The organism is Pseudooceanicola profundus (genome assembly GCF_054919315.1).
On sequence record NZ_CM142898.1, the window covers coordinates 3,752,445 to 3,865,472 of the forward strand.

Consider the following 113,028-nt stretch of genomic DNA (forward strand, 5'->3'; position numbering starts at 1 on the left):
GTCAGCGGCAGCGGATTTCCATCGCCCGTGCGCTCGTCTCGGGGCCGAAGTTCATCGTGGCGGATGAAAGCGTCGCGGCGCTCGACGTCTCCATTCAGGCGGACGTGCTGAACCTGCTCAAGACGATCCAGCGCGACATGGGGATTTCCTTCCTCTTCATCAGCCACGACCTGTCGGTGGTGGCTCATACCTGCGACCACGTGGCGGTGATGTACCTCGGGAACCTCGTGGAGACGGCGCCCACGCGCTCGCTCTTCACCCGGCCGCGGCATCCCTATACCTCGGCGCTGCTCTCGGCGATCCCATCACTCGATCCGGACGACACCCGGGAGGCCGAGAAGCTGACCGGCGAGATCCCGTCGCCCGCGAACCCGCCCAAGGGGTGCAAGTTCCACACCCGCTGCCGCTTTGCCCGCGACGCCTGCACCGCCGAGCGGCCCCAGTTGCGCGAGATGGCCCCCGGTCATAAGGTGGCCTGCCACTTCGCGGAGGAGTTCGATTTCTCCGCGAACGGGGCGCTGCAATCGGCCTGAGCGCCGGAAGAGACGGCCGCAACAGAGACGGCTGACAGAAAGATGGCGGGGAGTGGGATGACCAAGGGAAACGTGCTGCTGGTCACGCTGGACCAGCTGTCGGCATCGGTGCTGGACGGGGACCTCGCGGTCCATGTGCCCACGCCCAACCTCGACCGGCTGCGCGGCGAGGGGACCTATTTCGCCAACCATTTCACGGTGACTGTGCCCTGTGGCCCGGCGCGGGCCAGCCTGCTGACAGGGCTTTACGCGATGAACCACCGCGCGGTGCGCAACGGCGCGCCGCTGGCGAAACACCACGCCACCGTGGCGACCGAGGCGCGCAAATCGGGCTACGAGCCGCTGCTGTTTGGCTATTCCGACGTGATGCCAGACCCCACGGGCATGGACCCGGAGGACCCGGACCTGTCGGTCTACGAGGGCGTCGCGCCGGGCTTTCGCGAGCTGGTGGAGATGCGGCTGGACTATGGCCGGGAATGGCCCGGCTACCTCGCCTCCAAGGGGTATGACGTCCACGTGGGGCCGGGGGACTGGCCCTCGTTCTTCGTGCCCACGGGGGCAGGCCTGCCTCGCGATCCCGCGCCCTACGCGGCCGAGCATTCCGACACCTGCTACCTGACAGATCGCACCCTGATGGCGCTCGACATACGGCAGCGGCTGGGGGACGCGTGGTTCGCCCATCTGACCTATATCCGGCCCCATCCGCCGCTTCTGGCGCCTGCGCCCTACAACACGCTGGTCGATCCCGCCGCGCTGCCTCTGCCCGAGCTGCGCGCGCCGGATCATCCCTTCGTCAGCGCATGGTTCTCGCAGCCGGTCTTCGGCGGACTCTACCACGGGTTCGATGGGGATTGCGCCGGGATGACAGAGGCGCGGATGGCAGAGTTGCGCGCGGTCTACCTTGGCCTCGTGGCGGAGGTCGATCACCACCTCGGCCGGGTGCTGGACTGGCTTGACGCCACGGGGCAGGCGGACAACACGCTGGTCGTCGTCACCGCCGATCATGGCGAGATGCTGGGCGCGAAACGGATGTGGGGTAAGGAAAGCGTCTTTGACCCGGCCTTCCATGTGCCGCTGATCCTGCGGGTGCCGGGGCAGGCGGGCGGCGCCCGCGTCGAGGCGATCACGGAAAGCGTCGACCTCGCGCCCACCGTGCTGGACTGGATCGGCCGCGATGCACCACCGGCCATGGACGGGCGCTCGCTGCTGCCCTTCATCACCGCTGCGATGCCGGCCGACTGGCGCGATGCCGCGCTGATGGAAGCCGATTTCGGCAGTCCCACCAAGGTCACGCGCTTCATGGAGCACATGGGGCTGAGCCTTGATCGCGCCGGCGTCTCGATCCTGCGCGAGGCGCGCTGGAAATACGTGCATTTCGGCGGCGGCGTCCCGCCCATGCTCTTCGATCTGGAGGCCGACCCGCAGGAAACCCGCGATCTCGCCGCCGATCCCGCCCATGCGGCGGAGGTCTCGCGCATGGCGCGCAAGCTGATCGACCGGATGACGGAACGCCGCGACCGGCGGCTGACGGGCTGGGTGCGGGGCGGCTGAGGCGGCCTGTCCGGGTGGCGCGCACCTGTTGCCGATGATCTCCCGCGGTGTCGCGCCGGCGAGACGGGTCCTGCGCCTCGGGCCATGAGAAAAGCGCCGGGGCCTCGGGCTCCGGCGCTTTCAGATCAGCGGTCGCTGTCCTGCCAGCGGGGATTGATCCACGGCTGGCTTTCGTCGCGCGGCAGCCTGCGGCCAAGGATGTGATCCGCCGCCTTTTCCCCCACCATGATCGAGGGCGCGTTCAGGTTGCCGTTCGGGATGGAGGGGAAGATCGAACTGTCCGCGACCCGCAGGCCGCTGACGCCGATCACGCGGCACTCCTCGTCTACCACGGCGCCCTTGTCGGTGGCGGCCCCCATGCGGCAGGTGCCACAGGGGTGGTAGGCGCTTTCGGCGTGCTCCCGGATGAAGCTGTCGAGCTCATCGTCGCTTTGCACGTGGCTGCCGGGCTGGATCTCTGCGCCGCGGAACGGGTCGAAGGCTTTCTGACCAAAGATCTCGCGCGTGACGCGGATGCAGTGGCGGAAATCGATCCAGTCCTGTTCCTCGGACATGTAGTTGAAGAAGATCCGCGGCGCGCCCTCCGGGTCTGGCGACTTCAGCGTGATTTCCCCGCGTGAGGGTGAGCGCATCGGCCCGACATGGGCCTGGAAGCCGTGGCCCTCTGCCGCCGCCTTGCCGTCGTAGCGCACGGCGAAGGGCAGGAAGTGGAACTGGATGTCGGGGTATTCGACCCCGGGCCGCGAGCGGATGAAGGCCGCGCTCTCGAACTGGTTCGAGGCACCGAGGCCCGACTTGAAGACCATCCACTGCGCCCCGGCGAGCGCCTTGCCGAAGAGGTTCCAGTGCTTGTAGAGCGTGATCGGCTGGGTGCAGGCCTGCTGGATGTAAAGCTCCAGGTGGTCCTGCAGGTTCGCACCCACGCCGGGCCGGTCCGCGATCACCTCGATGCCATGCTCCGCCAGCTGCGCGGCGGGGCCGATGCCCGAATGCATCAGCAGCTTGGGCGAGTTGATGGAGGAGGCGGCGATGATCACCTCGCGCCGGGCCTTCACCACCTCGATCGCGTTGCCACGACGGACCTCGACGCCCGTGGCGCGGCCATTCTCGATCACGACCTTGCGGGCGAGACAGCGGTGCAGGGTCAAGTTGGGCCGTTTCAGCGCCGGTTTCAGATAGGCATTGGCCGCGGACCAGCGGCGCCCGCGCCAGACGGTCTGCTCCATCGGGCCGAAGCCTTCCTGCTTCTCGCCGTTGTAATCATCCGTCGTCTCGAAGCCCGCCTGTTTCCCGGCCTCCACGAAAGCCTGGTAGAGCGGATTGCGCCGCGGGCCGCGGGTGACGTGCAGCGGGCCGTCCGTGCCGCGCCAGTCGTCATCGCCACCGTGGCCGCCGTCGTGCCAATGCTCCATCCGCTTGAAGTAGGGCAGCACATCGGCATAGGACCAGCCCTTGGCGCCCATCTGGGACCATTGCTCGAAGTCCATGGCGTGGCCGCGCACATAGACCATCCCGTTGATGGAAGAGGACCCGCCCACGACCTTGCCGCGTGGCGTCACGAGGGTGCGGTTGTCCAGATGCGGCTCCGGCTCCGTCATGAAGCCCCAGTCGTAGCGCGACATGTTCATCGGGTAGGAGAGCGCGCCGGGCATCTGGATGAAGGGCCCCGCATCGGTGCCGCCGTATTCCAGCACGATCACCGAATGCTGCCCGCTTTCCGAGAGCCGCGCCGCCAAGGCCGACCCGGCAGAGCCGGAGCCGACGATGACGAAATCCGCTTCCATCTGTGCCATCAGAACGCGGCCTCGACGTCGCCCATGCAGACATAGACGGATTTCACCTGGGAGTAGTGGTCAAGCGCGGCGCGGGCGTTCTCACGGCCCACACCGGACATCTTGTTGCCGCCGAAGGGGCTTTCCACGGGCGTCAGGTTGTAGGTGTTGATCCAGCAGGTGCCGGCCTCCAGCTGCGCCACGACGCGGTGCGCCCGCTTGATGTCGCGGGTGAAGAGCCCGGCGGCGAGGCCGAAATCGGTGGCATTGGCGCGCGCGATCACCTCGTCCTCGTCCCGGAAGGTGAGGATCGACATGACGGGGCCAAAGATCTCGTCCGTGGCGAGGGCCATGTCGTCGGTCACGCCGTCGAAGGCGGCGGGCGTCAGGAAATAGCCCGGGCCCTCGGGGACATCGCCGCCGAAGAGCAGGTTGGCGCCCGCTTCCTTGCCGGCCTCGATGCAGGCCAGCACCTTCTGGCGCTGCGTGTCCGAGACCATGGGGCCGACGGTGACCTCCGGGTCCAGCGGATCGCCCAGCTTTGCGGTGGCGGTGCGTTCGGCAAGGCGTTTCACGAAGGCATCGTGGATGTCCTCGTGCACGAAGACGCGCGTCCCGTTGGAGCAGATCTGGCCGGTGGAATAGAAGTTGGCGTTGATCGCGGCCGAGACGGCATTCTCGATCTCCGCGTCCTCGAAGAGGATCAGGGGCGACTTGCCGCCAAGCTCCATGGTCACGTGGCGGATGCCATCGGCGGCCGCGGCATAGACCTTGCGCCCCGTCGGCACGGAGCCGGTGAGCGAGACCTTGGCGCAGCGCGGATCGCTGATCAGCGCGGCACCGACACGGCCCGTCCCCTGAACCACGTTGAAGAGCCCCTCGGGCGCGCCGGCCTCGACGAGGATCTCGGCCAGTTTCAGGGCGGAGAGCGGCGTGACCTCGGAGGGTTTGAAGATCATCGCATTGCCGGCGGCAAGCGCGGGCGCGGCCTTCCAGCAGGCGATCTGGATCGGGTAGTTCCACGCGCCGATGCCGACGCAGGTGCCGAGCGGCTCGCGGATCGTGTAGACGAAATCCTCCCCCAGCGGCACCGTTTCCCCGGTGACGGCGGCGATCAGACCGCCGAAGTATTCCAGCGCCTGCGCCCCGGATTCCGCGTCCGCCACCAGCGTTTCCTGGATCGGCTTGCCGGTATCGATGGTCTCGATCTCCGACAGCTCCTGGTTCCGTTCGCGGAGGATGTCCGCGGCCCGGCGCAGCACGCGGCCACGCTCCACGGGCGGCAGGGCGGCCCATGTCTTCTGCGCGGCGGCGGCGGCGGTGAAGGCGGCGTCGATCTCGGCCTCGGTGGCCTCGTGCAGCCGCGCGGTCACCTCGCCCGTGAACGGATAGAGGGAGACCATCTCGGGTGCGGAGGTGTCATGGGTATACTGGCCGCCGATGAAGTGGCTGGCCCTGGGCTGTACGTCGCGCATCTCATTCGCCTCGCGGATAGCGTTTGTTGTCTTCCAGCACGTTCAGGTCCATGTGGTTGCGCATGTAGCGCTCCGAGGCCTGTTGCAGCGGCTGGAAATCCCACGGGAAGTACGACCCGTTGCGCAGCGCCTCGTAGACCACGTGGCGACGGGCCTGAGACTGGCGCACCTCGGCGTCGAAATCGCCCATGTTCCAATAGGTTGCGAGTTGTTCTTCGAACTTTGCCGCAACCTCTGCATGGGCCGGATCGGTGGCGAGGTTGGTCAGCTCGTGCGGGTCGTTCTCAAGATCGAAGAGCTGCGGCGGGTCGAGTTCGCAGTGGATGTATTTCCACTGGTCCTGACGCAGACCCACGACCGGTGCATAGGAGGCCTCGGCGGCGTATTCCATGCGCACCGGCGTGGTGCGCGCGGTGCCGTTGGCCAGAGGGACAAGGCTTTCGCCATCGGTCCAGGGCAGCACCTCGGTCAGGTCGATGCCCACCAGATCGGCGATCGTGGGCGAGACATCCATGGTGGAGACCGGCGTTTCGATCAGCCCTGCGGGCATGCCCGGCGCGGCCACCATCAGCGGCACGCGGGCAGAGCCTTCGAAGAAGTTCATCTTGAACCAGAGGCCCCGCTCACCCAGCATGTCGCCGTGGTCCGAGACCAGCAGGATGATAGTGTTCTCCACTTGCCGGGTGCCTTCCAGCGCCTCGAAGATCTCGCCGATCTTGTCGTCGAGGTAGGAGATGTTGGCGAAATAGGCGCGACGCGAGCGGCGGATGTCCTCGTCCGTGATGTCGAAGTTGCGCCAGTCGTTGGCGTCGAAGATCCGCTTGGAGTGGTTGTCCTGATCCTCGTAGGGGATCGCGGGCACCGTGGGCTCCAGATGCTCGCAATGCTCGTAGAGGTCCCAGTACTTCTTGCGCGCGACATAGGGGTCGTGCGGGTGGGTGAAGGAGACGGTCATCATCCACGGGCGGTCGTCCAGACGGCGGCCGAGGTCATAGACCTTGGCGCGGGCGTTGTAGGCGACCTCGTCGTCGTATTCCATCTGGTTGGAGATCTCGGCCACGCCGGCCCCGGTGACGGAGCCCATGTTGTGATACCACCAGTCGATCCGCTCGCCGGGCTTGCGGTAGTCCGGGGTCCAGCCGAAATCGGCGGGGTAGATATCCGTGGTCAGCCGCTGCTCGAAGCCGTGCAGCTGGTCGGGGCCCACGAAATGCATCTTGCCGGACAGGATCGTATGGTACCCGGCGCGGCGCAGGTGGTGCGCGTAGGTCGGAATGTCCGAGGAGAATTCGGCCGCGTTGTCATAGACCCGGGTGCGGCGCGGCAGCTGGCCCGCCATGTAGGAGGCCCGCGCCGGCGCGCAGAGCGGCGAGCCGGTGTAGGCGTTCTTGAACCGGGTGGAGCGGGCGGCGAGCTTCTTGAGGTTCGGCGCATGCAGCCAGGGGGCAGGGCCGTCGGGGAAGAGGGTGCCGTTCAGCTGATCCACCATGAGGATCAGGATGTTGGGACGGTCAGCCACGGGATGTCCTTTCGAGCCAGAGGGTGAGGTAGTCTTCGACAAGCGTCTGCGTCTCGCCCCGTTCGGGGGCGCAGTCCTGCAGGGCGTGGCGGATGTAGAAGCCGTCGATCAGGGCGGCGAGGCCCTGTGCCGCGGCATGGGCCTGCGCCGGATCGAGCAGCGCCTTGAGATTGTACATCAGGTTGGATTGCAGGCGTTTCGAGTAGACCCGCAGCAGCCGGGCCACGTCCTCGGAATGCATCGCCTGAACGTAGAAGGTGAGCCAGGCCGATACGATCTCGTGATCGAACTGGTCATCCGCGAAGCTGGCTGCGATAATGGCCCGCAGTCTTGCTTCGGGCCCCTCGGCCCGGGCCAGGCGACCGGACACGGAGGCCCCGAAATTCTTGAGGATATGCCGCATGGCCGCCAGGAAGATCTGGTCCTTGGAGCCGAAGTAGTGATGCGCGAGAGCAGAGGACATGCCCGCGCGCTTGGCAATCTGGCTGACGGTCACGTCCAGCGATCCGGTCGCGCCGATCTCGGCGATGGTCGCACGGATCATTGCCTCCCGCCTCACAGCCTGCATCCCGACCTTGGGCATATGCTCAACTCCCGGTCACTCTCCCGGAAAACCTGTGATTCCGGTTTACTTTTGACGTCTGTTGGTTTTTGATTAACTCATCAATCAATAAAAATGCAACCCTGAGGGTCACCCGCTGTGGCGGCCCCGGACCAAGAAAACACCAAGGAGGAACGATATGACTTTCACCAAACGCAGCCTGACCAGTGCCGTGGCCCTGATGGCGATGACCGGTGCCGCTCTGGCGGAGTGTGACGAGGTCACCTTCTCGGATGTCGGCTGGACCGACATCACCACCACGACCGCGGCCACCAAGCATGTGCTCGAAGCGCTCGGCTACGATGTGGACGTCAAGGTTCTGTCGGTGCCCGTGACCTTCGCCTCGCTGGAAAGCGATGACGTGGATGTCTTCCTCGGCAACTGGATGCCCGCGCAGACCAGCGCCATCACGCCCTACCTCGACAGCGGCGAGATCGAGAGCGTCGCGGTGAACCTCGAAGGCACCAAGTACACGCTGGCCGTGCCGGACTACACCTATGAGAAGGGCCTCAAGTCCTATGCCGACATCGCCAAGTTCCGCGAGGAACTGGACGGCAAGATCTACGGCATCGAGCCCGGCAACGAAGGCAACGCCTACCTGATCTCCCTGACCGAGGAAAACACCCACGGCCTCGAAGGCTTCGACGTGGTCGAAAGCTCGGAGCAGGGCATGCTGGCACAGGTGGAACGCGCCGTGAAAGCCGACAAGGACGTGGTCTTCCTCGGCTGGGAACCCCATCCCATGAACGCGGCCTTCTCGCTGAAATACCTGCCCGGCGGCGAAGAGTTCTTCGGCGGCGAAGGCGTGGTGAACACCGTGACCCGCAAGGGCTTTGCGGCGGAATGCCCGAACGTCGGCAAGCTGCTGGAAAACCTCAAGTTCACCCTGCCGATGGAAAACGAGATCATGGGCATGATCCTGAACGACGGTGAGGACGCCGGCGATGCCACCGAAGAGTGGATGAAGGCGAACCCCGACCTGGTCCTGTCCTGGCTGGACGGCGTGACCACGAAGGACGGCGGTGACGCCACCGAAGCGGTCAAGTCCGAGCTGCTGGACTGACCCCGCGAGGCCCGGCCCCAAGCCGGGCCTTTTTCATGACGGAACTCGGCGGGACGCGGCAGGATGGCCGCGCCCGCTGCAAGAACAGGGACGAAACGGATGCTGGACTGGCTGACGGATCACAAGATCCCGGTAGGCAAGGTCGCAAAGGCCTTCTTCGACTGGCTGAGAGACAACTTTTCGGGCTTCTTCGACGCGCTCGCGCAGGGCGGCGAACACCTCATCGATGGGCTTCTGTGGCTTCTGCAGACCCCGCACCCGCTGATCATCATCGCCATTTTCGTGGCCTTCACGTGGTGGATGCAGCGCAACTGGAAGACCTGCCTCTTCGTGGCGCTCGGCTTCCTCTTCATCCTCAACCAGGATTACTGGGAAGAGATGACCGAAAGCCTGACGCTGGTGGTCTCCTCCTGTCTGGTCTGCATGGCGATCGGGGTGCCCATCGGCATTCTCTGCGCCCACCGGCCCAAGCTTTATGCCTGGGTGCAGCCGGTGCTGGACCTGATGCAGACCCTGCCGACCTTCGTCTATCTCATTCCTGCGATTGTCTTCTTCGGCATCGGCATGGTGCCCGGCCTGATCGCCACGGTGATCTTCGTGGTGCCCGCGCCGATCCGGCTGACCTATCTCGGGGTCTCCTCCACGCCCACCGCGCTGCTGGAAGCGGCAGAGGCCTTCGGCGCCACCGGCAGCCAGAAGCTGTGGAAGGTGGAACTGCCCTACGCCACGCCGCAGATCATGGCCGGTCTGAACCAGACCATCATGCTCTCGCTGTCCATGGTCGTCGTCGCGGCGCTCGTGGGGGCTGACGGGCTCGGGGTGCCGGTGGTGCGTGCGCTGAACTCGGTGAACACGGCGCTCGGCTTCGAGAGCGGGTTCATCATCGTGGTCGTGGCGATCATGCTGGACCGCATCCTGCGGATCGGAGGCCGGAAATGAGCCAACAGAAGAAAATCGCGGTCAACTTCGACAAGGTCTCGATCGTCTTCGGGGACGACCCGGACGATGCTCTGCCGCTGATGGACAAGGGGCTCAGCCGCCCCGAGATCCAGCAGAAGACCGGGCAGGTGCTGGGGGTGCATGATTGCGACCTCAGCGTCGAGGAGGGCGAGATCCTCGTGCTCATGGGCCTCTCGGGCTCGGGCAAGTCGACGCTGCTGCGCGCGGTGAACGGGCTCAACCCCGTGGTGCGCGGCAAGGTCGAGGTCCACGACGGCACCGGCATGACCGACATCACCCATTGCGACAAGGGCACGCTGCGCAAGATGCGGCTGAACCGGATCGCGATGGTCTTCCAGCAGTTCGGCCTGCTGCCGTGGCGCGACGTGCGTGACAATGTGGGTCTCGGCCTCGAACTGGCGGGGATGAGCCGGGCCGAGCGCGACAAGCTCGCCGACGAGAAGCTCGAGATGGTGGGCCTGACCGACTGGGCCGACCGCAAGGTCAGCGAGCTCTCGGGCGGGATGCAGCAGCGTGTGGGCCTGGCCCGCGCCTTTGCCACCGACGCGCCGATCCTGCTGATGGACGAGCCCTTCTCGGCGCTCGATCCGCTGATCCGGGCCCGGTTGCAGGACGAGTTGCTGGAGCTTCAGAACAAGCTGCAACGCACGATCATCTTCGTGAGCCATGACCTCGACGAGGCCTTCAAGCTGGGCAACCGCATCGCCATCATGGAAGGCGGTCGGATCGTCCAGTGCGGTACGCCGCAGCAGATCATCGCCAACCCGGTGAACGACTACGTGGCGGATTTCGTGGCCCATATGAACCCGCTCGGGGTGCTGCGCGCCATGGACATCATGAGCGAGGGCCCCGCCGCCGCCGGTGCGCCGCATGTGCCGGCCGAGGCGCTGGTGACGGAGGTCATGGACGCGCTGAAGGCCGGTGCCTCCGAGGTGCAGGTGGTGGACGCCGAAGGCGCGCCCGTCGGCCGTATCTCCCAGGGGGATGTGATCCGCGGCCTCACCGGCTGAGCCATCCCAAGGGGACAGTGACAGGGCGCGGCGTCTTTGGGGGCCGCGCCCTTGTTCGTGCCGTCCGCGCGAAGGAAGCCGAGGGACGCGCCCGTCGCGGGCTTGCCCGTTTTCTTCGAAGAAAACGGATCGGAAAATGTGCATTTTCCGGGCAGGTCGGAGAGGGACGGTTCTGTCGGAGGGGGACGGTTCGGGCAGAGCGGGCAGGCGCGATCGGGGACGGGGCCCGGCGCACGGGCGCGGGGCCTCAGGGCAGGGCGCGACGCAGCCCGCCGGGGCGGGGCGTGTCGGCGGCGGCGGCCTCGACCCAGGCCTCCAGCGCCTCGCGCGTGGGGGGCCAGAGCGTCTCGGCGGCGGCGATGGCGGCGTCGCAGCCTTCCCGGTCCCCGGCCCGCGCGGCGGCCTCGGCCCGGTGCAGCTGCGACAGCAGCCGTCCGGCCCCGAAGGTGGCGGAGCTTCCGGCGAACCGGTGCAGCCCTTCGGCCAGCGTGTCGAGGTCCGGGAGGCTGGAGGCCTCCACCGGACCGGCGGGGCGCGGGGGCCGGGCCTGCCAGTCGGCCCGCAGGCGCTCACCCTCTGCGATGAAGCTGCGCACGAGGTCGCGGGCCTTGGCCGTGCCCGTGGCGGCCTGCAGCTCCTCCAGCACCCGCCGGTTCAGCGGCGTCGGTTGCGGGCTGGCCCGGAGCACGCGCCGCAGGTCGCGCCAGCGGAGCGGTTTGGAGAGCACCTCGTCGAGGCCGTGGGCGCGCAGTTCCTGCGCCACGCCCTCGCCGATATGGGCGGTCAGCGCGACGATCCGGGTGCTGCGGCAGGGGCCGTCGCCGGTGCGGATGTGGCGCGTGGCGGTGGTGCCGTCCATCACCGGCATCGAGACATCCATCAGGATCACGTCATAGGCCCGCTCGCGCGCGGCCTGCAGGCCTGCGGCGCCGTCATGGGCCTCGGTCACCCGGTGGCCGTCCCGTTCCAGCATCTTGCGGGCGACGAGGCGGTTGGTGGCGTTGTCCTCCACCAGCAGGATGTCGAGGGCGGGCAGGGCGCCGGTCTCGGTTTCCACCGCGGGGGCGGGATCAGACGCCGCCTCGGCCATGGGCAGGGGCAGGCGGACCCAGAACAGGCTCCCCTGACCTTCCTCGCTCTCGACGCCGATGTCGCCCCCCATGGCCCGGGCCAGCTGTCGCGCGATCCCGAGGCCGAGGCCGGTGCCCTGCACCTGTTCGCGCAGGGCGCTGTCGAGGCGCACGAAATCCTCGAAGATGCGGGTGACGTCGGTGGGCGACATGCCGATGCCCGTGTCGCTGACCTGGAACTCCACCTGCTCCCGGCCGACGCGGGCGGCGTCGAGGGTGATCTCGCCCTCCCGGGTGAATTTCACGGCATTGGAGACGAGGTTGAGCAGGATCTGCCGCAGGCGGGCCCGGTCGCCGTTGACCCAGCCGAGGGTCGGGGCGCCCGGCGTGCGCATCAGCTGGTTGTCCCTGGCCTGGGCGCGGGGCACTTCGCTGTCGATGATCTCGGCGAGGAGCTGATCGAGGTCGAAGGGCGCCGCAGTCAGCTGGGTCCCGCCGCCCTCGATCTGGGTCAGGTCGAGGACGTCATTCACGAGACCCAGCAGCACCTGCGCCGAATTGCGCAGCACCGGCAGCAGGGCGCTCCGGCTGGCCTCGTCGCTGTCGTCCATCAGTTCGATCGTGCCGAGGATCCCGTTGAGCGGGGTGCGCATTTCGTGGCTGATCACCCCGAGGAAGCGCGCCTTGGCCCGTTCGCCCGCGCGGGCCTGATCACGGCTTTCCACGAGCGCTGCCTCGGTCTCGGCTTGGTGCGAGATGTCGCGGATCATGCAGACCAGCACCGCCCGGTCGTCCCGCCGGGCCATGTCCATCGACAGTTCGACCGGGAAGGTGCGCCCGTCGGAATGGCGCCCGGTCAGCCGATAGCCGCGCTTGCGCCCCTCGGCGCAGGCGTCGGTCAGCTCCTTGCCAGAGACCGGACGGGCGCCGTCCTGCCCGGAGGAGCGCAGCAGCGCCCCGATCCGCTCGCCGATGGCGCCGTCGCCCTCCAGCCCGAACATCTGCCGACCGGCGTCGTTCAGGCTCTCCACCACGCCGCGCGGCGTCAGCACGGCGATCGCGTCCTGCGAGGTCTCGACAATGGTCGCCAGCCGGGCCGTGGTAGCCGAGACCTCCGAGGCCCGCCGCCCGCTCAGCACCGCGAGTCGGAGCGAGATCACCACCAGAGACGTCAGCGCGAGCAGCAACACGGCGCTGACGAGCGCCAGCCTGTAAAGCACGTTGGCGACGTCGCGCCGGGCTGCGTCGGATTGGGATACGAGGGCCTGGTTGCCGATCGACATGATGCTGCGGATCTCGCGACGCGTGCTCTCGACCCGGCCACCCAGGCTCTCGACCGTGGCGATCAGCGCCGGGTCGGGCAGGTCGATGATCCGGGCCCAGTCATAGATTTCCTGCGCTGCCCGTCGGAAGGCACCGTCCATCCGCGGGGAGTCGAGCGCGGGGGTGTAGAGCGGGCTGTTCATTAGCGTGTCCACGCGGCTGTAGAGGATGTCGTAGCGGCGTTTCATTTCCTTGAGCGCAGTGGCAAGGGCGTAGTCCGCAGGATGTGCCGCGGGATAGCTGGGGGGATGCGGGTCGTCCACGCGTGCAGCGGGTTGGGGGGAGGTCCCGGCGTTTGCCCCGGTTCCGGCATCGGGTCGGGCGCCGGTTTGGGCCTCGGTTTGGAAATTGGGTTGGGCGTCCTCTCGCTGGTTCGGTTGGGACCCGGGTTGATCGGTGTTTTCTGTCCCGGGCAGGACGTTCCCTCGGGGACTGGATTGCGCGTTCGGCCCGGCCAATGCTTGGGGTCCGGCTTGCGGCTGTGACCGCTCTTCTGTCCGAGGGGCCTCCGTGCCGCTCTGCGCAGGTCCGGCACCATCTTGCTGTCCGCGCGGCACCAGCGGGGGCGATGTGCTCTCGTCCATCGGTCCCTCCGGAGGGGAGCCGGTCGGCGCGGCGGCCGGTGCCGCGTGTTCGGCAGTCGGCAGAACCGACGGTGAAAGGGGGCCGACGGCGGAGCCCTGCGCAACGGGCCCTCCGGGCGCACGCGGTGCGGGGGGGCTCTGGGGGGCGGCTTGTCCCGGTTGGGCCTGAGAGTTGTCGGTGCCAGCCGGGCCCTGAGGCGCATCAGGCATTGGTGGGGCAATCCCCGGCGAGGCTTGGGACGGGATGACGCCCTGCAACCCCTGCGGCGGGGCCACAGCTGGCGGGCCCTGCGGTGGCATGGGCCCCGGTGGCGGGCCGTTGGGCGGCCATGGGCCCGGGGGAGGAGGCCGCTGCCCTGGGCCGTTCGCGCGGATTTCGGCAAGGCGATTGGTGACGTGGTCGAGCGCTCCGGAAAACTCCAGGTACTCGACCTCCAGCTGGCTCAGCGTCCACTGGACGTTGTCGGAGGGGGAGGAAGAGAGCTCGGAGAGTTTGCTGCGCACTTCGGTCAGCAGGTAGAAGATCACGACAAGGCAGAGCGCAGAGACCATGGCAAGGCCGACTGCGCGGACGATCCGCCAGTTGATCTGACGCCGAAAGCGCGTCAGGTCACTCGTGTCGGTCCCCATGATCAGGCCTCCGACCTTGTCCCGCATTTTCTTGTCCGGCACGCGCCCCTAAAGAGCGGGTCCAGCGTCCAGACCGGTGTCCGGTGCAGGCGCTCCCTCAAGAGGCCCCGGTCCCGCAGCGCGGCACCGCGCCAGAGGCCAAGGCTAGCGGGAGAACCGGATATGGTCCAGCTGCCAGATCGAGTTGGCATAGACGACCTCTGTCCGGTAGGCGGCGTCTGAATCGTAGGGGTAGACCAGCCAGAGAGGCCCCTTGTCCCGCAGGCTCATCTCCCTTCCGTTGCGCAGATGCGCGAGGACAGCCCCGCCGATCGACGGCTGGTCGAGGGGGATCCGGATCTCGTAGCCATTGGCGGCAGTCAGCACCGCGACGCGCCCCTCGGCGCCAAGCGCGTCGATCAGCCCGGTCAGGGCCACGCCCGAGAACTGCTGCACGCCCTCGGTCCAGATCGTGGAGGTCTCAATCACGGTCTGGGGCAGGCTGTCCAGCATGGCCCGGTCGAGCGTCACGTCACCCCCGTCCGGCAGCGTCACCGTCAGAAGTGTGTGCCCGGTCTGCGCGGGCCAGTCGGCGCGCCGCTCTGCGGTCACGGGCCCATCGGCGCCCTGCGCGGTCAGCTCCGCCGAAGCCTGAGCCATCTTCGACGCGCCGGCCTCTTTACCCGGGGTGCCAGCCCCCGTTGGCACGTCCTGCGCCGTCGCGGGCAACATCAGCCCGCAAAGCGCAAGCAGCGCCGTCATTGCAAGCCTCAGACACAGCGCAGCAGGGCTGGCCCGTCCGGGCAGGCTCGAGGCCGTGGGCCGTCTGTCGTGCATCATCATCTCCTGCGCAGCCTGTACACATCTCTATCCGGGGCCGTAGGGCGCGGCAAGCGCGGCACCGGCCCCCTCCGTGGCGTCCCATCCGCAAGCCCTGCCACACACCTGCCGTGACTCTGGTCTACGGCTCTATTCTTGCCAAGGTGTGAAGGCCCGGGATATTCACTGCGGACAGGCCGGGCCATGGCCTTTATACTCCCGACGGGAGCAGGGAAACAGGATTGGCCAATGCGCAGAATACTGCTGGCAGACGATCACAACCTGGTCCGCGAGACCTTGGCAGCCTACCTGCGCGAGGCTGGCGGCTTCGGCGTGGAGGACGTCGAGACCCTCGAGGAGGCCTGCGCACGGATCGCGGATGAGGGGCCTTACGACCTGATTCTGCTGGATTTCCGGATGCCCGGGCTGAACGGGCTGGAGGCGCTGCGTCAGGCGGTGGCGCTGGACCAGGGACCGGTCGGGCTGATCTCGGGCTCTGCGCCCCTGGGCCTGCCGGAACAGGCGCTGGAGGCCGGGGCGATCGGCTTCCTGCCTAAGACGCTCTCGCCGGACGAAACCATCGCCGCGGTGCGCCAGATGCTCGACGGCATCCCGTTCCTTGAACAGAAGAGCGACACGCCGGGTCCGCTGACGCCCCGGGAACTCGACGTGGTACGGGCGATCGCGGCGGGCGATTCCAACAAGGAGATCGCGCGCAGCCTCGGGTTGCAGGAAGTGACGGTCAAGCTGCACGTCAAGACGCTGAGCCGCAAGCTCAACGCCAGAAACCGGACCCACGCAGCCATGCTGGCGCGGGATCTGCGGCTGATCTGAACCAGCGCGGATTGGCGCCTGAACGAGATGCTTTGCGTGAGGATGGTATTTTAACCATCTGATATAGATATTATTTTTCGGATTTTTCCTGTCAGGGTGCCCGACGGGCATGGCACCTCGCTGCCCTTGATACCCGAACCGCTCGACTGGTTGGTGGCGCTTAAACCTATCTTCATTCCTGCCGGGTCTTATCCCTCCGCGTGGCGGTACCTGCGCCGCGTCCGCAGAAAGAGGGTATGGAATGCGTCTCCATCACGTCCGCCTTGCACTGCTTCTACCGGCAGCCCTGGTGACCGTCAGCGCGCTGCTGCTTGGTGCGATGGGGGTGCTCAGTTCCCAAACAGCGCGCGAGTCCCTTCTGGCGAAGGAACTCGCGGCGATGGAGCTTGAGACACAGGCCCGGGCCGACCGTCTGTCGCTCTGGTTCGAACAGTTCGAAAGCGAGCTTGCATTCTTCGCTGACAGTCCCGGCGTCGCCGATGCAGCCCGAGCGTTTCAAGGTGTGCGGCCCGGTGCTGTTGCGATCGAGGGCGGTGCCCCGGCCTCGCTGACCCGGGTCATGGAACGCTACGATCCCTTCCTGCAAAGGCTGCGCGAGGCGCATGATCTGGACGAATTGCTGCTCGTCGCGCCCACGGGCGATGTCCTCTACAGCACGTCCGGGGACGCGGTTCCGGAGGCGGCCGTCAGTGCGGCCCTGCGCCGCGCTCTCGCAGAGGGGGCCGCACAATCCGGCGCGCGCCTGCAGATGGAAACCCTCTCGGCCGAGGCCGGGCCCGCCATCCTCGGTTTCGCCCCGGTGCAAAACCCCTTTGGTGCCCCGCAGGGCATCCTGGTGTTTCGCGTCGATGGCAGCAGCCTGCGAAAACACCTGCCGCAGTCCGGGCGCAGCGCGGTGCTCCTCATCGGGCCCGATGGGACATCCGTCGGGGCACCGCCTGTGACAGCGGGTGCCCAGATCGGATCGGTGATTGGGGCGGAGACTGGAGCGCCCTCCGGGTCAGGGGTCGTCCTCACACCGGATGGCGAGGCGGTGGCCTGGGCTTCCGTGGCGCAGGCTCGGGGCTGGCGGGTCGCAAGCCGTCGGGAATTGTCGGAGATCCTCTCCACCGCGGGCGAGGTCCGGCAGCGGATGTTCTTCTACGGCGGTGGGACAGTGGCGCTCTTCGCGCTCTTCGGTGCGGTGCTGTCACGCTATCTCCTTCGCCCGCTCGGGCGGCAGCGCGCAGCGATGGAGGCGATCGCCCGTGGCGATGCGGCGCAGTCCGTTCCGGACACGCACCGTGGCGATGAACTCGGCGCCATGGCGCGCGGCCTTGATGCGGTGCGCCAGGCGCAGGCGGCGGCCGCCAAGATTGCTGCGGAGAACCGCTTCAAGGGCGCGGCGCTCGAGACCACGACGGCGGCCCTGATGATGACCGACGCTGATTTCAACGTCATCTATCTCAACGGGGCAATCCGCGAGATGATGGAACAGTTGAGCGGTGATTTCTCACGGGTGGTAAAGGACTTCAGCCCCGAGTCGTTGATCGGGCGGAACATGGATGGTTTCCATGCCGATCCGGGGCGCATTCGCGGGCTGCTCGACGATCCGGCCAAGCTTCCGTTCCGCACTGATATCCCGATCGGGAACGCCCGGTTGCAGATCGACGTGAGCGCAGTGCGCGACGGCGATGGCACGCTCGTGGGCATGGTGATCGAATGGGTCGATGTCACCTCTGAGCGTCGCGACCAGGCCGTGCTTGCTGCGATCGAGAACAACCAAGTGAAGGCGGAGTTCGATCTCTCCGGTCGTCTTGTCGGCACCAATGCGAATTTTCTCCAGTGCTGCGGCGTGGACGAGGAAACCCTGCGGCGCCTGTCCTTTGCCGACTGGATCGTGGACACCGGCAGCACCCCTGAGATTGCCCCGCTGCGCGAGCGGCTCGGAAAGGGCGCGGCGGTTCATGGCCGGTTCTGCCTCACCCCGGGCGCGACGAGTTCTGTGAAGTTCGTCGAGGGAGGGTTCTCCCCGGTCCTCAACCGGAAGGGCGGCGCGGCTGGCTTCGTTCTGATCGGCAGCGACGTGACCGAGGCACAGCAACACCTCGCGGCCGGGGAAGCGGCGCGCCAGAGGATGGAGGCCGATCAGCATGCGGTGGTGGAGTCCCTGCGCGTTGGGCTGCGCAACATGTCCGACGGTGATCTGAGTGTCCGGCTGATGACCCCCTTCTCCGAGGAGTATGAAGGCCTGCGCCGTGATTTCAACGAGGCATTGCAGCGCCTCGGCGATGCCCTGCGGGATATCGCGCTCGAAACGATCTCGATGCAGCAGGAAACGGGCGAAATTTCCAAGGCCGCGGATGAGATGTCGCGCCGGACCGAACGGCAGGCTCTGACGCTGCAGTCCACCGCCGTCCGGCTCGACGAGGTCACCAAGCACGTGGCAGGCGCGGCCGAAGGGGCCACCCGTGCCGACCGTGTCGTTGCCGAGGCGCGCGATAGCGCCGAGCGCAGCGGGACCGTCGTCGACGAGGCAGAGGGCGCCATGGCGGCCATCGCCACCTCCTCGCGCGAGGTCGTGAAGGTTGTCGAGGTGATCGAGGATATTGCTTTCCAGACCAGCCTGTTGGCCCTCAATGCGGGCGTGGAGGCCGCACGGGCGGGCGAAGCCGGTCGGGGCTTCGCCGTGGTCGCCACCGAGGTGCGGGCCCTGGCACAGCGTTGCTCCAATGCTGCGGCAGAGATCGGGACGCTGATATCGTCCTCTGGGCGTCACGTGGACCGCGGGGTTGCGTTGGTGGGCCAGACCGGGGAGGCGCTGAAGCGGATCGTCGGCTCGATCACCGAGATCGCGGACTATATCGGTGAAGTGGCGCGCGCCGGAGAGGAGCAGTCACTTGGGCTTGCGGAGGTAAACAGGGCCGTCACGCAGATCGATCAGGTCACGCAGGAAACGGCAGCCATGTTCGAGGAGACGAACTCCGCCGCACACGCCCTTGCCGATCGGGCCCAAGGGCTGGCCAGGACAGCCGAGCATTTCCGGCTCGACGGGACAGACGCCGGTGATGTGCCAGGCGCCAGGCCGAGCCGCCGCCGGGAGGCCTCCTGAGTGACGGGCGAGGCGCCTCTCGGCTGGAAGGATCGCCCCGTGCGCGTGCTCGTGGTAGATGACTCCGTGGCCATCCAATCGGTCATGCGGCACGTCCTGTCGCGCGATCCGCGCCTCGAGGTCGTAGCCACCGCCCGGGATGCCTTCGAAGCGCGCGCGTTGATCAAGCGCTACAACCCCGATGTCCTGACGCTCGACATCGAGATGCCGGGGATGAACGGCCTCGACTTCCTGGAACGGCTGATGCGGCTGCGTCCGATGCCCGTGGTGATGCTCTCCGGCTATACGCAGGCCGGCAGTGATGCTGCGATCCAGGCGCTCGCGCTTGGCGCAATGGATTGCGTGCCGAAGCCCTCCGCGGGACTGACTGAGCCAGTGCTCCGTGACATGGCGGATCGGATCGTGGCTGCCTCTCAGGGGCGGGTCCTCCCGCAGGAGACCGGGCCGCGCCGTCCTGCACCGCCCCTGCACCGCACATGGAGCGGGCGCATCGTTCTGATCGGCGCCTCCACCGGCGGCGTTGCTGCTGTCGAAACGGTCCTCGCGGGTATGCCGGTAGATTGTCCTCCGATTGTGGTTTCGCAACACATGCCCCCGGCTTTCCTCAAGAGTTTCGTCGACCGGCTCGAAGCGCGGTTTCCCCAATCGGTCGCACTTGCCCAGGACGGTGTCGAACTCCTCCCGGGGCGGGTGCTGTTCTCCCCGGGGGGCGATGCCCATACGGGCGTGGACCGCCGCGGCAGTGGTCTGATCTGCACACGCATAGAGGGTCCGCGGCGCAATGGGCATTACCCCTCCGTCGACGTCCTTTTCGAGGCGGCTCTACCCTTTGCCGACCGAGTCAGTGCGGTCCTTCTCACGGGCCTTGGTCAGGACGGGGCGCATGGGATGAAGCAATTGCGCGACCGCGGGGCATTTTGCATCGGGCAGGACGAAGCCAGTTCGGTCGTCTATGGCATGCCCCGGGCGGCAGCAGATCTGGGCGCCATCGATGTGCAACTTCCCCTGGAGGCGATCGCGGATGAGCTGTGCCGTCGCCGGCCGGTTCCAAGCAAAGGGAGCCTGACGTGAGACGCGCGCGAGAGACCGGCATGAATACGACGATCACTCAGGACGAATTCGCAGCCTCGGACCGGGAGGGCGCGACGATCTCGACAATCCTCGGATCCTGCGTCGCGACCTGTCTCTGGGATCCGGTGGCGAAGGTGGGGGGGATGAACCATATCCTCGTGGCGCATAGGCGGTCATGCCGATCGAGGTGAAGAGCGCATGGGCATTTTCAGACACACGCTCCGAATGGCCTAGGAACAACCAACCGTCTGGCTGAAGCGCCGCGTGGAACCGGGGCCAGAGACCTGCCTGCGTTGCGGTATCGAAATAGATCACCACATTGCGGCAGAAGATGACATCGAATGGTCGGCGCATGGGCCATTGTCCCAGCAGGTTCAGTTGGCGCAGCGATACGAGTTGGCACACCGGACGTGCCACCCTGACCGTGTCGGGCGTGGGGCCGGTCAGAAGGTACCTTTGGCGCAGCGGCTCTGGCAGTCCTGAGATTTGTTGAACGCTGTAGACGGCCTCCTCTGCACGGGCGAGGATTGCTTCGTCGATGTCGCTGGCCAGGATCCGGATATCATAGCGGGCAATGTCAGGCGCGGCTTCAAGCAGGCACATTGCGATGGAGTAGGGCTCCTGCCCGCTGGAACAGCCGGCGGACCATATGCGGATACGCTCACCGCGACGCGCCCGGGCGAGCAGCCCGGGCAGGACCTGATTGCGCAGAATCTCGAAGTGATGACCCTCACGAAAGAAGTGGGAGACATTCGTGGTGAGCGCGGAAATCATGCTCTTGCGCTCGGCCTCGCCCTCCCGCGAGGAGACGAAGGAGATGTAACTGTCGAAATCCTCGATCCCGATGGCGAGCAAACGCTTGCGGAGCCGGGATTGGACCATGGTCATCTTGCCGACCGGCAGGATGAGGCCGGCCTCTGATTTGGCCAGGCCGGCGATGGCCGTGAATGCGGCATCGCTCATCGACGCGCCAACCTGGGCGCGGGAGGACTGGACCGAGGCGGCGAGAGGGGGAGGCGTGCCTGTCATGCGACCTCATCCGTTGTGCGCGGGACGACAGCGCCGAGGTCGAGAACGCGGATCATGCGGTCGTCGATCACCGTCAGCGCACGGACGACAGACATCTGCGGATCGGAGGCAATGTCCGGGGGAGGCTGCAGATCCTCTTCGGACATGGCGACGATATCCGAGACGGCGTCGACCAGAAGGCCGGTCAGCGTTCCGTTCATCTTCACCACGATTATGACATTGCGATCATTGGTTTCCTGCGAGGGCAAGTTGAGGCGCCGGGCAAGGTCCATGACCGGCAGGACGGTGCCCCGGAGGTTGATGACGCCGCGCATGTAATCGGGCGCATGGGGCATCGGCGTGGTGCGGGTCCAGCCTCGGATCTCGCGGACGGACATGATGTCGAGGGAATACTCCTGCTCGGCAACCCGGAAGGTGAGCAGTTCGAGCCCGCGGGGGGAAGCGTCGCTCATGGGTCAAACTCCTTGTGTGAGGGCCAATTCGGCACCGCGAAGCGGGCCTTCGGCCGCGATGATGTCCGCGGGATCGAGGATCAGCGCGATCTGTCCGTCGCCGAGGATCGTGGCTGCGGCGATGCCGGGCGCGCGGTAGAAGGAATCGTCGAGTCCCTTGATCACCACCTGTCGCTGGTCCTGGATGGCATCGATGACGAGTGCAGCGCGGTTGCCGTCATCCAGCGAGATCAGCAGGACGATCGCCCCCTGATGGGTGTCGCGCGCGGGGCGATAGCCCAGCATCACACCGAGATCGTAGAGCGGGACGAAGCCGCCGCGGACCCGGACCACATGGGCTCCGGGGCGCAGCATCTGCACGTCGTCGGGACCGAGCGAAAGCGTTTCCACCACGACGTTGAGGGGAAGGACGAGGGTCTCGCCGGCGACATTTACCACCATCCCGTCCAGAACCGCCAGCGTAAGCGGCAGGCTGATGGAGAAGGTGGTGCCGCGGCCCCTTTCTGACTGGATCGAGATCCGCCCGCCGAGGGACTGGATCGAGGTCTTGACCACATCCATGCCCACGCCGCGGCCGGAGAGGCTCGAGACCTGGCTGGCGGTTGAAAAACCTGGCAGGAAGAGAAGGTTGTCGATCTCGTTGTCGCTGAGCGGCAGGTCCGGGGGGACCAGCCCCTTGCTGATCGCGACCTGGTGCACCTTCTTTCGGTCTATCCCGCCACCGTCGTCGGAGACCTCGATCACCACGCGGCCCGAGCGATGCGCCGCCGTAAGGCGCACGGTGCCCTGCGGTGGCTTTCCCGCTGCGCGACGGCTGTCCGGCGATTCCAGCCCGTGATCGACCGAGTTGCGGATCATGTGGGTCAGAGGATCGGCGAGGCGTTCGATGACGGTCTTGTCGACCTCGGTGGATTCCCCTTCGGTCACGAGGCGGACATCCTTGCGGACCGCGGCGGAGCTTTCGCGCACGATGCGGGACATGCGTTGAAACAGGGACTTCACCGGCTGTGCCCGGATCATCATCACCGAGTCCTGGATGTCCCGTGTCAGGCGCTGGAACTCTTCGAGTCCGTTCATCGCGTCGGAGTGGGGCGAGAGGCCTGCCTCGCCCAGGCTTTGCGAAAGCATCGCCTGGTTGATCACCAACTCGCCCACGAGGTTCACCAGCCGTTCGATCCGTTCGAGATCGACGCGGACGACGGATTTGGCGCCCGTCTCCTTCGACTTGCGTGCCGGGGTGTCCGCGCCGTCCTCGACTGGGGGCGGTGCGGCATCGGTGATGGCCGGCGCAGATTGAGGCGGCGCGGCCTCCGGCGCGGGGACGGCGGCCGGGGTCGCAGGGGGCGGGGCGATCTCGAGTGTCCGTGCTTGCCCGGCCGCCTCCAAAGGAGCGGCACCTGCGCGCCGGATCGACAGTTCGCACAGCCCGTCGACAAATTCGAAGACCTCCCGCAATTCGCCTTCGTCGGAGGTGGTGCTGAGGTTGATCGTCCAGCATAGATAGGGGGTTTCCGGGGCGAGGCGGTCGAGCGATGGCAGGTCGGACAGGTCGCATGTGACCGTGGCCTCGCCAAGGGCGCAGAGGTTCCGGATTAGCATCTGGGGCTCGTTGCCAGTGTCGAAGAGCTCCGCCTCGGGCTTGAAGCGGATGATCCAGCCGTCGCCCGTGGCCTCCGCAGGGGCGTCATGATCCGTCTCGCCGGTGCCGTCGGCCGCCTCCATGTCCGAGAGATCCGGCAGGTCGAGGGAGAGCGTCACGCCGAGGGGTTCGAAATCCTCCGGGCGCGCCATTTCACATTTATCCAACTGAAACACCTCTAAAGCCTTGAATGGTAAGGCCTTTTTGGGGGTTCGAAGTCCGTCTTCCCGCGAGTATGCAACTCGCTCAGAAAACGCCAGTCTGAGGACCATTCTCTTGAGGGGGAAGTCTCCAGAAGTCCATATTTTACAAGGTCTTGAGAGGAATTCGAATGAGAGTTCGAACAACTCCTCAAAGGTATGTCTCGGTTTGGCCAAATCCTCGATGGATTCTTCCAATCTGATCTTCTGGCGCTCCAGCTTCACGATGCGCGCCTCGTAAGCCTTCGTCACGCGATCGTTTTCACTGTCCGTCGTCAGATGATTTGAGACACGAGGGCTTGATCGAGAACGGAGGGCCTGGCTCGTTGTGGTTTCAGTTTATGCCGCGTTTTTGCGATGCAGCAAGCGGCGCTTCTCGATGGTTTTGGCTTTGATCTCCTTTCGCGTTTTCAGGATGGCTTCGGCCCTGCCGAGATAGACGTCGGCGGGCGCGAGGTTGCCCAGGCTCTCGTGGTAGCGGTGATGGTTGTAGTGGTCGATGAAGTCGCCGATCGCCTGTTCCAGAGCGCCGGGCAGGTAATAGTTCTCGAGCAAGATGCGGTTCTTGAGGGTCTGGTGCCAGCGTTCGATCTTGCCCTGTGTCTGAGGGTGCCGAGGAGCACCGCGGACGTGATCCATGCCTTCGTCAGCAAGCCAGCCTGCCAGCTCTCCTGAGATGTAGCTGCTGCCATTATCGCTGAGCAGCCGCGGCCGGTGGGCGACTGTGGCCCGATCACAGCCCGAGGCGATCAGGGCCTCTTCCAGCGTCGCGGTCACATCCGACGCCTTCATCGTGGTGCAGAGCCGCCAGGAGATGACGTAGCGGCTGTAGTCGTCGAGGATGGTCGAGAGGTAGAACCAGCCCCAGCCGATAACCTTCAGATAGGTGAAGTCGGTCTGCCAGAGCTGGTTCGGCCTCGTGGTTTTCTCGTGGAACTCGTTTGCCGCCTTGATGACCACGAAGGCCGGGCTGGGAACCAGATCATGCGCCTTCAGAACCCTGTAAACGCTGGCTTCCGAGACGAAGTAGCGCTTCGTATCGGTGAACAGGACTGCCAGCTCCCGTGGTGACAATTCCGGCTCATCGAGGGCCAGATTCACAACCTGCTTGCGCACCGTGTCGGGGATCCGGTTCCAGACCCGGCGCGGATGCGAGGGCCGGTCCTCAAGTCCCGCTTCACCAAGCGACAGGTAGCGATCATACCAGCGGTAGAAGGTCGTGCGCGGGATACCGGGTATGGCTTTCACTGTATTCGCATCCCGAGCAATGGACCGCCCATGTCCGAGCGCGTGAAATCCAGAACCTACACGTTTGAAGAAATGAAGAAGAAGCACCCCCAGGCCTTCATAGAAATCCATCGTTACGAGGGCTTCCGAAACGTGGACTTGCGACCCAAACCTCCAGACCAATCGTAACGTCGATCGGCAAGCCTCAGTCGGCGCGTCACCCCTTGTTGCGCTGCACCTTGGGGCTGAACCGGCCCTTGGATAGTGCGGCGCATCAAAAGCTTTGTGGTAGTACCAAACGGCTGCGGTAGTACCACCCGGACTGCACTTAGTGCTGTCCGCAAGATGTGTGTGGTAGTACCACACATCTTGGCAAGGGGACCCGCTGCGCGTCCCCGTTGCATCCCCCCGGCCGTTGGCTCCTCCAGGGCATTGAACCCATCCGAAGCCAAGAGACCGTATCGCCGGTCAACCACTTGCAAGGAGACTTCGCTCTCCCTGCACCCATCGACTTGGTGGGCGTTCCTGCCCCCAAGACCCCTGACCATTTCATGGAGACCAATGACGGGAGCTGTCGCGCTGCCCTTCCTTGGAACCTTCCCATCGACCATGTGGCCTTCGTGCCCCTTGGAGCCCTGACCAGGAGGGAGACTTCGCTCTCCCTCCATGGACCTCCCATCGACCAAACCTACGCGGCTTGGATTTGCGCCAGCGTGTCGACGCTGGCCCCGAACGTTTTGGGTTGTCTAGCTGCATGCTGCCACAACGCTACACCCTTCATCTAGACGCAACGCTTCTAACCTTGATGTGTGGACAACAGGTAAATCTCTCTCCCATTGTGCCGCCAACACCTCTATGGTGAAAAGAAAACACTAGGTTAGGCACGGGCAGTATGTCACAGTTTTCGCTGAACAATTTGTTAGAAGAGTATCGCAAGGCGGCGCGTAGCGAGCGAGAGAAAGGTGACTATTTCGAGCGTCTTGTCAGAGTGTTCCTTGAGAACGACGACATCCAAAAGCAATACTACTCGGAAGTTGTTCCCTTCGCCGACTGGGCAAAAGCTCAAGGCTGGAGCAACACAGACATCGGTATTGATCTTGTCGCCACGCTATCGGATGGCTCGGGCTACGCTGCAATTCAGTGCAAGTTTTTCGCTCCGAGCCATGTTATCCAAAAACCGGATATTGATAGCTTTATTTCTGCCGCGTCAAACGATCTGTTCACACGTCTTGTTATTGCCGACACCACGCAAAAAGACTTCGGCCGGAATACCAAAGAAACTCTGGACAAGCTGTCCAAAGATTGGAACCGCATCGGTATCGGAGAGCTGGAAGCCAGTCGGATTGATTGGTCGCAGTTTATTCGAACCGGCAACGTAAGCCTTGCGCCGAAGAAACAGCTCCGAGACCATCAACGTGACGCATTGGCGGCTGTCGTTGATGGTTTTCAAGAGGCAGATCGTGGTAAGCTCATCATGGCTTGCGGCACAGGTAAGACTTTCACCGGACTTCGTATTGCAGAAACCGTTGCTGGCAAAGGGAAGCGCGTTCTTTTCATGGTGCCGTCGCTTGCACTGATGTCGCAGACCGTACGCGAGTGGAAAAACGACTGCCAGGAAGATTTTACCGCTTATTCCGCTTGTTCAGATGCCAAGATTGGCCGTAGTGCCGATGCTGATAGTCTCGACTTGAACGTTCATGACCTCGCCTTTCCCGCGACAACTGATCCGGCGAAGATCGCAAGTCAGGTCAACGATGCAAGTCCTGACAAAATGACGGTCGTTTTTTCGACCTACCATTCTATTGATGTGCTCACGCGTGCACAAAAGCACCATGGTCTTCCAGAATTTGACCTCGTGGTTTGTGACGAAGCGCACCGCACTACGGGTGTTACGCTCAAAGACGAAGACGACAGCAACTTCGTTCGCATTCATAGCAATGACCATGTAGCGGCAGCAAAGCGCCTCTACATGACAGCAACACCGCGCATCTTTGGTGATGCGGCAAAGCGGAAGGCTGACGACCATGACGCTGAATTGGCGTCGATGGATGATGAGGACAAATTCGGCAAAGACCTTTTCCATCGCGGTTTCGGTTGGGCAGTCGAGAATGAATTGCTTACCGATTATAAAGTCGTTGTTCTTGCCGTTGATGAGGGGCTGATTTCGACAACGATCCAGAACCGCCTCAAAGATGGGGCGGAGCTCACGCTTGACGACGCCACCAAGATCATCGGTTGCTACAAGGCACTGACAAAGTCCGACCTTGCTGCCGATCTTGAGTTCGACCCTAAACCAATGCGTCGCGCACTGGCCTTCTGTCAAACCATCAAAAAATCTGAAATTATCGAGGACGAATTCGCGCAGGTTGTAGACGAATACACTGGCAGTGATCTGATCGATGATGCACGCCACCTCTATACGCAAGTACGCCACATTGATGGTAGCTTCAACGCCAGTGCACGCGAAGAGATGCTGAACTGGCTGAAGGAAGACGCAGGTGACGACACTTGCCGTATCCTTACCAATGCCAAGGTTCTCTCCGAGGGGGTGGATGTCCCGGCCCTGGATGCGATCATGTTCATGCATCCACGCAAGAGCCAGATCGACGTGGTGCAGTCGGTGGGGCGAGTCATGCGCCGCGCCGAAGGCAAGAAGCTCGGCTACGTGATCCTGCCTGTCGCCATTCCGCCGAACACGAAGCCTGAGGAGGCGCTAAATGACAACGAGCGTTACAAGGTGGTCTGGCAAATCTTGAACGCACTTCGCGCGCACGATGAACGCCTTGACGCCCGTATCAACCAGGCCAAGATCGGCGAGGACATTAGTGACAAAATTGAGCTGGTGCGCATTTCCTCGGAAACTGAGCTCAAAGAGCTGACAGCCGTTGTCGATGACTTCGCGACCACCAAGACCAAAGCCGCCAAAGCCAGCGCCGGTATCGGCAGTGATGCGCCAGAACGCCGCCCGAACGATGAACTCGTCCAAGGCGAGATGGTCTTCGACGAATTCACTCGCGCCATCATGGCGAAGATCGTCGAAAAATGCGGAACGCGGGAATACTGGGATACTTGGGCAAAAGACATCGCCAAGATCGCCCAGACGCATATCACCCGGATCACCACCATTGTCGCCAAGGTAGGGCCGGAACGTACTGCCTTCCTAGCATTCCTTGAGGAACTGCACGACGACCTGAACCCCGAGATTTCCGAGGCCGAAGCTATCGAGATGCTGGCGCAGCACCTCATCACTAAGCCGGTCTTTGACGCGCTCTTCAAAGGTAGCCGTTTCACCAAGGAAAACCCGGTCTCCCGCGCGATGGAGATCGTTCTGGGCCAACTGCACGAACACAACTTGGAAAAAGAGTCCGACAGTCTCGCCAAGTTTTACGCCAGCGTGGAACGCCGCGCCGCCGATGTGAAAACCGCACAGGGCCGCCAGACCCTGATCACTGAGCTTTACGACAAATTTTTCCGTACGGCCTTCCCCGTTCTCACCGCGCGGCTTGGCATTGTCTATACCCCGGTCGAGGTGGTGGATTTTATAATCCACTCGGTCAATGACGTACTGAAATCGGAGTTCGGCCAAACGCTTGGCTCCAAGGGCGTGCATATCCTTGACCCCTTCACGGGCACCGGCACCTTCATCACCCGCCTGCTGCAATCGGGCCTGATCGCGCAAGACGAGTTGGAGCACAAGTACAAGCACGAGATTCATGCCAATGAGATCGTTCTTCTGGCTTATTACATCGCCGCAGTGAATATCGAGACGGTCTATCACGAACTGGCCTATGGCTCACTGTCCGCAAACGCGCCCTATGATCCGTTTGAGGGCATGCTGCTGACCGACACCTTCCAGATGTATGAGCAGGAACGCGATATGATCGCCAACCTCCTGCCAGACAACTCGGAACGCCGCACCAAGCAAAAGGCATTGGATATCCGAGTGATCATCGGCAACCCGCCCTATTCGGTGGTCAAAAAAATGCGAATGATGACGCAAGAAACATTCCTTACAAAGCGCTTCGCAAGAAGCTGCAAGACACATATATTGGCAAGTCTCAAAGCAACGCGCGAAGTGTGTATGATACGTACATCCTTGCTCTACGCTGGGCGACAGACCGTCTTAACTCAACCGACGCGGGCGTAGTCGGCTTTGTTTCGGGAAGCGGCTTTATTGATAAGCCCGCCATGGATGGCGTTCGTCGCTGTCTTGGCGAAGATTTCAACTCCCTCTATATATTTAATCTTAGAGGCGATATACGAAAAAATATGTTGAGCAAGGGTTCTGCCCGAGAAGGTGGAAACATCTTTGATTCCGGTAGCATGTCTGGCATCGCAATTTCGATTCTAGTTCGCAACCCTAATAACTCGAGAAAGGGGGATATTCGCTATTTTGATATCGGTGACGACCTTTCTTCAATTGAGAAAAGGAAGCTTATTGCGGAGTTTGGGTCAATAAATAAACTTTCCGATCATTGGACATCTATCACACCAAACGATCAATGTGATTGGATCGGTCAGCGCGACGCCAGTTTCTCGAAATACCTTGCGATCGGTGACAAGCAGCGGCGCGAAAGTGTTGCGATTTTTGAAAATTTTTCGTTGGGGGTCACTACCAACAGAGACGCATGGGCGGTTAACTACTCGAAGAAATCTGTGTCAGAAAATATGCAACGTATGATCGAGTTCTACGACGACGAGCTTGATCGTTTTATTTCTTCGGGAGCGGAAGATGCTGACACCTTTGTCACATATGACGACAAGAAGATCAGCTGGTCGCACCACCTCAAGAAACGTTTTCAGTCGGGGCGAAGAAGCAATTTCTCAGAAGATAGGATGAGGCCGATTCACTATCGCCCTTTCTCCATACAGTGGGAATATTACGACAAGCTGTTCAATGAATATGTGTACCAAACTCCAAGGCTTTTTGGCGAAAGTGAAGCTGTTCAAAACAATGCAATTCTTGTCTCAGGCACGGGTGCCAGATCAGGGTTTTCGGCTCTGATGGTGCAGCAGATATATTCTGGTGATCTTATCGAAAAAGGTCAGTGTTTCCCCCTCTATCTGTACGAAGGAACTCAAGCTGATGATGGTCTTTTCGCCAGCTCGGGCGATCAGGCGGGGGGCATCACCCGCCGCGATGCGATTACCGATGAAGGGCTTGCGCATTTCCAAGCTGCCTATACGGGGGAAGAGATCAGAAAGGAAGACCTTTTCTATTACATCTACGGCCTGCTGCATTCGCCAGACTACCGCAAGCGGTTTGCAAACAATCTCGCCAAGCAACTCCCTCGCATTCCGGCCGTCAAAACCTTCGCCGACTTTGCGGCATTCCGCGAAGCGGGCCGCGCGCTTGGCGATTTACATGTAAATTTTGAAAGCGTTGAACCCTACATGGTCAACTTCAAGGAAGGAGACCATCGCTTGATTAACGACGCGGAGGCTAACCCGGATAAATTCTACCGCGTTAAAAAGATGAAATTCGGCGGTAAGGGCAAAGATAAAGACAGAACGACCGTCATCTACAACGAGAACATCACTATGCAGAACGTTCCGTTGGAGGCTTATGACTATGTTGTCAATGGTAAGCCCGCACTGGAATGGGTGATGGAGCGGCAGGTCGTCAAGACAGACAAGGCCAGTGGTATCGTCAATGACGCCAACGACTACGCCAACGAAACAATTGGTAACCCCAAGTATCCGCTCGAATTGTTTCAGAGAGTAATCACGGTAAGCTTAGAAACGATGAAAATCGTTCGCGAGCTTCCTGAACTGGTTATTGATTGAGAAAGGATTCTAGAATGGCATTACCTTCAAATTATCGATGGATCGTGGTCGGCAAGCTGGCTATCCGAAATCGTGCAAACGCGCCGCATTATGCCCCCGAATTTTTTATCGGAGACCTTATAGCAGCCCTTACTGATCGAATTGCCCGAGGGGATGTGTATCGTCCCTACTCGAAAAATTCGCGACTTATGTGGTGTGCCGATTTTGACGAAGACGACCACTATTATCGATTGATCTTGCAGGTTGGTGACAAGAACGTATCGGGCGTTTCCTTCTTGCATTTCGAAACGATGGAGACGCGAGATATCGAAAAGGATGAGGATGAAGGTGGGCACTATGCCGCGCACATTTTGATCAGAAAGGTATCAGATCAACATGGGCGTCACCTGATCCTGATCGAGAAGGTGCCAGGCATATACCTATCTTCGGTCAAGGATCACCTCGCCTGGGTCTGCAAAAGCGCCCTCTATGAGAAAGAAGTGCAAGACGACGATGGTAATCCAAAGCGTTTCCGCCCCGTCTTTGAGATCGATGGGCACCAGTCCCGGACGATCCGGGAAGCGTTGAGAACAGGAACGCTTCAGGACATTGAATTCATAAGCCATGAGGAAAACCACGAAGACGGTTTGGACGAAGATCCGATCATTGAAGAAGTTGTCCACGAAGCCAAATGGCAGGTAAAGAAGCGTGTCACAGAAGACCAAGCCCGCACGATCTTCGGGCGCGTTGGTGACTTTCTTGGGCGCTTCCGAGATGGTGCAGATGACACCCAAATTTTTGTTCGAATCAAGGCCGACAATGGTCAGATAAAACGGACAGAGGTGCATCACAACGGCGATGAAATCCTCGAACAGGCGTTTGTCCAGAATGAAATCGTCAACGATTTCGATCCACCGCTAACACAGCGCTATGAGGCGTTTCGCCACGATATGATTCAAAAGATGCTCGAAGTCGTCAACAACGTAGGCGATTGATATGGCTCTTCAGAAACACACCAAAGTCTTTACGGTATTCTCGTTCCTGCGTCTGCGAAGTCCGGACATATTTTGGTATCAGTGGATTTACCCCACGGCAGTTTTCGCCTTGGTATTTGGTGGGTTCCAGCTCTGGGGAGATCACTTTCTAGCATTTGACAAAGACAAACTGATCAGTGACGTGAATGCGTTAATGGGTATCTTGATCGGATTTTACATTGCGGCATTGGCGGCGGTGTCTAGCTTTTCGAATGAAAACCTTGATCAGGTGATGAAGGGGCGCCCTCCTACTCTGACCACAGTGCGAAGGAGCGAAGAGATCAAAGAAACCCTGACACGACGGCGGTTTTTGGCGATCTTGTTCGGATACTGCGCGACTCTGGCGATCATTCTGTATGCCTTCGGGGTCCTCCAAGCTCACTTGACTGTTTCGCAGCCTGCCGAGCTTTGGGCTCAGACAGCTCTTAGCTTTGCGACCCAGGTAGCCTGGGGTTTCTATGTGTGGATCATTGCCAGTCTGTTGGTTGTTACGCTCTTAGGGCTGCATTACTTGGTCGAACGCATGCACCGCGCATAATTCTAGACTTCTTTTCGCTAAGTACATCGCAACCCTATCGGGTCGGGCTGTCGTGAACCGAGCCTGACAGGCAGTCTGGGCCATTCGGCATCCATCCCTTGCATTTGTTGCGATCAATGCCAGACTTTTGTCCTGCACAAGATCAATTCGACGCTTCGTCTATGATCCGCACGGGGCATGCCTGACAGAAAGACCATAAGCCAATGCTTGCGGAACTGATGAAAAAATCAAGATAACATCTTGATAAGTAGCAAAAATACCTACCAATGGTTGATCGACCTCACTAGTGTAGAGCTATGACTGACACTCTCGACCTACAAACCACCTATAGCGCTATTTTGGCGGCTGCACGTGAGCATCATTTCATCAGCTATGGCGATCTCGCCAAAGCCAACGGCGCCGCATGGCAAAATGTGCGCTACAAAATGAACACCCATCTGGGCGACCTAGTCCAGCTTGCGGCGGAGCGCGGCTGGCCAATGCCAAGTGCGATCGTCGTCAACAAGGGGAACCTCAAGACCGGCACACTCGATGGCTCGGCCCGTGAAGGGTTCATCACCGCTGCGAAAGAATTTGGTTTCGATGTCGATGATCCTGCCGCCTTTGTCGAAAGGCAGCAGCAGGCGATGTTCAATTGGGCGACTGATGCACCGGACGATTTGGGTCTGCCTGACACACATGAGGCCACTGAGGTTACGAGCGGTGGCCCGAAGTTTGTCCAGTTCTTTGGCCCTGTCTTGGACTCGCTGCGCAACTTCGGCAGCTCGGCCGAGCCCCGCCAGGTCATGGACAAGGTGATCGAGCTCGCTGACGTCACAGAAGAGGAGCTCAAGGAGACCAACAAGAACGGTCAGTCGAAATATGAGAATCAAATTGGCTGGGCGCGCTTCTATCTCGTGAAAGCCGGACTTATTGACAGCAAAAGGCGTGGGTTGTGGCAATTGACGCCTGAAGGGCGGGAAACGTTCCTCGATCACGAAAGTGCTGTTGCCCTCTTCAAAGATGTTCACTCACGCTACCGGGATACAGCCGCTGACGATGAAGAAGTGGCTCCGGTGGTCGTCGAGGATGGCAATTCCGAGCTGTTCGATGATCCCGATCGCCGCTTCTGGTTCGTCGGGGCATTGTGGGGCAATTCTGGCGATCAAAGTGAGCGATTCCTAAAAGAAGGAATCTGGCAAAACGGATATGATCTGAAATTCTCCGATCATGTCGGGCGCATGAAGCCCGGTGATCGTATCGCCATCAAGGCCTCTTTCGTAAAGAAGTACGGTCTTCCTTTCGAGAACCAAGAGAAGCCGGTCTCCTGTATGCGCATCAAAGCCATCGGGACAATCACCGAGGCATCCACCGATGGGCAGTCAATCAAAGTAGACTGGACACCACTAGAGAAACCCAAGGAATGGTATTTCTACACGTATCGCGTCACGGTCGTTGAAGCTGACATATCGGATGTCCTTGCCCGCAAGCTGGTTCAATTCGCCTTTGGGGACAGCAAGCAAGACTACGATTTCTGGCTACGCCAACCCTATTGGGCAAAGCGCTATCGCAAACCGTTAGATTCTGTCACCGACTTACAGATCGATGAAGAGGAAGCCGAAGCCGACATCGAAGAGGCAAGTTTCGACCCCTACGATATTGGGAATATTGTCGAAGACGGATGCTTCCTATCTGAAGCCAGCCTAACCGATGCGCTCACGCGCCTGTCCTCCAAGAAAAACATGATCCTGCAAGGGCCTCCCGGTACGGGGAAGACCTGGCTTGCCAAGCGCCTTGCCTATGCGTTGATCGGGACACGCGACCGGAAGGTGACGCGTAAGCGCGTGCGAGCGATCCAGTTTCACCCCTCCTTGTCCTACGAGGATTTTGTTCGCGGATGGCGGCCCGATGGAAACGGTCAGCTAAAGCTGACAGATGGCGTGTTCCTGGAAGCCGTCGAAGCCGCCCGTGCGGAGCGGGATCGACCATTTGTCGTGATCATTGAAGAGATCAACCGAGGCAACCCAGCCCAAATCTTCGGTGAAATGTTGACCCTACTCGAAAAAGATAAGCGCCGCGAAGACGAGGCTATCGAGCTCGCCTATCATGACGAGGCCGGTGAACGAGTCTATATCCCCGACAACCTCTACGTCATCGGGACGATGAACATCGCGGATAGGTCTTTGGCCTTGGTTGACCTCGCCCTCCGGCGACGGTTCGCGTTTGTGACGTTGGAGACGTCCTTGAACGGCGCTTGGAAGACTTGGTGTGCTAAACACGCTGGCTTCGATGAAGGCACTATCTCCAAAGTGCAAACCCTGATGAACGAGCTGAACCAAGAGATCGCCAATGATCGATCCCTTGGGCCGCAATTCCGGATTGGGCACAGCTATGTGACGCCTGCAACGGGTGAGAAGATCAGTGATCCGGCCGAATGGTTCCGCCAGATCGTCGAGACGGAAATCGGTCCACTTCTCGAAGAGTATTGGTTCGACAATCCGGACAAGGCAGCGAGTTCAACCAGGAAACTGCTAGAGGGCTATTGATGGAAGCCCTTTACGCAGAGCAGCTCCCCGAAGCGGACGCTCCTCTTGCGCTCGACAAGATTCCTGTCCGCAATGTCTGGTTTCTGTTCTTGTATGCCTCCGGTCTTGCGCAATTCCGTGACCGGTTTGACGCCGAAGTTGAGGACTCCCCGGATTTCAAGTCGTTGGTTGCCCGGCTTCTATGCTACGCGACCGAAAAGCGTCTCCGGCGCAATCTGAGCTTTGGCTACCGGCGACGGGAAGACGTGCTGCGCCGCGTACGCGGGCGCATCGACATTCTTGAAAGCGTGTCCAGCGATCTCTTTCGCAGAGGTGAAGTGGCCTGCCGCTTCGAGGAGCTGACGTTGGACACGCCGTGTAACAGGCTTGTCCATTCTGCCCTCCTACGCTTGTCCGGCTGGCTCGATGACCCGGCACTTGCCCATCGGTGCCGAACGCTCTCCTATGCTATGGGGCGCGCTGGTGTCAGTGGTGTTATGCCCTCCCGCGCTGAGATCGCAGCAGACCAAATTGCCCGACATGAGGGCGAAGATCGGCTCATGGTCTCACTCGCCAAGGCGGTGTTCGATCTTGTCTTGCCGACCGAGCGAGAAGGAGCGCGTTCACTGCTGAAAGCACAGCGTGAGGAAACGGAATTCCGCAAGCTTTTCGAGAAGGCGATTGGCAACTTCTTCGCCGCCGAGCTTCCTCATGACCATGGCTGGCGGGTTTTGCCGGGAAAACAATTCAACTGGCCGGTCGCTTCCAGTTCACCAGGCATCGGTTCCTATCTGCCCATGATGGTGACCGACATCATTCTTGAGAACGTGCGGGCGGATCGGCGCATCATCATCGACACGAAATTCACAGACATCCTGACGACGTCGCAATACGGACGGCAGCGCTTCAAGACCAGCCACATCTATCAGCTCTATGCCTATTTGCGCAGTCAAGAGTGCCCTGATGATCCCCTGTCCCTGACATCAGATGGCATGTTGCTCTACCCATCCATCGGACTCGATGTCGACGAAACCGCCGTCATCCAAGGGCATCGCGTTCGGTTTATCACGATTGATCTGGCTCGGCCGACCTCAGAGGTTGTCATGAGACTCAAAGACATACCCGTGCACAGCGCTTGGCTGTCATCAACCCCTGCAAGCTCAGCTTGATTTATCCCCTCATTCTGCGGGGTTGTCGCCGTCCGGCACCTTCCGTCTTGGGGAGTTGCTGGGTGCCGTTGCAGGTGGGGTAGTGGACGCAGCCGAGGAAGTTGCCGTACTTCCCTCTTCTCTCGACCAACCAGCCATCGTCGCACTCAGGGCATGCTGGGAATTCCGTGCCGCAGCTGCACATGAGTTTGTTTGGGTTGCTCGGGTCGGCTTTGGGCAGGTCCTGGCCGCAGGCCGTGCATGGGCTGAGCTTTTGGCCGCAGAGTTGGCGATGCTCGCAGCCAAAGGTCACGCGGCCTTTGGTCGAGGTTTGTGCCAGCATGCGGCCACCGCAGGCACCGCAGCGATGTTCGGCAATACCCGGCTCGCCGATCGTGATGGTTTCATAAGCGGGATCATCTGCCAGTTCTTTGACAAGCACGGAGGGTTTCTCGCGATTGGTCAGGATGGTGACAGACTTACGGGCGCGGGTCAGCGCCACATAGAACAGCCTTCGTTCCTCCGCGTGATCGAAGGCTTCGGGCTCGGGCAGAACAAGATCGAGCAGTGGATCATCAACGATTTCAGACGGGAAGCCCTTGGTTCCGGCTTCCGCCCGCAAGACCACGACATGGTCGGCCTCCAGGCCCTTGGAGGCGTGCATCGTCATGAAGGACAAAGAGATGTTCGGATGAGCGGCGGTCAGCTCTCGCAGATTGCGAGGCTTCAAGAAATGATACCGCCCAAGCAGAAGAACGCTTGTCTTGCCGGTTGCCTCTGTCGCGATCTGATCCAGCGTGCTTTTGAGCGCCGCGTCATGCCGTGCGCCCTTGTAATACGCCACCTTGATCGCGGTGTCGGTGCCCTGCGCAGCGGTGATGACGGTCTTATCAATCTGGGACGGGTTTTGAAGGATGAAGCGCCGCGCGGGCAGTGCGATCTTATCAATGCTCCGGAATGTCCGGCCGAGATCGACCACGCGGTGAACGCCTGTCGTATTGGCGAAGTGGCCGCCGAACTCTTGGCCAAAATTGCGCATCAGATGGATATCTGAGCCGGTGAAGCGATAGATAGACTGCCAGTCATCGCCCACGGCAAAGAGGCGCGCATCATCATGCTGGGCCTTCAACGCTTTGAGCAAGCGGGCACGACCAGCAGAGATATCCTGGAATTCATCGACAAGAAGGTGCCGGTACGGGCTCTCGTAGCGTCCGGCCTCAACATAGCTGGAGGCGCGGATGATCATGTCTTCGAAGTCGATGCGATCGCCCAGCCGTTCCTGATACGCGGCATACAGGGGCTCGAAAATTTTCAGGAAAGCCCCACTCCGCTGACAATCTTCGGCAAGCTCGCCACGGTTCTTGCAATGGGTGATCGATGCGCCGGAGCTCTTGAAATGGCGTAAAAACGTTCCGAGCGTCTGGGTGAAGCTATCGACCTGACCCATCTCAGCCAGCTTCTCAAAAAGCTGGTCTTCCGAGATAGGCTGACACGTTACATGCCGTGCAAGCTTTTCAGCCAAGGCGATGGTCAGCCGACCGTCGACCCGCTCGTAGCTGTAGGTTTCGATCAGGGTCGTTCCATGGTCGCGGTGTACTTGCCGCTTCCACTCCATATCTTCGAGGTAGCGGTTGCGATCGATATGGGGCGCTGTCGTGAGGCGGGTTGATCCATCAGCTTGACGGCTTCTACGAACCCCGAAATGTTCGATATAGACACCGCTTTCGCTTAACCGGAAATCCGGTGTGTAGGTGCGTCGTGTATTGCCCTCAATCTTGTGCTCGTAATTCGGTTCGTACTCATAGGCGATACCGTTGCGATAGAGCCAATTGGCAATCTGGAGCTCTTCGAAACTTTTGACCAGCTCCCCATTGAAGGTGCGGAGCTCGTGTGCTTCGACATAGCCGTAATATTCATCCCGCGTCTGGAAATCCCATTCGCTCTTATAGGGCCAGAAGAAATCGGCGAACCATTCGAGCAATAGGCTCTTCATGCCCGCCTTGCTCGCAACCTCATTGACCAGGATGTCACGCAAGAGGGTCCTGAATTGTGCATCGTCGCTGGCATGGGCGGCGATGGCAGGGGCACAGCCCTCCACTTCGCGCAAGATGGCATATCCAAGCGCGTGGAAGGTCATGGCGTAAACACTCGCCCCGGCACGTTCCTTGATGCGGCTGGCCATTTCCGCGGCGGCATCCTTGCCGAACGCCATCAGCAATATCTCTTCCGGCTGTCGCAGGCCGCGCTCGATCAGATAGGCAGCCTTGGCGACGATGACGCTGGTCTTCCCTGACCCGGCACCGGCCAGGACCAGCGTAGAATCTTCATCAGTGACAACCGCCAGCCGTTGTTCAGGGGTGAGCGGGTTCGACTCGATCTTGTCGAAGAATGCCCCCATGGCGTCGAGTTCGGTTTCTATGAAGCGCTCAATCGCCGCCTCGCGTGCAGGCTCGGGGGCTTCGTTGAAATCCTTGGTCGTGTTCAGAAGAGCCAGCTGGGTGCCGGAGAGAGCTCCGTCAGGGATGGTGGCGGGGAACGTCTCGGCAATCCTCGCGGCGCGCGCCAGGAACGGTTCAAGCAGGCAAGCTGAGGGGAAGCGGCGCGGAAGCTGTAGATGGGCGATCGCTTTGCCAAGCGTTTGCAGCTCGTCTTCTTCGGCATTGCCTTGTGCGGAGATATGGCGACGTAGTGCATCGTTGATCGACGAGCGGAACGCCGTGGCGTCCTCTTGATTCACTCCGGCAATGGTGAGGTGATCGCCGCCAGCCAGTGGGACAGTCAGCGCGTGGAAGCCGTATGATTTGCCGACAGTCGAAAGGCCAGCCATCTCCGAAAATGCGACAGGTCGACCAGTCTTACCATGAACAATGAGGCCGGTCTCGGTTTGCTCGACACCCCAATAGCCCAGGCCAAAGGGCCGGAGCAGCACGCTGGCAACCGGACTTCTTTTGATACGCTGTGATCCCGATCCACTCATCACGACAAGACTTACCTACCGCCCATCTGCGCCGACACGGGCAGCACGCTCGTATGCTCTCATGTCAGGGGTAGTCATGATCCGCGCGACTATGCCTGTCTGCATTGATTATCCTTTGTTGTTTGTTAAACCTGATGATAGCGGTGCGGCTAATTTTTTACAACGATAACGGTAAGTTAGTCTTCGCATTCCGATGCTCTCTGGATTGGTGTCGCAACCCTGTCGGGCCGGGCTGTCGTGAACCGAGCCTGACAGGCAGTCTCGGCCATTCGGCGTCCATCCCTTGCGCGTTTCTAGAACGATGCCAGCCCTTTGGGGCTGACAGCTTGGTTGTTCTGTTTGGGGCTTGCAGCCCCTAGGCCATCAAGACCAAGCCCTCCGCTTCGGCTGCGGGCGTGTCCGGCGGTCTCCCCAACCTTCCTTCCCCTTGGTCCGTGCAGGTCGGGTGATCCCCCTCCGCCGGACACGGTCTTGATGGACATCCCCCCGCTCATTGGCGCGGGCCTAGTCCCGGTTGCATGCGCAACGGGTAACTTAGGAAAGGAAAAGCCAATGAAACAAGACGTTTATCAGAAAGTGACCGACAAGATTATTGCCGATCTCGAAAAGGGCGAGCTCTCTTGGCTGAAGCCTTGGAGCTCCGGCAACACAGATGGGCGGATCATCAAGCCGCTACGCCATAACGGCGTGCCCTATAACGGCATCAACATTCTGATGCTGTGGGGCGCGGCGATCGAAGGCGGGTTTTTCTCCCCGTACTGGATGACCTTCAAGCAGGCCAAAGAGCTTGGCGCGCATGTGAAAAAAGGCGAGCGCGGCAATCTCGTTGTCTATGCTAACACCATCACCAAGACCGAAGAGCAGGACGACGGCAGCGAGGAGGAGCGCTCTATCCCCTTCATGAAGGGATACACCGTGTTCAACGTCGAGCAGATCGAAGGCTTGCCGGGTCATTACTACACCAAGCCCGAGTCGGTGATTAATCCAGCCGAACGCATCGCGCATGCAGATGCATTCTTTGCCGCCACCGGTGCCGACATCCGCCATGGCGGGAATTCTGCCCACTATGCCGGTGGCAGCGATCATGTGCAAATGCCCGTCTTTGAAAGCTTCGTAAGCCCAGAGGCTTACTACGCCACCTTGGCGCATGAGCTCACCCACTGGACGAAGCACGACACGCGCCTTGCTCGTGACTTTGGCCGGAAGAAATGGGGTGATGAAGGATACGCCCGCGAGGAACTGGTTGCCGAGCTTGGCGCGGCGTTCCTTTGCGCTGATCTGGGTCTAACCCCTGAGCCGGGCACAGATCACGCGGCCTATATCCAGAGTTGGTTGAAAGTCTTGAAGAACGACAAGCGCGCGATCTTTGCCGCCGCCGCCCATGCCCAGCGTGCCGCCGATTATCTGCATGGGCTTCAGCCCGTCATTGAAGCCGAGAAGGAGGTTGCCGCGTAAGCGGCAACATCCCTCTTCCCAGGAAGGAAAATTTTCGTCCGCCTCCGGCGGACGTGCCTCCCTTCGGGATAGAAAGAAGGACGGTTACGTTGCAGGTACCGTGCAACGCAACCTGCGAAGGTCATGAAATTATAGACTTTTCAGACGGTTAATCGTTGCGCGTCGTCACGGTCTCGTTGCATGGCTCGTGTTGGTGTATTTGCGTTGCAAAATACATGAAACGAAAACTTGAGAATGAACAAAAATCCATGTATCATATATACTTAATCATTTCACAGGCGAATAACTACGTTTCATGGCAGCCATCGATCAGAGCATCCTAGACTACATCGCAGCGCATCCTAGAGCACGCCGTGAAGCAATCCGTCGTGGCGCTGCTGCCGATGCCAGCGACACAACAATCTGGCGCGCGCTCAAGCGTTTGGCCGATGCCGGAAAGCTCGATATTTCAGGGCGGGGACGGGCCACAGAATACACCATCGCCGGATCAGCAACGGTTCGCGCCCATCTCCGAACACCCTACAATCAGCGCCCGCCCGTCCGATATAACCCCGGGTTTCTGGACGCCTATGTGCCAGGGCGCAGCTTCTATCTTTCCGCAGCAGATCGAGAAACGCTCCAGGCAGCCGGACGTCCGGTCGGCGGTTCCATTCCAGCCGGTACATACGCACGGCGCATTCTTGAACAGCTCCTCGTCGATCTGTCTTGGGCGTCATCACGCATGGAAGGCAACACCTACGATATCCTGCAAACCGAGCGCCTCATCAAATTCGGGGAGGCCGTCGAGGGCAAGGACCGCAAGGAAGCCTTGATGATCCTCAACCACAAGGAAGCGATCGAATATGTCGTCGACAACCTTGAAACCATCACCTTGCTGCGGCCCGACATTTTCAACATTCATGCGCTTCTTGCGGAAGGTCTTCTAGCGGACCCGGCTATGGCAGGCCGTTTACGGACAACACCGGTGGGCATCTCCCACTCCAGCTACAAACCCCTCGAAGATGGCATCACCATCGAAGAAGAATTCGACATCATCCTGACAAAAGCACAGGCGATCGAGGACCCATTCGAGCAATCCTTCTTCCTCATGGTTCATATTCCCTATCTTCAGGGCTTCATCGACATCAACAAGCGGACGTCCCGCGTGGCGTCGAACATCCCGCTTCTGAAAGCCGATCTTGCGCCGATGTCCTTCCTGACCATGAACGACGCGGATTATATCGACGGGCTGATCGGCATTTACGAGCTCAACAACGTGGCTCTCTTGCGGGATGTCTATGTTGAAAGCTATCTCGCATCGGCCGAAAAATACCGCGTTCTGCGCGCCGAAGTGGACACCCCAGAAAAAGCCGCTCTGGCTTATCGGGACGTTGTGCGCGCGGCGGTAAGACACAGCGTTCTCACGGAAAAAGCCTTTCGACCCGATGCCATATTGGCCCTCGTGCAAGAGCACGACGTTCCGGAGGCAGATCAGCAAGCGGTCGTGGCCTATGCGCATCAGCAGTTTCAAGGACTGCACGAAGGCAATCTGATCCGCTACAAGCTCAAGCCAGCCGATCTAGCCGATGTGGATTTGAGCTAAGTCCTTGAGGACGGCGGGGCTGGAGAATTGCCGGTTTCTTGGCCGGATGAGAAGCCAAGCCCCGTCAGAGTGACAGGGCAGGGGCAGCGCGGCGGCGGTTACGCACCAGCGTGATGTTTTCGAGGGATGCCAGGATATTGCGGCGGTCGGCAGTACCTACGGCTGTGGCAATCAGCAGCCGGTTAAAGGTGGCGTAAAGCTCATCCAATTGGTCGTCGGTTAGCTGCTCCAGCTCGTACATGGTGAAGAATGTGATCATCGTGATCCTCCTGTTCTTGGGTTACCGAGACCGGACCATCCGGGTCTTCGTTGAACAGGGCCTCACAGCATCATGGACATGATCGGGACACCGTTTTCGGGCGCAACGAATGTGCAGCAGGCTTGCCCTTGTCCCGCTTATTCATGGCTGCATATGCCAGACCTGATTTATCTGAAGACCATTGGATGCGACACGAGCCACTTCAAGATCAGGGGAGAGCATGGTGGCAGGCTTTCTCCGTCCGTTGCTGGAGCCAGAGTCCAAGATCAACCTTGGATGGGTTTTGCCCGTTAATTGCCTGAAATTCCTGACCGAACGCGGTCACCCGTCAATATCCTGCCCGCACCACCCCGCCTTAAACGGCGGGCCGTGTTGGACATGACAGCTGCCCTTCTCCGTCCGGTCTTGCGGAATGGCATGAACCAGCCAACCCCAAACCAAAGGAGAACATTCATGGCTAACACCGGCAACCACCCCTCGAAACCATCCCCGAAGGCGCCTGACTTCCTCGCGTGGCACGTCACGCAAAAGGGCGATTAAATCCTACTGGAACAAGGTCGGCGCGGCTTGGCGCACAGAGACAGCGCAGGCTACACGATCCAGCTCGAAGTCGTCCCGATCAATGGCCGCATCGTCCTGCGCCAACCGATCGAAGACCCGACCGAGCCCACACACGACCAGGAGGGCGCATGAGCGCCCCCTTCACCATCCGGATTGTCTGGCGCGGCATCGGCATCCAGGTGCACTATCATCCCTGCCGCTGGAACGGTCCTTGCGACCATGTCGAACTCAGCAGCGACGGCCGCGTCCCGCTCCCCGTCACCGAAACCGGCTACAAATCGCATTTCCTGCCAACCGGTATCGTGACCGCCGACACGCTCGAAGAGCAGGTTATGGCGTGGCTAGACGAGGAAGCACAGTCCGACAACTGGAAACGCCATGAAGAGGCTTCCAAGCAGTTATCACTCTTTTGAAAGGTAGATTTCTCGAAAGACATTGCAGTGGCTCGACGAAAACGCCGCCGGAAAATCCAGCGGCGGCGTTCATTGTTCGCAATTGGCAGAGCGTTGTTACCGGCCTCGATCGCGATCCTTGTTTGGTGCTGCAATCGGTTTGAAGCTGCCTTTCAGTTTGTTTGGTTCGCCAAGCGCAAAGCGCGGGCGCGCCGGTTGCTGCGACTTGGCAGGCATTGCCAAACCCCTCTTAATCCCGCCGATGCCCGGAGGGGCCAGATTAAGTCGCGGTTGGTTCGACCAGCTTGGCGACGGGGCTTTGGGCTTCGCGTTGTCCTTGTCGCGCAGCATCTCGTCTTTGGGGTTCATGCTGCGCACAAAGCGGATTTTTGCGGGTGTATCACTCATGGGGGATCATCTCCTTGCCCTTAGAATGGCTCTTCGCCATCAGTCTCGGTTTGATCCACACAAGACCGGCTATGCGCTCTTGCCAGCCACCCGGCAATAAGCTCTTGCAACCCAAACACAGCCACATCCCGCCTTATCTCAGGGTCGCAGGTTTGGGTCGTACCATGCGGAATAACACCGCCTTGCATCAGAAGATCGAGCGTTTCTTCACCGACCGCGACCGCCGTTTCAAATTCTCGGCGCGAAAGCACCAAAGTCATGGTGACAGTCGTATTTTTCTCTGATGACATGGCATGAGCGTTCATGGCGCGGGTCCTTGTGAGGCTTAAGATCGTCATCCGGCGCGATGATCGCGCCGGATCAGTACGACAGGCGGTCAATGCAGATTGACGCCCCGCGATTGCAGGTCCTCATCCCAGAACCACGGCACCTTATAGGCGACGATCGGGTTCATGTTTTCGATGAAGATGATTTGCTGATCAGCGGGCAGGCGCATCAGCTCATCAGGATAGGCCAGCTTGCGTTGGGCGGCAGCGGTCGTATCGGTGTTGCCGACACTATTGGAGCTGGAGCCGCCACCGCTGCCCGAGCTCGCTCCAAGCGTCCGTGACAAGGCGCTGCTCAAGTTCCAGACAGTGGTCTCACCACACAGCGCTGAGAAATACTCCGCCGTCAGCCGGTCACGGCTGCCAAAATACTGGATCAGCCCCGAGTTGCCGATGAAAGTCTCCCAGCTATCGCCATAGATTTTCTTGAGCTGGCTCAAGTCCTGGACGACACCGTAAAGCTGCATCCCAAAGCCCGCCATCAAACCATAGGCCTGCTCGATCATGGTCAGCTTTCCAAGCGCAGGCATCTCATCAAGGATGAAAAGGACCGGCTTTGGCGGTTTCTCAGCGATATTGCGGGCATTGACCGTGATCGCCTGCTGGATCATCAGCCGCAGCCACCGGCTAAACCCGCTCAAGCGATCGGCAGGCAGCACCAGATAGATCGTCATCGGCGTCGTCTTCAAATCCTCGAAGCGGAAGTCAGATGCCGACAGGTTCTCACGGATACGAGCGCTGTCTAGAAAGTGGGTTTGCGCTTGTGCCGCTGCCATGACGTTGGAAAGAAGCTTCTCTTCTTTTTGCAAGCAGCGGGCTCCGGTGCTGGCCACCACATGGTGCGGGCTTTCCAGCATGCGATGGAACAAGGCCTGCAAATCTTCGCCATCAAGCAGGAGAAGATCACGCATGCGGCCAAGATGCCGCTGCCCTGCTTCCCGATCATCGGTGGCGAGATAGAGCAGCAGGCCTTGCATCACCCCTTTGCCCTCTTCATCCCAAAAACGGTCATTGGCGGCTTCGATCAGGGTCAAGGCATCCGCGAGCAACATGCCGTTTTCTGTGATGTCTGGATCACCAAGTGTCAGCCAGTCGAGCGGATTGAAGCGCGCCGTCGGGACACCCTCAACCTCAGCAATATGCCAGGGATCAACGATCAGGACCTTTTGGCCCATCTCCTGACGGGCACGAGCCGTGATCAGCGCGTTCTCTCCCTTGGGATCGATGATAAGGGCCGAGCCTTCATAGGTTAGTAGATTGGTGATGATCTGCGTGACACCCTTGCCCGAACGGGTTGGTGCCACCAGGAGGCCATGGCGATCGCCGTTATAGAAGATGGTCTCATAGTCGGTATCGCGATAGGCCTCACCCAACCGGAAGCCGCCCGGCGTAAACACCCCGCGCTCTTCCAGCTCTTGCGGCAGCGCCCAGGACGCCGAACCAAACGTTGTTGGAACGGCCCCCAAAGCTTGCAGCTTCTGGCCAAGCCAGTACCCCAGCCCGACAAAAAAACCTGTAATCCCGAGAAAGGCCGACACGCTCCACCCCAGAGCCCCGTTGTTGAAGAAGACAACGAGCCCGGCGGCCAGCACCGTCACGCCGAACGCTGCCTTGCGCAGCTCCTTGGCTTGGGGTGACATGAACCAGCCAATAGCAAAGCCGATGCCGGTCCAGCCTGCAATCACCGCAAGCCGAATAAGTCCCAACATAGTATCGGACGGCCCGCCATAGCCGTAGTTGGTACTGTTTCCGAACAGCCCTTGGGCCAGGGCGTTATCGGGATACAGTATTGTGCCAAGCGCAGTCGCGCCTAAACCGATCACCCCTATGGTGATCTTCGGGAATGGTCGCAAAGACATGTTTACTCTCCTTGATGTCCTAGAGGTCAAACCGGGAGCCGCGATCACGACCCCCTTTGCGAAGCCGTGACGGCTCATCAGACCGGACGCGCGCACGCTCCCGGTCACTCGCTTCAAATCCGCGCGAAGACCCGCGCAGAAACTGCATCACGTCGCGGGCCAGCAGCCTGCGGTCATGTTTGTGTCTGGTGGAAAGGGCATCGATCTGCCGTTGCAGCGCGCGCCGATCATCCATCTGCGCTGCAACCAGATCATCACGCTGATGTTGATCTCTCTTGGCGCAGGCAGGCTCACGGCTTGCCCTCCGCGATGGTTTCGGGCGTGAAGCCCATGAACCGCGCCTGGTCGAGGACACGGTCGCTCATTTGGATCAGGCGGAAGCCGCGCCCGGCCTCCCGGGCCGAGGTGGCGGCGGCCAGCAGCACCTGCAGGCAGAGGGCGCCGAGGTGCGACACGGGCCCCGCGTCGATCACGAGGTCCTCCGCCGCGGCGAGGCGGCTGCGCAATTCCTCGGCCAGGGGGCCGGCGGCGGCCACGTCCAGCCGCGGGGGCAGGGTCACATTCACTGTCATCTGGGGGACTCCCCCCGGCGCTTCTGGCAGGGCATCGACCGGCCATCCCCTTGCTGCGTTCCGTCCCCGGTGTTCTAGGGGGCGGTCCGTTAAGACGGGGTTCCGCAGGGCAGGAGAATTCGCAGAAGACCGCGCCCCCGGTGGGCGCGGGGGGCTCAGGCAGCCATGAGCCCCGTGAGGCAGAGCGCGGTGCCGAGCAGCGGCAGGTCCGGGCTGTCGAGCAGCGTGACGGCAGTTGCCTCGAAGAGCTCCTCGTAAGGTCCGCGGCGCAGGAATGTCTCGATAAAATAGGGGCTTGCGAGTTCGGCCTGAAGTCCCGTGGCCACGCTGCCGACAAGGAAGATGCCGCCCGTGGGCCTGTGGATCATGGCAAGATCGGCCAGCACCCGGGCGGTGATCCGGGCGGCTAGGCGACGCGCCGCCCGGGCGGGCTCATCCTGAGCGGTGGCGATGTCGGGGGCGCGGCGCGGGCCGGTGCCGCAGAACCGCCCGAGGGATTCGAGGCCGCGGCCCGAGAGCAGGTCCTCCACCACAGGCAGGCGTCCGATCTCGGCGATGAGGTGATCGCGCAGGGGCTCTTCGCCGGGTGCGAAGGCCATGCGGAAGAAACCGGCCTCGGCGGCGGGCACGAGGGCGCCGGCCGGCGCAGGATACCAGGGCGCGATATTGAACCCGGTGCCGAGGTTGACGGCCAGCCGGGGTCCGGCGGGGTCGGGCGCACCGGGGTGCAGCACACGGCCCGCGGGCGGCGCGGCGAGGGCATGTCCAACGGCCTGCAGATCGTTGAGCAGCACCACGCGCGACAGGCCGGGCAGCGCCTGCCTGAGCCCGTCGGCGGTGATCGTCCAGGGATGGTTCGTCAGGGTGACACTGTCGCCCGAGACCGGACCGGCGGCGGCAAAACACAGCGCCTCGGGCTGCCACGGTCCCGTGGCGGCGAGCAGGCTTTCGAGGCTCGGGAAATCGGCGTTGCGGTGGCGGGTGACCGGGCCGAGACGCGGCAGGACCTCGCCGGGGCGCGGCGGGGCCGCGGGGGCCAGGCGGGTATTGGTGCCGCCGATATCGGCAAGCAGGTAGGGGTAGTGCATCGGCCTCTCCTCCGGTCGTGGGCGGAGAGTAGACCGGGCGGGCTGCGGGGAAAAGAGGGCGCGCGCAGGGCCCGGGGTCAGGTGCGCGCAGGGCCCGCGACAGGCAAGGGGCCCCGCAGGGCCCCCTCTGAACTTCTGGACACCGGCCTCAGGCGCGGCGGCGGCGGCGCCCGCCACGTCCTGCCCCAGCGGCAGCCGCGGCCTTGGCGGCCTCGGGGAAGGTCGCGCCTTCGGCCACCGCGTCGAGAATGCGGGAGAAGCCGATCCATTCGGCGCCATGCGCATCGTGGTTCATCAGCAGGTTGGCGGCTTTGATCGCCTCCATCTCCACCTGCCGCACCGGGTTCATGATCGCCGAGGTCATGCCTGCCCCGATCGCCATCGGCAGGAAGGCGGCGTTGATGCCATGGCGGTTGGGCAGGCCGAAGGAGATGTTGGAGGCGCCGCAGGTGGTGTTCACCCCCAGCTCCTCGCGCAGGCGGCGCACGAGGGCAAAAACCTGCTGCCCGGCGGTGGCCATGGCGCCCACGGGCATCACCAGCGGGTCCACGACAATGTCATGGGCGGGAATGCCGAAGTCGGCGGCCCGTTCGACGATCTTCTTGGCCACGGCAAAGCGGACGTCCGGATCCTCCGAGATGCCGGTGTCGTCGTTGGAGATCGCCACCACGGGGACGTTGTATTTCTTTACCAGCGGCAGGACGAGCTCCAGCCGCTCTTCCTCTCCGGTGACGGAGTTCAGCAGCGGGCGGCCCTCGGCGGCGGCAAGGCCGGCCTCCAGCGCGGCGGGCACGGAGCTGTCGATGCAGAGCGGCACATCCACGAGGCCCTGCACCAGCTCGATCACCTTGGTCATCAGCGGCGGCTCGGTCTCGTTGGGGTTGGGGTTGGAGTTGTAGACCACGCCCGCGTTCACATCGAGCACCATGGCCCCGCAGGCCACCTGCTCCAGCGCGTCCTTCTCCACGGTGGAGAAATCGCCGGCCTCCAGCTCGGCGGCCAGCTTCTTGCGCCCCGTGGGGTTGATCCGCTCGCCGATCACGCAGAACGGCTCGTCAAAGCCGATGGTGACGGTCTTGGTCTTCGATTCAAGGACGGTCCGGGTCATGCGTGTGCTCCTCTCCTAAGTCCCGTCAGGGTCTCCAGCACGGGATCGGTGTAGTCGGTGATGACATGGTCGGCGCCCTCTGCCCGCAGGCGGTCGGGCGACAGGCCGGTGGCAAGGCCAATGACGGTGCAACCCGCGGCGCGCGCGGCGGCAAGGCCCGAGGGGCTGTCCTCGAAGGCGAGCGCCCGGGCGGGATCGACGCCGATGCGGCGGGCGGCCTCGCGGTAGACATCGGGGGCAGGCTTGGGCTGCGGCACCTGATCGGCGCAGACGACGACCGCGAACCGGTGGCGCAGGCCGATGGCCGCGAGCATCGCCTCGGCGTTCTCTTTCGCTGCGTTGGTGGCAATGGCCACGGGCAGGCCCGCGGCCTCGGCCCGGTCCAGAAGCGCGGTCAGGCCGGGCAGGGGCGTTGCGCCCTCGCGGGCCAGCAGGCGGCGGAAGCGGGCTTCCTTCTCCACGTCCCACCACGCCGCATCCGCGCCGGGCAACAGCTCGGCGAAGGTGTCGAGGTTGTGGCGACCGTGGATATGGCGGGCATAGAAGGGCTCGTCCACGACCCGGCCCGTGGGGGCGAGGATCTCGGCAAAGACACGGCGGTGCAGCGGGTCGCTCATCAGCAGCGTGCCGTCGAGGTCGAAGAGCAGCCCCGCGATCATGCCACGGGTCCGCGGCACGGCCTGCCACGCGCGCGGACCGCCCGCGCGTCAGGGCCCCCGTCCTCGGTCATGCGCGCGGTCATTTGCCCGCCGCCTCAAGTGCCGAACGTGCGGCGGAGGGCGCCAGCTGGCCGTTGGCAAACGCGGCGCAGGTCCTGATCCCGCCGAGGGGGAAGAGATGCACCTGCGCGATCAGCGCGCCACGGCCGGTGGCCTGACCGGCGGCGAGATCGGCCAGCACCTCGGTCGGCTCGTAGGGCAGCATCAGCTTGGTCACGTCCATCGCCCGTTTCTGCAGCACCTTCAGCGAGGGGCCGACACCGCAGGCAATGGCGAACTTGATCAGCGTCTGGAGCTTGGCCGGACCCGCGATACCGAGGTGGATCGGCAGGGCGATGCCCTCGGCCTTCAGCCGGTCAGCCCAGTCAAGGATCGGCCCGGCCTCGAAGGCGAATTGCGTGGCCATGGCCATCTCCGCGTCGGTCCGTTCGGCAAAGGCCTGCTTCCAGCGCAGCGCCTCCATCACCGCGCGGTCACCGCCGTCGGGGTCGATGTCGCGGTTGCCCTCGGGATGGCCCGCGACATGCAGACGCTTGAACCCGTGGGCATCGAAGAGCCCGGTCTCCATCAGTTGCATGGAGCTGTCGAAGGCGCCGTGCGGCTGCGCGACGCCGCCCGCAAGCAGCAGCGCCTGATCGACACCGGCCTCGCCCTGATAGCGCTTGACCCAGTCCGCCAGCGTCGCCTTGTCCTTGATGATCCGCGCGGGGAAATGCGGCATCACCGGGAAGCCGTCCGCGGCCAGCCGTTTCGCGGTGGCGACCATTTCGTCGATCGGGGTGCCCTCGATATGGGCGATGTAGACGCGCGTGCCCTCGGGCAGGAGCGCGCGGAAGTCCTCCACCTTGGCCGCCGTGCGCGGCATGACCTCGATCGAGTAGCCCGACAGGACGCCGGAGAGGTCGGCAGGTGCGTCCGATCCGCCCTTGCGGCGGGTGAAGTTCAGCAGAGCCATCACGGCCTCCCTTATGCCCCGGGCGCTCAGGCCCATCCGTCCTTCGCAATCAGGGCCTTGAGCCGGTCCTGATCGTATTCTGCCTCGATCCGCGCGGCCTCTGCCGCGGCGATCTCGGAGGGGTCACCCTCCACCGGATAGGGGGATGCCTTGCGCCATTCGGCGAGGTAGGCATCGGTCTCGGCGGCACCGGCCTTCATGGCGGCGCGGTCGATGGCCTGTTCGAACCGTTCGGTCAGCACCTGCTTGGTCCCGCGGCGGCCCTTGCCGACGATCACCTGCGCGGGGATATCCCGCCAGTAGACGATGGTGACCTCGGGCATGGGCGATTCCTCTCTCCGGTGACCTATTGGTAAGCGAGTGCTGCCCCGCGCCCTGGACCAATATCGACATCACAGGTCCCGCGGGCGACGTGCAGGGCGGTGCAGGGGCCTTCTGCAGCCTAGCCGCCGGGGCCGCCTCTGGCCACTGCAAGGGCCCGGTGGCCGAAGTCTCCCGCTTATTGGGCAGTCCGCAGGGTGCTCGGGCGCCGCAGGGCGCATGGCGGCGGGGCTGCCCTTTCAAGTCCCGATGCAGGGGTCTATGCCCATCCCCAAGCGCAAGAAGGAAGCCCCCATGAGCGACAGCATTTCCCAGATCCTCGAGACCCCCGCCGTCAAGGAGGCGCTCGCGCATCTGCGGGCCAACCACGACCGTATGGTCGAGGAGATCATCACCCTGACCGAGATCCCGGCGCCGCCGTTCAAGGAAGAGGTCCGCGCCGCCGCCTATGAAAAGATGATGGCCGAGACCGGGCTGGAGGAGGTTGCAACCGACGGCATCGGCAATGTCACCGGCATCTACCGCGGCACCGGCAACGGCAACCTCGTCGCCGTGGCGGCGCATCTCGACACGGTCTTCCCGGAGGGCACCGACGTGACCGTGCGCCGCGAGGGGACAAAGCTCTTTGCCCCCGGCGTGGGGGACGACACCCGCGGCCTTGCCGTGAACCTCGCGATCATGCGCGCCCTGAAGGCGGCGGGCGTGAAGACCCGGGCCGACATCCTCTTCGTCGGCAACGTGGGCGAGGAGGGCATCGGCGACCTGCGCGGCGTGCGCTACCTCTTCGAGCAGAACGCCTATGGCCCGAAGATCGAGAGTTTCTTCACCGTTGATGGGCTGGAGACCGAGGACCTCACCGGCGAGGCCGTGGGCTCCTACCGCTACCGCGTGACCTTCAAGGGTCCGGGCGGCCACAGCTACGGCCAGTTCGGCACGGTGAACCCCGCCAACGCCCTTGCGGAGTTCGGCGCGGGCATGGCCCGGCTGGAAGTGCCCTCGCAGCCCAAGACCACCTTCAACCTCTCGATCCTGGGCGGCGGCACCTCGATCAACGCGATCCCGGAGGAGGTCTTCGTGGACATCGACCTGCGCTCGGTCAGCCAGGCGGAGCTCGACAGGCTCGACACCACGATGAAACGGCTGATGGCCGAGGCCGTGGCGGCCGAGAATGCGCGCAACAACACCCGGTTCGGCGAGATTTCCGCGACGCTCACGCAGCTCGGCAACCGGCCCGCGGGCAAGACCGCCGAGGATGCGCGCATCGTGGCAGAGACGACCGCCGCCGTGACGGCCTTCGGCTTCGCGCCGTCGTGGTCGCCCTCCTCGACGGATGCGAACATCCCGATCAGCCGGGGTGTCCCGGCGATCAAGATCGGTTCCGGCGGCACCGGCGGGCGGGCGCATTCGCTCGATGAATGGATCGATACCGAGCCGGAGCTGAGCCTGCGCGGCATGTCCGCCGTGCTGGTGTCTGTCCTCGCCGCCGCCGGTCTGGCGGAATAAGCGGCGTCTCGGCGGCCCTGCGGTCGCCGGCGCCTCCCGCCCTCCGGCGCCGTGGGGCGCGGGGATCGGAAAACCGAAACGCCGGCCTCTGGGTGGAGGTCGGCGTTTTATCATGTTATCAATCGGATACAGGGCGGGGCTGATGTCCCGCCTTATGTCTGTTGACGCAGCTTAAGTGCGGCAATCAGGGCCGCGTCGCGTTCGGCTTCCAGCTCGGGGATCGTGCGCCCGGCGGCCTCGGCCTCGACCCCCGCGACCAGCATGGCGCAGACCTCGGGCGTCAACTCGGGCGTGCCGAGCGTGGCCCAGCGGGCCTGCTGGCTGGGGCCGAGATGGGCGAGGTAATGCTGGATGCCGCCGGGGCCGCCGCCCATGTGATAGGCCATGTGCGCCCCGGTGACCGACCACCGCAGGCCGGGACCGTTGACCAGTGCGCGGTCCACCTCTTCCACGTCGGCGATGCCTTCGGCGACGATGTTCACCGCCTCGCGCCAGAGCGCCGAGGCCAGCCGGTTGGCGATATGGCCCACGGCATCCTTGCGCAGGATGACCACGGCGCGGCCAAGCCCCTCGTAGAAGGCCCGCGTGCGCGCGGCCAACTCGGGCGTGGCGGCGTAGAGCTCCACCAGCGGCATCAGGTGCGGCGGGTTGAAGGGATGGGCCGTCATCAGCCGGGCGGGCTCCGCCATCCCCTCGGACAGCGCGGACCACGTCAGCGAGGAGGTCGAGGAGGAGATCACCGTCTGCGCCGGGGCCGCGGCCACCACCTCGGCATAGAGCGACTGTTTCAGCGGCACGTTCTCCGGCGCGTTTTCCTGCACGAGGTCGGCGGCGGACACGGCCTCGGCCAGCGTGTCGCAGAGCGTGAGCGCGCCGCCTGCGGGCAGGTCGGGCGTGATCTCGCGCAGCTGCGCCAGCGGGCCTGCGACTTTGGCGGCAAAGCCCGCGCGGGCCTCGGCGTCCGGGTCCCACGCGGTGACGTCGTGGCCGTGCGCAAGGCAGAGCGCGGCCCAGCTGGCGCCGATCAGGCCGCAGCCGAGGATGGCGACCGCGCGGATCGGGGGAAGGGTGTCTTGGGTCATGAGGGTCTCCTTGCGGCGGGTCTATCGGGGCCGGGCGGGCAGGTCCATCGGCGTCAGATCACGCCCAGCAATTTCCACCACAGGAAGTCGAGGGGGATCAGGATCACGAAGGTCAGCAGCGTCATCAGCAGCGTCAGCCGGATCATCGAACGGACGTGTTCACCCGCCAGCCCCATGGCCACCAGAAGTGGCGGCGCCTGATAGGGAAAGACCACGGTGGAGAAGCCGAGCACCTGGCTCATCAGCACCGCTTCGGTCGAGAAGCCGGTCGCCTGGGCGAGATCCTGGGTCAGCGGCGTCATCACCGCGGGTACCCCGGGCATGGTGGTCAGGATCGAGGTCAGGGTGCCGAGGGCGGCCAGCGAGAAGAAGTTCGTCAGGTCACGCCCCGGCGCCAGCGGCAGCGCGGCGGTGACCACGGCGGCCAGCCGGTCGCCGAGGCCCGCGCTCGTCACCACGACGCCAAGGGCCAGCACGCCCGCCACGAGGAGCAGCGTGCCGAAGTCCACGGCGCCGCGGAACTGTTGCTGGTTCAGGAAACCGATGCCCGGCATCAGCAGCAGCACGGCGGCGGCAAGGCCGACCCATGCGGCCGGCAGCCCGTGCAGCCAGTCCGTCGCCCAGAGGGCCAGCGTCACCAGCAGGATCGTCAGCAGCCAGCCGTGGCGGCCGCTGCCCTCGACCGGGGTGAAGGCCGCGTCCTCGCTCTTCTGCGCCTTTGCTGGGCAGAGGAAGAGGATCGCCGCCACCATCAGCGCCGATTTCAGCAGGCCGAGGACCGGGAAATGCAGCAGCAGGTAGTCGGTATAGCCGATGTGGATATCCAGCAGGTTCTCCGCCGTGCCGCTGAGCACCATGTTGGGCACGTTGGCGGGCAGGATCGTGAAGCCGGGCACGTTGGTCGACATGGCGATGGCAAGCGCCACGCCGGTGCGCCCCTTGGTGCCCTTCCTGAAGCCCAGCACGTCCGCAAGCGCCATGCCCACGGGCACCAGCACCATGGCGCGCCCCATGGAGGAGGGCATCAGGAAGCTGAGCCCCATGCCAAGCCCGACCATGCCCGCGACCAGCATCGGATAGCTGCGCGACAGGTGCGGCGCGACGTGGGCCCCGATCTTCTGGCCGAGCCCCGATTGCCCGATCGCCGCCCCGATGACGAAGCCCGAGACCACCAGCCACATGGCAGTGGAGGTGAAGCCCGAGAAGACGACAGACTTGTCCACCAGCCCGAAGAGCAGCAGCGCGGTGAAGAACATCAGCGAGGTCAGGTAGGCCGGCAGCAGCCCCGTGGCCCAAAGTCCCAGCGTCATCAGCACGATGGCAAGGATCTGCGCCTGGTCCGGCGTCAGCCCGCCCGGTGCCGTCACCGCCACGACAGCGGCCAGAAGCGCGATCAGACCGAACAGGATATGCTTGCCGTAGGCCATCGGCCTCTCCCTTGCCGCAGACCGGGACAGCCCCGGCGCGACAGGGATAACGCGGGGTGCTGGCAGGGGAAAGGCGGATCGGGGTCCGGGTGCCCGCGAATGTGCGCCCGCGATTTTCCCCGCGATTTCAAAGGCGCATTTCAGGGCGTTTCCCGAGGCGTTTCCCGAGGCGTTTCCCCCGGCGGTTCGGTCCTCCGGCACCCGGCCGCACTGGCGCGGACCGGGCCGCCGCCCGCAGGGCCGCCGCGCGCGGCGCAGGGAAAGGGACGCCTGTGCATGCAGCACAGGGGGGCCTGCGCGACGTCCCCATGCTGCCACCGCTTGACGCCGCCCCTGGGCGCGATTAGCTGGCGCTCATGGCGCGCGCACCTCTTCTCCAGCTTTCCGACATCTCGCTGACCTTCGGCGGAGATCCCGTATTCAATGACCTGTCGCTGGTCGTCCAGCAGGGCGACCGTGTCGCCCTCGTGGGGCGCAACGGCTCGGGCAAGTCCACCCTGATGAAGGTGATGGCCGGCCTCGTGGAGGCCGACAGCGGCGACTGCGTGGTGCCGCCGGGCACCTCCGTGGGCTACATGGAGCAGGAGCCGGACATGACCGGTTTCGCCACGCTCGGCGATTTCGCGGCCTCGCGGCTGGACCCGTCGGAAGCCTACCGGGTGGAGATGGTGGCCGAGGGCCTCAAGTTCGACCCCACCCGCAGCCCCGAGGTCGCCAGCGGCGGCGAACGGCGTCGCGCGGCCCTTGCCAAGCTGATGGCCGAGGCGCCGGAACTGATGCTGCTGGACGAGCCCACCAACCACCTCGACATCGAGGCGATTGCCTGGCTGGAGGAAGAGCTGAAGCAGACCCGCGCGGCCTTCATCCTGATCTCGCACGACCGGGCCTTCCTGCGCGCGCTGACCCGCGCCACGCTCTGGGTCGACCGTGGACAGGTGCGCCGTCAGGAGCAGGGCTTCGAAGGCTTCGAGGCCTGGCGCGACAAGGTCTGGGAAGACGAGGACATGGCGCGCCACAAACTGGACCGCAAGATCAAGGCCGAGGCCCGCTGGGCCGTGGAAGGCATCAGCGCCCGGCGCAAGCGCAACCAGGGCCGCGTGCGCGCGCTGCAGGGCCTGCGCGAGGAACGTGCGGGCCAGATCCGCCGTCAGGGTGCTGCGGCCATGGCGCTCGACAGCGGGCCCAAGTCCGGCAAGCGCGTGGTCGAGGCGGAGGGCATCTCCAAGAGCTTCGGCGACAAGGTCATCCTCAGCGATTTCTCGATCAAGGTCATGCGCGGCGACCGCGTCGCCTTCGTGGGGCCGAACGGCGTGGGCAAGACCACGCTGCTCAAGATGCTCATGGGCGAGGTCGCGCCCGACAGCGGCACCGTGACCATGGGTACCAACCTGCTGCCCGCGATCTTTGACCAGTCCCGCGCGGCGCTGGATCCGGACATGACGCTCTGGGACAGTCTGACCGGAGATCCCGACATGCGGGTTTCGGGGCAGGCGGATCAGGTCATGGTGCGCGGCACGCCCAAGCACGTGGTGGGTTACCTCAAGGAATTCCTCTTCGACGAGGCACAGGCCCGCGCGCCCGTGCGCTCGCTTTCGGGTGGCGAGAAGGCGCGGCTGCTGCTGGCCAAGCTGATGGCGCGGGAAAGCAACCTTCTGGTGCTCGACGAACCGACCAACGACCTCGACATCGAGACGCTGGACCTGCTGCAGGAACTGCTGGACGATTACGACGGCACCGTGCTTCTGGTCAGCCACGACCGCGACTTCATCGACCGTGTTGCCGCCACGACCATCGCCATGGAAGGCGACGGCGCGGCCACGGTCTATGCGGGCGGCTGGAGCGATTACCGGGCGCAGCGCGCCGAGGGCCGCAAGGATGCGCCCAAGGTCGAGAAGGCTGCACCGAAGGCAGCCCCCAAGGCTGTCTCCGGGGCCGCGGCGAAACCGGCGGCCCCCGCACCCAAGGCTAAGCTCTCCTTCACCGAAAAGCACCGGCTGGAGGAACTGCCCGAGGTGATGGAGCGTCTCAGCTCCGAGATCGGCAAGCTGGAGCAGCTTCTGGCGACGCCGGACCTCTTCACCAAGGAGCCGGTGAAGTTCAAGAAGGCGACCGAGATGCTGGCCGAACGGCAGCAATCCCTGGCCGACGCCGAGGAGGAATGGCTGGAACTGGCGGAGAAGGCCGAGGGCTGAGCCGTCCAGCGAAAGTCCAGTCTAATCAAACAGAAACGCGCCGCTGATGAAGCGGCGCGTTCTCTTTTTCGGCCGTCACGAGATGGCGTCTGTTTGGGCGCCTGTTCCGGGGGCCGTCAGTCCAGCCCGCGTTTCTCGGCAAAGCGCCAGGCCAGCGGCATCTCGATGATGGTCAGCACGATCCGGTAGATGTGGTGCAGGGTCACGAAGGCCGGGTTCACCTGAAGCGACAGCGCCACCAGCGCCATCTCGGTCACGCCGCCGGGGGCGAAGGAGATCAGCAGCACGTCGAAATGCTCGCCCGTGATCGGGCGCAGCAGCATCGCCATGATCCCGCCCACGACGAGCATCGAGCCGACCGAGGTCAGGGCGAGCCCCATGCCCTTGATCAGCATGGCGGGCCGGATGCCCACGAACCGCGCCCCCAGCGAGGCCCCGATCACCACCTGCGCGCCGGAGATCATGTAGCTGGGCACCTCGATGACCAGCAGTCCGGTCAGGGTGCAGGCCATGCCCACCAACATCGGCCCCACCAGCTGACCGGCGGGCAGATGCGGTACGCGGCTCAGCAGGACGCCGGCGGTCAGGGCGAGGATCACCTCGGGGAAATGGTGCAGGTCCGCGCCCGCGCGGCTGAGGCTGATCCCGCTGGCCGAACCCACGGGATGCCCGTACCAGAGCGACAGGCCCACCGGCAGCAGGGTCACCACGGTGATGATCCGCAGGAACTGCTGCATGGTCAGCAGCCGGATGTCGGCGCCGCGGCCTTCGCCCATGAGGATCGATTCCATCAGCCCGCCGGGCGTGGCGGCAAAGAAGGCGGTGGGGTGATCGTAGCGGCCGATCTTGCGGAAGATCGTGTAGTTGATCCCGTGCACCAGCGGCACGAAGAGCGTCAGCGCGGCGAAGGAGTAGATCGCGGAGGGCAGCGAGGCCACCACCTCGCGCGTGATGCTGGCGCCGATGGACAGGCCGACGAGCCCGATGAAGATCTTCCGGAAGTCGTTCGGGAAGCGATAGCCTTGGGGCAGGGTCTGGGGCCGGGTCGTGGCCACGAGGGCCGTGGCCAGCAGCGCGCCCAGCATATAGGGCAGCGGCAGGCCTGCGACCTTGGCCAGAAGGCCGCCAACGGCGCCGAGGGCAATGACGAAAGCGGTAGGGAGGACGGTCTTGCGGAAGAAGGTCACGTGGGGTCTGGTCTTGCAATGAAAGGGCGGCCCGATGCGGCCCGCCCCTATTAGATGCATTTGTCATGCTTTGTCACGCCCCCGTTGGAGCCTCCCGCCACGGAATGCGCCCTTGCGGCGGAGTTGCGGCGGAACTGCCGCTGCCGCGCGCGAAATCCATGCGTTCAGCGCAAGAGATCGGGCAGGAACATCACCACGGGCGGCAGGGCGACGACGAGGACGATCACCACCAGGTCCATAAGGATGAAGGGCAGCACACCGCCGAAGACCTGCGCGATGGTCACGTATTTCCCCGCCACGTTCTTGATGACGAAGACGTTCATGCCCACCGGCGGGGTGATCATCCCGATTTCCAGCAGCTTGACCACCAGCACTCCGAACCAGACGAGGCTGATGTCCTCGGCGCGCAGGATCGGCAGGAAGATCGGCAGTGTGATCAGCATCGCGCCGAAGGGCTCCATGAAGGTGCCAAGGGCGAGGTAGATCAGCACGATCACCAGCATCAGCTGCACATAGCTCAGGTCCGCGCCCGCCACGAAGGAGGAGAGGAAGTTGGACAGCCCGCTGATCCCGAGGAAGCGGGTGAACATCGCCGCGCCGACACCGATGATGAAGAGCGCCCCGGTGGAGGTCACGGTTTCCATCAGCGAGCGCCCGATGGCCTGTCTCGTCAGCTTGCCGGTCACACCGGCGAGGATCAGCGTGCCGAGGGCCCCGACGGCCCCGGCCTCGGTCGCGGTGAAGAGCCCCGAGAAGAGCCCGCCGAAGATCACCAGCACGAGGGCCGTGATCGGCAGCACCCGCAGGATCGCGGCCCAGCCTTCCTCGCTCACCGGCGCGGCGTCGCGCGCCGGGATCAGGTCGGGCCGCAGCAGCGAGATCAGCACCACGACGATGCAGTAGCCGACGGCGGTGATCACCCCGATGCCGATGCCGCCCACGAAGACCTGCGTGACCGAGGTCTCGGCGAAGACGCCGTAGATGATCATCAGGATCGAGGGCGGGATCAGTGCGCCGATGGTGCCGCCCGCCGCGATGGCGCCTGCGGCGATGGAGGGGCGGTAGCCCGCTGCGACCATCTCGGGGATGGCGATCCGGCCCATGGCGGCGGCGCAGGCCAGCGAGGAGCCGGAGACTGCCGCAAAGCCCGAGCAGGCGAAGATCGAGGAGATCGCGAGCCCCCCGGGCAGCCGTCTCAGCACCACCTTGGCCGCTTCGAAGAGCCCGCCCGTCAGGCCCGTATGGAAGGCGATGAACCCCATCAGCAGGAACATCGGCACCGCCGACATGGTCCAGCTGGCAACGAAGGAATAGGGCGTGTTCTGCAACACGCCGAGCGCCGGGCCCATGCCGATCAGCGCGGTGATCCCCCCGAAGGAGACCGCCACCAGCGCCATGGCCACCGGCACCCGCAGCACCAGCAGCACGATCAGGACGCCGACGCCCCAGAAACCGGCCTCGACGTTCATGCGGTCTCCTCCCTTGGGGGCCACAGGTAATTGAGCGCAAGGATCACGCAGGCGAAGGCCGCGAGGCTGAAGCCGATGGGCGGCAGGAAGTAGCTGTGCCAGACCGGCATCTTGAAGGTGACGAGTTCCACGTAGGTCCCGCTGCGGTAGTTGGAGAACGCGGCCTTCCATGTCGGCCAGGCGAGGCCCGCGTAGACCGCCGCCGAGATCAGGCAGACAAGCGCATCGGAGAGGCGCAGCAGCCGGGGCGGCATGGCGAAGTCGATCAGCTCGACCGAGACCATCTCGCGCCTCAGCTCCAGCCAGGACAGAGGCAGGAAGGCGATCAGCACCATGTAGTAGCGCGAGACCATCTCGGCCGTCACATGGATCGAGATCCGGAACAGGTTGCGCAGCAGGACGTCGAGGCTGATGTGGATCATCATCGCCACGACGCCCGCGGCACCGGTCAGGGCAAGCACACGGGCAATGCCCGTGGCCAGCCGGAGAAGTGCGGTCATCTTGGGCTCCGGCAGAGGCGTCAGGGGGCGCGGCCCCGGAAGGGCCGGGCGGGTGGCGCAATCAGGCGTGACCGGGCAGGGTGCGTGGGGGACCGGGCCATGGAGGCCCGGTCCCGAGGCCCGCGCCGGTATCCGGTCCCGGCGCCGGGTCCCGCGTCAGGTCCCGGATCAGGATCACGGCACCGGGTCACGCCCGCAACTTCAGAGCCCGTAGGTCGCGAAGTCGATCCTGGACCAGAGTTCCTCCTTGATCCGCGCGGCGAGCGCATCGGGATCGTCGCCCACCTCCTCGGCGATGGCGGTCCATTTCGCCACCAGCTCGCCGAAGTAGACCGCCTGTTCGCCCGACATCTCGGTCCGGCTGGCCACGTCTTCTCTGGCGAAGGCCTCGGAGGCCTCGAGGAAGGCCGGATCGGGCTCGATCACCTCGATGGAACTGCCCGCCAGCGCCTCGTCCGCCTTGGCCGGCAGCTGGAAGGCCCAGCGGTCGGTCAGGTCGAAGTTGGCGCGGGCGGCGGCCATGCCGACCTGTTCGCGTTCCTCGGGGCTCATGCCCTGCCATGTGCTCAGGCCCACGGTGAAGTTCGAGGTGACGTGATAGGTGCCGATCGGGATCAGCGTCACGTATTTCGCGATGTCGATCAGCCGGTAGGACAGCAGGTCGACCTTGGAGGCCATGGTGCCGTCGATGGTGCCCTGGCTGATCGCCTCGAACTGGTCGCCCACGCCCATGTTGACGGGTGTGGCGCCGAAGTTCTCGGCCCAGCGGGAATAGGGGGCGCCGCCGGTGCGCAGGCGCAGGCCCTTCAGGTCCTCGGCGGTGCGCACGGGCTTGGTGGTGATCAGGTTGTAGACGTTGGACGAGCCCGCCCCAAGGAACACCATCCCCAGTTTCTTGAACTCTGCCTGGCAGGGTTCACAGGTCATGCCGAACTCGGTCATCGCCATGGCCATGGCATGCGGATTGCGCCCGGCAAGTGCCAGATCGCCCGCGATCCCCGTCACCTCCATGTCGGCGGGGAAGTAGAGCGGCAGCGTGTTGCCGACCTCGGCCAGCCCGGTCTGAAGCGCATCCTTCATCTGCGGCAGCGATACGACCTCGGGGCCCATGATCGTGCCGGTGATCGCCCCGCCTGAGATCTCCTTCAGGTTCTCGGCGAAATGTTCGTACATGTAGTGCGCCGGGTGGGCCGGCGGTGCGGCGGGGGCAAGGCGCAGCTCGCGCGCCTGAGCGGCCCCCGTTGCCATGATCCCGGCGATTGCCAGGGCAACGAAACTGGTGGTCTTCATGAACTCCTCCCTAAGGTTCAATTGACGTCCGTTTTCAGTGGTTCAAAGCGACAGCAGTTGCCTCGCGTTCTCCTTCAGAAGCAGCGGTCGGACCTCCTCCTTGATGTCGATCTGTTCGAAATCCGCCAGCCAGCGGTCCGGCGTGATCGCCGGCCAGTCCGAGCCGAAGAGTAGTTTGTGCTTCAGCAGCGAATTCGCGTATTTCACGAGGATCGGTGGGAAATACTTCGGGCTCCAGCCGCTCAGGTCGATGTAGACGTTGGGCTTGTGCTGCGCGACGGCCAGCGCCTCCTCCTGCCAGGGGAAGGAGGGATGGGCCGCGATGATCTTGAGGTCTGGAAAATCCACGGCCACGTCATCGAGGCACATGGGGTGGCTGTATTTCAGCCGCATCCCCATCCCGCCGCGCATCCCTGATCCGACGCCGGTCTGCCCGGTGTGGAAGAGCGCGATGCCGCCCTCGGCCTCGATCGCCTCGTAGAGGCCATAGGCCATGCGGTCGTTGGGGTAGAAGCCCTGGAATGTCGGGTGGAACTTGAAGCCCCGCACGCCATGGTCGCGCATCAAGGTCCGGGCCTCGCGCACGCCCATCTTGCCCTTGGCCGGGTCGATGGAGGCGAAGGGGATCATGATGTCGCTGTTCTCGGCGGCGATCTCGGCCACTTCGTAGTTGGAATAGCGCCGGAAGCCGGTCTCGCGTTCCGCATCCACCGGGAAGATCACGCAGCCGATCCGGCGCTCGCGGAAGTAGGCTGCCGTCTCCTGCACCGTGGGCAGCATGCCCTGCGCGCCGGCGGGGTTCTTGAAGTACTTGGCCATACCGGCCTGGAACTCGTTGTAGCCATCGTCCCGGTGGGTGCAGCAGGGCTCCTCGGCGTGGACGTGGATGTCGATGGCGATCAGGTCGTCGATATTCATGGGTCTCCCTCAGCCCTCGAACCCGTTGTACTTCCTCAGCAGCCGCGCCAGCGTGGCGGCTTCCTCCTCGCTCAGGTCGTGGGTGTTGTAGGCGTTCTCTCCAAGAAAGTTCGGGCGGTTCCGGGCCACGAAGGCCTCGCCCTTGTCGGTCAGCCGCAGCAGGACCGAGCGCCGGTCGCTGTCGGGGATCTGCCGCTCCACGAGGCCGTTGTCCTCGAAGCGGCGTACGGTCTTTGTCATGTGCGCGGGCTTGATCCGCAGCGCCTGCGCCAGCATGCCCTGCTTGATGCCGGGATTGCGGTGCATGACCCAGAGCATCGAGAATTCGCCCGGGCGCAGGTCCTCGTCGCCGAACCGGTCATAGAACTGGTCGTAGACGCGCACCTGTGCCACCCGCAGCAGGAAGCCCAGCGACTGCCCGAGATCGCCCAGATCGACGTCCTCGATGGCCTGCGGGGTAAGGCGCGGGTCCTGTCCCATCTCAGTTGCCCCCCGGGATCGCGACCTTGGCCGCGCGCTTCTCGAGGAAGGCGGTCAGCCGGGCCTCGGCCTCGGGCGAGGTGGCGGTGAAGGAGGAGATGAAGCTCTCGACGAAGAGACCGTCATCGCGGCTCATCTCCATGATCCGGGGCAGCGCGTTGATGACGGAGTAGTTCGAAAGCTCCGCGTTGGTCGCGGCCTTGGCGGCAAGTTCCAGCGCCTTTTCAACGGCTTTTCCGGCGGGGACAACGTATTGCGCAAGGTTCCATGCCTCGCCCTGACGGGCATCGACGGAGCGGCCGGTCAGCATCATGTCGGTCATCCGGGCCACGCCCATCAGCCGCGCGGTCCGGACCGAACCGCCGCCGCCCACGAAGATGCCGCGCTGTCCCTCCGGCAGGGCGAAGAAGGTCGTCTCGTCCGCAACACGCACCTGCGTGGCCGAGGCCAGTTCCAGCCCGCCGCCCACGACGGCGCCATGGAGCGCGCTGAACCACGGGATCGGGCCGAACTCGATCCGGCCGAAGACCTCGTGCCAGCGGCGCGAGCCGTGCACCCCCTCGAAGGGCGTCTTCTTGACGTGTTCGCCGAGGTCGAGCCCGGCGCAGAAATGCGTGCCGTGGCCGAAGAGCACCGCCGCCTTCGCCTCGCCGCGGGCGCGTTCCACCGCGCGGCCGATCTCCTCGATGAAGCGGTCGCTGACGGCGTTGCGTTTCTCCGGCCGGTTCAGCCCCACGAGGGCCACGTCGCCGCGCATCTCGTAGGTGACGAAATCTGCCGTGTCCGTGCTGCTCACTTGTCTGGTTCCTTCCTTGCTCGAATAGGATCTATGCACAAAAATATTTTCCGTGTAAACAATATTTGGGCGAACGGTTTCGTTCGTGGAGGAGAAAATCGAGGGAGGTTCCATGTCATCCATGGAGAAGATGCGGCCTGTCCGCGTCTGGGAGCCCCGTATCCGCGTGGAGGAGCGCGCGGACGGAAGCAGCCTGATCTGGCAGGAAGACCCGCTGGGGGACTATCCCGACAGGCTGTCGGATCGCATCCATCACTGGGCCGCCACCGCGCCCACACGGGTCTGGATGGCCGAGAGGGGCCCGGGCGGTCACTGGATCACGGTGACCTATGCGGACCTGCTGGAGCAGATGCGGCGTGTGGGGAGTTTCCTGCTGCAACAGGGGCTGTCGCTGGAGCGCCCGCTGCTGATCCTGTCGGAGAATTCGCTGGATCACGCCGTGGCGGCCCTTGCGGCGCAATACGTGGGCGTGCCCTCGGCCGCCGTGGCACCGGCCTATTCGCTCATCGGCGAGGGCCATGGCAAGCTGCGCGACATCGGCGACCAGGTCACGCCCGGCGCGGTCTTTGCAAAGGACGCCGACCGGTTCGCGCCCGCGATCCGCGATGTCTTCGCGCCCGAGGTGCCCCTGATCCTCTCCGGTGGCGCGGTGGCGGGCCGGGAGGCGCATCGCTGGGAGGATGTGCTCGCCACGCCGGTGGACCCGGCGGCAGATGCGGCCAACCGCGCCACCGGGCCCGAGACGGTGGCGAAGTTCCTCTTCACCTCCGGCACCACGGGCAGCCCCAAGGCGGTGATCCTGACCCAGCGGATGCTCTGCGCCAACATGGTGCAGGTGCTCGATTGCTACCGCTTCCTCGAGGACGAGCCGCCGGTGCTGGTGGACTGGGCGCCGTGGAACCACGTCGCGGCGGGCAACAAGGTCTTCAACCTCACGCTCTGGAACGGCGGCACCTATTACATCGACGCGGGCAAGCCGACCCCGGAGGGCATGAAGGAGACGATCCGCAACCTGCGCGAGGTCTCTCCGACGTGGTATTTCAACGTCCCCGTGGGCTACGAGATGCTCTGCGAGGCGATGGAGCAGGACGCGGAGCTGCGCGACAGCTTCTACCGTGACCTCAGGATGATCGTCTACGCGGGGGCGGGCATGGCCAGCCGCACCTGGCACCACCTGCTGGAGCTGTCCGAGCGCAGCACCGGCGCCCGCACGCTGATGGGATCGGGCCTCGGCTCCACCGAAACGGCGCCCTTCGCCATGTTCTGCACCGAACCGCAGGAGGAGCCCGGCAATTGCGGTGTGCCGGTGCGCGGGATGACCATGAAACTGGTGCCCACGGGCGGCAAGCTGGAGGTCCGCTTCAAGGGGCCCAACATCACGCCGGGCTACTGGCGCCGCCCCGACCTGACCGCCAAGGCCTTCGACGAGGAGGGTTTCTACAACATGGGCGATGCCATGCGCCCCGCGGTCCCCGGCGATCCGGCGCGCGGCTTCGTCTTCGACGGGCGCACGGCGGAGAACTTCAAGCTGCAGACCGGCACATGGGTCGCCGTCGGCGCGATGCGGGCCCAGCTGGTCGACGCGATGGAGGGGCTGGTGCGCGATGCGGTGATCACCGGCGAGAACCAGATGGAGATGGGCGCGCTGATGCTGCCCGTCCGGCCAAGGATCGAGCGGCTGGTGGAGGGCGGCGCGGCGCTGTCCGACGCAGAGCTCTATGCCCGGCCCGAGGTCGAGGCACGGTTGGCGGCGTTGCTGTCGCAGCTGGCGGCGGGGTCCACCGGGTCGTCGAACCGCATCGCGCGGGCGCTGCTGCTGGTGGCGCCGCTCGACCTCGCGAAGGGCGAGGTGACGGACAAGGGCTCGGTCAACCAGAGGGCGGTGCTGGCGCATCGCGGCGATCTGGTGGCGCGGCTTTACGAGGGCGGGCCGGGGGTGATCCTGGCGCGCAAGGCAGAGACACAGAGGGCGGGCTGAAAGATGAAGATCGACGGAATGGGGGCGCTCGTGACTGGCGGCGGATCGGGACTGGGCGAGGCGACGGCGCGGGCGCTTGCCGCCCGCGGCGCGCAGGTGACGGTGCTGGATCTGAACGCCGAGGCCGCCGCGCGGGTCGCGGGCGAGATCGGGGGGCTGGCCACCAGCGGCGACGTGACGGACGAGGCGGCGGTGACCACCGCGCTTGACGCGGCGGAGGCGGCCCATGGCCCGCTGCGCATCGTGGTGAACTGCGCGGGCATCGGCACCGCGGGCCGCGTCGTCGGCCGCGAGGGGCCGATGCCGCTGGCGGAGTTCGAGCGGGTGCTGCGGGTGAACCTCTTCGGCACCTTCAATGTCCTGCGGCTGGCGGCCTATCGCATGTCGCTCTCCGATCCGCTGCCCGAGGGCGCGGGCGAGGGACGCGGGGTGGTGATCAACACCGCCTCGGTCGCGGCCTTCGATGGGCAGATCGGGCAGGCGGCCTACGCGGCCTCCAAGGGCGGCATCGTCTCCATGGCGCTGCCGATCGCGCGGGAATTCGGGCGCTTCGGCGTGCGGGTCAACACGGTGGCGCCGGGGGTCTTCCTGACGCCCTTGCTCTACACGCTGCCCGAGGCCGCGCAGCAGGCGCTTGCACAGGGCATCCCCTTTCCGCCGCGCCTCGGCGCCCCGGATGAATTCGCCCGCACGGTGATTTTCTGCGTCGAGATGGATTATCTCAACGGCGAGGTGATCCGTCTCGACGGGGCCAACCGGCTGCCGCCGAAATAGGGGCCACCCATGGGAGAGACGAGCGACCAGCAGCGCCGCAGCCTCGCGGCGCTCGCCGCCACACCCGGCTGGGCCGGCGTCTGCGCGGCCAGCGGCATGGATGACGAGACGGCGGCGGCAGTGCTCTCTGCCGCCGGCCAACTGGCCGAGGGGGTGATGATCCCCCTCGACGCGGCGGCGGACCGGGAGGGCTGCCGGATGGAGGGCGGACGGGTCAGGGTGCCCGGTGCCTACCATGGCGCATGGGCGGCCTATGCGGCGGGCGGCTGGATCGGCCTCGACCTGACGGAGGCGTTCGGCGGCAGCGGCCTGCCGGTCTCGCTTCAGGCGATGGCGGCGCAGATCTTCGACCGGGCCTGCCCGGCCTTCAACATGGCCACCGGCGCCAGCCGCTCCGGCGCGGTGCTGCTGGCGGAGCGGGCGCCGGACCTTGCGGCGGAGTGGGTGCCCGCGCTGATCGCGGGGGAGCGGGCGGCGACGATCTGCATCAGCGAACCGGGCGCGGGATCGGACGTGGGACGCCTGCGGACCCGGGCCGTGCGGGAGGATGGTGTCTGGCGCGTGACGGGGCAGAAGATCTGGATCTCCTTCGGGGATCATGACCTCGTGCCGCGGATCGGGCATTGCCTGCTGGCGCGGACCTCGGACCAGCCGGGCACGCGGGGGATCAGCCTCTTCCTCGTGCCGAACCTGCGCGCGGATGGCGGTGACAACGGCGTGACCCCGGTCCGGATCGAGGAGAAGATGGGCCTGCATGGCTCACCCACCTGCGTGCTGGCCTTCGAGGGCGCCGAGGCGCATCTGATCGGCGAGGTCGATCGTGGCCTGCCGCAGCTTTTCACCATGATCGAGCTGATGCGGCTTCAGACCGGCGGGCAGGGCCTCGGCCTTGCCACCCGGGCCTGCGACGTGGCCGAGGCCTATGCGCAGGAGCGCGCGCAGGGCGGCGACCCGCGCCAGCCGCCGGTGCCGATCGCCCGCCATCCGGACGTGCAGCGGCAATTGGCGCAGATGCGGGCGCGGACCGAGGTGCTGCGCGCGGCCGTGGCGGAGCTGGGCTGCACCATGGACCTTGCGCGGGCCGATACGGCGGGCAGCGATCCGGATGCGGGTGCCTATGCCGCCTTCCTGCTGCCGCTGATCAAGACTTTCGGCGCCGAGACCGGCTTCGACGTTGCCAACCGGGGGATACAGGTGCTGGGCGGTGCGGGCTACACCGCGGAGTGGCCGTTGGAGCGGGCAGCGCGCGATGCCCGCGTGCTCTCGATCTACGAGGGGACGACGGGGATGCAGGCGCTCGACTTCCTCGACCGGCGCACGGTGAAGGACCGTGCGGGGCTCGACGCCTTCCTGACCCGCGCCGGGGCGCTGGAGGGACCGGGGGCCGAGGTGATCACGCGGTTCGCCGCGCTCGCCAAGACGCTGCCCGGGGCCCTGCCGGACGGGCGGCTCTGGATCGCGGATGACTGGCTGCGCTGTGGCTGGCTGGCGCTGACGGCGCTGCTGGCGCCCCGGGTGGCGCAGTGGGACGCGACGGCGGCAGAGGCCGCCACGGCGCAGATCGTCGAGCGGTTCGAGGTTCATGCGAGCGCGGTGCGGGCGGCACTCTGACGGTCAGGTGACGCGAAAAGAGACGGCGCGGGCAGCGCCGTCTCCGGACCGGGGGCGGAGGGCCTCAGTCGTCCTTGGCCAGCACCACCTCACAGCCCGCCATGCCGTTGTCCAGCGCCATGGGCTTGCGCAGGCGCACCTTGGCGGCGGTCACAAGCGGGCTGTCCAGCAGGTGCGAGGCGAGCCGGTGGGCAAAGACCTCCACCAGCCCGATCTGACCGGAGGCAAGATCCTGCGCGATGACGCCCACGGCGCGGTAGTCGAAGGCCTGAGCGATGTCATCGGCCACGGGCGGGATCACGTCCAGCTCGATATCGAGGAACAGCGGCTGGCGCTTGGCCTGCTCGTGTTCGAGGATCCCGATCAGGGCCTCGATCTCGAGATCGGTGACGAAGACCTTGGTGGTGTTCTGCGCCATGGTGTGCCTGACCGCTTACGCGGTCAGCCCCTCGGGTTCGGGCAGGCCCGCGCTGCGGCAGGCGGCGGTGACGGTGTTGGCCAGCAGGCAGGCGATGGTCATCGGCCCCACGCCACCGGGGACGGGGGTGATGGCACCGGCCACCTCGGCGGCGGAGGCATAATCCACGTCGCCCACGAGGCGCGTCTTGCCCTCGCCGCGTTCCGGCGCGGGAATGCGGTTGATGCCCACGTCGATGACGGTGGCGCCGGGCTTGATCCAGTCGCCGGTCACCATCTCGGGGCGGCCCACGGCGGCCACGAGGATGTCGGCGCCACGCGCCACCTCGGCGAGGTTCTTGGTGCGGCTGTGGGCGATGGTCACGGTGGCATTGGCCCCCAGCAGCAGCTGCGCCATGGGCTTGCCCACGATGTTGGAGCGCCCGATGACCACGGCGTTGAGGCCCGAGAGATCGCCGAGGTGATCCTTCAGCATCAGGAGGCAGCCGAGCGGCGTGCAGGGCACCATGGCCTTCTGCCCGGTGGAGAGCAGGCCGACGTTCGAGATGTGGAAGCCGTCGACATCCTTGGCCGGGTCGATGGCGGCGAGCACCTTGGGCTCTTCGATATGCTTGGGCAGCGGCAGCTGGACGAGGATGCCATGCACCGCCGGATCGGCGTTCAGCTGGTCGATCAGCGCCAGCAGCTCGGCCTCGGGCGTGTCCTCGGGCAGGCGGTGCTCGTAGGAGTTCATGCCCGCCTCGAGGGTCTGGCGGTTCTTGGAGCCGACGTAGACCTCGGAGGCCGGGTCATTGCCCACCAGCACCACGGCGAGGCCGGGGGTCAGGTCATTTTCGGATTTCAGGCGGGCGACATGGGCCGCCACCTTTTCACGCAGGCCGGCCGCAAAGGCCTTGCCGTCAATTCTCGTCGCCGTCACGTTCTGGCTCCCTCGAAGCGATGGAAGGGCAGGCGGGCCGCAGGGGCGGCCCGTCGTCGAGTCGTCGGATAGCGCATTTGTCCGGGGGTTCCCAGCCCGGGGGCGACACGCCGCGCAAGGGGAGCGACAGGCCGGGGCCGAAGCGCGGGGCGGCCATGGCCCATCCTGCGGGCCATCCGCAGGGCGCCGGTCCCGTCAGGCTGCCCATCCGCGATGGTGCGGCACGCGGGACCCGACCGACCCGCATCCGGACCCCGGACACGGGCCTTGCCGCGGCCCCGCGGGCGCGGCCCGCGTTCAGCCGATGCTCAGCCGGGGGCTCATCGGATCGGTGATCCGCTGCGCCTGGAACGTGTCGGGCAGGGGCGTCACCTCGATGGAGGAGACGATGCCCGCGCCGTTGAAGGGATCGCCCTGAGCAAAGGCAGTGGCATCCGCGAGGCTGCAGGCCTCCAGCACGCCGAAGTTGCCGATGCTGGCGCCTGTTTCGTCCACCAGCGCCGCGCCGATCAGCACCGATGCCAGACCGTCCCCGCCGGAGCCGACCCACTGGCGGTGGGTCGGGCGGGTCTCGTCGCGCAGGGCGTCCATGCCGGGATGGTGCAGGCAGCGCATCAAAAAGAAGGCCATCAGGCGTTCTCCAGCACGACCATGCCGGCCCCGGTCATCGAGGCGGGAGCGTAGTAATGCTTGTGCTTCAGCTCGACCTTGTCATCCATGGCCGCGCGCATCACCAGCCACATGATCAGCTCCGCGCCTTCCGAGCCGAACTGCTCGACATAGTCCTCGCGGGTCATGTCGCGGTATTTCTCGTAGTCGTTCGCGATCCCGTCGAGCCAGGCCTGATCCGCCTCGCGGTTGATGAAGCCCGCGCGCGAGCCCTGCAACTGGTGCGACAGGCCGCCGGTGCCCATGATCACCACGCGCTCGTCGCCGGGGAAGCTCTCGATCGCCTTGCGCAGCAGCTTGCCCATCTCCCAGCAGCGCTGCGGGGTGGGGATCGGATACTGGATCGTGTTCACCCAGATCGGGACGACCTTCACCGGCCAGTGCTCGGGCCGGCCGAAGAACAGCTCCATCGGGACCTGAAGCCCGTGGTCCACCTCGATCTCGCGGCAGACCATCGGGTCGAAGTGGTTCTCGACCAGCTGGTCGACAAGGTGCCACGACAGGTCCACGGCGCCCTCGAAATCGGGCACGGCGCGGGGGCCCCAGCCCTCGTCCACGGGGGTGTAGCTTTCGGCCACGCCCACGGCGAAGGTGGGGACGCGGTCGAGGAAGAAGGTATTGCCGTGGTCGTTGAAGATCACGACCGCCACGTCGGGCTTCTTGTCCGCCATCCACTGCTTGCCGGGGATGTAGCCGTCGAAGAAGGGTTTCCAATCGGGGGTGTCGACAAGGCCCTTGTCGATGGCAATCCCGATGGAAGGTACGTGGCTGGTGCCCACGCCGCCAATGATCTCGGCCATCACTCTTTCCCCAGTCGCTGTTTCAGGAAGTCGGCATGTTCCATCTGCGCCTGCGCGGCGCCAATCTCTGTCATAACCGCCGGGTCCACGGCGGCGATCTTGAGGATGAAGAAGAGGTTTCCGCCAAGGGCCACCATGCGGTGCCAGTCGCGGGCCATGACGGCGGCCTTCTCCTCGGCGCTCAGGCCGTAGCTGTCGAGAAAGGCCTCCTCGTCCGCCTTGAAGGCGGCGCGGTTCTCGGGCTTGCCCAGGGACATGGCCATCTTGTTCATCCGGTAGCCCTGCTTCGACCTTTCGCGGTCGAAGAGCGGGGTTTCGGGGATCTGCGTCGGATCAGACATCCACATCCTCCTTGTGGCGGTTGAGCCAGCCGGTCACGGCGGCATTCGTCTCCTGCGCGCGCTCGCGGGGCAGGAAGTGGCCGGCGCCGTCGATCACCTCGACCTCGGCGCGGGGCAACACCTCGGCGATCTCGCGATGCTGCTTCTCGGGCGACCAGCCGTCCTGCGCGCCGGTAATCAGCAGCACGGGGCCGGGGAAGCCGCCGATGTAGGTCAGCGCATCAGGGCGGTCCATCAGCGCGCGGATCTGGCGTTCGTGGATGTCAGGGCCCGCGGCCAGCACCATTTCGGTGAGATCCGCCACCAGTGCCGGATCCGGCTCGCGGTCAGTGGCGAGCATCGGCGGCAGCCACTCGGCGGCAAGGGCTGTCATGTCCTCATGCCCGCGGGCGATCTTGGCCAGCCGCTTGGGGGCCTCGTCGGGCTTGCGGCCGTCATGGCCGGTGTTGGCAAGGACAAGCGCCACGATCCGCTCCGGCGCCTGACGCGCCATCTCCATGGCGACGCGGCCGCCCATGGAGTGCCCGACCGGGATCAGCGGCCCGTCATGCTCGGCCAACAGCGTGGCGGCCATGCTCTCGATCGTGGGATCGCGGGTGACATCCGCTTCGGCGGTGGAGAGCCACTCCGGCGCGGCCTCGGCCAGCGGACGCCACACACGGGCATCTGACACAAGACCGGGGATCAGTAGCAATGTCGTCATGAACGGCCCTCCCTAAACCAGCTCGTGAATACATTCTGGGGCTGGGTTAGCCGGGATTCAAGGGAATCACAAGATTAAGCTGGTCCTAATGCATACATTTTGGCAGGTTGGCTGCCATGTCGTGCGTTCCGTACGGCAAAGATTGGCGGACGGCACTTCCGTGTATACACTGGCCGAAGCCCGGACCGGAGAGACGAATGGCCAGCCAGACGACCGCAAAGACCCATACCATGCGTGCCCTCGTGGAATTGCGCAAGCGGATCATAGACGGGGATATTCCCGGCGGGACGCGGCTGTTCGAGGTGGCGCTTGCGGAAGCCCTGCAGATCTCGCGCACCCCCGTGCGCGAAGCGATGTCGCGCCTCGCCGAGGAGGGGCTGCTGGAACGCGCCCGCTCCGGCGGGTTCCTCGTGCGCAGCTTCGCCTATGCGGATGTGATCGACACGATCGAACTGCGCGGCGTGCTGGAGGGGACCGCGGCACGGCTCGCGGCCGAGCGCGGCGTATCGGATGCCAAGCTGAAGGAGATCGGCGCCATCGTGCAGAAGCTCGATCTCTGCATTGGGGAAACGCCGGACGATGTTGATTTCACGGGCTATTCTGAGCTGAACAGCGAGTTTCACGAGGTCCTTGCGGCGCTGCCCGGCAGTGCCACGCTGGAACGCGAGCTGGACCGCGCCAAGCGGCTGCCCTTTGCCTCGCCCTCGGCCTTCCTGCCGGACAAGACGCAATTGTCGAAGTTCCGCCGTTCGCTCCATGTGGCGCAGGAACAGCATCGCGAGATCGTGACCGCCATCCACCGGCGCGAGGGCGCGCGGGCCGAGGCGCTGGCGCGGGAACATGCACAGGCCGCCCGGCGGAACCTCGAATACATCTTTTCCAAGGATCGCAGCCTCGTCTCCTCGGTGCCCGGCCTTGCGCTCGTGGCGTCTGATGGGCCCGAGGACGTCTGACCGCAGGCCGGGTCTCTCCCCGATCAATCGCAAAAATCCGCGCGGGAGGAAAATTCTTCCCTTGCTTTCTGCGCGCCGAGTCGCAATGTCATGTATACATTGTGACTGCTAAAGGGAGGAACCTGAGATGGCAGGCCAAAGCCTTAGCTCTGTTTTGCAGGGCGTTTCGAATCCCGTGGAGCTTCTCCGCAATTCGCGTGGTGGTATCTATGTATACCCTGTCGTGGCGCCTGAATTCTCCAACTGGCGCAGCGAGCAGATGGCATGGCGCCATTCCGCGGTGCTTTTCGACCAGACCCACCACATGGATGAGCTGATCGTCGAAGGCCCGGACGCCGAGGCTTTCCTTGCCTACGTGGGGATCAACGCCTTCGGCAACTTCGACCTGAACCGCGCCAAGCACTTCGTGCCCGTGACCCCCGCGGGCCACGTGATCGGCGACATGATCATCTTCCGCGAGCGGGAGGACAAATTCGTCCTCGTCGGGCGACAGCCCACCGCCAACTGGACCAAGTTCCAGGCCGCGATCGGCAAGTGGAAGGTGCGCCTGATCCACGATCCGCGCTCCGACAGCCGCCCCGAGGGCGAGCGCGTGCTGCGCACCCACTACCGCTTCCAGATCCAGGGGCCCGACGCCAACAAGATCTTCGACGAGATCAATGGCGGGCCGGTGCCGGACATCAAGTTCTTCCATGTCGACTGGATCAATGTCGGATCCAAGAAAGTGCAGGCGCTGCGTCACGGCATGGCCGGCGCGCCGGGGCTGGAGATCTGGGGCCCGTATTCCGACAAGGCCTATGTGCTCTCGACGATCCTCGAGGCGGCCGAGAAGGTCGGCGTCGACCTGCGCCGCGTGGGCAGCCGGGCCTATTCCACGAATACGGTCGAGTCGGGCTGGATTCCCTCGCCGCTGCCGGGGATCTACTCGGGCGACGGCATGATGCAGGAATACCGCGACTGGCTGGGCGCAGACGCCTACGAGGCCGTGGGTTCGATCGGTGGGTCCTTTGTCTCCGACAACGTCGAAGACTACTACACGAACCCCTTCGAACTGGGCTACGGCTTCTACATCGGGTGGAAGAAGGACGACTTCATCGGCAAGGACGCCCTGACCAAGCTCAAGGACGCGCCCACGAACCGCAAGAAGGTCACCTTCGAGTGGAACCCAGAGGACGTGATGAAGGTCATCCAGTCGAACTTCGAGGAGGGCACGCCCTACAAGTGGATCGACTTCCCGCAGCCAAACTATGCCTCGTCCTCCGCGGACATGATCATGGACGGCGACAAGATGGTCGGCATGTCGATGTTCAACGGCTACTCCTACAACGAGCGCCGTCTGCTCTCGCTCGGCGTGGTGAGCCAGGACGTCAACGTGGGCGACGTGCTGACCCTCAAGTGGGGCGAGCCGGACGAGACCCAGAAGACCTCGACCGAGAAGCACAGGCAGGCCGACATCCGGGTCCGTATCGCGCCCACGCCCTATGCGGCCGAAGCGCGCGAGAACTACGCCGACAGCTGGCGCACGAAGGGCAGCTGAGCCTTCGCGCGACGGCCCCTGGTGCGCGCTCGAGGAGGGGCGCGCATCGGCTGGCCGATCAATCTGCCCGTGGCGGAAACTGTTGCTTGCGGGAATGATTGACCATGTTACCTTCCGAGGGCGGCCACGTGCCGCACCGGCCGTCCTCGAACAGGCAGATGCAGAAAATCAATTTTGCGTTTGTCGTGAAAGTTCAAGTTTTCCTGTGGGTAAGGCTCCATCGCTCCTCGTGAGGGGAAGGGGCGTGTTGCGGAAAGTTTATACCGCTCCCAGGAATTGAATTTGAGGCGCACAGGGCTTTGACCCATGTTTCGGCCTGCATGGAGGCCGGTTCGGGGATGTGTGCCGGTTCTGTCCATGAAACTCGGGAGGAAGACACATGATTCACAAATCCATCAGCAGGCTTGCGATCTCTGCCGCGCTGGTCGTCGGCGGGGCCACTGCCGCCATGGCGGAGGAGCTGTCCTTCGCGCATTTCGTGCCGCCGCAGCACACGCTGACCGGCTCGGTCATCGAGCCGCTGCAGGAGGGCCTGAAGGAGGAGTTGGGCGACGACCTGACGGTGCGCGTCTATCCGGGCGGTGAGCTCGGCAAGGGTCCGCTGGAGCAATACGTCCGCGTGGTGCAGGGCGTGGCCGACATCGTCTGGGGCCTGCCGGGGTACACCTCGTCGCAGTTCTCCAAGACCATGGTCGCCGAGATGCCGGGCGTGATCCCCGTTGGCGAGCCGGGCTATCCCGCGATCTGGAAGTCGATGGACCTGATCAAGGACGAATTCCCCGCAACCAAGCCGCTGGCGCTTTGGACCTCCGAGCCGAACATCTTCATCATGAAGGACAAGGAAATCCGCACCCCGGATGACCTGAAGGGCCTGAAGATGCGGGTCGCAGGGTCGACCTCGGCCGCCGTGATCGAGGCGCTTGGCGCGACGCCGGTGCAGATGCCCGCGGGCGAGATCTACAACTCGCTCCAGACCGGCCTGATTGACGGTGTGGTGACCGGGGCCTCCGCCGTGGCGGACTTCAAGCTCTCGGAAGTGGCGAACAAATACACCGTCGGCGCGCCGCTCGGGCGTCTGACCTTCTATGTCGTCATGAACCAGGGCCGCTATGACGGGCTGACCGACGACCAGAAGGCCGCGATCGACAAGTTCGCCGGCGAATACCTCTCCAAGAGCGCCGAGACCGCGTGGAACAAGCGCGCGACCGAAACCATCGCCGAGCTGGATGCCGATCCCAACAAGACCGTCATCACCCTGACCGACGACGAGGCCGCCGCCTTTGGCGAGCTGACGATCCCGGTGACCGAGAAGGTCGTGGGCGAGCTGGGGGCAGAGGACGTCCTCACCTCCATGCGTGGCGAGTAAGGCCACAGGCATGCTTGCCATTCTACGCAAGACCGCGGACGGGCTCATCAGCCTGTCCGCCTTCGCCGGCACCCTCGGCCTGCTCTTCGTGACGGGCGTGGTGCTGGTGGATGTCATCGGCCGGGCCTTCGGCGCGCCCCTGCGGGGCGGGCAGGACTTCTACCAGATGGGCATGGTCATCATCGTCTTCGGGGGTATGGCGCTTTGCGACAAGCTGGGCGGCCACGTCTCGGTCGATATCTTCGAACGCCACTTCCCGGACCGCTTCAATCACGTCGTGGACATCCTCGCGGCCCTGCTGGGCGCGGCGATCTTCGCGGGGATCGCCTACACGGTCTATGACAGTTCCAAGCTGAGCCAGATGCTGAAACTCGCCACCAATATCGTGAAGCTGCCCAAGTGGTACTTCCAGTGGGTGCTCTGCGTCATGGCGCTGATCACCGCCTTCGGCATGGTCCTGCGCGCGGTCGAACTGGCGCTGTCGGGCCCCTATGCCCGCGCCGACAAGGAGATCCGGGAATGAGCGGCGAACTGGTCGGCCTCATCGGCATCCTCGCGCTCTTCGGGCTGCTGATCATCCGCGTGCCCGTCGCGATCTCGATGTTTGCCGTGGGCTTCGCGGGCATCTGGGCGCTGCGCGACCTCAAATCGGCCATGAGCCTCATGGCCTCGGAAAGTTTCACGCTCGCTTCCTCGGCCGAGCTGGTGGTGGTGCCGCTCTTCATCCTGATGGGCAACGTCGCCTCGGTCACGGGGATGAGCGCGCGGCTCTATGACGCCGCCTATGCGATCATCGGACGGTTCCGCGGCGGGCTCGCCTCGGCCACGGTGCTGGGCTGTGCGGGCTTTGCCGCGCTCTCGGGCTCCTCGGTGGCCTCGGCGCTGACCATGGGCAAGGTCTCCATGGCCGAGATGGACCGCTTCAACTACGACAACCGCCTCTCCACCGGGGTGGTGGCCGCGGGCGGCACGCTGGGCATCCTGATCCCGCCCTCCACCGGCTTCGTGATCTACGCGATCCTCACCCAACAGAGCATCGGGCGGCTGTTCCTCGCGGGCGTCCTGCCGGGGCTGCTGCTGCTGGCGATGTTCATTGCCACCATCGCGGTGCTGTGCTGGCTGCGTCCGGGCTTCGGCCCCGCCGGGCCCCGCACCACGATGAGCGAGAAGACCAGGAAACTCGTCGGCGCGCTGCCCGTGCTGGCGGTGGTGATCCTGACCATCGGCGGGATCTACACCGGCATCTTCTCGCCCGTGGAGGCCTCCGCCGTGGGGGCCGGGCTGATCATCGTGATCGGGGCGCTGATGGGCAAGCTGACCCTGTCGAGTTTCTGGGCCGCGGCCAAGGACTCGGTCGTCACCACGGCGACGGTGATGCTGATCCTGATCTCGGCCCACATGCTGAACCCCTTCCTCGCGCTGACCCATATCCCGTCGCTGGTGGGCGATTTCCTGGCCGGGCTGGACGTGGGGCCGATGGCGATCCTCGGGCTGATCCTGCTGACCTACCTGGTCCTCGGCTGTTTCCTCGAAGGTTTCGCCATGCTGGTGCTGACCATGCCGATCTACTTCCCGGTGATCACCCAGCTGGGCCTCGACCCGATCTGGTTCGGCGTGCTGGTGGTGCTGACGCTGGAGATGGGGCTGATCTCACCGCCTGTGGGGGTCAACGTCTTCATCGTGAAATCGGTGGCCAAGGACGTGCCGCTGGGGCGGATCTTCGCGGGCGTGACGCCGTTCTGGTTCGCGATGCTGCTGACGCTGGTGGTGCTGGTGATCTTCCCACAGATCTCGCTGCTCTTGCCAAACACGATGATGAATTGAGGAGGCACGCATCATGACCGACCCCTGTTACGATGTCGCCCATCTCGGCCATGTCGAGATCTACACCGACAAGTTCGAGGAGAGCCTCGACTTCTTCACACGGGTCTACGGGCTCAAGCTCAGCGGGCAGGACGAGACATCGGCCTACCTGCGGGCCTGGGAGGACTACGAGCTCCACACCCTGAAGCTCACCCGGCACGAGACCACGGGCGTGGGGCACATCGGCTACCGCGTCTCCTCGCCGGAGGCGCTGGAGCGCCGGGTCGCCGCGATCGAGGCCAGCGACTACACCTCGCTGGGCTGGGTCGAGGGCGACATGGGCCACGGGCGGGCCTATCGGTTCGAGGATCCCTTTGGCCACGTGTTCGAGCTTTACTGGGACACCCACCGCTATGTGCCTGACGAGGCGGACAAACCCGCGCTCAAGAACATGGCCAGCCGCTACACCGGGCAGGGTGCCGCACCCCGGCGCCTCGACCATGTGAACCTGCTGTCCTCGGATGTGACAGCCTTCCGCGACTTCATGCAGACCTGTCTCGGCTCCCGCGTGACCGAGCAGATCCTGCTGGATAACGGGCGGTTGGGGGGCTGCTGGTTCACGGTCAACAACAAGACCTACGACCTGGCCTGCACCGAGGAGCACGGCGGCGGCGACGCCCGCCTGCATCACGTCACGTATGCCACCGATCAGCGCGAGGACATCCTGCGCGCGGCGGATATCTTCCTCGAGAACGGGGTGCACATCGAGACCGGGCCGCACAAGCACGCGATCCAGGGCACCTTCTTCCTCTACGTCTGGGAGCCGGCGGGCAACCGGGTGGAACTGGCCAATGCCGGCGCCCGCCTGATCCTCGCCCCCGACTGGGAAACCGTCACCTGGACCGAGGCCGAGCGCAAGCGCGGCCAGGCCTGGGGCCTGAAGACGATCGAGACATTCCATACCCACGGCACGCCCCCCGTCAGGGCGGCCGAGTAATCGCGGGCGGGCCCGCGTGCCTGCCGAGAGAAGGAGAGACCTATGTCCAAGACGGCACTGGTGATCAGCGCCCATTCGGCGGATTTCGTCTGGCGCTGTGGCGGCGCGATCGCGCTGCACGAGGAGAAGGGCTATGACGTCACCGTCGTCTGCCTGTCCTACGGCGAGCGGGGCGAGAGCGCCAAGCTCTGGAAGCAGGAGGGCATGACCCTCGATGGCGTGAAGACCGCCCGCCGCAAGGAGGCCGAGAATGCCGCCGCCGCCCTGGGTGTCAGCGACATCCAGTTCCTCGACCTCGGCGATTATCCCCTGATGCTGGAGCGCGAGGACAAGTACAGGCTCGTCGACATCATCCGCAAGGTGCAGCCCAGCTTCATGCTGAGCCATTCGCACTACGACCCCTACAACACCGACCACATGTATGCGACCTCGGTCGCGCTGGAGACGCGGATGATCGCGCAGGCCTGGGGCCACAACCCCGGCGAGAAGGTGCTGGGGGCGCCGCAGCTCTACCTCTTCGAGCCGCATCAGACCGAGCAGATGGGCTGGAAACCCGACACCTTCCTCGACATCACCCCGGTCTGGGAGAAGAAGCGCGCGGCCATCGAATGCATGGAGGGGCAGCAGCACCTCTGGCACTATTACACCAACGTGGCCGAGAACCGCGGCAACCACTTCCGCCGCAACTCCGGCGGCCAGTCCGGCGGGCGCGATGCGAAATACGCGGAAGGCTTCCAGTCGGTCTTCCCGCGCACGGTGGATGAACTCTGATGGGCGGCGTGGTTGTACAGAATATCGAGCGCGCCGATCCGGAAGTGGTGCGCAAACTGGGCGAAGCGGGCGTGGCCACGGTGCACGAGGCGCAGGGCCGCAAGGGCCTGATGGCGCCCTACATGACCCCGATCTACGCGGGCGCCATGGTCGGCGCCTCGGCCGTCACGATCTCGGCCCCGCCGGGCGACAACTGGATGGTCCACGTCGCGATCGAGCAATTGCAGGCGGGCGATATCCTGCTGCTGGCGCCGACCTCGCCCTGCGATGACGGCTACTTCGGTGACCTGCTGGCGACCTCGGCCATGGCGCGGGGCTGCAAGGGGCTGATCATCGACGCGGGCGTGCGCGACGTGCGCGACCTGACGGCCATGGGCTTCCCGGTCTGGTCGAAGTCGGTCCATGCGCAGGGCACGATCAAGGAGACCGTCGGCTCGGTCAACGTGCCGGTGGTCTGTGCGGGCGCCTACGTCCGGCCCGGCGACATCATCGTGGCCGATGACGACGGCGTCTGCGTCGTGGCCCGCGAGGAGGCCGAGGCGGTGCTGGAGAAGACCGAGGCCCGCCTTGCCGCCGAGGACGGCAAGCGCCAGCGGCTGGCTGCGGGCGAACTGGGCCTCGACATCTACGACATGCGCGGACGGCTGGAGGCCAAAGGCCTCAAGTACATCTGACGCACCCCGGCGCGCGTCTGCCGCGCCGGACCACCTGACATCACGCCCCCCGCCGGAAGCGGGGCCCCGGACGCCTGCGCGCCCGGACCGGAGAGGCTTTGCCGAGGAGGACACAATGGACGGGATAGACGTTGTCTGGATGCGGGGCGGCACCTCCAAGGGGGGCTATTTCCTTGCCTCTGACCTGCCGGAGGACGTGGCCGCGCGGGATGCGCTGCTGCTCGGCGTCATGGGCTCGCCGGATCCGCGCCAGATCGACGGGATGGGCGGCGCGGACCCGCTGACCTCCAAGGTGGCGGTGGTGCGCCGGTCCGACCGTACGGAGGCGGATGTGGATTACCTCTTCCTGCAGGTCTTCGTGGACCGCGCCATCGTCACCGATGCGCAGAACTGCGGCAATATCCTCGCAGGGATCGGCCCCTTCGCCATCGAGCGCGGGCTGGTTCCGGCACAGGACGGCGAGACACCCGTACGGATCTGGATGGAGAACACCGGCCAGCTGGCGGTGGCGCGGGTGAAGACCCCCGGCGGCCGCGTGACCTATGCCGGCGCGGCGCGGATCGACGGCGTGCCGGGAACCGCGGCGCCGGTCCCGATTGCCTTCCGCGATACGGCGGGGTCCTCCTGCGGGGCGCTTCTGCCGACGGGCAGGGCGGTGGACGTGATCGACGGCGTGGCCTGCACGCTGATCGACAACGGGATGCCCTGTGTCGTCATGCGCGCCGATGCCTTCGGCCTGACCGGGACGGAAAGCCCTGAGGCGCTGGAGGCCAACGGGGCCTTGCGGGCGCGGCTGGAGGCGATCCGCCTCAAGGCCGGACCGATGATGGCCCTCGGCGATGTGAGCGAGAAATCGGTGCCCAAGATGACGCTGGTCAGCGCGCCGGGGCAGGGCGGCGCAATCGCCACCCGGACCTTCATCCCGCACCGCTGCCACAAGGCCATCGGTGTCCTCGGCGCCGTCTCGGTCGCCACCGCCTGCCTGCTGCCCGAGGGGGCCGGGGCGGAGCTGGCGGTGATCCCGGAGGGAGATGAAAAATCCCTCTCGGTCGAACATCCCACCGGCGAGATGACGGTGATCGCCACCGTGCAGGATGGCGAGGTGACCGAGGCCGCGATCCTGCGCACCGCGCGCAAGCTGATGGAGGGGCGGGTGTTTCCCGCACCTATAGGGGGATGAGGCCGAAAGTCGCCTCCTGACGACGCCGGGTACTTCCGCCCGGTGCACACACCCAGACACCGCGAGCCCGCCGGAGGGGCCCGCAGACAGCCTTGGCCGACCCCAGACCCACGCCCGGGCGCCGCTGTGCGCGTCCGCAGGCCCATGACCTTCCCGGCGCTGACGCGCCCGCATACCGATCCGGAGGAGACCCGAGATGACGTCCTATGTCCTGACCCTGCAATGTGCCAACCGCCCCGGCATCGTGGCCGCGGTCGCCAATGTCCTTGCCGCCGCCAGCGGCAACATCACCGAGGCGCGCCAGTTCGACGACAGCACCAGCGGCACCTTCTTCATGCGCGTCGCGGTGGACTACCCGGGGTCCGAGGCCGATCTGCGGCAGCAGATGGAGGGGCTCGCCACGGAGTACGGCATGACCTGGGAACTCTGGCACAGGGGCGCGCGGCCGAAGGTGCTGCTCATGGTGTCGAAGTTCGACCATTGCCTCGGCGATCTGCTCTACCGCAACCGCATCGGAGAGCTGAACATGGAGGTGGTGGGCATCGCCTCGAACCACCCGAAGGAGGCGCTCAACCTCTCGCTTCTGGGGGATATTCCCTACCATCATCTCCCGATCACGAAGGAGACGAAGCCGCAACAGGAGCAGCAGATCAAGGACCTCGTGACCTCCACCGGGGCCGAGCTGGTCGTGCTGGCGCGCTACATGCAGATCCTCTCAGACGATCTCTCGGCCTTCCTGTCCGGGCGCTGCATCAACATCCACCACTCCTTCCTGCCCGGGTTCAAGGGGGCCAAGCCCTATCACCAGGCCTTTGAACGGGGCGTGAAGATGATCGGGGCCACCTCGCACTACGTGACCGAGGACCTCGACGAGGGACCGATCATCGCGCAGGACGTTGAGGCGGTGAGCCATGCAGACACGCCCGACGACCTCGTGCGCAAGGGGCGCGACATCGAACGCCGGGTCCTGGCCCGCGCGGTGACGCTGCACCTTGAGCGGCGGGTGCTGAGGAACGGCGCCAAGACCGTCGTCTTCGAGAAGTGAGGGGGGCGAGGTCCGTCGTGAATACATTCTCAGGGGGGAAAGTAGCGGATTTCTGCCTCGACACTTGTTTGAAAGGCGCATCATGTATACATTGAGCTCAAGTCATCTGTGGAGGAGGATGCGCGAGATGATCAGTTTCATTGGCAAACGCGACAAGGGCGGCACCCCCACCGGGGCCGGCCTGCAGGAGATCGTGCAGGGCTTCTCGATCGAGGTCATGCCGCGCACGGCGGCCAAGGTGGAGGACTTCCGCACCCTGCTGCCTGCGGGCACCCGTGTGTACATCGCCCATATCGAGGGCACGCCGATCGAGGAGATGGTCGCGACGGCAAAACGGCTGGCCGCGGACGGTTTCCCGGTCATGCCGCATTTCCCCGCGCGGATCATCAAGGACAGGGCGACGCTCGAAGACTGGATCAAACGCTACCAGGGCGAGGCCGGCGTCGACCAGGCGCTGCTGCTCGCCGGTGGCGTGGCGCAGCCTCATGGCGACTTCCATTCCTCCATGCAGCTGATGGAAAGCGGGCTCTTCGACGCCCATGGGTTCAAGCGCCTCCATGTCGCCGGTCACCCGGAGGGCAACCGGGACATCGACCCCGATGGTTCGACCAAGCTGGTGGATGACGCGATCCGCTGGAAACAGGCCTTCTCGGAGCGCACGGATGCGGAGATGGCCATTGCCACGCAATTCGCCTTCGAGGCGGAGCCGGTGCTGACGTGGATCGCGGGCCTGCGTGAGGCAGGGGTCGACCTGCCGGTGCACGTGGGCATCGCCGGTCCGGCCAAGCTGCAGACCTTGATCAAGTTCGCCATCGCCTGCGGAGTCGGCCCCTCGCTGAAGGTGCTTCAGAAACGCGCGCTCGACGTGACCAAGCTGATGCTGCCCTACGAGCCGACGGACGTGGTGGCCGATTTCGCCGAGGCGCAGGCCATCGGCAGCCGTCCGGGCGTGGCTCAGCTGCACTTCTTCCCCCTCGGCGGGATCAAGACCTGCGCGGAATGGGCCCAGAAACACGGCGCCCAGCCGATGAAAGCCGCGGGCTGACCACAGCACGTCGCGAAAGGCAGTTGCCCCGGGGCGCGGGGGTTTGATACCCCGCGCTGAACCAAGGGTAATCCTGCACGCATGACCGCGCCGCCGCTTCCGAACCTCCGGCACCTCGCCGGGATCGTCGCCATCGCCGAGGGCGGGACCATGTCCGCGGCGGCGGAGCGGCTGAACCTGTCGCAACCCGCGCTCGCGCAGGGGCTGGCGAAGGCCGAAACCTCGCTGGGGGCTGCGCTTTTTCTGCGAAATGCCAAGGGGATGCAGCCGACCGAGGCGGGGCAGATCTTTGCCGCGCGTCTGGTGCGCGGCTTTGACTTCCTGCGTATGGCAGGGCCCCTGGCGCAGCGCGATCACCTCGACCGGCTACTGACGTTGAACCAGATGCAATCGCTCATCGCCGCGGTCGATCACGGGGGTATGCGCGCGGCGGCGGTGCGCATGGGGCGGGCGGCCTCCTCCATCAGCCGGGCCTGTCGCGAGCTGGAGGCCCAGACCGGCGCGCTCTTCGATCACCACCGTCCGACCCGGCAGGCCGAGGAACTGGCCCGCGTCTTCAAGCTGGCGTTGAACGAGTTCCGGCAGGGGCAGGAGGACGTTCTGGGCCTTCAGGGCGTGGCCGGGGGCCGGCTGGCGATCGGCTGCCTGCCGCTGGTGCAGGCGATGATCCTGCCGGAGGCGCTGAACCGCTTCGCGCCGGAATTTCCCGCCGTCGCCCCGCAGGTGGTGGACGGCGATTACGACAGCCTCGTGCGCGGCCTCTGGCGCGGCGATCTGGACATGCTCGTGGGGGCCCTGCGACCCGAGGGTCTGCCGGATCAGCTGGTGCAGATGCGGCTCTTCTCGGACGAACTGCTCGTCGTGGCGCGGCCCGGGCATCCGCTGTCAGGCCGTGACACGGTGCGGCTTGCCGATCTCTCGGCCTATCCCTGGATCGCGCCCCGGGTCGGGGCTCCGGCGCGGGGCTATTTCGAGGCGATGCAGGCGGTGCTGAATCCGGCACCCGAGCTGCCTCTGCCGATCGAGACCGGGGCCCATTCGGTGATGCGCGGGCTGCTCATGGGCTCTGACCGGCTGACCGTCACCTCGCGGCTTCAGGTGCAGCGCGACATCGCCCAGGGTCTCATGGTGCCGATTGCCTACGCGCTGTCCGGCAGTGGCCGCGACATCGGCGTGACCCATGTGGAGGGCTGGCTGCCCTCCGTGCCGCAGGCGCGGTTTCTCGAGATCCTGCGGCAGGTTGTGGGAGAGCTGACATGACGGCGGATGTGTTGGGTTGTGGGCCCGCGGTGCTCTTCGATCGGGGGCCATCGGGCGGGGTCGACCTGTTCCGTGCCCCGCGCGCGGTGTTGAGGGCCTGGACCCTGGACGAAGTGCTGCCCGTGCTGCGCCGGGCAGAGGCGCTGCGTGGCGAAGGGCTCTGGATCGCAGGGCTGGCGGCCTACGAGGCGGGCTTTGCCCTCGACCCCGCACTGCGCGCCGTGGGGACGGCGCTGCCGGAGGGGCCGCTACTGGAATTCGGCGTCTTCGAGGGGGTCGAGGATGGCGAGCCGCTACAGGATCGCGCCTGTGCCTTGGCCGAAACGCCCGCGCTCTCCGCGCCCCGGCCGCTCTGGTCGCGGGAGGCCTATCTGGCGGCCTTCGACGCGGTGAAGGCGGGCATCCGCAAGGGCGAATGGTATCAGGCCAACCTCACCATGCCGCTGGAGATGGAGAGCCGCCTGCCGCTGCTGGCGCTCTGGGGCGCGCTGGTTCAGGCCCAGCCGGTGCAGCACGGGGCCATCGTCGCGCTTGGCGACCGCCCGGTGCTGTCACGCTCGCCCGAGAGTTTCTTCCGGATCCATGCGGACGGGCAGATCGTGCTGACCCCGATGAAGGGCACCATGCCGCGCGATCCCGACCCGGTGGCCGACGAGGCCGCCCGGCGCTTCCTCATGGAGGATGAGAAGAACCGCGCCGAGAACGTCATGATCGTCGACCTGATCCGCAATGACGTCAGCCGGATTTCCCGGACCGGGACGGTGCATGTGCCCGATCTCTGCGTGGTCGAAAGCTTCGCCACCGTGCACCAGATGGTCTCGCGTGTGACGGCGGATCTGCTGCCCGGCGTGGGCCTGCCCGAGATTTTCGAGGCGCTCTTCCCCTGCGGCTCGATCACCGGCGCGCCCAAGATCGCGGCGATGAAGGCGTTGCGGGCGCTGGAACATGGGCCGCGCGGGCCCTACTGCGGGGCGATCGGCTGGATGGCGCCGGACGGGCAGGCAGCCTTCAACGTCGCGATCCGGACGCTGGTGGCGCAGCCGGGGGGCGGGCTGCGGCTGGATGTGGGCGGCGGGATCGTGCAGGATTCCCGCGGCGATGATGAATACGAGGAGGCGCTGTGGAAGGCACGTTTCGCGACCTTGCTGAGCCGGGACTGAAGGTGATCGAAACCCTCCGCTGGGAGGGGGAGCTGGTCCGGGTGGAGCGTCACATGGCCCGCGCCGCGCGCACCTGCGCGGGTCTGGGCTATCCCTTCGATGCCACGGCAGCCCGGGCGGCGCTGGAAGCCGCGGCCTGTGCCCCCGTGGCGCGGATGCGCCTGACGGTGGATGCGGCGGGCGGGCTGGACGTGGCCTGCGTGCCCATGGATGGTGCCGCGCCAGAAGTCATGCGCGTGGCACTGCACCCGGTGCGGCTGGAGGCCTCCGATCCCTATCTGCCGATCAAGACGACCCATCGCGCGCTTTATGATCAGGCCTTGAAGGCCCGGCCCGAGGGGGTGGACGAATGGCTCTTCGCGAATGCGCAGGGCGTGCTCTGCGAAGGGTCTTTCATGAATGTTTTCGCGCGTTTGCGTGGGGAAGGTGATGTCTTGACCTCGCCGGTTTCGGCGGGTCTCCTGCCGGGTGTCCTGCGCGAGGAGATGCTGGAGACCGGGCGCTGCCGCGAGGCGGAGATCCGTCTCGATGATCTTGCGGAGGCCGAGGTCTGGGTCGGGAACTCCCTGCGCGGGTTGATCCGGGCTGAACTGGTCGAGGCCACGCCGCTGGCGGTTTGAGGCTGGGCTACGACACCCGCAACGCTTCGACACGCATGGAACCGCGAGCCTCCGAGGCGCGCGTGGAGACAGGAAATGCTGCGCCGGGCGTGGATGCAGGTAAGGCCGCGATGTGCTTGGAGCCGGGCGCGCGGCTTCAAACCTTGTTCACGAGCGCTGTACGCCCAAACAATGTCCCGCCCGGCCTCGGGCCGGGCTGCGCCTGCCTGTCCCCCGGCAGGCGTATTCGCGCCTCCCCAGGCGGGCGCAGCCCTTCGTGGGGGATCGCTGCCGGTGCTGGCCACTGGGGGGAGACGTGAAGAGAGTGGATGCAGGCGGGCGAAAGCGCGCCGCCTGCGGTCATAGAAGATCATAAGACGCCGCCGATCGCCGTGCGGCTCCGGCAGCGCCTCGACCGATCAGGCCGCGCTCACCGCGTAGCCTTCGCTTTCGATCGCGCCCTTCAGGGCGGCAACGTCCTGTGCGCTTTCCACGCTCACGATCTTGCTCTCCAGATCGCAGCTCACCTGCGCCGCCGGATCCAGTTCGGTGATCGCCTTGGTGATTGCCTTGCTGCAATGTCCGCAGCTCATGTCAGGCACCTGAAACTTGGTCATCTCTGCCTCCTGTTTGCGAGGATGTGAGGAGGAGATGCGACCTTCCAGCGGGGCAAGGTCAAGAGGGACCAAGGAATTTTCCGCAATCCTCTTGACCTTCCAGTGGCTGGAAGCCCCATCTGCTGCACAGAACGCCGTTGAAGGAGACCCCGGATGAGCACCCAGCACCTGAATATCGCCGTCGAGGGCATGTCCTGCGCCTCCTGTGTGGGGCGTGTCCAGCGCGCGCTGGAGGGTGTCGAGGGCGCCTCCAACGTCTCGGTCAACCTCGCCAGCGAAAGCGCGGCCCTCGATATCGAGGGCGACGCGTCGCGTGTTTTCGACACGCTGGAAGCGGCGGGCTACCCGGCGCGGGCCCATGAGGTCACGCTGAACGTCTCCGAGATGACCTGCGCCTCCTGCGTGGGCCGCGTTGACCTGGCGCTGAAGAAACAGCCCGGCGTGCTGGACGTGAACGTGAACCTCGCCTCGGAGACGGCGACGGTGCGGTACATGGAGGGCGCGGTGACGCCCTCCGACCTGATGCGCGCCTCCGAGGAGGCGGGCTATCCGGCGGAGATCGCGCAGGCCGACGCCGCCCAGACCCAGGGCGAGCGCAAGGCCGAGGAGGCCCGGCATCTGGCCCGGCGCACTCTGCTGGCGGGCGCATTGGCCCTGCCGGTCTTCGTGCTGGAGATGGGCGGCCATGTGATTCCCGGGTTCCATCACTGGATCGGGCAGACCATCGGGCACCAGACCTCGTGGCTGATCCAGTTCGTGCTGACGACGCTGGTGCTGATCGGGCCCGGTCGGATGTTCTATGCCAAGGGGATCCCGGCGCTGCTGAAGGGCGCACCGGACATGAATTCGCTCGTCGCCGTGGGGACGCTGGCGGCATGGTCCTTCTCCGTCGTGGCGACCTTCCTGCCGGGTCTGCTGCCCGAGACGGCGCGCGCGGTCTACTTTGAGGCCGCCGCGGTGATCGTCGTGCTGATCCTGCTGGGCCGCTTCATGGAGGCCCGCGCCAAGGGCCGCACCGGCGCCGCGATCCAGAAACTGCTGGGGCTTCAGGTGCGCACCGCGCGGGTCGAGCGGGACGGCGCGGCGCAGGACGTGTCCATCGAGCAGATCCGCGCGGGCGACGTGCTGATCGTGCGGCCCGGTGAGCGGATCGCGGTGGATGGCGAGGTGATCTCGGGCGAGAGCCACGTGGACGAGAGCATGATCACCGGCGAGCCGCTGCCCGTGACCAAGGTCGAGGGCGATGCGGTCACCGGCGGCACGGTGAACGGCGCAGGCGGCTTCCGCTTCCGCGCGACGCGGGTGGGCGGCGACACGACGCTGGCGCAGATCATCCGCATGGTGGAACAGGCGCAGGGCGCCAAGCTGCCGATCCAGGGCCTCGTGGACCGGATCACGCTCTACTTCGTGCCGGCGGTCATGGGCACGGCCCTGCTGACGCTACTGGTCTGGCTGGTCTTCGGCCCCGCGCCGGTGCTGAGCCATGCGCTTGTCGCCGCCGTGTCGGTGCTGATCATCGCCTGTCCCTGTGCCATGGGGCTGGCGACGCCGACCTCGATCATGGTGGGCACCGGACGGGCGGCGGACCTAGGCGTGCTCTTCCGCAAGGGTGATGCGCTTCAGGCGCTTGCCGATGTGGAGGTCGTGGCGCTGGACAAGACCGGCACGGTGACAGAAGGCCGCCCTGAACTCACCGAGGTGGAACTGGCAGACGGCTTTGACCGGAACGAGGTTCTGGCGCTGGTGGCGGCGGTCGAGGCCGGATCGGAGCACCCGGTGGCACAGGCGATCCTGCGCGGCGCCTCGGCGCTGAAGGTGCCGGAGGCCGAGGGCTTCACCTCGATCACCGGCTACGGCGTGCGGGCGCGTGTCGCGGGCCGCGACGTGCTGGTGGGCGCGGACCGGTTGATGACCCGCGAAGGCGTGGACCTGGGCCCGTTGGCCGAGGTCGAAGCCGGGCTCGCGGGCCGGGGGCGCACGGCGCTCTTTGCTGCCGTGGACGGGCAGGTGGCCGCGGTGATCGCTGTTTCGGACCCGGTGAAACGCGCCTCGGCGGAGGCCATCGCGGCGCTGCGCGCGCGCGGGCTGGAGGTGGCGATGATCACCGGCGACAAGCAGGCCACGGCGGAGGCCATCGCCGCCGAGACCGGCATCGACCGCGTCATCGCGGGCGTGCTGCCCGACGGCAAGGTGGCTGCTCTGGAGAGCCTGTCAGAAGGCGGTCGCAAAGTGGCCTTCGTGGGCGACGGCATCAATGACGCACCGGCGCTCGCCCATGCGGATGTGGGCATCGCCATCGGCACCGGCACGGACGTGGCGATCGAGAGCGCGGACGTGGTGCTGATGTCGGGCGATCTGCGCGGCGTGGTGAACGCGGTCGAGGTCTCGTCGCGGACCATGGCGAACATCCGGCAGAACCTGTTCTGGGCGTTTGGCTACAATACTGTGCTGATCCCGGTGGCGGCGGGCGTGTTCTTCCCGGCCTTCGGCTGGCTGCTGTCGCCGATGCTGGCGGCAGGGGTGATGGCGCTGTCCTCGGTCTTCGTGCTGTCCAATGCGCTGCGCCTGCGGCGGGTGAAACCGGCGCTGCGGGAAGAGCAGGGCGCGAAGATCGGTGGGGCGGTCCCGGCGGAGTGAAGGACGCGCGTGCCTTGAGGCTGATTGCTCCTTCCACGTTGCCCGGCAGTCGCATCACGGCTTGCAAGGACGCTCCGGCCGCTAGGCCGGGCAGCGCCTGCCTGCCCCCCGGCAGGCGCTTGAACACGGCACCTTTCTGGCGCGCGGGTGCTCGTCCTCAACGTCCCAAGATCGGCAGGCGAGTGGCCCGGCGCCTCCCCAGGCAGGCGCTGCCCTCTGTGGGAGATGGCTAGGGGCTCGTCGGGCTTGGCGCGATGGTTCCTGCACGCGGTCTGGTAATACGAAAACGCGGCGGGACGCGGCAGGTTCACCAGCAACGGCACGGGGCGGTGTTGGGTTGCGCGTATCGGGACCGTCGTGAGGACGGGCGGGACGCAGTGGGACCGACAGGAAGGCGGCGGCTTGGCTCATCGCCAGAACGCAAAACGCCGCCCCTTGGGGCGGCGTCGTTTCTTCGCTGAGCCTTCGTCAGCGCTCAATACGCAAGCGCATAGCCATCCCGCCGCGGATCGGCGCCGGCCATCCGCAACCCGTTCTCCAGCACCCGGATACAGCCCACCGAACAGGGTCCCTCCAGCGGCGGGCAGGTCGTTATCGGGTGGCCGAGCTTGGCCAGGGCCTCGACCACGGCGGGGCCGAAGTCCTCTTCCAGCTTCAGCGAGGAGCCTGCCACATGCGGGTACTTGCTGGTCTGGCGCGGCTGCGAGGAGGACCAGCGCGGCGCTTCCACCGCGCTCTGCGGGTCGAGGCCGAAGTCCGCGAGCGCCACCATGATCTGCATGTTCACCTGGACCTGATCGTCGGCCCCGGGGGTCCCCAGCACGGCCCAGGGCTTGCCATCCCTGAACATCATCGGCGCGTTCATCGTGTGGCGCACGCGACGGCCGGGCACGAGGCGGTTGGCGTGGCCTTCCTCCAGATGCCAGCCGGTCATCCGGTTGTTCAGCAGGATACCCGTATCCCCCGCCACGATGCCCGAGCCATAGGGCGCATAGAGCGACTGGATGCAGGAGACGACATTGCCCGCATCGTCCACCACGGCGAAATAGGTCGTGTTGCCCGAGCCCTGCGGCAGCGGGATCGGCACCTCTTGTGCGGCGTCGCGCCGGATGCGCTTGGCGATTTCGGCGGTATAGGTCTCCGACAGGATCTCGGGGTCGAAATCGACGAAGTCGGGATCGCCGGAATAGATCTCGCGGTCGAGGAAGGCCTGTTTCTTGGCCTCAACCATCAGGTGGATCAGTTCGGGCGAGCGCGGGCCGTAGTCCGAGAGGTCGAAATGCTCGAGGATCTTCATCTGCTGGAGCAGCGCGAAGCCCATCGAGTTGGTCGGCGTCTGGCGGATTTCATAGCCGCGGTAGGTCGCGGTGATCGGCGCCTGTGCCTGCGGCTGGAAGGCGGCCATGTCGGCCTCGGTCACCAGCACGCCGGCCTCTGCCATGGCCGCGACGAAGCGCTTGGCAAGCGCACCGCGATAGAAGGTCTCGGCCCCGTCTGTGGCGATTTCCTCAAGCGTGGCAGCCAGTTGCGGCTGTTTCAGCAGGTGGCCAAGCGCGGGCAGGGCGCCGCCGTCCAGATAGCAGGCGGAGGCATAGGCATTGCCCGTCAGGCTGCCCATGAACTGGTCGGTGAAGCGGCGGTAGGTATGGCTGATGGGCAAGCCGTCGCGGGCAAGCGCAATGGCGGGCTGCACCACCGTGGCCCAGTCGAGCCGCCCGTGCGCCGCCTGAAGCGCCGCCACGCCGCCAAGCGCGCCGGGGGTCGAGACGGCGAGCGGGCCGAGGTCGGGAATGCCGTTGGCATAGGCGCCCTCGGGGATCTCCAGCGGGGCCGCGCCGGTGCCGTTGAAGATCGTGCTCTCGCCCGTCGCCGCGTCGTAGAAGTGGTAGAAGCCGTCCCCGCCGAGGCCCGACATGAAGGGCTCGGCCACGCCGAGCGTGAGCGAGATCGCGGCAGCCGCATCGGCGGCCGAGCCGCCCGCGCGCAGGATGTCGAACCCGGCCTGCGTGGCGGCGGGGTGGTTCGAGACGACGGCAGCGGTCTGCCCCATGGCGAGGGGGCGGTGGGTGCGGGGCAGGCTCATGCGGAGGCCTCCGGTGTATTGCTGGTAAAGGTGCCGAGATCCCAGAACAGCCCGGTCATCAGCGCCACGCCGCTTTCGGCGATCGAGGCGGGCAGGTGTTCGTCGGGCCCGTGCTGGCGGCAGCCGGGATAGGAATGCGGCACCCAGATCGTCGGCAGGCCAAGGCCCTCGGTAAAGGCGTCGTTGGGGATCGTGCCGCCGATGTTGGGCAGGATCGCCGGGGCCTCTCCCAGCGTTTCAGTGATCGAGCCCTTGGCCCAGACCACCCAGGGGTCGGCGGGATCGAGGCGGGTGGCATTGGTCAGCTTCCGCTGGGTCGCGGTGATCTTGACCTTCTGCCAGCCGTGGGCGTCGAGGTGGCGGCGCAGCCCGTCCAGGGCCTTCTCGGGATCGACACCGGCCACGAAGCGCAGCTGGCAGCGCGCGCGGGCCGAGCCGGGGATCGCGTTCACCGGGGCCTCGGGCTGGCCGGCGATCATGGCGAGGATCGAGAAGGAGGACCAGCCATAGACCCGTTCGACCGGCGTCAGCGAGGGCTCACCCCAGTCCGGGTCGATCTCGGGGTCGCCGGGGGCGGTGTCGAGGGGGCAGTCAGCAAGCGCGTCGCGCACGGAATTCGGCAGGGAGGCAGGCACCCATTCGGGCACCCGGATCGCGCCGCGTTCGCTGGTCAGCGTGGCGAGCGCCTGCACCAGTTCGATGGCCGGATCGTTCAGCAGACCACCCCAGTTGCCGGAGTGATAGCCCTGCGGACGGCTCTCCACCGAGAGGTCGAAGGCCAGCACCTGGCGCGAGCCGAGGTAGATCGTGGGCCGGTCCTTGGACAGGCGCGGCCCGTCGGAGGCGATCAGCACGTCGGCCTTCAGGTCCTCGGCATAGTCGGTGCAGATCTCGCGCAGGCCGGGAGAACCCACTTCCTCGCCCATCTCGACGAGGTACTTGCAGTTGAAGCCCAGCGATCCGCGCGCGGCCAGCACCTGTTCCAGCGCCGAGATGTTCGTCAGCATCTGGCCCTTGTTGTCGGCCGCGCCGCGCCCGTACCACGCGCCGTCCCGCTTCGTCAGGGTCCAGGGATCGAGGCCCTCGGCCCATTGCGCGGCCTGTCCGTGGGTCACGTCGCCATGGCCATAGCAGAGCATGGTGGGCTTCGCCGGATCCTCGATCCGCTCGGCCAGCAGGAAGGGCGTCGCGGCGGCCTCATCCTCCAGCAGGCGGCAGGTGAAGCCCATCTCCTCGAAGGTGGGGATCATCACGTCGGAGAGGAACTGCGCCAGCAGCGGGGCCTTCTCGGGGACCTGGCTTTCGGTGGTCCAGCCGACCCAGTCGGCGAGGCGGTTGAAGAAGGGCCCTTCGGTCACGAGGTCCCGGGCGGCGGCGATGGCCGTAGCGCGCGTCATACACATCTCCTTTGCCGGCGGTGAGGGCCGCCGTCTCTTGGGGCATCGCGGTCAGAAGGGGCATTCTGCCGGGGGCGCCGGATGCCGGTCGTTGGCCCTGCGCCGATCGGGAGACCTATACGGTGCACTTGAGCCGCGGCGGACCTTACGCCGATCCGGGGGGATTGGAAGAGCCGGGAGCGGATTGCGCGGGCATTTTCCGGGCAGGTGCCGGATGTGCGGGCAGGCGGTCGACCGGTAGAGCCGGACGCTCGTCGAGGGCAGGGTGAGGCGATGCGCGAAGAGGGGTGGGTAACGCCTTCACATCAAACGGAAACTCGCGGTTTCGCGTGTGGCCGTGCCGATCAGATGTCAGGGAGCTCTGGAGCGGGTAGCGGGAATCGAACCCGCGCGTTCAGCTTGGGAAGCTGACAGGCTACCATTACATCATACCCGCCGCGTGGCCGATCAGATAGCGCGGGACGGGGACGAGCGCAAGGGGAAGCTGCTGCGCTGCCGCAGGGATTTTCCCGACGTCGTGGGGCGGCGTTTTTGCAGAGCCAGCGGTCGGGCTTCGGGCGCCGCGACGCGCCAGCGGGCGACTGCGCGTCGACCTTGGATGGCGCGGCACAGAGACACCCGGTCCCTCACGCGCCCGGCATCGGCCCCCGGTAGCCGCGGGTCTGGGAAATCGCCTGACCCAGCGTGGTGATCGCCCTGATGTGGTCCTCCGACGGCGGCGTGGTGAGATACTGGATCGAGCCCACCATCGCCACGGTCGCAATCAGCCGGCCCGCGTGATCGAAGACCGGGGCGGCGATGACGTTGACCCCCAGCAGGGTCTCCTCCGGGGCGAGGCCATAACCCCGGGCGCGGGTCTGCTCGATCCGGGCGCGCAGAGCCGCCGCATCGGTGATCGTGTGCGGCGTCAGCGCCTTCATCTCGCCCGCGCAGATGTCCTCGAGCAGGGTGGGCTCGCTCCAGGCCAGCATGACCTGCCCCTGCGCCGAGGAATGCAGCGAGAGCTGGCTGCCCTGCCGCACGCCGATCTCGATCGCGTGGGTGCCGTGAAGCGCCGCGATGACGTTGAGCATCCGCTTGTTCACGGTGCTCATGGTCACGGCGAGGCCGGTCTCGCTGCGGGTGTTGCGCATCAGGCTGTCGGCGGAGGCGGCCAGGTCGGCGATATGCGTCGCCCGCTGTCCCACGAGCCACGCCTTGGGCCCCAGCCCGTAGCGCCCGCTGATCGGATCGCGCGCGACCCAACCGCTTTCCTCCAGCGTGAAGAGGTGCTTGTGCGCCGCGCTCTTCACGATCCCCATCGCCTCGGCGATCTGGGTCTGGCTCATCGGATCCTCGGAAAAGGCGATCGTCTCGAGGATATGGAGAGCCATGTCCGATGTCTTCACCCGTGCCTTCTGCATGTCGCCCCTTTCCGGTGACCGTTTTTGCCGGTCGTTATCCTGTTCATTTCTCTGTCCTGATCCCGTTCTTGACAAGATCAGAACAATCTGCAAGCCTCAATGCGAGAACGATGGTTCTTATATTGAGAACTTGGAGGAGGTTCAAATGAAATTTCACACTGGTTTCGCCGGGGTGCTGGCAGGCACCCTGATCACGCTGGCCCCGGCGGCCATGGCGCAGGACCTGACGCTGACGCTGGGCCATGCGGTCTTCGAATCCCACCCCCTGCATGATGCGGCGGTGCGCTTTGCCAGGGAAGTGGATGAACGCTCGGACGGGTCGATCAAGATCGACATCTTCCCGGCGCGCCAGATGGGCGACGTGAAGGAACTGATGGAGGGGGTCCAGCTGGGCACGGTGGACATGACCGTGAACTCCTCCTCGGCGCTTGCCACGCTGACGCCGGCGGTGGATGCCTTCCAGCTGCCCTACGTCATGCGCGGCTACGAGGAGTTCGCCAAGATGGCCGTCTCGCCCGAGGCAGAGGCGATCATGGGGTCGCTTGGCGATCACGGGATGATCGGGCTTGGTCTCTACGAGGGCGGGCAGCGGCACTTCCTGTCGACCGGCGAGGCCGTCACCTCGATGGAAGGCTTCAAGGGGCTCAAGACCCGCGTGGCCCCCACCAAGCTCTTCCTTGCGGTCTGGAACGCCGTCGGCGTCAACCCGACGCCCATGGCCTACGGCGAGATCTTTTCGGGGCTCGAGACCGGCGCCATCGATGCGGTGGAGATCAACCTGACCTCGATCGAGTCCGAAGGGCTCTACGAGGCGGCGCATAACGTGACGCTGACCGGGCATTACTTCTGGCCGGGGATCATGCTGATCAACAAGGACCTCTTCGAGGGGCTGACCGAGGACCAGCAGACCATCCTGCGCGAAAGCGCCCGCGCCTCGGTGGAGCCGCAGGTGATGGCCGTGGCCGACTACGACGAGGAGCTGAAGGACACGCTGGCCGCGAAGGGGGTGACGATCACCGAGGCGTCGGACGACTTCAAGGCCCAGCTGGAGGAGGCCTGGGCACCGGTGGTGAAAAGCTATGCCGACAGCGATCCGCTGATCGCCGCCTTCGTGGAGAAGGCGCAGTCGCTGCAGGACTGAGGCAGGCTGCGCAGGCGGGCCGGTGCTGACCCGGCCCGCCTGTCGCCGGATGCCCACAGGAAAGACGAAGGGAGGAGACATGCAGGCGCGTGACTTGCCGCCGCCGCTGACGCGTTTCGTGCGCGGATACGTGGCGATACTGGAAACCCTATTGATCTCGGGCGTGGCCGCGGTGGTGGTGATCGCCACGCTGCAGGTCTTCTTCCGCTACGTGGTGGGCGCCTCGCTCTCCTGGTCGGAGGAGGCGCTGCGCTACATCATGATCTGGATCACCTCGCTCGGCCTCGGACTGGCCTATTCGCGCGGGGAGATGATCGGGATGGAGCTGCTGGTGCACCTGCTGCCGCCCCGGGCTGCCCTCGTCGTGACGCAGGCCGGGCGCGTGCTGGTGCTGGCGATGATGCTGACCATCGCCTGGTACGGCTGGAAGTTTGCCTGGAAGACCCGCGGCGGCACCGCCACGGCGATCCCGGTCTCCATGTTCCTCATTCACATCTCGGTGGCGATGGGCAGCCTGCTGGTGGCGCTGCACGTGGCGGCGACGCTGGTGCTGACCTTCTGCCGGGGCGCAGAGCCCCGCAGCACCGAGTTCCATATCCCGGAGATCGCGGAATGATCTGGCTCGGCTCCATCTTCTTCCTCACCCTCGCCATGGGCGTGCCGATTGCCTTCGTCCTCGGCCTCTCGGCGATGGGGTACTTCATCTTCACCGACAACCTGCGCTTTCTCGTGGCCATCCCGCAGCGGATGTTCGCGGGACAGGACAGCTTCGTCCTGCTGGCGATCCCGCTCTTCATCCTTGCCGGCAACCTGATGGACGTGGGCGGTCTGACCCAGCGGCTGGTAGGCTTTGCCAATTCGCTCGTCGGCCGGTTCCGGGGCGGGCTGTCCCTGACGGCGGTCTGGGGCTCCTTCCTCTTCGGCGGCGTCAGCGGCTCGGCCGCGGCGGATGCGGCGGCGCTCGGCACCGTGCTGACGCCGGACCTCAAGCGGCAGGGCTACCACGAGGATTACGCCGCCGCCCTGATCGGCGTCTCCTCGATCATGGCGCCGCTGGTGCCGCCCTCCATCGCGATGATCCTCTATGGCGCGCTCTCGGGCACGTCGATCTCCAAGCTCTTCGTGGCGGGGATCGTGCCCGGTGCTCTGCTGGCGGTGATCCTCTCGGCCTACGCGGTCTGGATCGCGGGGCGGCGCGGCTATCCCAAGCTGCCGCCCATGGGCCTGGCCGAGATTGTCCGCGCGGGCGTGAACTGCGCGCCGGTGCTGCTGCTGCCGGTGATCATCATCGGCGGCATCCGTGGCGGCGTGGTGACGCCCACCGAGGCGGCGGCGGTGGCCGTGGTCTATGCGCTGATCGTGGCGGGCCTCTGGTACCGGGCGCTCTCGCTGCCGCGACTGCGGCGGGTGTTCCTCTCCACCGCGATGATGAGCGCGACGATCTACCTGCTGATCGGCTTTGCCCATGTGCTCTCGCTCATCTTCGCCATGGAGCGGCTGCCCCAGACCGTGGTCACGGCGCTGAACTCGGTCTCCGAGAACAAGTGGGTCATCCTGCTGATGGTGAACCTGATCCTGCTGGTGCTGGGGATGTTCCTCGACACCGTGGGCATCCTGATCCTGACCGTGCCCGCGCTGATGGCGATCGGCCAGCAGCTGGGGATGGACCCGGTGCACCTGGGCGTGATCGTGGTCTTCAACTGCCTGATCGGCTTTGCCACGCCGCCCGTGGGGCTCTGCCTCTATGTTATGTCCGGGGTGACCAAGCGCCCGATCGAGAAGATCTCGCTCCACGCGCTGCCCATGGTCGGGCTGGCGCTGGTGGTGCTGGCGGTGATCACGCTCTTCCCGCAGGTGGTGCTCTTCCTGCCGAACCTGCTGGTGCACTGATGGCGGACCTGTCGGTGCAACTGGGCCGCCTGCGGCTCAAGACCCCCGTCATCGCCGCCCCGGCCGAACACCTGATTGCGGACGGCGGCCTCGCCGCCGCGATCCGGGCCGGGGCCGGGGCGGTGGTGGTGAAATCCACGAACGAAAGCATGGCGGCCAAGGCGCAGCTGCGGGCGGCGGAATACGTGGCCCTGAATGACCGCTGGGAGGCGGTGGACTGGGGTCCCGGGGCCGATCCCGCCACGATGATCCTCTCGCGCTCGGGCCTGCATCCGCTGGGCTTCGAGGCCTGGCTCGACCAGTGCCGCGCGGCGGACCGACTGGCGCGCGAGGCGGACTGCCTGCTGGTGCCCAGCCTGATCAACGCCGACATCGCCCGCGCCGTCGAGATGGCGCAGGCGGTGGAACAGGCAGGCTTCCGGGCGCTGGAGTTCAACATCGGCACGCCTTATGCCCGCGAGGCCGCCGCCGGGGCCGTCTCGACCGAAACCGCCGCCGACCGGGTCGGCCTGCTGGCCCGCGCGGTCTGCGAGGCGGTCGACATCCCGGTCTGGATCAAGCTGACGGGCCAGTCCTCGGACGTGCCGGACCTTGCGGTTGCGGCCCATGAGGCGGGGGCGGAGAGCGTCATCGTCGCGGGTCGGCTGCTGGGGATGCTTCCGGACCTCGACACGCAGGCGCCGCTGATCGGCACCTCGGGCGGCTATGGCGGGTTCTGGAACCTGCCGCTGACCTGCCACTGGCTGACGCTCTGCCGGGCGGCCCTGGGACCGGAGAGGGCGCTGATCGGGATCAACGGGGTGACCGGGGGCCTCGACGTGGCGCGGGCGATGCTGGCCGGGGCCTCGGCCGTCGGCATGGCCTCGGCGGTGATGCTGCGCGGGTTCGGCGTGATCGAGGAGAGCCTCGCGGCGCTGGAGGCCTACCTCGACGGCAAGGGACAGGCAGCCTCCGAGATCATCGGACTGGCCGCCGACCGGCGGAAGACCTTTGCCGAGATGCCAGAGCTTCAGGACCACTGGAAGGGCTTCCTGCCACCGGAAAGCCGCTGAAGGCTGCCGTGCGCGCCCGTCTGCAGGGCGTTCACGGTTTCGTGTGGCACAAAAGTGAGAATGGTTCGCATTTTCTTTGACTCCTGAGAATGGTTCGCATCTAAACGGGGCAACCGGAATGGGAGTACGCGGTGATGAAGACCTTTCTGACATCGGCCATCGGCGGAACGGCCCTTGCGCTGATCCTCGCACAGGGGGCTGTTGCGGCAGAGAAGATGAAGGTCGTGACCACCTTCACGGTGCTGGCCGACATGGCGCGCCACGTGGCAGGGGACGCGGCCGAGGTGGTCTCGATCACCAAGCCGGGCGCGGAGATCCACGGTTACCAGCCGACGCCACGGGACATCGTGCGGGCGCAGGGGGCCGACCTGATCCTCTGGAACGGCATGAACCTCGAGCTGTGGTTCGAGCAGTTCCTGCGCCACCTGAAGGACGTGCCCTCCGCCACGCTGACCGAGGGCATCGACCCGATCCCGATCGCGGCGGGCGCCTACGAGGGCAAGCCCAATCCGCATGCATGGATGGGGCTGGAAAACGCGCTGATCTACATCGGCAATATCGAGAAGGCCTTTGCCGGGCAGGACCCGGAGAACGCCGCGACCTATGCCGCGAATGCGCAGGCCTACCGGGACGAGTTGCGCGCCACGCTGGAGCCGCTCCGGGCACAGGTCTCAGAGATCCCCGAGGCACAGCGCTGGCTGGTGACCTGCGAAGGCGCCTTCAGCTACCTCGCGCGGGACTTCGGGATGCAGGAACTCTACCTCTGGCCGATGAACGCCGACCAGATGGGCACGCCGCAACAGGTCCGCCAGGTGATCGACGGGGTGAAGGAGAACGCCATCCCCGTCGTCTTCTGCGAGAGCACGGTGAACACCGCCCCGGCGGAACAGGTCGCCCGCGAGACCGGCGCGGCCTACGGCGGCGTCCTCTACGTCGACAGCCTGTCGGAGGAGGGCGGCCCGGTGCCCAGCTACCTCGATCTGCTGCGGGTGACCGCACAGACCGTGGTGGAGGGGCTCGAAGCCGGGATGAAGTGAACCAGCGTCAGCATCGGGAAACCCGTCAGGCGCATGGCCTGCCCGGCCGCGTGGGCCGGACGCAGGCGGGCCTGCATCCGTGTAGCGGCTGGCGGGAGGGCCTTGCCCCGAGCACGGCGAGACAGGAAGGTTGAGCATGAAGGACACCAGCACCCAGACCCGCCCCGAGGCGACCGCAGAGCCGGGCGGCGGCATCACGGCGCGCGATGTCACGGTGACCTACCGCAACGGCCACACCGCGCTGCGCCACGCCAGTTTCGAGATCCCGCGCGGGACCGTGACCGCTCTGGTCGGTGTGAACGGTGCGGGAAAATCCACGCTTTTCAAGGCGATTATGGGGTTTGTTCAGGTGGCGGGTGGAGAGATCACCCTGCTGGGCCTGCCCGTGGCACAGGCGCTGAAACAGAACCTCGTCGCCTATGTGCCCCAGTCCGAGGAGGTCGACTGGACCTTCCCTGTGCTGGTGGAGGACGTGGTGATGATGGGCCGCTATGGCCACATGGGCTTCTTTCGGCGACCGTCGAAGGCGGACCACGCGGCGGTGGAGGCGGCGCTGTCGCGGGTCAACATGCTGGATTTCCGGCACCGGCAGATCGGCGAGCTGTCGGGCGGGCAGAAGAAGCGGGTCTTCCTCGCACGGGCGCTTGCGCAGGACGGGCAGGTGATCCTGCTGGACGAACCCTTCACCGGCGTCGACGTGAAGACAGAGGAGCAGATCATCGCCCTGCTGCGCGAGCTGCGCGACGAGGGGCGGGTGATGCTTGTCTCGACCCACAACCTCGGCACCGTGCCCGAGTTCTGCGACCGCACGGTGCTCGTGAAGGGGACCGTTCTGGCCCATGGCCCGACAGAGGAGATCTTCACCCGCGGCAACCTCGAGAAGGCCTTCGGCGGGGTGCTGCGCCAGTTCACCCTCGGCGGCAGTGCGCTGCACGAGGATGACGACGGGCGCGAGGTCTCGATCCTGACCGACGATGAACGCCCCTTCGTGCAGTACCGCGAACCGGGGACCCGGCGATGAGCCTGCTGCTGGAGCCCTTCACCTACGGTTACATGACGAACGCCATGTGGGTCTCGGCCCTCGTGGGCGGGGTCTGTGCCTTCCTCTCGGCCTACCTGATGCTGAAGGGCTGGTCGCTGATCGGCGACGCGCTGTCCCACGCCGTGGTGCCGGGGGTGGCCGGGGCCTATATGCTGGGACTGCCCTTCGCGCTTGGGGCCTTCCTGTCGGGCGGGCTGGCGGCGGCGGCGATGCTCTTCCTCTCGGACCGCTCCGGGCTGAAGGTGGATGTCGTGATCGGGCTGATCTTCACGGCGTTCTTCGGCCTCGGGCTCTTCATGGTCTCGCTGAACCCGATGGCGATCTCCCTCGACACGATCACCATGGGCAACATCCTCGCCATCACGCCGGGCGACACACTGCAACTGGCGATCATCGGCTTCGTCTCGCTGGCGGTGCTGCTGGCGAAGTGGAAGGACCTGATGGTCGTCTTCTTCGACGAAAGCCACGCGCGATCCATCGGGCTCAGGCCGGGGCTGCTGAAGGCGGTGTTCTTCGTGCTGCTTTCGGCCTGTGTCGTGGCGGCGATGCAGACGGTGGGCGCCTTCCTCGTCATCGCCATGGTGGTGACGCCGGGGGCCACGGCCTACCTGCTCTGCGACCGCTTCCCGCGGTTGATTGTGACCGCCGTGGCCATCGGCGCGCTCACCAGCTTCCTCGGCGCCTACATCTCCTATTTCCTCGACGGGGCAACGGGCGGCGTGATCGTGGTGCTGCAGACGCTGATCTTCCTGGCGGCCTTTACCTTTGCGCCCAAGCACGGCTACCGCGCCGCCCGGGCCCGGGCCCGGGCGGCGCTGGAGGAGGAGGCATGATCGAGACCCTCCTGATGCCGTTCCAGTTCGGCTTCATGCAGACCGCCTTCCTGATCTGCCTGATCGTGGCCGTGCCCACGGCGCTGCTGTCCTGCTTCCTCGTGCTCAAGGGCTGGGCCCTGATGGGCGACGCGATTTCCCACGCGATCCTGCCGGGGGTGGTGCTGGCCTATATCCTCGGGCTGCCGCTGCTGCTGGGGGCCTTCGCGGCGGGGATGGTGACGGCGCTCTCCACCGGGTTTCTCGCCTCCAACAGCCGGGTGCGGCAGGACACGGTGATGGGCGTGGTCTTCTCGGGCATGTTCGGGCTGGGGATCGTGCTCTACACCTCGATCCACACCAACGTGCACCTCGACCATATCCTCTATGGCAACATGCTGGGCGTCGGGCCCGGGGACCTCTGGACCGCGGGCAGTATCGCGCTGATCGTGCTGGTGGTGCTGGGGGCCAAGTGGAAGGATTTCGTGCTGCATGCCTTCGACCCGGCGCAGGCACGGGCCTCCGGCTTGGCGGTGGGCTGGCTGCACTACGGGCTGCTGACGCTGCTCTCCATGACCATCGTCGCCACGCTTTCGGCCACCGGGCTGATCCTTGCCGTGGCCCTGCTGATCGCGCCGGGGGCGGTGGCCTTCCTGGTGGTGCGCCGGTTCGGGACGATGCTCTGGGTGGCGGTACTGGTCTGCGCCACGGGGATGATCGGGGGCACCTACCTCAGCTTCTTCCTCGACAGCGCGCCTGCGCCCACCATCGTGCTGATCCTGACGGCGATGTTCCTGCTGGCCTTCGTTAGGCGGCTTTGGCTGGCGCATCGCACCAGCCGGGCCACCGGCCGGGCCGCCAGCGGCGGGGCCTAGAAGGGCAGCGGCGCGTTCTCCTTCACCTCCTTCATGACGAAGAAGGTGCGGGTCTGGCGCACGCCGGGCAGGGCGATCAGCGTTGTGCCGTGGAAAGCGTTGAAATCGGTCATGTCGCGGACCCGGATCTTCAGCAGGTAGTCGAAGTCCCCGGCGACGAGGTTGCAATCCAGCACCTCCTTCATGCCGAGAACCGCCCCCTCGAAGGCGGCGAAGCTTTCGGGGGTGGAGCGGTCCAGCACGACGCCCACCATGACGAGCGCGCCCAGACCTACCGCCTCGGGCGCAATATGGGCGCGCAGCGTGGTGATATGCCCCTCGTCAAAGAGCCGCTGCGTGCGCCTGTGACAGGTGGCCGGGCTGACGTTCACCATCCGCGCGATCTCGGCGTTGGTAAGGCGTCCGTCCGTCTGAAGGGCGCGGAGAATGGCCCGGTCGATTCTGTCGATATCGCTCATGGAAGGTTCTTCCATTTTTGTCGGTCAAATTTCACCCAGTTGGTATCCCATGGTGAAAATGGGAGATCCAGAGCGAAAATCGACGGCCAACTTCGAGAGCACCTTTCATTTCGGATGCGCTAGTCTCTTGCCCAATCCAACAGAAGGACCTCTCCCATGTCTCTCCTCGACAAATTCGAACGCTATCCGCTGACCTACGGCAAGACGCCGATCGAGCATCTGCCGCGCCTGACCGAAGCCCTCGGCGGCAAGGTCGAGATCTATGCCAAGCGCGACGACTGCAACTCGGGCCTCGCCATGGGCGGCAACAAGCTGCGCAAGCTGGAATACATCGTCCCCGACGCGATCGCCTCGGGCGCGGACACGCTGGTCTCCATCGGTGGCGTGCAGTCGAACCACACCCGCATGGTCGCCGCCACCGCGGCCAAGATCGGCATGAAATGCGTCGTGATCCAGGAGAAGTGGGTGCCGCACTACGATGCCGTCTATGACCGCGTCGGCAACATCCTGATGACCCGCCTGATGGGCGCGGACAGCCGCCTCGTCGAGGATGGCTTCGACATCGGTATCCGCGAGAGCTGGGAAAACGCCATCAAGTCGGTCGAGGACGCCGGCGGCAAGCCCTACGCGATCCCGGCCGGTGCCTCGGTGCACAAGTATGGCGGCCTTGGCTACATCGGCTTTGCCGAGGAAGTGGCCGAGCAGGAGAAGGAACTGGGCTTCAAGTTCGACTACATCGTCGTCTGCGTCGTCACCGGCTCGACCCAGGCGGGCATGATCGTGGGTTTCGCCGCGCAGGACCGCGCCGACCGCGTGATCGGCATCGATGCCTCGGGCACCGTGGAGCAGACCCGCGCGCAGGTGCGCCAGATCGTCGATGACACCGCCAAGCTGGTGGAGCTGGGCCGCGAGATCCGCGACGACGAGATCGTCATCAACGAAGACTACGCATACCCGGCCTACGGCGTGCCCTCGGAAGAGACCAACGAGGCGATCCGACTGGCGGCCAAGACCGAGGCCATGATGACGGACCCGGTCTACGAGGGCAAATCCATGCAGGGCCTGATCGACCTGACCAAGAAGGGCTTCTTCCCCGAAGGCTCCAAGGTGCTCTACGCCCACCTCGGCGGTGCGCCCGCGCTGAACGGCTACAGCTACTACTACCGCGAGGGCTGATCGCCCGTCCTCCGCGGAGGGCTGAACACGGAACCGCCCGGTCGAAAGGCCGGGCGGTTTCGCGCTTGGGAGGCGCTGAGGTCAGCCAGTGGCTGTCAGGGAGCCTGCGGTGGGTGCTGACTGGGCGCCGTCCGGCGGGCTGCCTCGCGGGCCGGCCTCCGGTGGCCGGGGTGCGGGGCCCGCCCGGTCAGGTCTTCTCGGGATCGGACCCGGACTGGAATTCGGGGTCGTTGTAGTCGGCGGGATCGTAGTCCTCCGGGTCGTAGGCCTCGTCCTCCTCCGAGATGCCGGTGACATGGGTCGTGCCGGTCTCTTCGTTGTAGGCCAGCCCGTAGGTGGCGCTGCCCTGCGACTTGTAGCGCAGGTATTCGTGAATGGCCGCATAGAGGAAGGCCAGTGTGAAGGGCAGCAGGATCAGGAACGCAATCAGGCGCGCGTCCATGGTGAAGCTCCTTTCGGTCTGAACGGTGGGCGGGGCCTGCGCCACGCCCTGCGGCATCCTGCGCGGCGGGTGCCTGCGGATGCCGACCGTCTGTCGAACTCATGGGGCTCTATCGAAAAAACGGCCGTGAGTCCACGGCGCGGCCCGACACCCGGCCGCCGGATTGCGACAGCCGGGGTGGAAATCCGGGTCTACTCGGCTGCGCCTGCCAGATAGCGCGGCAGCAGACGTTCCAGCGTGCGCTCCATCACGTCGACGGTCACCATGGTCTGGTGATCGACCTCGATGTTCACCCGGTCGCCCGGCTGGTAGCGCGGGAAGGTCGTCTGGCGCAGGGTCTCCGGGATCAGGTAGATGGTAAAGACATCACCCTCCTGTTCCGCCACGGTCAGCGAGCAGCCGTTCACAGCAAGGAACCCGCGCACGAAGATGTACTTGGCCCATTCGGGCGGCACGCGGAAGGAGATATGGGCGCGGGGCTCTTCCGTCACCATCTCGACCACTTCCGCCGCGCAGGAGACATGACCCGCCACCACGTGGCCGCCGTTCTCGTCCGTCATCTTGGCGGAGCGTTCGAGGTTCACCATGCCGCCTTCTTGCAGCGCGCCGAGGTTGGTGCGCTCCAGCGTGGCGAGCATGGCATCGAAGGTCACCTTGCTGCCGCTGATCGAGGTGGCCGAGAGGCAGACGCCCTCGACCGCGACCGAGCCGCCGATCTTCAGCTCCTCGGTCAGGCCGGGCGGGAAGTCGATCTCGAAGGTGGTATGGGCGCCGGTACGGGTCAGCCCGGTGATCGGCGCGGTGGCCTGCACGATGCCGGTGTACATCAGGCCCCTCCGCCGCAGGATAGTTCATAGGTCATGTCGGCACGCTCCCTTGTCCGTTTCGCACGCATCCGTGCTACAAGCGCGCTCCAGAGCCACGGGCAGGGCAAAGCCCCGGTCCCGCGTCTTCTTGCATCCGGACTGTAACCGTCGGTTCCGGCATCTGACCGGATCTGCTGACCCCGCGATTGCGGGCGCTCGCGGACTTGCATGGGCGGGCCACGCCTACCGCCGGTGGGGAATTTCACCCCGCCCCGAAGACCTGCCCAAGATAGGCAGGCGGCGCGGGAAGGACAATGGCGAAACCCCGTCTTCCGGTGCCGCGATCCGTGCGCCGCTGCAGGGCCCTTGCGCGGACGCGACCCTACCAGCGGATCACGGCCCGTTCGACCAGCACCACGAGGCCGATCAGCGCCAGAGAGGTCAGGGCGGAGACGAAGATCGCCACCCACATCTGCGCGAGGTTGAGGAAGGTGGTGGCCATGACGATCGTGGCCCCGATCCCGCGCGAGGTGCCCATGAACTCCGACACGATGGCGCCGACCATGGCGGCGGTGATCGCCAGCTTGGCCCCGGCGAAAATCTCGGGCAGGGCGCCCGGCAGGCGCAGGCGCAGGAAGATCTCCATCGGGCTGGCGGACATGGCGTTGAAGACGTCGAGCGTCTCGCGGTCGACCTTGCGCAGGCCGGACATGGCGTTGATCAGCATCGGGAAGAAGGCGGCGATGGCGGCCACGATGATATGCGGCACGGCGTTGAAGCCGAAGGCCACGATCAGCGCAGGCGAGATCGCGACGATGGGCGTCACGTTCAGCAGCAGCGCCACCGGCACGATCGCGGCCCGCAGGACGGTGAAGTAGACTGCCAGCACCGCCAGCACCAGCGCCAGCCCGCTGCCGAGGGCAAAGCCCGTCAGCGCCGCCTGCAGTGTCGCCAGCAGGTTGTCGAAATAGAACCCGGGGCGCGAGAGGAACTCGGCCCCCAGGGCGCCGAAGGGCGGCAGGATCGACTTGAAGTTCAGCGCGATCCACTGCCAGCCGAGGTAGATCAGGAAGAACAGCAGCGCCGGCGCCAGCCAGTGCAGCAGGCCGGGAGGCAGGCGTTTGACAGGACGTTTCGCGGGACGTCTCACGGGGCGCTTCATGGAACGCTTCACGGCGCATCCTCCCAGCCCGCCCGCAGCACGTGCTTGACCTCGCGCAGCTTGGCGTCGAAGGCGGGGCTGTCGAGGACGTCGGGGGTGCGTGGGCGGGGCAGGTCGATCGGCACCTCCCGGAACACCCGGCCCGGGCGCGGGGTCATGACCACGACACGGTCCGAGAGCATGACCGCTTCGGCCGCGGAATGGGTCACGAAGATCACCGTCTTGCGGTGCTTCTCCCAGACCTGCAGCAGACGCAGGCGCACCGCGTCGCGGGTCAGCTCGTCGAGCGCCGAGAAGGGCTCGTCCATCAGCATCAGCTCGGCCCCCTGCACGAAGGCGCGGGCAATGGCCGCGCGCTGCCGCATCCCGCCCGACAGCTGCGCCGGGCGGGCGTCGGCGAAGTCCTCCAGACCCAGGTCTCGCAGCACCTCGTCCGCATCCTCGGGGGTGCGGCGCCGGTCCGGTGCCCGGTCGGCACGGCGGTTGAGACGTTCGGACAGGCGCACGTTGGCGCGCAGGCTGACCCACGGCAGCAAGCCGGGGCTTTGCGGCACCCAGGCGATGTTCTTGAGCCGCGAGGCCTGGGCGGGCGTCTGGCCGAAGAGCCGGATCTCGCCGGTGCTCTGCTGCTCCAGCCCGGCCAGCAGCCGCAGCAGCGTGGACTTGCCGCAGCCCGACGGTCCGAAGAGCGTGACGAACTCGCCCCGGGCAAAGCTGGTGTTCACGCCCGTCAGTGCGAGGACCGGCTGTCCGTCGCGGTCAAAGGTCTTGGACAGATCGCGTATCTCGATCCGGTCGGAGGGCATCGCGGAGGCCTGATCTGTCGGGTGTGTCTGGTCTGGGGATCGCGCGGGCATGAGAGCACATTTCCGAGAACGCCGCCCATGTCCAGAGGGGATGTCCGGAGCGGGCGCTTGGGGCGGATGTCCGGAGGGACCGTGGGCAACGCCGGGCGTGGCGCTCGGGGCCCGGTTGCCCTCACCTCGGCTGCTCTGGCCCCGGCTGCGCGGGCGGCCTCCCCACGGGCGACCGGGGTCAAGTCGAAACAACCGAAGGGCGCGCCACGACGGCCGGACAGACGGGCCCGGCCCTCATGGCGCGCGACTTAATCGCCCGGCCAGATCAACGAGCCATCCTCCGCGCGGATCGCCTCGACGAAGGCGGGCGTCATGGCGGCGGCGATGTCGGGGGCGCGCCGCACGAGGCCGAAGCGCGTCAGCATCTCGGCCTCCGGCGCCCATTGCGCCTCCGACTGCCAGCCGAGACCGGTGCCTTCCGGCTGGCTCTCCGCCACCAGTCGCGCCTCGATCAGGAACCGGGTCCGGCTCATGGGGATGTCATAGCCCGCGGTCGAGAGGTCGGCGGCCCATTGCAGCGCCTGGTCGAGGTTCTTCTCCTCGGCCAGCATCCAGTCGTAGGCATGGAAGGAGGCGCGCAGGAAATCCTCGACCGCGGTGGGATGCTCGGCGGCGAAGGTGCTGTTGGCGACCTGAGTGTTGAAGGTGGAGTGGATGCCGAAGTGATCCGGGTCCCACTCGCGCACCGCGTGGCCCTGCTGGCGCAGCGCCTCGGGCTCGTTGGACTTGTAGGCGGCGAGGCCCTGCACCTGACCGTTCGGCAGGATCACCGGATCATAGCCGACGGAGACCCACTGGATGCTGGCGGGATCGACACCGGCCTCGAGGAACATCGCGTTGAACTGGGGCGGGATCGCGCCCTTGTAGCCGATGATTTTGCCCTCGAAATCCGCCAGCGTCTCGATCCCGCTGTCGGCCATGGAGAGGAGCTCGATCGCGCCGACGTTGCCATAGGTCGCGACGCCGAGGATCTCGGCCCCGTTGTCGATGGCCACCAGCGTGTCGGAGGCCCCGCCGATCCCCGCGATCTGCGCGGTGCCGGCCGAGACGAGCTGCGTGTTGGTGCTGCCGGGCTGGATCACCACGTCGAGGCAGAGCGCCTCGAAGAAGCCCTTCTCCTTCGCCGCGATCACGTCGAGGATCCCGTGGGAGGCCGCATAGGCGAAGCTGGTGAGATAGGTGATCTGCCCCGCCGCCCGGTTCGCCTCGCAGCGGGCATCGTCGATGATGGCGGCATGGCCGGCAGCTGGCGCGAGGAGAGGCGCGGTGATCAGCAGCGCGGCAAGGGCGCCACGGCGCGGCGAGGGGCTGAGGTGGGGCATCCGTCTTCTCCTTGGGATGGGCCGAACGGCGGGCCGGCGCCGTCGGGTCGCGCGGACCCTAGCGGCGGCGCGCGATCACCGCAACTTTGTGCGCAGATCACCGGGCGGCCACCCGGACCGCGACGCCTGCGCTCCTCAGCGCCTGCGCCAGATCGGGGGGCGGGGCTGCGTCGGTGATCAGGGTGGTAAGCCCGGCCAGTTCGCAGAGCCGGACCAGTGACCTGCGCCCGAAGGCCTGCGCCTCGCAGAGCCCGATCCGCCGGTCGGCCTGTCCGATGAGGGCCTGTTTCACCGCCGCCTCCTCGATCGAGCTGTCGAAGACGCCGTCGCCCGTCAGCCCCGCGATCCCGAGGACCGCCACGTCGACATAGAGACCCGCGTAATGCGCAACCGCGGCGGGGCCGGTGAGGGTCCGCTCGGCGCTGCCCAGTCGGCCCGGGGGCAGGTAGACCTCGGCCCCCGTGGCGGCCAGCGGTTCAGCCACGGTCAGGGAATGGGTGAAGATACGGGTGCGTCCGGGCGCGAGCCGCTGCGCAAGGATGCGCGCGGTGCGTTGGGTCAGGAGCGCACCATCCATGGCGATGCTGTGGCAGGGCGCGACCAGACGGGCGGCCTCTGCGGCGATGGGATCGGGCGGCAGGCCGGGCAGGGCGTCCCGGGGCGTCGCAGCCGCGGGCACGGCGCCGCCATGTACCCGCGTTAGGTGGCCGGCCTCCTCCAACTCGTCCAGATCGCGCCGGACTGTCATCTCCGAGATATCGAAGTCTGCGGCGATCTCGCTCACGGACAGCGCGCCGTCCTTCTCCAGACGGTCGAGAATGGCCGCGAGCCGGGCCTGGGCCGGCAGGCGGCGCGGAGGCTGGGGTTTGGACGGGCGGGGCATGGCGATGCGCTCCGAAATGGTGTTTGAAAATGTGTGATTATGAGGGGTCGAAAAGTGTCGGTTTCGAGCGCGCGAAGGTCGGCCTGCCTTCCTTGCAACCCCAGAGCGCGGGGGCCACGGTGGCAACCGCCATCGCAGGGCTCTCGGCGTCCAGCAGGACGATGTCTGCCACCGCACCCCGGACGAGGGTGGGATCGGGTGCCCCCAGAAGCCGGGCGGCCTGCGTCGTGATCATCCCGTGGATCGCGGTCATCTCGCCCGGCGTGCCGGCCTGCGCGATATTGGCATAGAGGTTGGCCATCCGGATCAGCGAGACGTCTCCGAAGGGCGTGAAGGGGTTCAGCACATTGTTGGTGGAGAGCGTGGCCAGCAGGCCGGTCCCGGCCTGGCGGTGTGCCGCGAACATGCCCCGGGGGCTGAGCCGTTCGGTGTCGCGTCCCATGAGGAAGAGATCGGTGACGGGCAACACGGTGAGGGCAATCCCGGCACTGGCGAGCCGCTGGCACTGTGCCTCTGCCTCTCCCGGCGCCATGGCGGAGAGCTTGGTCACATGGCCGATCGAAGTGCGCCCGCCCCAGCCCCGCGCCTCGGTCTCGCGCAGCACGTGGGGGATGTTCGAGCCTGCCGCGTCAAGGTCGAAGTCGAGATGGAAATCCACCGCGACATCATACTTGCGGGCGAGGTCGAAGATCATGGAAACATGGCGTTCCGGGTCGGGATCGGTATAGGGGCAGCCGCCGACGAGATCCGCGCCGCGCGCAAGGGCCGCGTCCAGCATGGCGTAGCTCTCGGGCTCGTTGGTCAGCCCCTCCTGCGCGAAGGCGCAGAGTTCGAGCGTGATCGCATGGGCGTAGTCGGCGCGCAGATGCAGCAGGGCATCGAAACTCCGGAACCCGGCACGCGGGTCGATCTCGACAAAGCTGCGCATGCGCGTGGTGCCATGGGATATCGCCGCGCGCAGGACGGCCTCGGCCCGGGCGTAGACATCCGCCTCGGTGAAGGCGGCCTTGGCGCGGGCGGTCTCGCTGACGGCCTCGGCCAGCGTCCCGTGGCAGAGCGAACAGCGGTGCAGGATGCCCGCCTTGTCGAGGTGGATGTGGGTCTCCACCAGCCCGGGAGAAGCGAGCGCGCCGCCGCCCTCCTGTACCGGTGCCGCCACGTCGTCGCCCAGGCCAGGGCCGATGGCCTCGATCCGGCCCCCGCCGATGAGGATGTCGACGGCCGAGAGATGATCGGGCAGGCGGACATTGCGCAGGACGAGGTCTGTCATGGGAGGCTCCGGTGAGATCGGCGCGAGGTTACGCTGCGTGAGGTGCGCGGGGCAAGCGATTGGTGTGATTGCGGTCGAACATGTGCGTATTGAGCTTCATCGCATATGTTGGATAATGGGCGTTTGCTGGTCCGCTTGGCTTCATACAGAGCCGCCCGGGCCGGAGCCAACGGGACGGTTACTTCACAGCTCTCTGCGGCGGCCCATGACACGGGCTCTTGCAATGCGCCCGGCGCTGTGATTTCAGATGACGCATCCACAGGGGTGTCCCGTACTGCCGGGGCTGAGATGCGGGTGGCAAGCCCACGGACCCTCAAAGCTGATCTGGATCATGCCAGCGGAGCAAGGAGGACCCATGTTTATTGGCGCCCAAGTCTCATTGTACCCCATGACCGGCGACTTCGTCCCGGTCATCATGGACGCGCTCACCGCGTTCGACCCCTATCGCGAAAAGCTGCGCGTCGAGACCGACGACATCTCGACCCTCATCGTCGGCGCACCCGAGGTGGTGTTCCCGGCGCTGCGGGATTTCTATGTCGCCGCCGCCGCGACCCGGCATCACGTTGTCCTGCGGGTCACCCTTTCGCGCGGCTGTCCGGGCGAGCCGGATGACCCGATGTGCGCGACCGGTGCGCTTGCCAATCCGGACACGCCTGTTGCGCAGCGCATCGAGGAGGCCCGGGCCGCCGTCGAGGGGGCCGACCAGACGGGCGAGGAGGCCGCCGCGCAATTCTCGCTCTACGTCATGGGGGAGGGGCAGCACATGGACGAGATCTATGGCTGCATCGATTTCCTGAAGGGCAGCGGCACCTTCGACCGGTCCAAGAACTTCTGCACGCGGATCACCGGGGACGCGGGCCCGGTCTTTGCCACGTTGCGCGAAGGCTTCTGCCGGTTCGGCGCGCCGGAAGGCCATGTGACCATGGACCTGACCGTCTCGGCGAATTCCCCCAGCACGCGCAAAGCCGCCGCTTGATCCGATGGACATCGCACATGTGTCCCGCGCGGCGGCGCGCGGGCTGAAACGGGCTGCGCCTGCGCTCGTCTCGGTCATCCTGATCCTGCTGGGCTGGGAGGTCTACGTCGACCTCTCGCGCATCTCGGCCACGGCGCTGCCGGCGCCGTCGCGGGTGGCGGCGCAGGGCTGGCAGGCCCGCGCCGTGCTGGCGGAGAATGCGCTTGCCACGCTCACCGCGACGCTCTCGGGCTTCGCGGTGTCGCTGGCCTGTGCCTTCGTCCTGTCGGTGGCGATCGACTTCGTGCCGCTGCTGCGCCGGGCGCTGTTCCCGGTCTTCGTGATCAGCCAGACCCTGCCGCTGGTGGCCATCGCGCCACTGGTGGTGCTGTGGTTCGGCTTCGGACTGCTGCCCAAGATCCTGCTGGTGGCGCTGGTGACCTTCTTCCCGATGCTGGTGGCGCTGGTCGATGGCTACGAGGCGACGGACCGCGACATCACCCGCCTGCTGCGCAGCATGGGCGCGGGGCGCGGTCAGGTCTTCTGGCGGGCGCGGCTGCCCTCGGCGCTGCCCTTCTTCTTCGCGGGGCTGCGGATCTCGATCACCTATGCCGTGGTGGCGGCGATCTTTGCGGAATACGCGGGCGCGGCGCGGGGGCTGGGGATCTTCATTCTGAACGCCAAGAACAACTTCCGCCCCGACCTCGTGCTGGCGGCGGTCTTCGTCAGTTCGGCCCTGACGCTGGCGCTCTTCGCTTTGGCCGTCCTGGCGCAATACATGTCCCAGCCATGGAGGCGCGCATGACCCTGCGGCTGGACGACCTGCGCCTGACCCGGGGCGTGACCCATGTGCTGGACGGCGTGACGCTGGAGGCGCGGGAGGGCGCGTTCATCTCGATCCTCGGGCCCTCGGGCGCGGGCAAGTCGACGCTGTTCGAGCTGCTGCTTGGCAGTCTCGCGGCGGACGGCGGCCAGATCAGCTACAACGGTCAGCCGGTGCGGGGGCGCGATCTCTTTGCCTTCATGCCGCAGCGCGACGCGCTGATGCCGTGGCGGCGGGTGATCGACAATATCGCCCTCGGGCTGGAGGTGCAGGGCCTGCCGCGCCGCGCCGCGCGGGAGCGGGTGCGCCCGCTGCTGCCGCGCTTCGGTCTGGAGGAGTTCGAGACCCACTGGCCGCATCAGCTTTCCGGCGGGATGCGGCAGCGCGCGGCGCTGGCCCGGACGCTGGTGCAGGACCGGCCGCTGCTGCTGCTGGACGAACCCTTCGGCGCGCTGGATGCGCTGACCCGCACGAGGATGCAGCGCTGGCTGGAAGCCCGCCTGCAGGAGACCCGCGTGACCACGCTGCTCGTCACCCATGACGTGCGCGAGGCGGTGGCGCTCTCCGACCGTATCTACCTTCTGTCCACCCGTCCGGCCCGCGTGGTGGAGGTCTTCGACGTCCCCCAGCCGCGCCCCCGGATGGAGACCGGCCCCGGCGAGGAGGCGCTGGCGCTGGAAACCCGCATCCTCCGAACACTCCTTGAAGGAGAGAGAGAATGATCCGCCTGACCCTGACCACCCTTGCGGCAAGCCTGCTGGCCGCGCCGCTGATGGCCCAAACCGAGCTGCGCGTCGCGCTCGACTGGACGCCCAACACCAACCACGTGGGTCTCTACGTGGCCGAGGCGGAGGGCTTCTACGACGAGGCCGGCCTCGACGTTGAGATCCTGCCCTATACCGATACCTCCGCCGGCACGCTGATCGCCAATGGCGTGGCGCAGTTCGGTATCCTCTCCAGCCTCAGCCTCTTCACGCAGGGCACTGCGGGCGCGGACCTGAAGGCCACCTATGCCGTGGTCCAGCATGAGACCGGGCGGCTGGTCTTCGACGGGCGGCGCGAGGATATCCGGACGCCCGCCGACCTCGACGGCAAGATTTACGCGGGCTTCGGGTCCAACTGGGAGGAGGCGCTGATCTCCTCCATGATCCGCGCCGCGGGCGGCGAGGGCAGGTTCGAGACGGTGACGCTGGGGACTTCGGCCTACGAGGCGCTCGCCAACGGGCGGGTGGATTTCACGCTGGAGGTCAGCACTTGGGAGGGCGTCAACTCGGTCCTGCTGGACCGCCCGCAGACGGCCTTTGCCTATGCCGATTACGGCGTGCCGGATCAGCACACCACGCTGATCGGCGGGCAAGGTGCGTGGCTTGCCTCGCATGAGGCGGAGGCGACGGCCTTCATGGAAGCGACCCGGCGCGGCTATGCCTTCGCGGCGGAT

Annotated in this window: 98 protein-coding genes, 1 tRNA gene, 1 pseudogene and 2 riboswitches (2 of these 102 running past the window's edge); of the genes and pseudogenes, 51 read left to right on the forward strand and 49 right to left on the reverse strand. The window is 65.4% G+C overall.

Annotated features, from left to right (window positions below; genetic code table 11):
- Both ACX9MO_RS17185 and ACX9MO_RS17190 read left to right on the forward strand, forming a co-directional pair.
- A protein-coding gene (locus tag ACX9MO_RS17185) for an ABC transporter ATP-binding protein (protein WP_462212721.1) crosses the window boundary here: on the forward strand, positions 1-533 show its 3' portion. Its footprint begins 490 nt before the window's first position; only the last 533 of its 1,023 coding nucleotides appear in the window; its start codon lies off the left edge, out of view; the stop codon is at positions 531-533.
- Between the two features lie 57 nt (positions 534-590).
- Entirely contained in the window at positions 591-2,084 is a 1,494-nt protein-coding gene (locus ACX9MO_RS17190) for a sulfatase-like hydrolase/transferase (RefSeq protein WP_462212722.1), read from the forward strand.
- Positions 2,085-2,209: 125 nt separating this feature from the next.
- Here ACX9MO_RS17190 and betA read toward each other — a convergent pair whose 3' ends face one another.
- Genes betA through betI form a run of 4 tightly spaced genes read right to left on the reverse strand, consistent with a single transcriptional unit; the run spans position 2,210 to position 7,394 of the window.
- Complete coding sequence (gene betA, locus ACX9MO_RS17195; RefSeq protein WP_462214470.1) at positions 2,210-3,868, reverse strand: choline dehydrogenase; 1,659 nt, start codon at positions 3,866-3,868, stop codon at positions 2,210-2,212.
- An 8-nt stretch (positions 3,869-3,876) separates the two neighbouring features.
- Positions 3,877-5,331: a betaine-aldehyde dehydrogenase gene (betB, locus tag ACX9MO_RS17200; protein WP_462212723.1), complete on the reverse strand. Its 1,455-nt coding sequence runs from the start codon at positions 5,329-5,331 to the stop codon at positions 3,877-3,879.
- Between the two features lies 1 nt (position 5,332).
- The gene (gene betC / locus ACX9MO_RS17205) at positions 5,333-6,820 is read right to left on the reverse strand and encodes a choline-sulfatase (RefSeq protein WP_462214471.1); all 1,488 of its coding nucleotides are present in this window, start codon (positions 6,818-6,820) and stop codon (positions 5,333-5,335) included.
- A gap of 22 nt (positions 6,821-6,842) precedes the next feature.
- Positions 6,843-7,394, reverse strand: coding sequence for a choline-binding transcriptional repressor BetI (gene betI / locus ACX9MO_RS17210; RefSeq protein ID WP_462212724.1), 552 nt, complete (start codon positions 7,392-7,394; stop codon positions 6,843-6,845).
- A gap of 196 nt (positions 7,395-7,590) precedes the next feature.
- Between betI and choX the strand changes: the two genes are divergently transcribed.
- The 3 genes from choX to choV all read left to right on the forward strand — a co-directional run bounded on the left by choX (position 7,591) and on the right by choV (position 10,484).
- Positions 7,591-8,514 (forward strand): choline ABC transporter substrate-binding protein, encoded by a 924-nt coding sequence (gene choX / locus ACX9MO_RS17215; RefSeq protein ID WP_222489815.1) that lies wholly within the window; start codon positions 7,591-7,593, stop codon positions 8,512-8,514.
- Between the two features lie 102 nt (positions 8,515-8,616).
- Complete coding sequence (choW, locus tag ACX9MO_RS17220; RefSeq protein WP_462214472.1) at positions 8,617-9,453, forward strand: choline ABC transporter permease subunit; 837 nt, start codon at positions 8,617-8,619, stop codon at positions 9,451-9,453.
- On the forward strand, positions 9,450-10,484 hold the full coding sequence (gene choV, locus ACX9MO_RS17225; protein WP_222489816.1) for a choline ABC transporter ATP-binding protein: 1,035 nt from the start codon (positions 9,450-9,452) through the stop codon (positions 10,482-10,484). Before choW ends, choV begins: the two co-directional genes overlap by 4 nt.
- Before the next feature lie 247 nt (positions 10,485-10,731).
- Here choV and ACX9MO_RS17230 read toward each other — a convergent pair whose 3' ends face one another.
- Together ACX9MO_RS17230 and ACX9MO_RS17235 are read right to left on the reverse strand one after the other, a co-directional pair.
- Positions 10,732-13,140: a hybrid sensor histidine kinase/response regulator gene (locus tag ACX9MO_RS17230; RefSeq protein ID WP_462212725.1), complete on the reverse strand. Its 2,409-nt coding sequence runs from the start codon at positions 13,138-13,140 to the stop codon at positions 10,732-10,734.
- 1,095 nt (positions 13,141-14,235) lie between these two features.
- Positions 14,236-14,832, reverse strand: a complete 597-nt coding sequence (locus ACX9MO_RS17235) for a putative pterin-binding protein (RefSeq protein WP_222489818.1) — start codon at positions 14,830-14,832, stop codon at positions 14,236-14,238.
- A gap of 306 nt (positions 14,833-15,138) precedes the next feature.
- Between ACX9MO_RS17235 and ACX9MO_RS17240 the strand changes: the two genes are divergently transcribed.
- From ACX9MO_RS17240 to ACX9MO_RS17250, 3 genes are all read left to right on the forward strand, one after another.
- Positions 15,139-15,723, forward strand: coding sequence for a response regulator transcription factor (locus ACX9MO_RS17240; RefSeq protein ID WP_462212726.1), 585 nt, complete (start codon positions 15,139-15,141; stop codon positions 15,721-15,723).
- Between the two features lie 241 nt (positions 15,724-15,964).
- Positions 15,965-18,814 (forward strand): methyl-accepting chemotaxis protein, encoded by a 2,850-nt coding sequence (locus tag ACX9MO_RS17245; RefSeq protein ID WP_462212727.1) that lies wholly within the window; start codon positions 15,965-15,967, stop codon positions 18,812-18,814.
- A 39-nt stretch (positions 18,815-18,853) separates the two neighbouring features.
- Complete coding sequence (locus tag ACX9MO_RS17250; RefSeq protein ID WP_462212728.1) at positions 18,854-19,885, forward strand: protein-glutamate methylesterase/protein-glutamine glutaminase; 1,032 nt, start codon at positions 18,854-18,856, stop codon at positions 19,883-19,885.
- Positions 19,886-19,918: 33 nt separating this feature from the next.
- Here ACX9MO_RS17250 and ACX9MO_RS17255 read toward each other — a convergent pair whose 3' ends face one another.
- The 4 genes and pseudogenes from ACX9MO_RS17255 to ACX9MO_RS17270 all read right to left on the reverse strand — a co-directional run.
- The gene (locus tag ACX9MO_RS17255; RefSeq protein WP_462212729.1) at positions 19,919-20,848 is read right to left on the reverse strand and encodes a CheR family methyltransferase; all 930 of its coding nucleotides are present in this window, start codon (positions 20,846-20,848) and stop codon (positions 19,919-19,921) included.
- A gap of 62 nt (positions 20,849-20,910) precedes the next feature.
- On the reverse strand, positions 20,911-21,366 hold the full coding sequence (locus ACX9MO_RS17260; protein WP_222489825.1) for a chemotaxis protein CheW: 456 nt from the start codon (positions 21,364-21,366) through the stop codon (positions 20,911-20,913).
- Between the two features lie 3 nt (positions 21,367-21,369).
- Positions 21,370-23,457, reverse strand: coding sequence for a chemotaxis protein CheA (locus ACX9MO_RS17265; RefSeq protein WP_462212730.1), 2,088 nt, complete (start codon positions 23,455-23,457; stop codon positions 21,370-21,372).
- Positions 23,458-23,544: 87 nt separating this feature from the next.
- A pseudogene (locus ACX9MO_RS17270) lies at positions 23,545-24,438 on the reverse strand (IS3 family transposase); the annotation flags it as partial.
- Positions 24,439-25,324: 886 nt separating this feature from the next.
- On the opposite strand from ACX9MO_RS17270, the gene ACX9MO_RS17275 reads away from it, so the two are divergent.
- The 6 genes from ACX9MO_RS17275 to mcrC all read left to right on the forward strand — a co-directional run bounded on the left by ACX9MO_RS17275 (position 25,325) and on the right by mcrC (position 35,443).
- Complete coding sequence (locus tag ACX9MO_RS17275) at positions 25,325-28,579, forward strand: restriction endonuclease (protein WP_462212731.1); 3,255 nt, start codon at positions 25,325-25,327, stop codon at positions 28,577-28,579.
- Positions 28,510-30,219, forward strand: coding sequence for a type ISP restriction/modification enzyme (locus ACX9MO_RS17280; protein WP_462212732.1), 1,710 nt, complete (start codon positions 28,510-28,512; stop codon positions 30,217-30,219). The genes ACX9MO_RS17275 and ACX9MO_RS17280 overlap by 70 nt, the downstream gene beginning before the upstream one ends.
- Positions 30,220-30,263: 44 nt before the next feature.
- Positions 30,264-31,193 carry a hypothetical protein gene (locus tag ACX9MO_RS17285; protein ID WP_462212733.1) on the forward strand — a complete coding sequence of 310 codons (930 nt, stop codon included), beginning with the start codon at positions 30,264-30,266 and terminating at the stop codon, positions 31,191-31,193.
- 1 nt (position 31,194) lies between these two features.
- Entirely contained in the window at positions 31,195-31,770 is a 576-nt protein-coding gene (locus ACX9MO_RS17290; protein WP_462212734.1) for a hypothetical protein, read from the forward strand.
- Positions 31,771-32,066: 296 nt separating this feature from the next.
- Complete coding sequence (locus ACX9MO_RS17295) at positions 32,067-34,295, forward strand: AAA family ATPase (RefSeq protein ID WP_462212735.1); 2,229 nt, start codon at positions 32,067-32,069, stop codon at positions 34,293-34,295.
- A complete protein-coding gene (gene mcrC / locus ACX9MO_RS17300) occupies positions 34,295-35,443 on the forward strand; it encodes a 5-methylcytosine-specific restriction endonuclease system specificity protein McrC (protein WP_462212736.1) in 1,149 nt (382 codons plus the stop codon). The genes ACX9MO_RS17295 and mcrC overlap by 1 nt, the downstream gene beginning before the upstream one ends.
- A 1-nt stretch (position 35,444) precedes the next feature.
- On the opposite strand, the gene ACX9MO_RS17305 is transcribed toward mcrC, so the two are convergent.
- The gene (locus tag ACX9MO_RS17305) at positions 35,445-38,351 is read right to left on the reverse strand and encodes a UvrD-helicase domain-containing protein (protein ID WP_462212737.1); all 2,907 of its coding nucleotides are present in this window, start codon (positions 38,349-38,351) and stop codon (positions 35,445-35,447) included.
- A 600-nt stretch (positions 38,352-38,951) separates the two neighbouring features.
- On the opposite strand from ACX9MO_RS17305, the gene ACX9MO_RS17310 reads away from it, so the two are divergent.
- On the forward strand, positions 38,952-39,854 hold the full coding sequence (locus tag ACX9MO_RS17310; RefSeq protein ID WP_462212738.1) for an ArdC family protein: 903 nt from the start codon (positions 38,952-38,954) through the stop codon (positions 39,852-39,854).
- A gap of 295 nt (positions 39,855-40,149) precedes the next feature.
- Complete coding sequence (locus tag ACX9MO_RS17315; protein WP_462212739.1) at positions 40,150-41,436, forward strand: Fic family protein; 1,287 nt, start codon at positions 40,150-40,152, stop codon at positions 41,434-41,436.
- 64 nt (positions 41,437-41,500) lie between these two features.
- Here ACX9MO_RS17315 and ACX9MO_RS17320 read toward each other — a convergent pair whose 3' ends face one another.
- Positions 41,501-41,695, reverse strand: a complete 195-nt coding sequence (locus ACX9MO_RS17320) for a hypothetical protein (protein ID WP_462212740.1) — start codon at positions 41,693-41,695, stop codon at positions 41,501-41,503.
- A gap of 567 nt (positions 41,696-42,262) precedes the next feature.
- Between ACX9MO_RS17320 and ACX9MO_RS17325 the strand changes: the two genes are divergently transcribed.
- Together ACX9MO_RS17325 and ACX9MO_RS17330 are read left to right on the forward strand one after the other, a co-directional pair.
- On the forward strand, positions 42,263-42,388 hold the full coding sequence (locus ACX9MO_RS17325; protein WP_462212741.1) for a hypothetical protein: 126 nt from the start codon (positions 42,263-42,265) through the stop codon (positions 42,386-42,388).
- A complete protein-coding gene (locus tag ACX9MO_RS17330) occupies positions 42,385-42,669 on the forward strand; it encodes a hypothetical protein (RefSeq protein WP_462212742.1) in 285 nt (94 codons plus the stop codon). The genes ACX9MO_RS17325 and ACX9MO_RS17330 overlap by 4 nt, the downstream gene beginning before the upstream one ends.
- 96 nt (positions 42,670-42,765) lie before the next feature.
- Here ACX9MO_RS17330 and ACX9MO_RS17335 read toward each other — a convergent pair whose 3' ends face one another.
- The 9 genes from ACX9MO_RS17335 to ACX9MO_RS17375 all read right to left on the reverse strand — a co-directional run bounded on the left by ACX9MO_RS17335 (position 42,766) and on the right by ACX9MO_RS17375 (position 50,006).
- Positions 42,766-43,056 carry a hypothetical protein gene (locus ACX9MO_RS17335; RefSeq protein WP_462212743.1) on the reverse strand — a complete coding sequence of 97 codons (291 nt, stop codon included), beginning with the start codon at positions 43,054-43,056 and terminating at the stop codon, positions 42,766-42,768.
- A 20-nt stretch (positions 43,057-43,076) separates the two neighbouring features.
- On the reverse strand, positions 43,077-43,361 hold the full coding sequence (locus ACX9MO_RS17340) for a hypothetical protein (RefSeq protein ID WP_462212744.1): 285 nt from the start codon (positions 43,359-43,361) through the stop codon (positions 43,077-43,079).
- Between the two features lie 71 nt (positions 43,362-43,432).
- Positions 43,433-45,241, reverse strand: coding sequence for a type IV secretory system conjugative DNA transfer family protein (locus ACX9MO_RS17345; protein WP_462212745.1), 1,809 nt, complete (start codon positions 45,239-45,241; stop codon positions 43,433-43,435).
- Positions 45,242-45,531: 290 nt separating this feature from the next.
- Complete coding sequence (locus ACX9MO_RS17350; RefSeq protein WP_222489828.1) at positions 45,532-45,813, reverse strand: STAS domain-containing protein; 282 nt, start codon at positions 45,811-45,813, stop codon at positions 45,532-45,534.
- Positions 45,814-45,968: 155 nt separating this feature from the next.
- Entirely contained in the window at positions 45,969-46,901 is a 933-nt protein-coding gene (locus tag ACX9MO_RS17355; RefSeq protein ID WP_462212746.1) for a glucokinase, read from the reverse strand.
- A 148-nt stretch (positions 46,902-47,049) separates the two neighbouring features.
- Positions 47,050-48,009, reverse strand: coding sequence for a methyltetrahydrofolate cobalamin methyltransferase (locus ACX9MO_RS17360; RefSeq protein WP_222489830.1), 960 nt, complete (start codon positions 48,007-48,009; stop codon positions 47,050-47,052).
- The gene (locus tag ACX9MO_RS17365) at positions 48,006-48,668 is read right to left on the reverse strand and encodes an HAD family hydrolase (RefSeq protein ID WP_462212747.1); all 663 of its coding nucleotides are present in this window, start codon (positions 48,666-48,668) and stop codon (positions 48,006-48,008) included. The genes ACX9MO_RS17360 and ACX9MO_RS17365 overlap by 4 nt, the downstream gene beginning before the upstream one ends.
- 79 nt (positions 48,669-48,747) lie before the next feature.
- Entirely contained in the window at positions 48,748-49,683 is a 936-nt protein-coding gene (locus ACX9MO_RS17370; protein ID WP_462212748.1) for a methylenetetrahydrofolate reductase, read from the reverse strand.
- A 26-nt stretch (positions 49,684-49,709) separates the two neighbouring features.
- Entirely contained in the window at positions 49,710-50,006 is a 297-nt protein-coding gene (locus ACX9MO_RS17375; RefSeq protein ID WP_462212749.1) for a virulence factor, read from the reverse strand.
- Positions 50,007-50,298: 292 nt separating this feature from the next.
- On the opposite strand from ACX9MO_RS17375, the gene ACX9MO_RS17380 reads away from it, so the two are divergent.
- On the forward strand, positions 50,299-51,507 hold the full coding sequence (locus tag ACX9MO_RS17380; RefSeq protein WP_462212750.1) for a M20/M25/M40 family metallo-hydrolase: 1,209 nt from the start codon (positions 50,299-50,301) through the stop codon (positions 51,505-51,507).
- Positions 51,508-51,659: 152 nt separating this feature from the next.
- Here ACX9MO_RS17380 and ACX9MO_RS17385 read toward each other — a convergent pair whose 3' ends face one another.
- Positions 51,660-52,589: a 3-hydroxyacyl-CoA dehydrogenase NAD-binding domain-containing protein gene (locus ACX9MO_RS17385; protein ID WP_462212751.1), complete on the reverse strand. Its 930-nt coding sequence runs from the start codon at positions 52,587-52,589 to the stop codon at positions 51,660-51,662.
- 53 nt (positions 52,590-52,642) lie between these two features.
- The gene (locus ACX9MO_RS17390; RefSeq protein ID WP_222489836.1) at positions 52,643-54,016 is read right to left on the reverse strand and encodes an SLC13 family permease; all 1,374 of its coding nucleotides are present in this window, start codon (positions 54,014-54,016) and stop codon (positions 52,643-52,645) included.
- Positions 54,017-54,372: 356 nt separating this feature from the next.
- Here ACX9MO_RS17390 and ACX9MO_RS17395 point away from each other — a divergent pair, with 356 nt between their 5' ends.
- The gene (locus ACX9MO_RS17395; protein ID WP_462212752.1) at positions 54,373-56,208 is read left to right on the forward strand and encodes an ABC-F family ATP-binding cassette domain-containing protein; all 1,836 of its coding nucleotides are present in this window, start codon (positions 54,373-54,375) and stop codon (positions 56,206-56,208) included.
- Between the two features lie 116 nt (positions 56,209-56,324).
- Here the strand turns inward: ACX9MO_RS17395 and ACX9MO_RS17400 are convergent, their stop codons facing one another.
- The 7 genes from ACX9MO_RS17400 to ACX9MO_RS17430 form a co-directional block, all read right to left on the reverse strand.
- The gene (locus ACX9MO_RS17400) at positions 56,325-57,395 is read right to left on the reverse strand and encodes an AbrB family transcriptional regulator (protein ID WP_462212753.1); all 1,071 of its coding nucleotides are present in this window, start codon (positions 57,393-57,395) and stop codon (positions 56,325-56,327) included.
- Positions 57,396-57,559: 164 nt separating this feature from the next.
- Entirely contained in the window at positions 57,560-58,864 is a 1,305-nt protein-coding gene (locus ACX9MO_RS17405; RefSeq protein WP_462212754.1) for a TRAP transporter large permease, read from the reverse strand.
- The gene (locus ACX9MO_RS17410; protein WP_462212755.1) at positions 58,861-59,364 is read right to left on the reverse strand and encodes a TRAP transporter small permease; all 504 of its coding nucleotides are present in this window, start codon (positions 59,362-59,364) and stop codon (positions 58,861-58,863) included. Before ACX9MO_RS17410 ends, ACX9MO_RS17405 begins: the two co-directional genes overlap by 4 nt.
- A 201-nt stretch (positions 59,365-59,565) precedes the next feature.
- Positions 59,566-60,654: a C4-dicarboxylate TRAP transporter substrate-binding protein gene (locus ACX9MO_RS17415; protein ID WP_462212756.1), complete on the reverse strand. Its 1,089-nt coding sequence runs from the start codon at positions 60,652-60,654 to the stop codon at positions 59,566-59,568.
- Positions 60,655-60,696: 42 nt separating this feature from the next.
- On the reverse strand, positions 60,697-61,572 hold the full coding sequence (locus ACX9MO_RS17420; protein ID WP_462212757.1) for an amidohydrolase family protein: 876 nt from the start codon (positions 61,570-61,572) through the stop codon (positions 60,697-60,699).
- A 9-nt stretch (positions 61,573-61,581) separates the two neighbouring features.
- Positions 61,582-62,052, reverse strand: a complete 471-nt coding sequence (locus ACX9MO_RS17425) for a MarR family winged helix-turn-helix transcriptional regulator (RefSeq protein WP_222489843.1) — start codon at positions 62,050-62,052, stop codon at positions 61,582-61,584.
- 1 nt (position 62,053) lies between these two features.
- A complete protein-coding gene (locus ACX9MO_RS17430) occupies positions 62,054-62,848 on the reverse strand; it encodes a crotonase/enoyl-CoA hydratase family protein (protein WP_462212758.1) in 795 nt (264 codons plus the stop codon).
- A gap of 112 nt (positions 62,849-62,960) precedes the next feature.
- Between ACX9MO_RS17430 and ACX9MO_RS17435 the strand changes: the two genes are divergently transcribed.
- Genes ACX9MO_RS17435 through ACX9MO_RS17445 form a run of 3 tightly spaced genes read left to right on the forward strand, consistent with a single transcriptional unit; the run spans position 62,961 to position 67,211 of the window.
- Positions 62,961-64,826, forward strand: a complete 1,866-nt coding sequence (locus tag ACX9MO_RS17435; protein WP_462212759.1) for a feruloyl-CoA synthase — start codon at positions 62,961-62,963, stop codon at positions 64,824-64,826.
- A gap of 3 nt (positions 64,827-64,829) precedes the next feature.
- Positions 64,830-65,600: an SDR family NAD(P)-dependent oxidoreductase gene (locus ACX9MO_RS17440; protein ID WP_462212760.1), complete on the forward strand. Its 771-nt coding sequence runs from the start codon at positions 64,830-64,832 to the stop codon at positions 65,598-65,600.
- A gap of 9 nt (positions 65,601-65,609) precedes the next feature.
- Positions 65,610-67,211 (forward strand): acyl-CoA dehydrogenase family protein, encoded by a 1,602-nt coding sequence (locus ACX9MO_RS17445; protein WP_462212761.1) that lies wholly within the window; start codon positions 65,610-65,612, stop codon positions 67,209-67,211.
- Between the two features lie 64 nt (positions 67,212-67,275).
- Here ACX9MO_RS17445 and ACX9MO_RS17450 read toward each other — a convergent pair whose 3' ends face one another.
- From ACX9MO_RS17450 to ACX9MO_RS17475, 6 genes are all read right to left on the reverse strand, one after another.
- Positions 67,276-67,629, reverse strand: a complete 354-nt coding sequence (locus ACX9MO_RS17450; protein WP_462212762.1) for a dihydroneopterin aldolase — start codon at positions 67,627-67,629, stop codon at positions 67,276-67,278.
- A 15-nt stretch (positions 67,630-67,644) separates the two neighbouring features.
- On the reverse strand, positions 67,645-68,547 hold the full coding sequence (gene folD / locus ACX9MO_RS17455; protein ID WP_462212763.1) for a bifunctional methylenetetrahydrofolate dehydrogenase/methenyltetrahydrofolate cyclohydrolase FolD: 903 nt from the start codon (positions 68,545-68,547) through the stop codon (positions 67,645-67,647).
- Between the two features lie 297 nt (positions 68,548-68,844).
- Positions 68,845-69,177 carry a YciI family protein gene (locus ACX9MO_RS17460; RefSeq protein ID WP_462212764.1) on the reverse strand — a complete coding sequence of 111 codons (333 nt, stop codon included), beginning with the start codon at positions 69,175-69,177 and terminating at the stop codon, positions 68,845-68,847.
- The gene (locus tag ACX9MO_RS17465; protein WP_462212765.1) at positions 69,177-70,016 is read right to left on the reverse strand and encodes a class III extradiol dioxygenase family protein; all 840 of its coding nucleotides are present in this window, start codon (positions 70,014-70,016) and stop codon (positions 69,177-69,179) included. The genes ACX9MO_RS17460 and ACX9MO_RS17465 overlap by 1 nt, the downstream gene beginning before the upstream one ends.
- Positions 70,016-70,357 (reverse strand): extradiol ring-cleavage dioxygenase, encoded by a 342-nt coding sequence (locus ACX9MO_RS17470; RefSeq protein ID WP_222489857.1) that lies wholly within the window; start codon positions 70,355-70,357, stop codon positions 70,016-70,018. The genes ACX9MO_RS17465 and ACX9MO_RS17470 overlap by 1 nt, the downstream gene beginning before the upstream one ends.
- A complete protein-coding gene (locus tag ACX9MO_RS17475; RefSeq protein ID WP_462212766.1) occupies positions 70,350-71,060 on the reverse strand; it encodes an alpha/beta fold hydrolase in 711 nt (236 codons plus the stop codon). The genes ACX9MO_RS17470 and ACX9MO_RS17475 overlap by 8 nt, the downstream gene beginning before the upstream one ends.
- Positions 71,061-71,257: 197 nt before the next feature.
- On the opposite strand from ACX9MO_RS17475, the gene ACX9MO_RS17480 reads away from it, so the two are divergent.
- From ACX9MO_RS17480 to ACX9MO_RS17545, 14 genes are all read left to right on the forward strand, one after another.
- Positions 71,258-72,013: a GntR family transcriptional regulator gene (locus ACX9MO_RS17480; protein ID WP_462212767.1), complete on the forward strand. Its 756-nt coding sequence runs from the start codon at positions 71,258-71,260 to the stop codon at positions 72,011-72,013.
- Positions 72,014-72,140: 127 nt separating this feature from the next.
- Positions 72,141-73,550 (forward strand): vanillate/3-O-methylgallate O-demethylase, encoded by a 1,410-nt coding sequence (ligM, locus tag ACX9MO_RS17485; RefSeq protein ID WP_462212768.1) that lies wholly within the window; start codon positions 72,141-72,143, stop codon positions 73,548-73,550.
- Positions 73,551-73,929: 379 nt separating this feature from the next.
- The gene (locus ACX9MO_RS17490; RefSeq protein WP_222489864.1) at positions 73,930-74,916 is read left to right on the forward strand and encodes a TRAP transporter substrate-binding protein; all 987 of its coding nucleotides are present in this window, start codon (positions 73,930-73,932) and stop codon (positions 74,914-74,916) included.
- Positions 74,917-74,926: 10 nt separating this feature from the next.
- Positions 74,927-75,439, forward strand: a complete 513-nt coding sequence (locus tag ACX9MO_RS17495; protein WP_222489866.1) for a TRAP transporter small permease — start codon at positions 74,927-74,929, stop codon at positions 75,437-75,439.
- Entirely contained in the window at positions 75,436-76,740 is a 1,305-nt protein-coding gene (locus ACX9MO_RS17500; RefSeq protein ID WP_462212769.1) for a TRAP transporter large permease, read from the forward strand. The genes ACX9MO_RS17495 and ACX9MO_RS17500 overlap by 4 nt, the downstream gene beginning before the upstream one ends.
- Before the next feature lie 13 nt (positions 76,741-76,753).
- Positions 76,754-77,716, forward strand: a complete 963-nt coding sequence (locus tag ACX9MO_RS17505; RefSeq protein WP_222489869.1) for a VOC family protein — start codon at positions 76,754-76,756, stop codon at positions 77,714-77,716.
- Positions 77,717-77,758: 42 nt separating this feature from the next.
- The gene (locus ACX9MO_RS17510; protein ID WP_222489871.1) at positions 77,759-78,487 is read left to right on the forward strand and encodes a PIG-L deacetylase family protein; all 729 of its coding nucleotides are present in this window, start codon (positions 77,759-77,761) and stop codon (positions 78,485-78,487) included.
- Positions 78,487-79,161, forward strand: a complete 675-nt coding sequence (locus tag ACX9MO_RS17515; protein ID WP_462212770.1) for a 4-carboxy-4-hydroxy-2-oxoadipate aldolase/oxaloacetate decarboxylase — start codon at positions 78,487-78,489, stop codon at positions 79,159-79,161. Before ACX9MO_RS17510 ends, ACX9MO_RS17515 begins: the two co-directional genes overlap by 1 nt.
- Before the next feature lie 115 nt (positions 79,162-79,276).
- Entirely contained in the window at positions 79,277-80,341 is a 1,065-nt protein-coding gene (locus tag ACX9MO_RS17520) for a 4-oxalomesaconate tautomerase (protein WP_462212771.1), read from the forward strand.
- 196 nt (positions 80,342-80,537) lie between these two features.
- Positions 80,538-81,386 carry a formyltetrahydrofolate deformylase gene (gene purU, locus ACX9MO_RS17525; RefSeq protein WP_462212772.1) on the forward strand — a complete coding sequence of 283 codons (849 nt, stop codon included), beginning with the start codon at positions 80,538-80,540 and terminating at the stop codon, positions 81,384-81,386.
- A 127-nt stretch (positions 81,387-81,513) separates the two neighbouring features.
- Positions 81,514-82,431, forward strand: coding sequence for a methylenetetrahydrofolate reductase (locus tag ACX9MO_RS17530; protein WP_462212773.1), 918 nt, complete (start codon positions 81,514-81,516; stop codon positions 82,429-82,431).
- An 81-nt stretch (positions 82,432-82,512) separates the two neighbouring features.
- Positions 82,513-83,691: a LysR family transcriptional regulator gene (locus ACX9MO_RS17535; RefSeq protein WP_462212774.1), complete on the forward strand. Its 1,179-nt coding sequence runs from the start codon at positions 82,513-82,515 to the stop codon at positions 83,689-83,691.
- The gene (locus ACX9MO_RS17540; protein WP_462212775.1) at positions 83,688-84,851 is read left to right on the forward strand and encodes an aminodeoxychorismate synthase component I; all 1,164 of its coding nucleotides are present in this window, start codon (positions 83,688-83,690) and stop codon (positions 84,849-84,851) included. The genes ACX9MO_RS17535 and ACX9MO_RS17540 overlap by 4 nt, the downstream gene beginning before the upstream one ends.
- Positions 84,812-85,471, forward strand: coding sequence for an aminotransferase class IV (locus ACX9MO_RS17545; protein WP_462212776.1), 660 nt, complete (start codon positions 84,812-84,814; stop codon positions 85,469-85,471). Before ACX9MO_RS17540 ends, ACX9MO_RS17545 begins: the two co-directional genes overlap by 40 nt.
- A gap of 398 nt (positions 85,472-85,869) precedes the next feature.
- Here the strand turns inward: ACX9MO_RS17545 and ACX9MO_RS17550 are convergent, their stop codons facing one another.
- On the reverse strand, positions 85,870-86,067 hold the full coding sequence (locus tag ACX9MO_RS17550) for a heavy-metal-associated domain-containing protein (RefSeq protein WP_462212777.1): 198 nt from the start codon (positions 86,065-86,067) through the stop codon (positions 85,870-85,872).
- A gap of 153 nt (positions 86,068-86,220) precedes the next feature.
- Here ACX9MO_RS17550 and ACX9MO_RS17555 point away from each other — a divergent pair, with 153 nt between their 5' ends.
- Positions 86,221-88,704: a heavy metal translocating P-type ATPase gene (locus ACX9MO_RS17555; protein WP_462212778.1), complete on the forward strand. Its 2,484-nt coding sequence runs from the start codon at positions 86,221-86,223 to the stop codon at positions 88,702-88,704.
- Between the two features lie 475 nt (positions 88,705-89,179).
- Here the strand turns inward: ACX9MO_RS17555 and ggt are convergent, their stop codons facing one another.
- The 4 genes from ggt to ACX9MO_RS17575 all read right to left on the reverse strand — a co-directional run bounded on the left by ggt (position 89,180) and on the right by ACX9MO_RS17575 (position 93,587).
- Entirely contained in the window at positions 89,180-90,787 is a 1,608-nt protein-coding gene (gene ggt / locus ACX9MO_RS17560) for a gamma-glutamyltransferase (protein WP_462212779.1), read from the reverse strand.
- Positions 90,784-92,184 carry a M20 family metallopeptidase gene (locus ACX9MO_RS17565; protein WP_462212780.1) on the reverse strand — a complete coding sequence of 467 codons (1,401 nt, stop codon included), beginning with the start codon at positions 92,182-92,184 and terminating at the stop codon, positions 90,784-90,786. The genes ggt and ACX9MO_RS17565 overlap by 4 nt, the downstream gene beginning before the upstream one ends.
- A gap of 362 nt (positions 92,185-92,546) precedes the next feature.
- Positions 92,547-92,620: transfer RNA gene (locus ACX9MO_RS17570), tRNA-Gly, on the reverse strand.
- A gap of 190 nt (positions 92,621-92,810) precedes the next feature.
- Positions 92,811-93,587 (reverse strand): IclR family transcriptional regulator, encoded by a 777-nt coding sequence (locus ACX9MO_RS17575; RefSeq protein ID WP_462212781.1) that lies wholly within the window; start codon positions 93,585-93,587, stop codon positions 92,811-92,813.
- A gap of 145 nt (positions 93,588-93,732) precedes the next feature.
- Between ACX9MO_RS17575 and ACX9MO_RS17580 the strand changes: the two genes are divergently transcribed.
- The 8 genes from ACX9MO_RS17580 (at position 93,733) to ACX9MO_RS17615 (ending at position 101,436) form a co-directional block, all read left to right on the forward strand.
- Positions 93,733-94,728 (forward strand): TRAP transporter substrate-binding protein, encoded by a 996-nt coding sequence (locus ACX9MO_RS17580; RefSeq protein ID WP_462212782.1) that lies wholly within the window; start codon positions 93,733-93,735, stop codon positions 94,726-94,728.
- Between the two features lie 79 nt (positions 94,729-94,807).
- Entirely contained in the window at positions 94,808-95,344 is a 537-nt protein-coding gene (locus ACX9MO_RS17585) for a TRAP transporter small permease (protein WP_462212783.1), read from the forward strand.
- Entirely contained in the window at positions 95,341-96,618 is a 1,278-nt protein-coding gene (locus ACX9MO_RS17590) for a TRAP transporter large permease (protein WP_222489896.1), read from the forward strand. Before ACX9MO_RS17585 ends, ACX9MO_RS17590 begins: the two co-directional genes overlap by 4 nt.
- The gene (locus ACX9MO_RS17595; protein WP_462212784.1) at positions 96,618-97,670 is read left to right on the forward strand and encodes a beta/alpha barrel domain-containing protein; all 1,053 of its coding nucleotides are present in this window, start codon (positions 96,618-96,620) and stop codon (positions 97,668-97,670) included. The genes ACX9MO_RS17590 and ACX9MO_RS17595 overlap by 1 nt, the downstream gene beginning before the upstream one ends.
- Positions 97,671-97,804: 134 nt before the next feature.
- On the forward strand, positions 97,805-98,707 hold the full coding sequence (locus ACX9MO_RS17600) for a metal ABC transporter substrate-binding protein (protein WP_462212785.1): 903 nt from the start codon (positions 97,805-97,807) through the stop codon (positions 98,705-98,707).
- A 136-nt stretch (positions 98,708-98,843) separates the two neighbouring features.
- Positions 98,844-99,728: a manganese/iron ABC transporter ATP-binding protein gene (locus ACX9MO_RS17605; RefSeq protein WP_462212786.1), complete on the forward strand. Its 885-nt coding sequence runs from the start codon at positions 98,844-98,846 to the stop codon at positions 99,726-99,728.
- Positions 99,725-100,582, forward strand: a complete 858-nt coding sequence (locus ACX9MO_RS17610; RefSeq protein ID WP_222489901.1) for a metal ABC transporter permease — start codon at positions 99,725-99,727, stop codon at positions 100,580-100,582. The genes ACX9MO_RS17605 and ACX9MO_RS17610 overlap by 4 nt, the downstream gene beginning before the upstream one ends.
- Positions 100,579-101,436: a metal ABC transporter permease gene (locus ACX9MO_RS17615; protein ID WP_462212787.1), complete on the forward strand. Its 858-nt coding sequence runs from the start codon at positions 100,579-100,581 to the stop codon at positions 101,434-101,436. Before ACX9MO_RS17610 ends, ACX9MO_RS17615 begins: the two co-directional genes overlap by 4 nt.
- Here the strand turns inward: ACX9MO_RS17615 and ACX9MO_RS17620 are convergent.
- Positions 101,433-101,894, reverse strand: coding sequence for an Lrp/AsnC family transcriptional regulator (locus ACX9MO_RS17620; protein WP_462212788.1), 462 nt, complete (start codon positions 101,892-101,894; stop codon positions 101,433-101,435). The two genes, ACX9MO_RS17615 and ACX9MO_RS17620, sit on opposite strands and share 4 nt — an antisense overlap.
- Before the next feature lie 156 nt (positions 101,895-102,050).
- Between ACX9MO_RS17620 and ACX9MO_RS17625 the strand changes: the two genes are divergently transcribed.
- Entirely contained in the window at positions 102,051-103,070 is a 1,020-nt protein-coding gene (locus tag ACX9MO_RS17625) for a 1-aminocyclopropane-1-carboxylate deaminase (protein ID WP_462212789.1), read from the forward strand.
- 187 nt (positions 103,071-103,257) lie between these two features.
- Here the strand turns inward: ACX9MO_RS17625 and ACX9MO_RS17630 are convergent, their stop codons facing one another.
- The 7 genes from ACX9MO_RS17630 to ACX9MO_RS17660 all read right to left on the reverse strand — a co-directional run bounded on the left by ACX9MO_RS17630 (position 103,258) and on the right by ACX9MO_RS17660 (position 109,812).
- A complete protein-coding gene (locus ACX9MO_RS17630; protein ID WP_222489907.1) occupies positions 103,258-103,512 on the reverse strand; it encodes a hypothetical protein in 255 nt (84 codons plus the stop codon).
- A 191-nt stretch (positions 103,513-103,703) separates the two neighbouring features.
- Positions 103,704-104,339: a riboflavin synthase subunit alpha gene (locus ACX9MO_RS17635; RefSeq protein WP_462212790.1), complete on the reverse strand. Its 636-nt coding sequence runs from the start codon at positions 104,337-104,339 to the stop codon at positions 103,704-103,706.
- 117 nt (positions 104,340-104,456) lie between these two features.
- A riboswitch (FMN riboswitch) is annotated at positions 104,457-104,602 on the reverse strand.
- 98 nt (positions 104,603-104,700) lie between these two features.
- Positions 104,701-105,480, reverse strand: a complete 780-nt coding sequence (locus tag ACX9MO_RS17640; protein WP_462212791.1) for an ABC transporter permease — start codon at positions 105,478-105,480, stop codon at positions 104,701-104,703.
- A gap of 8 nt (positions 105,481-105,488) precedes the next feature.
- Positions 105,489-106,286: an ABC transporter ATP-binding protein gene (locus ACX9MO_RS17645; protein WP_462212792.1), complete on the reverse strand. Its 798-nt coding sequence runs from the start codon at positions 106,284-106,286 to the stop codon at positions 105,489-105,491.
- Positions 106,287-106,585: 299 nt separating this feature from the next.
- The gene (locus ACX9MO_RS17650; RefSeq protein WP_462212793.1) at positions 106,586-107,659 is read right to left on the reverse strand and encodes an ABC transporter substrate-binding protein; all 1,074 of its coding nucleotides are present in this window, start codon (positions 107,657-107,659) and stop codon (positions 106,586-106,588) included.
- 97 nt (positions 107,660-107,756) lie between these two features.
- On the reverse strand, positions 107,757-108,542 hold the full coding sequence (locus tag ACX9MO_RS17655) for a DeoR/GlpR family DNA-binding transcription regulator (protein ID WP_462212794.1): 786 nt from the start codon (positions 108,540-108,542) through the stop codon (positions 107,757-107,759).
- A 37-nt stretch (positions 108,543-108,579) separates the two neighbouring features.
- Positions 108,580-109,812: an amidohydrolase family protein gene (locus tag ACX9MO_RS17660; RefSeq protein WP_462212795.1), complete on the reverse strand. Its 1,233-nt coding sequence runs from the start codon at positions 109,810-109,812 to the stop codon at positions 108,580-108,582.
- Between the two features lie 250 nt (positions 109,813-110,062).
- A riboswitch (TPP riboswitch) is annotated at positions 110,063-110,176 on the forward strand.
- A gap of 24 nt (positions 110,177-110,200) precedes the next feature.
- Between ACX9MO_RS17660 and ACX9MO_RS17665 the strand changes: the two genes are divergently transcribed.
- The 4 genes in view from ACX9MO_RS17665 to ACX9MO_RS17680 are tightly spaced (at most 4 nt apart) and all read left to right on the forward strand, a layout consistent with a single transcriptional unit that may run on beyond the window.
- Entirely contained in the window at positions 110,201-110,788 is a 588-nt protein-coding gene (locus ACX9MO_RS17665) for a YkoF family thiamine/hydroxymethylpyrimidine-binding protein (protein ID WP_462212796.1), read from the forward strand.
- 4 nt (positions 110,789-110,792) lie between these two features.
- Positions 110,793-111,572, forward strand: coding sequence for an ABC transporter permease (locus ACX9MO_RS17670; RefSeq protein WP_462212797.1), 780 nt, complete (start codon positions 110,793-110,795; stop codon positions 111,570-111,572).
- A complete protein-coding gene (locus ACX9MO_RS17675) occupies positions 111,569-112,312 on the forward strand; it encodes an ABC transporter ATP-binding protein (RefSeq protein WP_462212798.1) in 744 nt (247 codons plus the stop codon). Before ACX9MO_RS17670 ends, ACX9MO_RS17675 begins: the two co-directional genes overlap by 4 nt.
- A protein-coding gene (locus ACX9MO_RS17680; RefSeq protein ID WP_462212799.1) for an ABC transporter substrate-binding protein crosses the window boundary here: on the forward strand, positions 112,309-113,028 show its 5' portion. Its footprint extends 273 nt past the window's final position; 720 of the gene's 993 nt are visible here — the first part of the coding sequence; it begins with the start codon at positions 112,309-112,311; its stop codon lies off the right edge, out of view. Before ACX9MO_RS17675 ends, ACX9MO_RS17680 begins: the two co-directional genes overlap by 4 nt.

What these genes read in the sequence shown, in the direction of transcription:
- ACX9MO_RS17190 (WP_462212722.1), top strand. Translation starts at nt 591, where the DNA reads ATGACCAAGGGAAACGTGCTGCTGGTCACGCTGGACCAGCTGTCGGCA.
- betA (WP_462214470.1), bottom strand. Translation starts at nt 3,868, where the DNA reads ATGGAAGCGGATTTCGTCATCGTCGGCTCCGGCTCTGCCGGGTCGGCC.
- betB (WP_462212723.1), bottom strand. Translation starts at nt 5,331, where the DNA reads ATGCGCGACGTACAGCCCAGGGCCAGCCACTTCATCGGCGGCCAGTAT.
- betC (WP_462214471.1), bottom strand. Translation starts at nt 6,820, where the DNA reads ATGGTGGATCAGCTGAACGGCACCCTCTTCCCCGACGGCCCTGCCCCC.
- betI (WP_462212724.1), bottom strand. Translation starts at nt 7,394, where the DNA reads ATGATCCGTGCGACCATCGCCGAGATCGGCGCGACCGGATCGCTGGAC.
- choX (WP_222489815.1), top strand. Translation starts at nt 7,591, where the DNA reads ATGACTTTCACCAAACGCAGCCTGACCAGTGCCGTGGCCCTGATGGCG.
- choV (WP_222489816.1), top strand. Translation starts at nt 9,450, where the DNA reads ATGAGCCAACAGAAGAAAATCGCGGTCAACTTCGACAAGGTCTCGATC.
- ACX9MO_RS17235 (WP_222489818.1), bottom strand. Translation starts at nt 14,832, where the DNA reads ATGACGGCGCTGCTTGCGCTTTGCGGGCTGATGTTGCCCGCGACGGCG.
- ACX9MO_RS17240 (WP_462212726.1), top strand. Translation starts at nt 15,139, where the DNA reads ATGCGCAGAATACTGCTGGCAGACGATCACAACCTGGTCCGCGAGACC.
- ACX9MO_RS17245 (WP_462212727.1), top strand. Translation starts at nt 15,965, where the DNA reads ATGCGTCTCCATCACGTCCGCCTTGCACTGCTTCTACCGGCAGCCCTG.
- ACX9MO_RS17255 (WP_462212729.1), bottom strand. Translation starts at nt 20,848, where the DNA reads ATGAGCGATGCCGCATTCACGGCCATCGCCGGCCTGGCCAAATCAGAG.
- ACX9MO_RS17260 (WP_222489825.1), bottom strand. Translation starts at nt 21,366, where the DNA reads ATGAGCGACGCTTCCCCCCGCGGGCTCGAACTGCTCACCTTCCGGGTT.
- ACX9MO_RS17275 (WP_462212731.1), top strand. Translation starts at nt 25,325, where the DNA reads ATGTCACAGTTTTCGCTGAACAATTTGTTAGAAGAGTATCGCAAGGCG.
- ACX9MO_RS17290 (WP_462212734.1), top strand. Translation starts at nt 31,195, where the DNA reads ATGGCTCTTCAGAAACACACCAAAGTCTTTACGGTATTCTCGTTCCTG.
- ACX9MO_RS17295 (WP_462212735.1), top strand. Translation starts at nt 32,067, where the DNA reads ATGACTGACACTCTCGACCTACAAACCACCTATAGCGCTATTTTGGCG.
- mcrC (WP_462212736.1), top strand. Translation starts at nt 34,295, where the DNA reads ATGGAAGCCCTTTACGCAGAGCAGCTCCCCGAAGCGGACGCTCCTCTT.
- ACX9MO_RS17310 (WP_462212738.1), top strand. Translation starts at nt 38,952, where the DNA reads ATGAAACAAGACGTTTATCAGAAAGTGACCGACAAGATTATTGCCGAT.
- ACX9MO_RS17315 (WP_462212739.1), top strand. Translation starts at nt 40,150, where the DNA reads ATGGCAGCCATCGATCAGAGCATCCTAGACTACATCGCAGCGCATCCT.
- ACX9MO_RS17320 (WP_462212740.1), bottom strand. Translation starts at nt 41,695, where the DNA reads ATGATCACATTCTTCACCATGTACGAGCTGGAGCAGCTAACCGACGAC.
- ACX9MO_RS17330 (WP_462212742.1), top strand. Translation starts at nt 42,385, where the DNA reads ATGAGCGCCCCCTTCACCATCCGGATTGTCTGGCGCGGCATCGGCATC.
- ACX9MO_RS17335 (WP_462212743.1), bottom strand. Translation starts at nt 43,056, where the DNA reads ATGAGTGATACACCCGCAAAAATCCGCTTTGTGCGCAGCATGAACCCC.
- ACX9MO_RS17340 (WP_462212744.1), bottom strand. Translation starts at nt 43,361, where the DNA reads ATGAACGCTCATGCCATGTCATCAGAGAAAAATACGACTGTCACCATG.
- ACX9MO_RS17345 (WP_462212745.1), bottom strand. Translation starts at nt 45,241, where the DNA reads ATGTCTTTGCGACCATTCCCGAAGATCACCATAGGGGTGATCGGTTTA.
- ACX9MO_RS17350 (WP_222489828.1), bottom strand. Translation starts at nt 45,813, where the DNA reads ATGACAGTGAATGTGACCCTGCCCCCGCGGCTGGACGTGGCCGCCGCC.
- ACX9MO_RS17355 (WP_462212746.1), bottom strand. Translation starts at nt 46,901, where the DNA reads ATGCACTACCCCTACCTGCTTGCCGATATCGGCGGCACCAATACCCGC.
- ACX9MO_RS17360 (WP_222489830.1), bottom strand. Translation starts at nt 48,009, where the DNA reads ATGACCCGGACCGTCCTTGAATCGAAGACCAAGACCGTCACCATCGGC.
- ACX9MO_RS17365 (WP_462212747.1), bottom strand. Translation starts at nt 48,668, where the DNA reads ATGATCGCGGGGCTGCTCTTCGACCTCGACGGCACGCTGCTGATGAGC.
- ACX9MO_RS17370 (WP_462212748.1), bottom strand. Translation starts at nt 49,683, where the DNA reads ATGGCTCTGCTGAACTTCACCCGCCGCAAGGGCGGATCGGACGCACCT.
- ACX9MO_RS17375 (WP_462212749.1), bottom strand. Translation starts at nt 50,006, where the DNA reads ATGCCCGAGGTCACCATCGTCTACTGGCGGGATATCCCCGCGCAGGTG.
- ACX9MO_RS17380 (WP_462212750.1), top strand. Translation starts at nt 50,299, where the DNA reads ATGAGCGACAGCATTTCCCAGATCCTCGAGACCCCCGCCGTCAAGGAG.
- ACX9MO_RS17385 (WP_462212751.1), bottom strand. Translation starts at nt 52,589, where the DNA reads ATGACCCAAGACACCCTTCCCCCGATCCGCGCGGTCGCCATCCTCGGC.
- ACX9MO_RS17390 (WP_222489836.1), bottom strand. Translation starts at nt 54,016, where the DNA reads ATGGCCTACGGCAAGCATATCCTGTTCGGTCTGATCGCGCTTCTGGCC.
- ACX9MO_RS17395 (WP_462212752.1), top strand. Translation starts at nt 54,373, where the DNA reads ATGGCGCGCGCACCTCTTCTCCAGCTTTCCGACATCTCGCTGACCTTC.
- ACX9MO_RS17405 (WP_462212754.1), bottom strand. Translation starts at nt 58,864, where the DNA reads ATGAACGTCGAGGCCGGTTTCTGGGGCGTCGGCGTCCTGATCGTGCTG.
- ACX9MO_RS17410 (WP_462212755.1), bottom strand. Translation starts at nt 59,364, where the DNA reads ATGACCGCACTTCTCCGGCTGGCCACGGGCATTGCCCGTGTGCTTGCC.
- ACX9MO_RS17415 (WP_462212756.1), bottom strand. Translation starts at nt 60,654, where the DNA reads ATGAAGACCACCAGTTTCGTTGCCCTGGCAATCGCCGGGATCATGGCA.
- ACX9MO_RS17420 (WP_462212757.1), bottom strand. Translation starts at nt 61,572, where the DNA reads ATGAATATCGACGACCTGATCGCCATCGACATCCACGTCCACGCCGAG.
- ACX9MO_RS17425 (WP_222489843.1), bottom strand. Translation starts at nt 62,052, where the DNA reads ATGGGACAGGACCCGCGCCTTACCCCGCAGGCCATCGAGGACGTCGAT.
- ACX9MO_RS17435 (WP_462212759.1), top strand. Translation starts at nt 62,961, where the DNA reads ATGTCATCCATGGAGAAGATGCGGCCTGTCCGCGTCTGGGAGCCCCGT.
- ACX9MO_RS17440 (WP_462212760.1), top strand. Translation starts at nt 64,830, where the DNA reads ATGAAGATCGACGGAATGGGGGCGCTCGTGACTGGCGGCGGATCGGGA.
- ACX9MO_RS17445 (WP_462212761.1), top strand. Translation starts at nt 65,610, where the DNA reads ATGGGAGAGACGAGCGACCAGCAGCGCCGCAGCCTCGCGGCGCTCGCC.
- ACX9MO_RS17450 (WP_462212762.1), bottom strand. Translation starts at nt 67,629, where the DNA reads ATGGCGCAGAACACCACCAAGGTCTTCGTCACCGATCTCGAGATCGAG.
- ACX9MO_RS17460 (WP_462212764.1), bottom strand. Translation starts at nt 69,177, where the DNA reads ATGGCCTTCTTTTTGATGCGCTGCCTGCACCATCCCGGCATGGACGCC.
- ACX9MO_RS17465 (WP_462212765.1), bottom strand. Translation starts at nt 70,016, where the DNA reads ATGGCCGAGATCATTGGCGGCGTGGGCACCAGCCACGTACCTTCCATC.
- ACX9MO_RS17470 (WP_222489857.1), bottom strand. Translation starts at nt 70,357, where the DNA reads ATGTCTGATCCGACGCAGATCCCCGAAACCCCGCTCTTCGACCGCGAA.
- ACX9MO_RS17475 (WP_462212766.1), bottom strand. Translation starts at nt 71,060, where the DNA reads ATGACGACATTGCTACTGATCCCCGGTCTTGTGTCAGATGCCCGTGTG.
- ACX9MO_RS17480 (WP_462212767.1), top strand. Translation starts at nt 71,258, where the DNA reads ATGGCCAGCCAGACGACCGCAAAGACCCATACCATGCGTGCCCTCGTG.
- ligM (WP_462212768.1), top strand. Translation starts at nt 72,141, where the DNA reads ATGGCAGGCCAAAGCCTTAGCTCTGTTTTGCAGGGCGTTTCGAATCCC.
- ACX9MO_RS17490 (WP_222489864.1), top strand. Translation starts at nt 73,930, where the DNA reads ATGATTCACAAATCCATCAGCAGGCTTGCGATCTCTGCCGCGCTGGTC.
- ACX9MO_RS17495 (WP_222489866.1), top strand. Translation starts at nt 74,927, where the DNA reads ATGCTTGCCATTCTACGCAAGACCGCGGACGGGCTCATCAGCCTGTCC.
- ACX9MO_RS17500 (WP_462212769.1), top strand. Translation starts at nt 75,436, where the DNA reads ATGAGCGGCGAACTGGTCGGCCTCATCGGCATCCTCGCGCTCTTCGGG.
- ACX9MO_RS17505 (WP_222489869.1), top strand. Translation starts at nt 76,754, where the DNA reads ATGACCGACCCCTGTTACGATGTCGCCCATCTCGGCCATGTCGAGATC.
- ACX9MO_RS17510 (WP_222489871.1), top strand. Translation starts at nt 77,759, where the DNA reads ATGTCCAAGACGGCACTGGTGATCAGCGCCCATTCGGCGGATTTCGTC.
- ACX9MO_RS17515 (WP_462212770.1), top strand. Translation starts at nt 78,487, where the DNA reads ATGGGCGGCGTGGTTGTACAGAATATCGAGCGCGCCGATCCGGAAGTG.
- ACX9MO_RS17520 (WP_462212771.1), top strand. Translation starts at nt 79,277, where the DNA reads ATGGACGGGATAGACGTTGTCTGGATGCGGGGCGGCACCTCCAAGGGG.
- purU (WP_462212772.1), top strand. Translation starts at nt 80,538, where the DNA reads ATGACGTCCTATGTCCTGACCCTGCAATGTGCCAACCGCCCCGGCATC.
- ACX9MO_RS17530 (WP_462212773.1), top strand. Translation starts at nt 81,514, where the DNA reads ATGATCAGTTTCATTGGCAAACGCGACAAGGGCGGCACCCCCACCGGG.
- ACX9MO_RS17535 (WP_462212774.1), top strand. Translation starts at nt 82,513, where the DNA reads ATGACCGCGCCGCCGCTTCCGAACCTCCGGCACCTCGCCGGGATCGTC.
- ACX9MO_RS17540 (WP_462212775.1), top strand. Translation starts at nt 83,688, where the DNA reads ATGACGGCGGATGTGTTGGGTTGTGGGCCCGCGGTGCTCTTCGATCGG.
- ACX9MO_RS17550 (WP_462212777.1), bottom strand. Translation starts at nt 86,067, where the DNA reads ATGACCAAGTTTCAGGTGCCTGACATGAGCTGCGGACATTGCAGCAAG.
- ACX9MO_RS17555 (WP_462212778.1), top strand. Translation starts at nt 86,221, where the DNA reads ATGAGCACCCAGCACCTGAATATCGCCGTCGAGGGCATGTCCTGCGCC.
- ggt (WP_462212779.1), bottom strand. Translation starts at nt 90,787, where the DNA reads ATGAGCCTGCCCCGCACCCACCGCCCCCTCGCCATGGGGCAGACCGCT.
- ACX9MO_RS17565 (WP_462212780.1), bottom strand. Translation starts at nt 92,184, where the DNA reads ATGACGCGCGCTACGGCCATCGCCGCCGCCCGGGACCTCGTGACCGAA.
- ACX9MO_RS17575 (WP_462212781.1), bottom strand. Translation starts at nt 93,587, where the DNA reads ATGCAGAAGGCACGGGTGAAGACATCGGACATGGCTCTCCATATCCTC.
- ACX9MO_RS17580 (WP_462212782.1), top strand. Translation starts at nt 93,733, where the DNA reads ATGAAATTTCACACTGGTTTCGCCGGGGTGCTGGCAGGCACCCTGATC.
- ACX9MO_RS17585 (WP_462212783.1), top strand. Translation starts at nt 94,808, where the DNA reads ATGCAGGCGCGTGACTTGCCGCCGCCGCTGACGCGTTTCGTGCGCGGA.
- ACX9MO_RS17590 (WP_222489896.1), top strand. Translation starts at nt 95,341, where the DNA reads ATGATCTGGCTCGGCTCCATCTTCTTCCTCACCCTCGCCATGGGCGTG.
- ACX9MO_RS17595 (WP_462212784.1), top strand. Translation starts at nt 96,618, where the DNA reads ATGGCGGACCTGTCGGTGCAACTGGGCCGCCTGCGGCTCAAGACCCCC.
- ACX9MO_RS17600 (WP_462212785.1), top strand. Translation starts at nt 97,805, where the DNA reads ATGAAGACCTTTCTGACATCGGCCATCGGCGGAACGGCCCTTGCGCTG.
- ACX9MO_RS17605 (WP_462212786.1), top strand. Translation starts at nt 98,844, where the DNA reads ATGAAGGACACCAGCACCCAGACCCGCCCCGAGGCGACCGCAGAGCCG.
- ACX9MO_RS17610 (WP_222489901.1), top strand. Translation starts at nt 99,725, where the DNA reads ATGAGCCTGCTGCTGGAGCCCTTCACCTACGGTTACATGACGAACGCC.
- ACX9MO_RS17615 (WP_462212787.1), top strand. Translation starts at nt 100,579, where the DNA reads ATGATCGAGACCCTCCTGATGCCGTTCCAGTTCGGCTTCATGCAGACC.
- ACX9MO_RS17620 (WP_462212788.1), bottom strand. Translation starts at nt 101,894, where the DNA reads ATGAGCGATATCGACAGAATCGACCGGGCCATTCTCCGCGCCCTTCAG.
- ACX9MO_RS17625 (WP_462212789.1), top strand. Translation starts at nt 102,051, where the DNA reads ATGTCTCTCCTCGACAAATTCGAACGCTATCCGCTGACCTACGGCAAG.
- ACX9MO_RS17630 (WP_222489907.1), bottom strand. Translation starts at nt 103,512, where the DNA reads ATGGACGCGCGCCTGATTGCGTTCCTGATCCTGCTGCCCTTCACACTG.
- ACX9MO_RS17635 (WP_462212790.1), bottom strand. Translation starts at nt 104,339, where the DNA reads ATGTACACCGGCATCGTGCAGGCCACCGCGCCGATCACCGGGCTGACC.
- ACX9MO_RS17640 (WP_462212791.1), bottom strand. Translation starts at nt 105,480, where the DNA reads ATGAAGCGCCCCGTGAGACGTCCCGCGAAACGTCCTGTCAAACGCCTG.
- ACX9MO_RS17645 (WP_462212792.1), bottom strand. Translation starts at nt 106,286, where the DNA reads ATGCCCTCCGACCGGATCGAGATACGCGATCTGTCCAAGACCTTTGAC.
- ACX9MO_RS17650 (WP_462212793.1), bottom strand. Translation starts at nt 107,659, where the DNA reads ATGCCCCACCTCAGCCCCTCGCCGCGCCGTGGCGCCCTTGCCGCGCTG.
- ACX9MO_RS17655 (WP_462212794.1), bottom strand. Translation starts at nt 108,542, where the DNA reads ATGCCCCGCCCGTCCAAACCCCAGCCTCCGCGCCGCCTGCCGGCCCAG.
- ACX9MO_RS17660 (WP_462212795.1), bottom strand. Translation starts at nt 109,812, where the DNA reads ATGACAGACCTCGTCCTGCGCAATGTCCGCCTGCCCGATCATCTCTCG.
- ACX9MO_RS17665 (WP_462212796.1), top strand. Translation starts at nt 110,201, where the DNA reads ATGACCGGCGACTTCGTCCCGGTCATCATGGACGCGCTCACCGCGTTC.
- ACX9MO_RS17670 (WP_462212797.1), top strand. Translation starts at nt 110,793, where the DNA reads ATGGACATCGCACATGTGTCCCGCGCGGCGGCGCGCGGGCTGAAACGG.
- ACX9MO_RS17675 (WP_462212798.1), top strand. Translation starts at nt 111,569, where the DNA reads ATGACCCTGCGGCTGGACGACCTGCGCCTGACCCGGGGCGTGACCCAT.